This is a genomic window from Vibrio rhodolitus, assembly GCF_003350325.1.
Classification (GTDB): domain Bacteria; phylum Pseudomonadota; class Gammaproteobacteria; order Enterobacterales; family Vibrionaceae; genus Vibrio; species Vibrio rhodolitus.
Genome location: NZ_QLYZ01000008.1, coordinates 1 through 115343, shown reverse-complemented (window position 1 = coordinate 115343; position 115343 = coordinate 1). Strand labels below are relative to the sequence as shown.

105 protein-coding genes, 2 pseudogenes and 1 riboswitch (1 of these 108 running past the window's edge) are annotated in these 115343 nt (G+C 44.6%); of the genes and pseudogenes, 64 read left to right on the top strand and 43 right to left on the bottom strand.

The genetic code is table 11. The features are described 5' to 3' along the window. Positions 1 to 554 carry the final stretch of a beta-N-acetylhexosaminidase gene (locus DPF93_RS09995; RefSeq protein ID WP_114766045.1) on the top strand. It extends 2092 nt beyond the left edge of the window, so the window shows 554 of its 2646 coding nt (coding positions 2093–2646); the start codon falls outside the window, past its left edge; it ends in the stop codon at positions 552 to 554. A gap of 197 nt (positions 555 to 751) precedes the next feature. On the opposite strand, the gene recG is transcribed toward DPF93_RS09995, so the two are convergent. The 5 genes from recG to gmk all read right to left on the bottom strand — a co-directional run bounded on the left by recG (position 752) and on the right by gmk (position 6963). Next, positions 752 to 2830, bottom strand: coding sequence for an ATP-dependent DNA helicase RecG (gene recG / locus DPF93_RS09990; protein WP_114766044.1), 2079 nt, complete (start codon positions 2828 to 2830; stop codon positions 752 to 754). A 220-nt stretch (positions 2831 to 3050) separates the two neighbouring features. Then, positions 3051 to 3734 carry a tRNA (guanosine(18)-2'-O)-methyltransferase TrmH gene (trmH, locus tag DPF93_RS09985; RefSeq protein ID WP_114766043.1) on the bottom strand — a complete coding sequence of 228 codons (684 nt, stop codon included), beginning with the start codon at positions 3732 to 3734 and terminating at the stop codon, positions 3051 to 3053. A gap of 62 nt (positions 3735 to 3796) precedes the next feature. After that, entirely contained in the window at positions 3797 to 5917 is a 2121-nt protein-coding gene (gene spoT / locus DPF93_RS09980) for a bifunctional GTP diphosphokinase/guanosine-3',5'-bis pyrophosphate 3'-pyrophosphohydrolase (RefSeq protein ID WP_114766042.1), read from the bottom strand. Positions 5918 to 5953: 36 nt separating this feature from the next. After that, positions 5954 to 6226, bottom strand: a complete 273-nt coding sequence (gene rpoZ / locus DPF93_RS09975; protein WP_075652078.1) for a DNA-directed RNA polymerase subunit omega — start codon at positions 6224 to 6226, stop codon at positions 5954 to 5956. 113 nt (positions 6227 to 6339) lie between these two features. Further along, positions 6340 to 6963, bottom strand: coding sequence for a guanylate kinase (gene gmk, locus DPF93_RS09970; protein WP_114766041.1), 624 nt, complete (start codon positions 6961 to 6963; stop codon positions 6340 to 6342). A 335-nt stretch (positions 6964 to 7298) separates the two neighbouring features. Then, positions 7299 to 7398, top strand: a riboswitch (purine riboswitch). Between the two features lie 64 nt (positions 7399 to 7462). On the opposite strand from gmk, the gene DPF93_RS09965 reads away from it, so the two are divergent. Both DPF93_RS09965 and DPF93_RS09960 read left to right on the top strand, forming a co-directional pair. Further along, entirely contained in the window at positions 7463 to 8833 is a 1371-nt protein-coding gene (locus tag DPF93_RS09965) for an NCS2 family permease (protein WP_114766040.1), read from the top strand. Positions 8834 to 9200: 367 nt separating this feature from the next. Then, complete coding sequence (locus tag DPF93_RS09960; protein WP_075652084.1) at positions 9201 to 9626, top strand: phosphate-starvation-inducible protein PsiE; 426 nt, start codon at positions 9201 to 9203, stop codon at positions 9624 to 9626. A 68-nt stretch (positions 9627 to 9694) separates the two neighbouring features. Here DPF93_RS09960 and uxuA read toward each other — a convergent pair whose 3' ends face one another. From uxuA to DPF93_RS09945, 3 genes are all read right to left on the bottom strand, one after another. Further along, a complete protein-coding gene (gene uxuA / locus DPF93_RS09955; RefSeq protein ID WP_114766039.1) occupies positions 9695 to 10882 on the bottom strand; it encodes a mannonate dehydratase in 1188 nt (395 codons plus the stop codon). Between the two features lie 126 nt (positions 10883 to 11008). Beyond that, positions 11009 to 11797, bottom strand: coding sequence for an FCD domain-containing protein (locus DPF93_RS09950; protein ID WP_114766038.1), 789 nt, complete (start codon positions 11795 to 11797; stop codon positions 11009 to 11011). A 100-nt stretch (positions 11798 to 11897) separates the two neighbouring features. Then, the gene (locus tag DPF93_RS09945) at positions 11898 to 12881 is read right to left on the bottom strand and encodes a TRAP transporter substrate-binding protein (RefSeq protein WP_114766037.1); all 984 of its coding nucleotides are present in this window, start codon (positions 12879 to 12881) and stop codon (positions 11898 to 11900) included. Positions 12882 to 13196: 315 nt separating this feature from the next. Between DPF93_RS09945 and DPF93_RS09940 the strand changes: the two genes are divergently transcribed. From DPF93_RS09940 to DPF93_RS09905, 8 genes are all read left to right on the top strand, one after another. Continuing rightward, positions 13197 to 13709 carry a TRAP transporter small permease gene (locus DPF93_RS09940; protein ID WP_114766036.1) on the top strand — a complete coding sequence of 171 codons (513 nt, stop codon included), beginning with the start codon at positions 13197 to 13199 and terminating at the stop codon, positions 13707 to 13709. 19 nt (positions 13710 to 13728) lie between these two features. Further along, positions 13729 to 15030 carry a TRAP transporter large permease gene (locus DPF93_RS09935; RefSeq protein WP_114766035.1) on the top strand — a complete coding sequence of 434 codons (1302 nt, stop codon included), beginning with the start codon at positions 13729 to 13731 and terminating at the stop codon, positions 15028 to 15030. Between the two features lie 71 nt (positions 15031 to 15101). Then, positions 15102 to 16568, top strand: coding sequence for a fructuronate reductase (locus DPF93_RS09930; protein WP_114766034.1), 1467 nt, complete (start codon positions 15102 to 15104; stop codon positions 16566 to 16568). An 83-nt stretch (positions 16569 to 16651) separates the two neighbouring features. After that, positions 16652 to 18073: a glucuronate isomerase gene (gene uxaC / locus DPF93_RS09925; RefSeq protein WP_114766033.1), complete on the top strand. Its 1422-nt coding sequence runs from the start codon at positions 16652 to 16654 to the stop codon at positions 18071 to 18073. Then, positions 18073 to 19008 carry a sugar kinase gene (locus DPF93_RS09920; protein ID WP_114766032.1) on the top strand — a complete coding sequence of 312 codons (936 nt, stop codon included), beginning with the start codon at positions 18073 to 18075 and terminating at the stop codon, positions 19006 to 19008. The genes uxaC and DPF93_RS09920 overlap by 1 nt, the downstream gene beginning before the upstream one ends. Positions 19009 to 19041: 33 nt before the next feature. Beyond that, positions 19042 to 19668, top strand: a complete 627-nt coding sequence (locus tag DPF93_RS09915) for a bifunctional 4-hydroxy-2-oxoglutarate aldolase/2-dehydro-3-deoxy-phosphogluconate aldolase (protein WP_114766031.1) — start codon at positions 19042 to 19044, stop codon at positions 19666 to 19668. 83 nt (positions 19669 to 19751) lie between these two features. Further along, complete coding sequence (locus tag DPF93_RS09910) at positions 19752 to 20417, top strand: hypothetical protein (protein ID WP_114766030.1); 666 nt, start codon at positions 19752 to 19754, stop codon at positions 20415 to 20417. Then, positions 20417 to 20932 carry a YgjV family protein gene (locus DPF93_RS09905; protein WP_114766029.1) on the top strand — a complete coding sequence of 172 codons (516 nt, stop codon included), beginning with the start codon at positions 20417 to 20419 and terminating at the stop codon, positions 20930 to 20932. The genes DPF93_RS09910 and DPF93_RS09905 overlap by 1 nt, the downstream gene beginning before the upstream one ends. Before the next feature lie 76 nt (positions 20933 to 21008). On the opposite strand, the gene DPF93_RS09900 is transcribed toward DPF93_RS09905, so the two are convergent. From DPF93_RS09900 to DPF93_RS09890, 3 genes are all read right to left on the bottom strand, one after another. Continuing rightward, positions 21009 to 21374 (bottom strand): hypothetical protein, encoded by a 366-nt coding sequence (locus tag DPF93_RS09900; RefSeq protein WP_114766028.1) that lies wholly within the window; start codon positions 21372 to 21374, stop codon positions 21009 to 21011. 2 nt (positions 21375 to 21376) lie between these two features. Next, positions 21377 to 21847 carry a NanQ anomerase/TabA/YiaL family protein gene (locus DPF93_RS09895; protein WP_114766027.1) on the bottom strand — a complete coding sequence of 157 codons (471 nt, stop codon included), beginning with the start codon at positions 21845 to 21847 and terminating at the stop codon, positions 21377 to 21379. A 173-nt stretch (positions 21848 to 22020) separates the two neighbouring features. Beyond that, a complete protein-coding gene (locus DPF93_RS09890) occupies positions 22021 to 22887 on the bottom strand; it encodes a YicC/YloC family endoribonuclease (protein WP_114766026.1) in 867 nt (288 codons plus the stop codon). A 194-nt stretch (positions 22888 to 23081) separates the two neighbouring features. Here DPF93_RS09890 and rph point away from each other — a divergent pair, with 194 nt between their 5' ends. After that, positions 23082 to 23798, top strand: coding sequence for a ribonuclease PH (gene rph / locus DPF93_RS09885; protein ID WP_114766025.1), 717 nt, complete (start codon positions 23082 to 23084; stop codon positions 23796 to 23798). A 292-nt stretch (positions 23799 to 24090) separates the two neighbouring features. Beyond that, positions 24091 to 24732: an orotate phosphoribosyltransferase gene (gene pyrE / locus DPF93_RS09880; protein ID WP_075652123.1), complete on the top strand. Its 642-nt coding sequence runs from the start codon at positions 24091 to 24093 to the stop codon at positions 24730 to 24732. A gap of 80 nt (positions 24733 to 24812) precedes the next feature. Here the strand turns inward: pyrE and lpxM are convergent, their stop codons facing one another. From lpxM to coaBC, 4 genes are all read right to left on the bottom strand, one after another. Then, complete coding sequence (gene lpxM, locus DPF93_RS09875; protein WP_114766024.1) at positions 24813 to 25805, bottom strand: lauroyl-Kdo(2)-lipid IV(A) myristoyltransferase; 993 nt, start codon at positions 25803 to 25805, stop codon at positions 24813 to 24815. A gap of 18 nt (positions 25806 to 25823) precedes the next feature. Beyond that, positions 25824 to 26774 (bottom strand): LpxL/LpxP family Kdo(2)-lipid IV(A) lauroyl/palmitoleoyl acyltransferase, encoded by a 951-nt coding sequence (lpxL, locus tag DPF93_RS09870; protein ID WP_114766023.1) that lies wholly within the window; start codon positions 26772 to 26774, stop codon positions 25824 to 25826. 8 nt (positions 26775 to 26782) lie between these two features. Then, positions 26783 to 27373 (bottom strand): nucleoid occlusion factor SlmA, encoded by a 591-nt coding sequence (gene slmA, locus DPF93_RS09865; protein ID WP_114766022.1) that lies wholly within the window; start codon positions 27371 to 27373, stop codon positions 26783 to 26785. Between the two features lie 106 nt (positions 27374 to 27479). Beyond that, positions 27480 to 28679, bottom strand: coding sequence for a bifunctional phosphopantothenoylcysteine decarboxylase/phosphopantothenate--cysteine ligase CoaBC (gene coaBC / locus DPF93_RS09860; protein ID WP_114766021.1), 1200 nt, complete (start codon positions 28677 to 28679; stop codon positions 27480 to 27482). A gap of 248 nt (positions 28680 to 28927) precedes the next feature. Here coaBC and DPF93_RS09855 point away from each other — a divergent pair, with 248 nt between their 5' ends. From DPF93_RS09855 to DPF93_RS09825, 7 genes are all read left to right on the top strand, one after another. Then, complete coding sequence (locus DPF93_RS09855) at positions 28928 to 30607, top strand: methyl-accepting chemotaxis protein (protein ID WP_114766020.1); 1680 nt, start codon at positions 28928 to 28930, stop codon at positions 30605 to 30607. Between the two features lie 113 nt (positions 30608 to 30720). Continuing rightward, positions 30721 to 31395, top strand: coding sequence for a RadC family protein (gene radC, locus DPF93_RS09850; RefSeq protein WP_114766019.1), 675 nt, complete (start codon positions 30721 to 30723; stop codon positions 31393 to 31395). A gap of 279 nt (positions 31396 to 31674) precedes the next feature. Next, positions 31675 to 31911 (top strand): 50S ribosomal protein L28, encoded by a 237-nt coding sequence (gene rpmB, locus DPF93_RS09845; RefSeq protein ID WP_004728407.1) that lies wholly within the window; start codon positions 31675 to 31677, stop codon positions 31909 to 31911. 13 nt (positions 31912 to 31924) lie between these two features. After that, on the top strand, positions 31925 to 32095 hold the full coding sequence (gene rpmG, locus DPF93_RS09840) for a 50S ribosomal protein L33 (RefSeq protein ID WP_075652128.1): 171 nt from the start codon (positions 31925 to 31927) through the stop codon (positions 32093 to 32095). A 122-nt stretch (positions 32096 to 32217) separates the two neighbouring features. Further along, entirely contained in the window at positions 32218 to 32709 is a 492-nt protein-coding gene (locus tag DPF93_RS09835) for a hypothetical protein (protein ID WP_114766018.1), read from the top strand. Positions 32710 to 32739: 30 nt separating this feature from the next. Continuing rightward, a complete protein-coding gene (mutM, locus tag DPF93_RS09830) occupies positions 32740 to 33546 on the top strand; it encodes a bifunctional DNA-formamidopyrimidine glycosylase/DNA-(apurinic or apyrimidinic site) lyase (RefSeq protein ID WP_114766017.1) in 807 nt (268 codons plus the stop codon). A gap of 82 nt (positions 33547 to 33628) precedes the next feature. Beyond that, positions 33629 to 34633, top strand: coding sequence for an NAD-dependent epimerase (locus tag DPF93_RS09825; RefSeq protein WP_114766016.1), 1005 nt, complete (start codon positions 33629 to 33631; stop codon positions 34631 to 34633). Between the two features lie 28 nt (positions 34634 to 34661). Here the strand turns inward: DPF93_RS09825 and coaD are convergent, their stop codons facing one another. After that, complete coding sequence (gene coaD, locus DPF93_RS09820) at positions 34662 to 35156, bottom strand: pantetheine-phosphate adenylyltransferase (protein WP_114766015.1); 495 nt, start codon at positions 35154 to 35156, stop codon at positions 34662 to 34664. Between the two features lie 105 nt (positions 35157 to 35261). Between coaD and DPF93_RS09815 the strand changes: the two genes are divergently transcribed. Then, the gene (locus tag DPF93_RS09815) at positions 35262 to 36293 is read left to right on the top strand and encodes a glycosyltransferase family 9 protein (RefSeq protein WP_114766014.1); all 1032 of its coding nucleotides are present in this window, start codon (positions 35262 to 35264) and stop codon (positions 36291 to 36293) included. Between the two features lie 68 nt (positions 36294 to 36361). On the opposite strand, the gene DPF93_RS09810 is transcribed toward DPF93_RS09815, so the two are convergent. Beyond that, complete coding sequence (locus DPF93_RS09810; protein ID WP_114766013.1) at positions 36362 to 37147, bottom strand: glycosyltransferase family 2 protein; 786 nt, start codon at positions 37145 to 37147, stop codon at positions 36362 to 36364. A gap of 62 nt (positions 37148 to 37209) precedes the next feature. Continuing rightward, the gene (locus DPF93_RS09805; RefSeq protein WP_114766012.1) at positions 37210 to 38265 is read right to left on the bottom strand and encodes a glycosyltransferase family 9 protein; all 1056 of its coding nucleotides are present in this window, start codon (positions 38263 to 38265) and stop codon (positions 37210 to 37212) included. Between the two features lie 93 nt (positions 38266 to 38358). On the opposite strand from DPF93_RS09805, the gene DPF93_RS09800 reads away from it, so the two are divergent. Continuing rightward, positions 38359 to 39063, top strand: coding sequence for a 3-deoxy-D-manno-octulosonic acid kinase (locus DPF93_RS09800; protein WP_114766011.1), 705 nt, complete (start codon positions 38359 to 38361; stop codon positions 39061 to 39063). Next, positions 39063 to 40142 carry a glycosyltransferase family 9 protein gene (locus DPF93_RS09795; protein ID WP_114766010.1) on the top strand — a complete coding sequence of 360 codons (1080 nt, stop codon included), beginning with the start codon at positions 39063 to 39065 and terminating at the stop codon, positions 40140 to 40142. Before DPF93_RS09800 ends, DPF93_RS09795 begins: the two co-directional genes overlap by 1 nt. Here DPF93_RS09795 and waaA read toward each other — a convergent pair. The 8 genes from waaA to DPF93_RS09755 all read right to left on the bottom strand — a co-directional run bounded on the left by waaA (position 40120) and on the right by DPF93_RS09755 (position 48837). Continuing rightward, a complete protein-coding gene (gene waaA, locus DPF93_RS09790; protein WP_114766009.1) occupies positions 40120 to 41391 on the bottom strand; it encodes a lipid IV(A) 3-deoxy-D-manno-octulosonic acid transferase in 1272 nt (423 codons plus the stop codon). The genes DPF93_RS09795 and waaA overlap by 23 nt on opposite strands. After that, on the bottom strand, positions 41391 to 42170 hold the full coding sequence (locus DPF93_RS09785; protein WP_114766008.1) for a glycosyltransferase family 32 protein: 780 nt from the start codon (positions 42168 to 42170) through the stop codon (positions 41391 to 41393). The genes waaA and DPF93_RS09785 overlap by 1 nt, the downstream gene beginning before the upstream one ends. A gap of 27 nt (positions 42171 to 42197) precedes the next feature. Continuing rightward, positions 42198 to 43223, bottom strand: a complete 1026-nt coding sequence (waaF, locus tag DPF93_RS09780; RefSeq protein WP_114766007.1) for a lipopolysaccharide heptosyltransferase II — start codon at positions 43221 to 43223, stop codon at positions 42198 to 42200. A 42-nt stretch (positions 43224 to 43265) separates the two neighbouring features. After that, positions 43266 to 44378 carry a glycosyltransferase family 4 protein gene (locus DPF93_RS09775; RefSeq protein ID WP_244204706.1) on the bottom strand — a complete coding sequence of 371 codons (1113 nt, stop codon included), beginning with the start codon at positions 44376 to 44378 and terminating at the stop codon, positions 43266 to 43268. 31 nt (positions 44379 to 44409) lie between these two features. Continuing rightward, entirely contained in the window at positions 44410 to 45243 is an 834-nt protein-coding gene (locus DPF93_RS09770) for a glycosyltransferase (protein ID WP_114766005.1), read from the bottom strand. Next, positions 45236 to 46474, bottom strand: a complete 1239-nt coding sequence (locus tag DPF93_RS09765) for an O-antigen ligase family protein (RefSeq protein WP_114766004.1) — start codon at positions 46472 to 46474, stop codon at positions 45236 to 45238. The genes DPF93_RS09770 and DPF93_RS09765 overlap by 8 nt, the downstream gene beginning before the upstream one ends. A gap of 172 nt (positions 46475 to 46646) precedes the next feature. Continuing rightward, complete coding sequence (gene rfaD, locus DPF93_RS09760; protein ID WP_114766003.1) at positions 46647 to 47585, bottom strand: ADP-glyceromanno-heptose 6-epimerase; 939 nt, start codon at positions 47583 to 47585, stop codon at positions 46647 to 46649. A gap of 85 nt (positions 47586 to 47670) precedes the next feature. Further along, positions 47671 to 48837: a nucleotide sugar dehydrogenase gene (locus DPF93_RS09755; protein WP_114766002.1), complete on the bottom strand. Its 1167-nt coding sequence runs from the start codon at positions 48835 to 48837 to the stop codon at positions 47671 to 47673. Between the two features lie 298 nt (positions 48838 to 49135). On the opposite strand from DPF93_RS09755, the gene rfbB reads away from it, so the two are divergent. From rfbB to rfbC, 4 genes are read left to right on the top strand one after another with little or no spacing between them, the layout of a single operon-like run. Further along, positions 49136 to 50212 (top strand): dTDP-glucose 4,6-dehydratase, encoded by a 1077-nt coding sequence (gene rfbB, locus DPF93_RS09750; RefSeq protein WP_114766001.1) that lies wholly within the window; start codon positions 49136 to 49138, stop codon positions 50210 to 50212. Further along, entirely contained in the window at positions 50212 to 51099 is an 888-nt protein-coding gene (gene rfbA, locus DPF93_RS09745) for a glucose-1-phosphate thymidylyltransferase RfbA (protein ID WP_114766000.1), read from the top strand. Before rfbB ends, rfbA begins: the two co-directional genes overlap by 1 nt. Beyond that, on the top strand, positions 51099 to 51974 hold the full coding sequence (gene rfbD / locus DPF93_RS09740; RefSeq protein WP_114765999.1) for a dTDP-4-dehydrorhamnose reductase: 876 nt from the start codon (positions 51099 to 51101) through the stop codon (positions 51972 to 51974). Before rfbA ends, rfbD begins: the two co-directional genes overlap by 1 nt. Positions 51975 to 51976: 2 nt before the next feature. Beyond that, positions 51977 to 52531: a dTDP-4-dehydrorhamnose 3,5-epimerase gene (rfbC, locus tag DPF93_RS09735; protein WP_114765998.1), complete on the top strand. Its 555-nt coding sequence runs from the start codon at positions 51977 to 51979 to the stop codon at positions 52529 to 52531. A gap of 48 nt (positions 52532 to 52579) precedes the next feature. Here the strand turns inward: rfbC and DPF93_RS09730 are convergent. Next, positions 52580 to 53608, bottom strand: a pseudogene (locus tag DPF93_RS09730) (IS3 family transposase). 352 nt (positions 53609 to 53960) lie between these two features. Here DPF93_RS09730 and DPF93_RS09725 point away from each other — a divergent pair. From DPF93_RS09725 to DPF93_RS09675, 11 genes are all read left to right on the top strand, one after another. Next, positions 53961 to 54839, top strand: coding sequence for an FkbM family methyltransferase (locus DPF93_RS09725; protein ID WP_114765997.1), 879 nt, complete (start codon positions 53961 to 53963; stop codon positions 54837 to 54839). A gap of 44 nt (positions 54840 to 54883) precedes the next feature. Beyond that, positions 54884 to 55897 (top strand): glycosyltransferase, encoded by a 1014-nt coding sequence (locus DPF93_RS09720; protein ID WP_114765996.1) that lies wholly within the window; start codon positions 54884 to 54886, stop codon positions 55895 to 55897. 75 nt (positions 55898 to 55972) lie between these two features. Next, positions 55973 to 57241, top strand: coding sequence for an oligosaccharide flippase family protein (locus DPF93_RS09715; RefSeq protein ID WP_114765995.1), 1269 nt, complete (start codon positions 55973 to 55975; stop codon positions 57239 to 57241). 69 nt (positions 57242 to 57310) lie between these two features. Continuing rightward, complete coding sequence (locus DPF93_RS09710) at positions 57311 to 58195, top strand: ATP-grasp fold amidoligase family protein (protein WP_114765994.1); 885 nt, start codon at positions 57311 to 57313, stop codon at positions 58193 to 58195. 84 nt (positions 58196 to 58279) lie between these two features. Next, positions 58280 to 59377, top strand: coding sequence for a glycosyltransferase (locus DPF93_RS09705; protein ID WP_114765993.1), 1098 nt, complete (start codon positions 58280 to 58282; stop codon positions 59375 to 59377). A 13-nt stretch (positions 59378 to 59390) separates the two neighbouring features. Then, positions 59391 to 60263, top strand: coding sequence for a glycosyltransferase family protein (locus DPF93_RS09700; protein WP_114765992.1), 873 nt, complete (start codon positions 59391 to 59393; stop codon positions 60261 to 60263). Further along, positions 60229 to 61365, top strand: coding sequence for a hypothetical protein (locus DPF93_RS09695; protein ID WP_123777532.1), 1137 nt, complete (start codon positions 60229 to 60231; stop codon positions 61363 to 61365). The genes DPF93_RS09700 and DPF93_RS09695 overlap by 35 nt, the downstream gene beginning before the upstream one ends. Beyond that, positions 61343 to 62497: a glycosyltransferase family 4 protein gene (locus tag DPF93_RS09690; protein WP_164675346.1), complete on the top strand. Its 1155-nt coding sequence runs from the start codon at positions 61343 to 61345 to the stop codon at positions 62495 to 62497. Before DPF93_RS09695 ends, DPF93_RS09690 begins: the two co-directional genes overlap by 23 nt. After that, positions 62494 to 63465, top strand: a complete 972-nt coding sequence (locus DPF93_RS09685) for a UDP-glucose 4-epimerase family protein (RefSeq protein ID WP_114765989.1) — start codon at positions 62494 to 62496, stop codon at positions 63463 to 63465. Before DPF93_RS09690 ends, DPF93_RS09685 begins: the two co-directional genes overlap by 4 nt. Further along, positions 63462 to 64010 carry a sugar transferase gene (locus DPF93_RS09680; RefSeq protein ID WP_114765988.1) on the top strand — a complete coding sequence of 183 codons (549 nt, stop codon included), beginning with the start codon at positions 63462 to 63464 and terminating at the stop codon, positions 64008 to 64010. Before DPF93_RS09685 ends, DPF93_RS09680 begins: the two co-directional genes overlap by 4 nt. Before the next feature lie 63 nt (positions 64011 to 64073). Then, positions 64074 to 65990 (top strand): polysaccharide biosynthesis protein, encoded by a 1917-nt coding sequence (locus tag DPF93_RS09675; RefSeq protein WP_114765987.1) that lies wholly within the window; start codon positions 64074 to 64076, stop codon positions 65988 to 65990. A gap of 54 nt (positions 65991 to 66044) precedes the next feature. Here DPF93_RS09675 and pssA read toward each other — a convergent pair whose 3' ends face one another. Next, complete coding sequence (gene pssA / locus DPF93_RS09670; protein ID WP_114765986.1) at positions 66045 to 67385, bottom strand: CDP-diacylglycerol--serine O-phosphatidyltransferase; 1341 nt, start codon at positions 67383 to 67385, stop codon at positions 66045 to 66047. Between the two features lie 109 nt (positions 67386 to 67494). After that, positions 67495 to 67923 (bottom strand): GNAT family N-acetyltransferase, encoded by a 429-nt coding sequence (locus tag DPF93_RS09665; protein WP_114765985.1) that lies wholly within the window; start codon positions 67921 to 67923, stop codon positions 67495 to 67497. Positions 67924 to 67996: 73 nt separating this feature from the next. On the opposite strand from DPF93_RS09665, the gene murB reads away from it, so the two are divergent. From murB to DPF93_RS09635, 6 genes are all read left to right on the top strand, one after another. Then, on the top strand, positions 67997 to 69043 hold the full coding sequence (gene murB, locus DPF93_RS09660; RefSeq protein WP_114766082.1) for a UDP-N-acetylmuramate dehydrogenase: 1047 nt from the start codon (positions 67997 to 67999) through the stop codon (positions 69041 to 69043). Next, a complete protein-coding gene (gene birA / locus DPF93_RS09655) occupies positions 69040 to 70002 on the top strand; it encodes a bifunctional biotin--[acetyl-CoA-carboxylase] ligase/biotin operon repressor BirA (protein WP_114765984.1) in 963 nt (320 codons plus the stop codon). The genes murB and birA overlap by 4 nt, the downstream gene beginning before the upstream one ends. Before the next feature lie 78 nt (positions 70003 to 70080). Beyond that, on the top strand, positions 70081 to 70425 hold the full coding sequence (locus DPF93_RS09650) for a DUF3135 domain-containing protein (RefSeq protein WP_114765983.1): 345 nt from the start codon (positions 70081 to 70083) through the stop codon (positions 70423 to 70425). Positions 70426 to 70599: 174 nt separating this feature from the next. Further along, on the top strand, positions 70600 to 70890 hold the full coding sequence (locus DPF93_RS09645) for a co-chaperone GroES (RefSeq protein ID WP_075650048.1): 291 nt from the start codon (positions 70600 to 70602) through the stop codon (positions 70888 to 70890). Between the two features lie 74 nt (positions 70891 to 70964). Next, positions 70965 to 72608: a chaperonin GroEL gene (gene groL, locus DPF93_RS09640; RefSeq protein WP_114765982.1), complete on the top strand. Its 1644-nt coding sequence runs from the start codon at positions 70965 to 70967 to the stop codon at positions 72606 to 72608. 242 nt (positions 72609 to 72850) lie between these two features. After that, positions 72851 to 74326 carry a sensor domain-containing diguanylate cyclase gene (locus DPF93_RS09635; protein WP_244204705.1) on the top strand — a complete coding sequence of 492 codons (1476 nt, stop codon included), beginning with the start codon at positions 72851 to 72853 and terminating at the stop codon, positions 74324 to 74326. A gap of 119 nt (positions 74327 to 74445) precedes the next feature. Here DPF93_RS09635 and glpX read toward each other — a convergent pair whose 3' ends face one another. After that, positions 74446 to 75453, bottom strand: a complete 1008-nt coding sequence (gene glpX, locus DPF93_RS09630; RefSeq protein WP_114765981.1) for a class II fructose-bisphosphatase — start codon at positions 75451 to 75453, stop codon at positions 74446 to 74448. A 368-nt stretch (positions 75454 to 75821) separates the two neighbouring features. Here glpX and zapB point away from each other — a divergent pair, with 368 nt between their 5' ends. Beyond that, a complete protein-coding gene (gene zapB / locus DPF93_RS09625) occupies positions 75822 to 76064 on the top strand; it encodes a cell division protein ZapB (protein WP_114765980.1) in 243 nt (80 codons plus the stop codon). Positions 76065 to 76291: 227 nt separating this feature from the next. Here the strand turns inward: zapB and metF are convergent, their stop codons facing one another. The 3 genes from metF to DPF93_RS09610 all read right to left on the bottom strand — a co-directional run bounded on the left by metF (position 76292) and on the right by DPF93_RS09610 (position 80984). Beyond that, positions 76292 to 77179, bottom strand: coding sequence for a methylenetetrahydrofolate reductase (gene metF / locus DPF93_RS09620; protein WP_114765979.1), 888 nt, complete (start codon positions 77177 to 77179; stop codon positions 76292 to 76294). 226 nt (positions 77180 to 77405) lie between these two features. Continuing rightward, the gene (locus DPF93_RS09615) at positions 77406 to 79817 is read right to left on the bottom strand and encodes a bifunctional aspartate kinase/homoserine dehydrogenase II (protein WP_114765978.1); all 2412 of its coding nucleotides are present in this window, start codon (positions 79815 to 79817) and stop codon (positions 77406 to 77408) included. Beyond that, positions 79818 to 80984, bottom strand: a complete 1167-nt coding sequence (locus tag DPF93_RS09610; RefSeq protein ID WP_114765977.1) for an O-succinylhomoserine (thiol)-lyase — start codon at positions 80982 to 80984, stop codon at positions 79818 to 79820. 222 nt (positions 80985 to 81206) lie between these two features. Here DPF93_RS09610 and metJ point away from each other — a divergent pair, with 222 nt between their 5' ends. Then, on the top strand, positions 81207 to 81524 hold the full coding sequence (gene metJ, locus DPF93_RS09605; protein ID WP_075711165.1) for a met regulon transcriptional regulator MetJ: 318 nt from the start codon (positions 81207 to 81209) through the stop codon (positions 81522 to 81524). A gap of 409 nt (positions 81525 to 81933) precedes the next feature. On the opposite strand, the gene DPF93_RS09600 is transcribed toward metJ, so the two are convergent. Beyond that, the gene (locus DPF93_RS09600) at positions 81934 to 83208 is read right to left on the bottom strand and encodes a malic enzyme-like NAD(P)-binding protein (RefSeq protein ID WP_114765976.1); all 1275 of its coding nucleotides are present in this window, start codon (positions 83206 to 83208) and stop codon (positions 81934 to 81936) included. A 248-nt stretch (positions 83209 to 83456) separates the two neighbouring features. Beyond that, entirely contained in the window at positions 83457 to 83678 is a 222-nt protein-coding gene (gene rpmE / locus DPF93_RS09595; protein ID WP_075650058.1) for a 50S ribosomal protein L31, read from the bottom strand. Positions 83679 to 83974: 296 nt separating this feature from the next. On the opposite strand from rpmE, the gene priA reads away from it, so the two are divergent. From priA to DPF93_RS09580, 3 genes are all read left to right on the top strand, one after another. Further along, positions 83975 to 86176 (top strand): primosomal protein N', encoded by a 2202-nt coding sequence (gene priA / locus DPF93_RS09590; protein ID WP_114765975.1) that lies wholly within the window; start codon positions 83975 to 83977, stop codon positions 86174 to 86176. A 228-nt stretch (positions 86177 to 86404) separates the two neighbouring features. Next, positions 86405 to 87469 (top strand): DNA-binding transcriptional regulator CytR, encoded by a 1065-nt coding sequence (gene cytR, locus DPF93_RS09585; protein WP_279628064.1) that lies wholly within the window; start codon positions 86405 to 86407, stop codon positions 87467 to 87469. Between the two features lie 179 nt (positions 87470 to 87648). Then, positions 87649 to 88185 (top strand): SPOR domain-containing protein, encoded by a 537-nt coding sequence (locus DPF93_RS09580; RefSeq protein ID WP_114765973.1) that lies wholly within the window; start codon positions 87649 to 87651, stop codon positions 88183 to 88185. Between the two features lie 103 nt (positions 88186 to 88288). On the opposite strand, the gene galE is transcribed toward DPF93_RS09580, so the two are convergent. Continuing rightward, complete coding sequence (gene galE, locus DPF93_RS09575; RefSeq protein ID WP_114765972.1) at positions 88289 to 89305, bottom strand: UDP-glucose 4-epimerase GalE; 1017 nt, start codon at positions 89303 to 89305, stop codon at positions 88289 to 88291. A 171-nt stretch (positions 89306 to 89476) separates the two neighbouring features. Between galE and hslV the strand changes: the two genes are divergently transcribed. From hslV to DPF93_RS09560, 3 genes are all read left to right on the top strand, one after another. Then, positions 89477 to 90019 carry an ATP-dependent protease subunit HslV gene (gene hslV / locus DPF93_RS09570; RefSeq protein ID WP_075651675.1) on the top strand — a complete coding sequence of 181 codons (543 nt, stop codon included), beginning with the start codon at positions 89477 to 89479 and terminating at the stop codon, positions 90017 to 90019. Between the two features lie 41 nt (positions 90020 to 90060). Then, the gene (gene hslU / locus DPF93_RS09565; protein WP_114765971.1) at positions 90061 to 91395 is read left to right on the top strand and encodes an HslU--HslV peptidase ATPase subunit; all 1335 of its coding nucleotides are present in this window, start codon (positions 90061 to 90063) and stop codon (positions 91393 to 91395) included. Positions 91396 to 91732: 337 nt separating this feature from the next. Further along, complete coding sequence (locus DPF93_RS09560; protein ID WP_114765970.1) at positions 91733 to 93343, top strand: BCCT family transporter; 1611 nt, start codon at positions 91733 to 91735, stop codon at positions 93341 to 93343. A gap of 90 nt (positions 93344 to 93433) precedes the next feature. Here DPF93_RS09560 and frdD read toward each other — a convergent pair whose 3' ends face one another. Genes frdD through frdA form a run of 4 tightly spaced genes read right to left on the bottom strand, consistent with a single transcriptional unit; the run spans position 93434 to position 96788 of the window. Then, complete coding sequence (frdD, locus tag DPF93_RS09555) at positions 93434 to 93811, bottom strand: fumarate reductase subunit FrdD (RefSeq protein ID WP_114765969.1); 378 nt, start codon at positions 93809 to 93811, stop codon at positions 93434 to 93436. A gap of 10 nt (positions 93812 to 93821) precedes the next feature. Further along, positions 93822 to 94205 (bottom strand): fumarate reductase subunit FrdC, encoded by a 384-nt coding sequence (gene frdC / locus DPF93_RS09550; protein WP_114765968.1) that lies wholly within the window; start codon positions 94203 to 94205, stop codon positions 93822 to 93824. 1 nt (position 94206) lies between these two features. Further along, a complete protein-coding gene (locus tag DPF93_RS09545; RefSeq protein WP_075651685.1) occupies positions 94207 to 94965 on the bottom strand; it encodes a succinate dehydrogenase/fumarate reductase iron-sulfur subunit in 759 nt (252 codons plus the stop codon). Then, on the bottom strand, positions 94965 to 96788 hold the full coding sequence (gene frdA / locus DPF93_RS09540; protein ID WP_114765967.1) for a fumarate reductase (quinol) flavoprotein subunit: 1824 nt from the start codon (positions 96786 to 96788) through the stop codon (positions 94965 to 94967). Before frdA ends, DPF93_RS09545 begins: the two co-directional genes overlap by 1 nt. Before the next feature lie 466 nt (positions 96789 to 97254). On the opposite strand from frdA, the gene epmA reads away from it, so the two are divergent. The 5 genes from epmA to cysE all read left to right on the top strand — a co-directional run bounded on the left by epmA (position 97255) and on the right by cysE (position 101652). Beyond that, a complete protein-coding gene (gene epmA / locus DPF93_RS09535) occupies positions 97255 to 98220 on the top strand; it encodes an elongation factor P--(R)-beta-lysine ligase (RefSeq protein ID WP_114765966.1) in 966 nt (321 codons plus the stop codon). A gap of 154 nt (positions 98221 to 98374) precedes the next feature. Further along, entirely contained in the window at positions 98375 to 98809 is a 435-nt protein-coding gene (locus DPF93_RS09530) for a rhodanese-like domain-containing protein (protein WP_114765965.1), read from the top strand. A gap of 147 nt (positions 98810 to 98956) precedes the next feature. Continuing rightward, complete coding sequence (gene secB, locus DPF93_RS09525; protein ID WP_114765964.1) at positions 98957 to 99427, top strand: protein-export chaperone SecB; 471 nt, start codon at positions 98957 to 98959, stop codon at positions 99425 to 99427. Positions 99428 to 99596: 169 nt separating this feature from the next. After that, the gene (gene gpsA, locus DPF93_RS09520) at positions 99597 to 100631 is read left to right on the top strand and encodes an NAD(P)H-dependent glycerol-3-phosphate dehydrogenase (RefSeq protein WP_114765963.1); all 1035 of its coding nucleotides are present in this window, start codon (positions 99597 to 99599) and stop codon (positions 100629 to 100631) included. 199 nt (positions 100632 to 100830) lie between these two features. After that, positions 100831 to 101652 (top strand): serine O-acetyltransferase, encoded by an 822-nt coding sequence (cysE, locus tag DPF93_RS09515; RefSeq protein WP_114765962.1) that lies wholly within the window; start codon positions 100831 to 100833, stop codon positions 101650 to 101652. A 76-nt stretch (positions 101653 to 101728) separates the two neighbouring features. Here the strand turns inward: cysE and DPF93_RS09510 are convergent, their stop codons facing one another. From DPF93_RS09510 to argE, 3 genes are all read right to left on the bottom strand, one after another. Next, entirely contained in the window at positions 101729 to 102268 is a 540-nt protein-coding gene (locus DPF93_RS09510; protein ID WP_483050730.1) for a PadR family transcriptional regulator, read from the bottom strand. A gap of 440 nt (positions 102269 to 102708) precedes the next feature. Then, positions 102709 to 105342, bottom strand: coding sequence for a phosphoenolpyruvate carboxylase (gene ppc, locus DPF93_RS09505; protein ID WP_114765960.1), 2634 nt, complete (start codon positions 105340 to 105342; stop codon positions 102709 to 102711). Between the two features lie 302 nt (positions 105343 to 105644). Next, positions 105645 to 106784: an acetylornithine deacetylase gene (argE, locus tag DPF93_RS09500; protein ID WP_114765959.1), complete on the bottom strand. Its 1140-nt coding sequence runs from the start codon at positions 106782 to 106784 to the stop codon at positions 105645 to 105647. Between the two features lie 150 nt (positions 106785 to 106934). Between argE and argC the strand changes: the two genes are divergently transcribed. The 7 genes and pseudogenes from argC to DPF93_RS09465 form a co-directional block, all read left to right on the top strand. Then, positions 106935 to 107936 (top strand): N-acetyl-gamma-glutamyl-phosphate reductase, encoded by a 1002-nt coding sequence (argC, locus tag DPF93_RS09495; protein ID WP_114765958.1) that lies wholly within the window; start codon positions 106935 to 106937, stop codon positions 107934 to 107936. Positions 107937 to 108098: 162 nt separating this feature from the next. Beyond that, entirely contained in the window at positions 108099 to 108890 is a 792-nt protein-coding gene (argB, locus tag DPF93_RS09490; RefSeq protein WP_114765957.1) for an acetylglutamate kinase, read from the top strand. Positions 108891 to 108977: 87 nt separating this feature from the next. Then, positions 108978 to 110195, top strand: a complete 1218-nt coding sequence (locus tag DPF93_RS09485; protein WP_075652223.1) for an argininosuccinate synthase — start codon at positions 108978 to 108980, stop codon at positions 110193 to 110195. Positions 110196 to 110314: 119 nt separating this feature from the next. After that, positions 110315 to 111682, top strand: a pseudogene (gene argH, locus DPF93_RS09480) (argininosuccinate lyase); the annotation flags it as partial. Positions 111683 to 112662: 980 nt separating this feature from the next. Next, positions 112663 to 113220 (top strand): alkyl hydroperoxide reductase subunit C, encoded by a 558-nt coding sequence (gene ahpC / locus DPF93_RS09475; RefSeq protein ID WP_075652225.1) that lies wholly within the window; start codon positions 112663 to 112665, stop codon positions 113218 to 113220. Positions 113221 to 113388: 168 nt separating this feature from the next. Further along, positions 113389 to 114957 carry an alkyl hydroperoxide reductase subunit F gene (gene ahpF / locus DPF93_RS09470; RefSeq protein ID WP_075652226.1) on the top strand — a complete coding sequence of 523 codons (1569 nt, stop codon included), beginning with the start codon at positions 113389 to 113391 and terminating at the stop codon, positions 114955 to 114957. Positions 114958 to 115143: 186 nt separating this feature from the next. Beyond that, a partial coding sequence (locus tag DPF93_RS09465) for a helix-turn-helix domain-containing protein (RefSeq protein WP_164675337.1) occupies positions 115144 to 115343 on the top strand: 200 nt, incomplete at its 3' end.

Genomic DNA, 115343 nt, shown 5'->3' with positions numbered 1-115343 from the left:
AGAACATGCCACAAAACGCTGAAACTTCGGTTGACCGCGATGGCAATGGTTTTACGGGTAAAGGCACTATCGAGGCGAAACCTTTCTACGGGTTGTCTGCGCAACTTTGGTCAGAGACAGTACGTAACGATGAACAGTATGAATACATGGTGTTCCCACGTGTTCTAGCCGCAGCAGAGCGCGCATGGCACCAAGCGGATTGGGAAAATGAGTACCAAGTGGGTGTAGAGTATTCGCAAAACACCAACTTAGTGGATAAAGCTGCACGTAACCAAGATTACAACCGCTTTGCTAACGTACTTGGTCAACGTGAGTTGGCGAAGCTAGAGAAAGCAGGCATCGATTACCGCCTACCAGTACCAGGAGCGAAAATTGAGAACGGTAAGTTAGCGATGAACAGTGCATTCCCAGGTATTGAGTTGCAGTACTCAATCGATGGTCAAAACTGGCTAACCTATGCTGATGATGCGCGCCCAAGTGTAAGTGGTGAAGTGTGGATTCGTTCAGTGTCAGCCAGCGGTGAGAAAGCGAGTCGCGTAACTACACTAAAGTAAGCAAAGAAAGAATTAGTAAGTTTTAAATGGATTTAAGTTGTTGGTAAGCCAAAGCGCCCTGCAGATGCAGGGCCTTTTTTTTGGTTCGGAGAACGGAACGCTCAGTTTTGCTGAGCTACGGATTTGGGAACGCTGCGCTTACGGTAATTGGAACGCTTTGCTATGGAACACTGCGTTCCGGGAACGTCCCGCATCCGCTAGGCTTTAGAATAAATATCGCGCTCACCCAGCCAGCGATCGATGATCGCTAAAGCGTTTTGAGGGTAATTGTCGTGAATATGACGGGCTATACGTTGAACTTCCGGGACTAGGCGTTGATCTCGAACTAAATCCGCAATCTTAAAATCAGCCATACCGGTTTGCTTAGTGCCAAGCAGTTCACCGGGACCGCGGATCTCCAAATCTTTCTGCGCAATCACAAAGCCGTCGTTACTTTCACGTAGCACACCAAGGCGCTTTTGTGCCGTCTTAGATAGCGGGGCATGGTAAAGCAGTACACAGTGACTGGCGACGGAGCCCCGCCCAACACGACCACGCAACTGGTGTAACTGAGCCAGACCAAGACGCTCGGGGTTTTCAATGATCATTAAGCTTGAGTTGGGTACATCTACGCCGACTTCAATCACCGTGGTGGCCACCAATAAGTGCAGTTTGTTGTCTTTGAAGTCCTGCATGACCGCTTGTTTTTCTGCTGGCTTCATACGGCCGTGGACTAAGCCAATCTTCACATCCGGTAAGATGCGTTGCAGCTCTTCTGCGGTATCGGCTGCCGCTTGTGCTTCTAAGACTTCCGACTCATCAATCAAAGTACACACCCAATACGCTTGCTTGCCTTCGTTTAAACAGGCATGACGCACACGTTCGATGATGTCATTGCGCTTGGTATCCGGGATTGCGACAGTCTGTATTGGCGTTCGACCCGGAGGCAGTTCATCAATCACCGACGTTTCTAAGTCAGCGTAAGCTGTCATCGCCAGAGTGCGAGGGATCGGTGTGGCTGTCATGATCAACTGGTGTGGGAAGCTACCTTGTTTCTCACCTTTGGCGCGCAGCTCTAGGCGTTGGTGAACACCAAAACGGTGTTGCTCATCGATGATCACTAAGGCTAAGTTGTGAAACTCAACATGCTCTTGGAACAGTGCATGTGTGCCGACCACCATTTGTGCTTCACCGCTGGCAATACGTGCCAGTTCAGTTTCTTTCGCCTTACCTTTGAGCTTACCAGCCAGCCAACCGACTTGAATGCTCATGCTTTCAAACCAATTGGCAAAGTTGAGTGCGTGCTGCTCGGCAAGCAGCTCGGTTGGTGCCATCAAAGCCACTTGATAACCGTGCTCAATCGCTCGTACTGCGGCAAGCGCCGCCACTAAGGTTTTGCCTGAGCCTACATCACCTTGCACCAAACGCATCATGGGGTGAGGTTTGGCAAGATCTTGTTCAATCTCACCGACTACGCGTGCTTGGGCATTGGTTGGCGAGAACGGCAATTGGCTAAGCAGTTGTTGTTTGAGCTTTTCTACCGCTGGCAAAGCTATCGCCACATCTTGTTGCCCTTTACTGCGTACTGCGAGCATAGAGAGGTTTTGTGCCAGCAACTCTTCCATTATCAAACGTACTTGCGCTGGGTGCTTACCTTCATCAAATTGCGCCAAATCGATATCAGGCGGCGGGCGATGAATGGTGTGCAGCGCTTGCGCGAGGGTGATCTGATGCGGGTACAAGCCATTAGGTAATAGTTCTTGTATGGCAGCTTTATCGAGTAGCGCTAATGCTTGGTCAGTTAAATTGCGCAGGGTAATTTGGCGCAGACCGTCAGTGGTTGGGTAGACAGGCGTTAAGCTTGGTTCTGTTTCGGCAACTTGGTTGGGCGCATAGAACTTGTAATCGGGATGGACGATTTCCAAGCCATAGTTACCACGCTTGATCTCACCATAAGCATGCACGGTTTTACCTTCACTGAAGTTGTTTTTCATTCCCGCAGTGAAGTTGAAAAAGCGTAAGGTGAGCGTGCCGTTACCGTCGCTGATTTTTACCGTCAGCATTTTGCGTTTACCAAACAGGGTATCCACGCTCATGACTTTGCCTTGCACTGCCGCCCACAGACCAGCATGCAATTTGACGATAGGATAGACACGGGTACGGTCTTCATAACGCAGCGGCAAATGGAACAACAGATCCTGCACACTGCACAAACCAACCTTCTCTAATTTTTCCGCTACTTTAGCGCCGACGCCACTTAAAGACGTCAGAGGGATAGCAGACAGAAGTTGCGACATAACACCAAGCTCATTAACTAAGATGCAGATAGTTAACCATTTGGCTGTGTTTTTGTACAGGAATAAGTAAGAGAGCGTTATGCTTTGAGAATAGAGAATAGAGAATAGAGAATAGAGAATAGAGAAGGTGCGAGTTTCCCCTGAGCTATGAGATGCTTGATTATTGACTCTCGAAGCATCGCTAATTTAGCGATGCTTTCTCACTTCTCAAATCTTGATGTTACTTCTTCTGCATCTCTGCCCACCAAGCTTCGTCTGCGACGATCTGACCTTCGTCATCCAGTGGCGGGTATGGCAGTTTTTTGCGTTTGGCGACTTTCGCCAGCACTGGGTGACCGCGTTCAAATAGCGTGCGGTGAATCACTTCTCCTGGCAGGGCGCTGTGCTCGTTGTCGTACATACCTGCTTCTTGGCGCTGACGCTGTGCTTCGTAGAGAATAATTGCGCTGGCTACCGATACGTTAAGTGACTGCACCATGCCCATCATTGGAATAATGATGTCTTGGTCTGCCAGCTTTTTCGCTTGCTCAGATGCGCCGACTTTCTCACTGCCAAGAATAATCGCCGTCGGTTTGGTGTAATCGATTTGACGAAAATCGACTGCGGTATCAGACAGGTTAGTGACAAGGATCTGCATCCCTTGCGCTTTAAGTTCGGTTACTGCCTCTTCAATGGTGCGGTGGTTGTCCACTTCCACCCAGTTGCGTGCACCCGCTGAGGTGTGGGTGAGGGTGCGCATTTTATCCGGCCAGATGGCATGGATTTTATGCAGTCCGGTCGCGTCAGCGGTGCGGATAACCGCCGAAACGTTGTTAGGTTTATGCACTTCTTCCATGCAGACGGTTAGGTCGGTTTGGCGAGCTTTAAGGACTTGTTGGATACGTTGGTAGCGTTCTAGATTCATAACAGTGATCGTAAAAATAAGGCCCTTGAAAGCGAAGCTTCAAGGGCCTGAAGTGACGTTAATTAGTGCTTACGGCGACGAACGCGCAGTGTTTGTGGCATGGCTTTAATGCGACGCATAATGCCAGCCAGATGCACGCGGTCTTTGGTGGTCAGCAATACCGTCACGGTATAGAGACGACCATCGCGCTCTTTGGTTGAGAGACCATGAATGTTCGAGCCGGTTTTAGAGATAACGTTGGTTAGCTCGGCTAGGGCACCTTGACGGTTTTGCACGTCAACACGCAGCTCGGCAGTGAACTCTTGGTCATACTCTTCCGACCAAGCGACTGCCATGTACTTATCCGGTTCTTTTTGGTAACCACGTACGTTTGGACACGTTTCGCGGTGTACCACTAAGCCACGACCCGGTGAGACGTGGGCAATAATGTGGTCATCCGGAATAGGGTGACAACAGTTAGCAAACGTCAGCAGAATGCCTTCAGCACCGCGGATCGGCAGTTTCTTTGAACTGTCGCTTGGAATTGAGCTGGTGGTAGTCAACTCATCGGTATCACCTAATAGGCGACGGGCGATGACGATACTCATCAGTTCACCAAGTCCGATGGCAGCTAACAGATCATCAATGCTATCTAAACGCAGATCGGTCAACACTTCCTGAATATTTTCAGGGTAGATGGAGTCAATATTGTGGCGACCTAAAGCGTGGTTAAGCAGACGACGACCTAAAGTGATCGACTCTTCACGGCGCATGGTTTTCAGCACTTGACGGATCTTAGTGCGCGCACGTGAAGTCACAACATAGTTAAGCCATGCTGCGTTTGGACGCGCACCCGGCGCGCTGATGATTTCAACCGTTTGACCGTTCTTCAGAGCCTTGCTGAGCGGATATGGATTGCGATCCACGCGCGCACCAACGCAGGCATTGCCGACATCAGTATGTACTGCATAAGCAAAGTCGACTGCGGTTGCGCCAAGTGGCAATTCAACGATACGACCTTTTGGCGTAAAGACGTAAATCTCATCTGGGAACAGATCCGATTTTACGTTTTCGATAAATTCAAATGAGTTACCCGCACTTTGTTGTAGCTCAAGTAGGCTTTGCATCCAACGCTGGGCTTTAACTTGCGCCGTGGTACCTGTGCGCTCACCATTGCCTTTGTAAGACCAGTGTGCCGCGACACCTTTATCTGCCATTTGATCCATATCTTCGGTACGGATCTGCACCTCGACTGGTACGCCGTGAGGACCGACCATCGAAGTGTGGATAGATTGGTAGCCGTTCGCTTTTGGTACCGCGATGTAATCTTTCACACGACCTGGACGTGGCTTGTACAGGCTATGTACTTGCCCCAACACGCGATAACAGGTGTCGGCACTGTCCACAATTACACGGAATGCGTAGATATCCATGATGGTGTGGAAACGCTGCTCTTTGGTTTTCATCTTGTTATAGATGGAGAACAGGTTTTTCTCACGACCCACCACGCGTGCTTTAAGCCCCACATCTTCTAGGCGACCTTCGATTTCACCATGGATGCGTTGAATCATCTCTTTACGGTTACCACGCGCCGCTTTGACCACTTCTTTTAGAACGCGGTAGCGGTTTGGATAGAGGGCTTCAAAGCCAAGCTCTTCCAATTCAGTTTTGATGTTGTGGATACCAAGGCGGTGTGCCAGAGGAGAGTAGATCTCAAGAGTTTCGCGGGCGATACGACGCTTTTTATCTGGGCGAAGAGCACCAAGCGTGCGCATGTTGTGCGTGCGGTCAGCCAGTTTGATCAGAATAACGCGGATGTCTTGCACCATGGCAAGCACCATTTTGCGGAAGTTTTCTGCTTGGGCTTCTTTGCGATCACGAAATTTAAGCTTATCCAGCTTAGAGACACCGTCCACCAGTTCAGCGACCGAAGCGCCAAATTGTTCTTCAAGGTCTTCTTTAGTGACATCACAATCTTCGATGACATCGTGCAGGAGAGCGGCTTGAAGGGTTTCAAGGTCAAGGCGCATTTCGGCCAAGATACGAGAAACAGCAACAGGGTGGATGATATAAGGTTCCCCGCTTGAACGGGTTTGCCCTTCATGGGCATTTTTCGCTACCACATAAGATTGACGCAGAGCCTCAATTTGAGGCTCTGTTAGGTATTCTTGGGCAACGTCTTTGAGGCTATCGAATAGATACAAACTTTAGGCCCGGAAGATAGTTGTAGAGAAAGTCTATTAGCGACCGTGAGCGATGCTGCTAACTGCTGCCAGTTCAGCTGCTTCTTGCTCTTGCTGCTCTTGACGCTCACGTGCATCAAGGATTTCTTTAGTGATTAGACCTTCTTCGATTTCGCGTAGAGCGATAACCGTTGGTTTATCGTTCTCTTCTGGCACTAGTGAATCTTTACCGCCAGTTTGCATTTGACGAGCGCGGCGTGCCGCAATCAGTACTAGGTCGAAACGGTTGCCAACTTTTTCAACAGCGTCTTGAACAGTTACGCGTGCCATGAGGACTCCAAATAGTTAACTAAATTTTTGAATGACGAGAAATTATACAGGCTTCAGCGGTTTTATTCTAGCCAAAGCGTTTTCCCGTCGGTGATATGGCTTTTGGGAGACTCTTACTCAGCCAATAGAGCTTCAAGCATGCCTTTATATTTAGCAGCTTGTTTATCTTGCTTCAATCTTTCTGCACGAATGATTGATTTGAAATCAACCAGTGCATTATCAAAGTCATCGTTCACGATAACGTAGTCGTACTCGTCATAGTGAGAAATCTCTGATTTCGCTTCTGCCATGCGTTTTGCAATCACAGCTTCGCTATCTTGACCACGCGCATTCAGACGACGTTCTAACTCACCGTTTGATGGCGGTAGAATGAAGATGCTTTTTGCTAGTGGCATTTGTTCGCGGATCTGACGGGCGCCTTGCCAGTCGATATCAAGAAACACGTCGATACCTTTATCGAGGTTTTCTTCAATCCATACTCGAGAAGTGCCGTAGTAGTTACCGAATACTTCTGCGTATTCTAGGAACTGACCTTGCTCGATAAGTTCTTCAAACAGCTCCTTTTGCACGAAGTGATAGTGCACACCATCTTGCTCACCAGGACGCATACCACGCGTTGTGTGAGACACAGATACTTTCATCGCGTATGTTGGATTGGTTTCCAGCATCGCATTGATCAAGCTAGATTTACCAGCGCCGCTCGGTGCCGAGACGATATATAGAGTACCTTTGCCCATATGTAACGTTCCACATTTGGTTGGATGGTGTCGAGAAGAGTCGACAGTTTAAAGATAGCACTGACCAAGAAGTATCACGTGAGTGGTGAAAAATAGGTCAGAAAAATGGAGGCGAAGAGTAGCACGATCATAAGGATCTCCACAAGGAAAACAAACAAGCCGAGCGGCTAAAGTCGATCTCGGTGCTTTTAATTGCGGCTAAGTCAGTTACGCCAATAGAATATGCACTTGGTTGGTTAATCAGGCGTAATTTATCAACCCTAACTTCGCAAACGTTTGCTTAATTTGATGAGAATGAGCAAAAAGCATTGAATTTTTACTCTAAATCAATACAATCCGCGCAAACGTTTACGTGCTGTATATATCTAGTGAATTGGACTGGATGTTTCTACCACCGAGCCTATCTTGGTGACTACAGTAAGTCTTGGCTATTGGTCAAGATTTTCTCTATTCAGCATGTGTACCCCTCTTCTAATTTTACAGTTGCAAAGGTTACATAGTGAGTCTCGAATCTACCCTTAAAGAGCAAAAATCTGCCGGTGTTCTAGAGTCGATCTTTAAGATCTCAGAGCGCAAAACCACCATCAGTACTGAGTTATACGCAGGCTTTATTACCTTCCTAGCGATGACCTATATTCTGGCGGTCAACCCAGCCATTCTAGGCGGCATTCCAGGTATGGATAAAGGTGCGGTGTTCACCGCCACAGCGCTTTCGGCAGCGATTGCGACCCTAATTATGGGTATTTGGGGTAACTACCCAGTGATGCTCGCACCGGGCATGAGCATGAACGGCTTCTTTAAAGGTATGCTGCTAAGTGGCTCTGTCGCTTTGGTGTGGAATGAGGCTCTGTTTGGTATTTTCCTTTCGGGCATCGTTTATTTAATCTTATCGATGACCAATATTCGCAAAACTCTGATTGAATCGATTCCAGAGGATCTCAAGCTGGCGATCACTGTTTCTCTGGGTATGTTTATCGCGTTTTTGGGTCTTAAGAATGCTGGCATTATCGTGTCGAACCCAATCATTTTGGTTAGCATGGGTGATATCTCCAACCCACAAGTGCTGATTGCTTACATCAGTATCTTTATCGCACTTGGTTGTATGATCCGCGATATCAAACTGGCGACCTTTATTTCGTTTGTGTCAGCGATTCTACTAACCGTGATTGCTGACCTTGTAATGGGCACCAACAATGCACCAATTCCAGATCAGATGTTCTCAATGCCACCAAGCATTGATAGCACCTTTGGCGCGGTATTTGATATTTCGGGCTTAACGGCAGACAAATGGTTCGATTTACTGTTTATCGTGGTGATTTTCCTGATTGTCGATTTCTTTGATGGTTTGAGTACTATCGTTGGTGTTGGGCGTGATGCCGGCATTATCGATGATGACGGTAAAGTGCCAAATGCACGTTCTGCACTGGTTGCGGATGCGGGTGGTACGGTGATTGGTTCAATTCTGGGTACCACATCGATTACGGCGTTCTCTGAGTCTGGTATTGCTTCTTCACAAGGGGCGAAAACCGGTTTAGCCGCGGTGATGGTGGCAGGTCTGTTTGCACTATCACTGTTTATGTACCCAATCTTCTCGATCTTCTCAGCTGCTATGGTTGCGCCAGCAATGGTGGTCGTGGGTATCTACATGATTGGTCGTTTAGGTCAAATCAGTTGGGATCAGAAAGAGTCACGTATTGCGACTTTCTTTACCATTATGTTCACCGTACTTAGCTTCTCGCCAGCTAACGGTATGGCGATGGGCTTTATCAGCTACAGCTTCTCAATGCTAGTGGCTGGTCGTGGTAAAGAAGTTCACCCAGTGATTTACGCATTGTCACTGGTCTTTTTGACCTACCTTGTGCTGCTTTAAACCCTTTGTACGTCAGTGCTCCTACCAAGGTAGGGGCATTGCTTGTCATATTTCCGTGATACTATTATACCCAAGTAACCTCAAGATGCTTGGTTCAGCGAGAATGCCTTGGCTTGCAGACAAGGCAACGAATTGAAGATCTAGTGGCTCTAAATCAAAAATCGTTAACGAAGTGTGCGAGCCAAGGCAACTCGCCCTTCGGGAGCGTGTCAATGCTTCAATTTCGGTGTCAAACGACTTGGAAATAGTTCACTATTTCGCTGCATCGTTTTCCTAGAACTTAAGTCAATGACAACGCTCTGAATCCTGCATCTTGAAGTCACTTGGGTATACTTGATATTAATAATAACAGAGCGGAATTGTCATAATGCCTTCTCATTTACCTCCTTCGTTTAGTCGCCCCTTTCTTAAAATTTTCCATATCCTTGAAGCCGTGCTGCTGGTTGCCATTACTATGGCGACGGTGTGGGCGATGGTGGAAGAATTCGTTCATATCTACGTGCAAAAACGCGTGTTGCTGGAAGATATCTTATTGATGTTTATCTATCTCGAAGTGCTCGCTATGGTGGGGCAGTTTGTGATGAACGGTAAAATTCCAGTGCGCTACCCAATTTATATCGCCATGATGGCCATCGCGCGCTATATCACTTTGGGGATGAAAGAGCTCGATTCGGTGATGATCGTCTGGTTATCACTGGCGGCATTTGTATTGGCGGCTGCGACTTTACTCATCCGCGTTGGTCACCATTACTGGCCATATATCGATGGTAAAACTGCGGAGAAAGACGAATAGCTTTATTTTGTCAGTAACCAGAAACGAAAAAGCCCCGCAGTGCGGGGCTTTTGCATAACTAGCTCGGGTTACTTAGTGAAGAATGCGCGTTTTAGGGCAAGCTCAAGACCGCGAACCTCAGCCAGACCTTTCAAGCGACCAATCGCTGAGTAACCTGGGTTGGTTTTCTTCTTCAGGTCATCCAGCATTTGGTGACCGTGGTCAGGACGCATTGGGATCTTACGTAGATCGCCACTCTCTTCACGGCGCTGTTCTTCTTCAAGAATCGCCATTACTACGCCGTACATGTCTACATCACCTTCTAGGTGCGCAGCTTCGTGGAAAGTCATTGGGTTATGCTCTTCACGTTTTGTTGAACGTAGGTGAGTGAAGTAAACGCGATCGCCGTGCTTTTTGATCATGTTCACTAGGTCGTTGTCGCCGCGTACGCCGTAAGAACCAGTACACATAGTGATACCGTTGTTCTGGCTAGGCACTTGCTCTGTCAACCAATCGATATCTTCGATGGTTGAAACGATACGTGGCAAGCCTAGGATAGGGCGCGGTGGATCGTCCGGGTGAACTGCCATCTTAATGTTTTCTTCGTCACACACTGGCATAAGCTCAGCTAGGAAGTGACGCATATGCTCACGCAGTTTGTCTTTGTTGATGCCTGCGTAACGGTCAAGTTGCGCTTGGAATGCTTCTAGTGTGTAGCCTTCTTCTGCACCTGGTAGACCGGCGATGATGTTGGCGGTTAGCTGCTTAACTTGCTCTTCAGACATGTTGTTGAAGTATTCAAGTGCTTGCGCTTGTTCCGCTTCAGTGTAATCAGCGTTTGCACCAGGACGTTTCAAAATGTGAAGTTCAAAAGCGGCAAACGCGATCTGGTCAAAACGTAGCGCTTTCGAGCCATCAGCCATTTCGTATTCAAGATCAGTACGAGTCCAATCAAGAACTGGCATAAAGTTGTAGCAAACTGTGTCGATGCCACATTGCGCAAGGTTACGCAGAGTTTGCTTGTAGTTTTCAATCCATTGTTGGTAGTTGCCAGTTTGAGTTTTGATCTCTTCGTGTACTGGCACGCTTTCAACTACAGACCAAGTAAGACCTTTCGCTTCGATGATTGCTTTGCGAGCTAGGATTTCTTCTTTAGTCCACACTTCACCATTTGGGATATGGTGTAGTGCGTTCACGATACCAGTTGCGCCAGCTTGGCGGATATCGTCTAGAGATACAGGGTCATTAGGACCGTACCAACGCCACGTTTGTTCCATGACAAATTACCTTTCAATGGGCAGACTTGAACCGCTCAGCTCAGTGAGTGGCTAAGTTGCGAATAATAAATATAACGACTTTGTAGGTATTATTAGGTTGCTAGCAAAGCTACCTATAGGGGCGGATTATTTTCCGCCGCCTAGTAAGACGACTGGGTTGGAGCTAAATAAATAGCCATCAAAGTCCGGGTCGTCTATATCGGATAGTTCGAGAAGTCGTTGTTTTACGTTTTCAAGGTGCTGCCACATGGCGTTTTTCGCGGCGATCGGATCTTTACGCTGCATCGCAGCCAAGATTTTCGCATGATCTTCCATCCACTCTTGGCGGTAGTCATGACCGCTAATGCGCGAGTGGAGCTTTTGCCACATTGGGCTTTGCTCACGGCGATCCCATGATTGCTTCAGCATATCGACTAACACAGAGTTGTGTGTCGCTTCAGCAATGCTCATATGGAATCGCTCGTCTCCGACGCATTGTTCGCTTTGTGCTGCTAACTCTTGACGCTCTAATTTGAGCGCTGAGCGCATTTTGGCGATGTCGCCAGGCGTAACTTGAATTGCAGCAAACTCTGCAATGTTACTTTCCAGTAACTGTCGCGCCTGTAACATTTCGAAAGGTCCCGCATCATCACTGATGATGCGTTCGCGATGAGGTGATTGGTCAGGAATATTTGTGACGTACACACCAGAGCCTTTCTTTACTTCGACAAGGTTTTCTAGCTCAAGCATGATGATTGCTTCACGTACAACTGTACGGCTGACATCAAGTCGTTCAGCAATATCGCGCTCAGGCGGTAGACGATCACCAACTTTATAGTGACCTTCAATTAACTCTTTTCGTAAAACCAAACCCAATTCTTGGTAAGGACGCTTGGGTTCAAAAGGCATCATGATGATGTTATCGCTTATTTCCATTACTACTCACGCCATCATAACCAATCAAAGTAATTGGTCAACCTATCTCAATAGTTATGTGGCAATACCTATACTTCTCTAACAAAATTACTTTAGTTAATTACTTAACTGCTTGAATACGCTCGATCAGTGCAGACAACTCTGGGTTGTTTTTCTTCACGTCGTCGTACATTGGTTGTACCGCTTGCACAAATGATGCTTTGTCTACATTGACAAACGTTACGCCCATATCTTCTGCTTTCTTACGCTCTTCAGCTTCAGATTCAGCCCACAGTGTCTTCATTAGCTGCATTGAGTTCAGTGCTGCTGTCTTCACTGCTTGTTGGTGCTCTGGAGATAGACCATCAAATGCATCTGTCGACATTACTAGTACGTCAGGAACCATAGTGTGCTCATCAAGCGAGAAGTACTTAGATACTTCGCTGTGGCGGCTCATGCCGTATGAAGGAATGTTGTTTTCTGCAGCATCTACAACGCCTTGTTGTAGAGCGGTGTATAGCTCACCGTATGCTAGTGGTGTTGGGCTACCACCTAGTGCTTCAACCATCGCGATTGCTGATGGGCTTGGCTGTACGCGTACTTTCAGACCTTTTAGATCTTCAGGTGAGTTGATTGGTTTGTTGGTGTAGAAGCTACGTGCGCCTGCATCGTAGTAAGTCAGACCGATAAAGCCGCTTTCACGAGATGACGCTAGGATTTCCTCACCGATTTGACCTTCTTGAGTTGCGTAAAAGTGTGCTTGGTCGCGGAATAGGTAAGGCATGTTGAATGCTGAGTAAGCTGGTGCGAACGCTTCTAGTTCAGCTGCGTTGGTTTTAACCATGTGCAGCGCACCGTTTTGCATCAGTTCCATCGATTCACGCTGAGAACCCAGCTGTGCATCAGGGTAAATACGAATACGTACTTCACCGTCAGTGGTTTTACGCACTTCTTTAGCCATTGCATCCATTGCTTTATGCACGGCGTGGTCACGAGTGTGGTTGTGGCTCAGTTTTAGAGTAGTAGCAGCAAACGCTTGTGCACTTACACCGAATGTTAGCGCCGCACCAATCACAGCTGTTAGGACACTTTTACGTGTTTTCATTATGGTTTCTCCGTGAGATGGAATCCGTAAATTTTTGTAGGGGGTTACAGGTTTCGGAGCCAATCTTGCGACCAATTTCTAGCACCGTCAAAACAAAAAACACAATTGGTTGAGCAATATCACAGATAAAACCCTTAAATTGGTCAACCAATCCAAATGTGAAGCTGGTCACGGTCAACAAAGTGATACTGCCTATAATGCCCGCAGAAAAAGAAATGTTATTGGTCAGATAATATGAGCTTGAGTTTATATTGGTTAACCAGTGGCGAGACGCGGTTCGTTATATGAAATAGCGACGTTGTTAAGGAAACAATAATGAAAAAATTGGTTGATTACATCAATAAAGGCTTGGCGACATTTACCGTCTCGCTGTCTTCTTTCCTAGTGCTTTGCGTGGTTTGGCAGGTGCTATCACGCTACATCATTGGTAAACCAAGTACCGTTACCGACGAACTAGCACGTTACTTGTTTATGTGGGTGGCACTGATCGGTGCGGCTTACACCACGGGCCTTAAACGCCACCTTGCGATCGACCTGATGACGATGAAGCTGAAAGGTAAGCGCAAAATTATCAACGAAATAATTATTCAAATTGCTATCGCGGTATTCGCATCGGTTGTGTTGGTTTATGGCGGCTCAAACCTAGCAATTAAAACGCTAGCAACAGGTCAGTTGACCCCTGCGCTAGGTTGGGAAATGGGCTACATCTATTTCTGTCTACCAATTAGTGGTGCGTTGATGATTTTCTACTCAGTGATCTATGGCATTGAAAAGACTCAACAATTGATTTCTGGCGACGTGGCTGTTAGCGACGTACAACAAAACTAATTTCTAGAGGAATTCCACAATGGAATGGCAATTAATTCTTACCCTATTTGGTACTTTTGCAGTCTTATTGACGCTGGGTATTCCAGTTTCATTTGCGATTGGTTTGTCATCGCTGGCAACGATCATGATGAGCCTGCCACTAGAGCCTGCAATCGCAGTAGTGGCTCAGCGTATGGCGGCTGGTCTAGATAACTTTGCTCTATTGGCTATCCCGTTCTTTATTCTAGCGGGTAACATCATGAACCAAGGCGGTATCGCACTACGTCTGATCAACTTTGCTAAAGTATTGGGCGGCCGTCTACCTGGTTCACTGGCGCACGTAAACGTACTAGCAAACATGATGTTTGGTTCTATCTCTGGCTCTGCAGTAGCATCTGCAGCGGCAGTAGGTGGTACGATGGCACCACTACAAAAGAAAGATGGTTACGATGAAGCGTACAGCGCAGCAGTAAACATCACTTCTTGTCCTACTGGTCTTTTGATTCCGCCAAGTAATACCCTAATCGTTTTCTCTCTTGTATCTGGCGGTACATCAATCGCAGCACTATTCCTAGCCGGTTACCTACCAGGTATCTTGATGGGTCTAAGCTTGATGGTTGTAGCAGGTATCATTGCTAAGCGTCGCGGCTACCCAGTTGCACCACGTCCAACACTTGCAGCTGTTTGGGATACTTTCATTAAAGCAGCACCATCACTACTACTTATCGTAGTAATCATGGGTGGTATCATCGGTGGTATCTTTACCGCAACAGAAGCTTCAGCTATCGCGGTGGTATACACACTAGTGCTAGCGGTTGGTGTTTACCGTGAAGTAAAAGTAGGCGATTTACCAAAAATCGTTCTTGAGTCTGCGGTAACGACTTCTATCGTGTTGCTACTTGTTGGCGCATCAATGGGTATGTCATGGGCGATGGCGAACGCTGATATCCCTTACATGATTGCTGATGCACTACTAGCGGTTTCTGAAAACCCACTGATCATCCTACTGATCATCAACATCATTCTTCTGATTGTTGGTATCTTCATGGATATGACGCCAGCGGTACTTATCTTTACACCAATCTTCCTACCAATCGTGTTGGACCTAGGTGTTGACCCAGTACACTTCGGCATCATGATGACGTTCAACCTTGCAATCGGTCTATGTACGCCACCAGTAGGTAGTGCGCTATTCGTAGGTTGTTCTGTTGCTAACATCAGTATCGATAAAGTAATTAAACCTTTGTTGCCTTTCTACGCAGCACTGTTCCTAGCACTACTAGCAGTAACCTTCATTCCACAAATCAGTCTACTGCTACCACAACTGTTCCTAGGTTACTAATTTCCCAAATTTCGGATTTGCCTCCCAACAAAATACCTTACCGCTACGGCGGTAAGGTTTAGGAAAAAACAATGAAAACAATCGCAAATACCACTCTGAATGCTCAAGTTGTTCGACCAAATTACGATCGCTCTGCTCTGAAAAGCCGTATTGTGCACCTAGGTTTTGGTGCTTTCCACCGCGCACACCAAGCGCTATTCACTAACGAAATGTTAGAAAAAACTGGCAGTGACTGGGGCATCTGTGAAGTTAACTTGTTCGGCGGTGAAGAGCTGATTGAACAACTGCGCGCACAAGACCACCTATACACAGTGGCAGAAAAGGGCGCACAAGCGACAGAAGTAAAACTGATTGGTTCGGTAACGGAATCACTCCACCCAACGCTAGATGGCAAAGCGGCTGTACTGGCAAAAATGACCGAAGAACAAGTCGCGATTGTTTCTATGACAATCACGGAAAAAGGTTACTGTGCAGACCCTGCAACTGGTCGTTTGGATAAAACTAATTCACTGATTGTGAGCGATTTGGCTAACCCGCAAGATCCAAACTCAGCGATTGGCTACATTGTTGAAGCACTGCGTCAGCGCCGTGAAAAAGGTATTGCACCATTTACCGTGATGTCTTGCGATAACGTGCAAGAAAACGGTCACGTTGCTCGCGCTGCGGTACTGGATTTCGCTAACTTGGTGGATGCAGAGCTGGCGGCGTGGATTGAAGCAAATGTGACTTTCCCATGCACCATGGTTGACCGCATCGTACCAGCGGCAACAGAAGAAACACTAAACGAAATCGCAGAGCTTGTTGGCGTTGCTGACTCTTGTGGCATCGCTTGTGAGCCATTCCGTCAATGGGTTATCGAAGATAACTTCGTTGCTGGTCGCCCTGACTGGAACGTAGCTGGCGCTGAGTTTGTTGCTGACGTAGTACCATTTGAAGAAATGAAACTGCGCATGCTAAACGGCAGCCACTCTTTCCTAGCTTACCTTGGCTTCCTAGGAGGTTACGCGCACATTTCAGATACCATGACCAATGAAGATTACCGCCAAGCGGCATTCGACATGATGATGAAAGCGCAAGCGCCAACGCTAAACATGCCTGAAGGTACAGATCTAGAAGCGTACGCTAAGCTTCTGATTGAGCGCTTTACCAACCCAAGCCTAAAGCACCAAACTTGGCAAATCGCGATGGATGGCAGCCAGAAGATCCCACAACGTATGGGGGGTTCACTACGTCATCACCTAGCGCAAGGTACAGACTTTAAATGGCTTGCAATGGGTATTGCTGGCTGGATGCGTTATGTTGCTGCACAAACTGAGCAAGGCGAAGCGATTGATGTTCGCGACCCAATGGTTGAGCAGTTCCAAGCGATTTACGCAGAGCACGGCTTGAACGTAAGCGTAGTTAAAGCGCTACTATCGATTGAAGCCATCTTTGGTACTGATTTAATCCAAAATGAAACCTTCGTAACCGCAGTAACTGACGCATACCAGCGTCTACTGAGCGATGGTGCTCGCGGCGCAGTAGCCTCTCTTATCTAATTTAATATGCCCTCCTAAGTGAGGGCATTTCTATTTCTACCCGATCTTCGGTGTGGGCAATGCCGGCGCCAATGGAGTTAACGATGAAAAACTTTTTGTGTGAAGACTTCTTACTAGCAAATGATACCGCTCGCGAGCTATACCATGACTACGCGAAAGCGATGCCTATCTATGATTACCACTGTCACCTAAACCCTAAAGAAGTAGCGGAAAACCGTCAGTTCGATAACTTGGGTCAAATTTGGTTGGAAGGCGATCACTACAAATGGCGCGGTATGCGCTCAGCAGGTGTGCCAGAGTCACTGATCACTGGTAAAGAAACTTCAGATTACGAGAAGTTCCAAGCATGGGCGAGAACCGTTCCACAAACGCTGGGTAACCCACTTTACCACTGGACTCACCTAGAGCTGCGCCGCCCATTTGGTGTAACAGGCAAGCTATTTGGTCCTGAAACTGCCGATGAAATTTGGCATGAGTGTAATGAGCTATTGGCAACGCCTGAGTTTTCAGCACGCGGCATCATGAAGCAGATGAATGTGGTGATGGCAGGGACAACCGATGACCCAATTCACACGCTTGAGTACCACAAAGCGATTGCTGAAGATGAAAGCTTTGATGTTGAAGTAGCGCCAAGCTGGCGCCCTGACCGTGCGTTCAAAATTGAGCTAGAAGGCTTTGCTGAATACATGACACTACTTGGTGAAGCTGCGGATGTGGAAATCACCCGCTTTGCTGATCTGCTGACTGCGTTAGAGCGTCGTCTTGAGCACTTTAGTGCGCACGGTTGTCGCGCCGCTGACCATGGTATTGAAATTGTGCGTTACGCAGCAGTACCAGCCGAAAGCACGCTAGACAGCATTCTTACGCGTCGCCTGTCAGGTGAAACACTGTCTGAGCTAGAAATTGACCAATTCTGCACTGCCGTACAAGTATGGCTGGGTAAGCAATACGCAAAACGCGGCTGGGTGATGCAGCTACACATTGGTGCGCAGCGTAACAACAACACCCGTATGTTCCGCCAGTTAGGCGTGGACTGTGGCTTTGACTCGATTGGTGACCGTCCATTCGCGCTGCAACTGGCTTGCCTAATGGATGCTATGGATGTGACTAACGAGTTGCCAAAAACCATTCTGTACTGCCTAAACCCACGTGATAACGAAATGATGGCAACCATGATTGGTAACTTCCAAGGTGGTGGCATCGCAGGCAAGATCCAATTTGGTTCTGGCTGGTGGTTTAATGACCAAAAAGACGGCATGGAACGTCAAATGCAGCAACTTTCTCAATTGGGATTATTGAGTCAATTTGTAGGAATGCTAACAGATTCTCGTAGTTTTCTTTCATATACTCGTCATGAGTATTTCCGTCGTATTGTTTGTAACATGATGGGACAGTGGGCAGAGAACGGTGAAGTGCCACGCGATATGCCGATGCTAGGTAAAATGGTGCAAGATATTTGCTATCACAACGCGAAAACGTACTTCACTCTACCAGGAGAGAAATAATGAAACGTATCGCCTTACTAGGTGAATGCATGATTGAACTAAATGGCGCCCCTTTTGGTGCCATGGTTCAAACTTACGGTGGTGATTCATTGAATACCGCTGTGTATCTTGCGCGATGCACAAAAGGACAAGTTGGCGTGGAGTATGTCTCTGCGCTAGGCACTGACGCGATCAGCGATGGCATGATTTCGCGTTGGCAAGAAGAAGGTGTTAGCACCGAATTAGTATTGCGTGATGGCACGCGTCAGCCGGGTCTATATTTGATCCAGCTAGATGAAAAGGGTGAGCGTACCTTCCTTTACTGGCGTAACCAATCAGCTGCGCGTTACATGATGCAGCATGCTGATTTTGCCAAAGTGGAAGCAGCACTTGTCAATGTCGATATGGTTTATCTAAGTGGTATCAGCTTAGCGATTCTTCCAGCCGAAGACCGCGTTCGCCTGGTTGAGATGTTGGCGAAACTGAGCCAACAAGGTGTTGAGATCGCCTTTGATTCTAACTACCGTCCTGCGCTATGGCAAAACGCCGATGAAGCGCGTGAGTGCTACCGTCAAATTCTAGCGCTGACTGATCTTGCTCTAGTGACCAACGACGACGAGCAAAATCTCTGGGGCGATAGCGATGAAGAGCAAACGCTGGTGCGCCTACAAGCGGCTGGTGTGAAAAAAGCGGTGGTGAAGATGGGCGCACAAGGCAACCACTACAACGATTTTGTTGCTGGTACGCACCAAACTATTCCGACTACACCGGTTGAAACTGTGGTCGATACCACCTCGGCAGGCGATTCATTTAACGCCGGTTTCCTAGCGGGTTACCTACAAGGTAAAGATGCAGAACAGTGTTCTCGCCAAGGTCACCAACTCGCGGGTATCGTGATCCAGCATAAAGGGGCGATCATCCCTAAACAAGCCACTGATGCGATTGATTTCGCGTAATAAAATAACAGAATTGAAATTAAGGTACAAAAAATGACAACTATTGCACAGCAGCTTGCAGCGATTAAAGTAATTCCAGTTATCGCGATTGATCGCGCAGAAGACATCATCCCACTAGGTAAAGCACTAGCAGAAAACGGTTTGCCAGCGGCTGAAATCACTTTCCGCTCTGATGCAGCAGTGGAAGCGATTCGTCTACTACGTGAAGCACAACCTGAGATGCTAATTGGTGCAGGTACAGTGCTAAACCGCGAACAAGCACAAGCAGCGAAAGATGCGGGCGCAACGTTTGTGGTATCACCAGGTTTTAACCCAAATACAGTGAACGCATGTCGTGAAATCGGTATTGATATCGTACCGGGTGTAAACAACCCAAGTGCGGTAGAAGCGGCAATCGAAATGGGTCTAACCACGCTGAAATTCTTCCCAGCTGAAGCGTCTGGCGGTATCAACATGGTGAAATCTCTGCTTGGTCCTTACACGCAAATTCAATTTATGCCAACTGGCGGTATCAGCCCAAGCAACGTAAAAGATTACTTGGCGATTGACCGTGTTATCGCTTGTGGCGGTACTTGGATGGTAGATAAGGCGATGATCAACGAAGGTCGTTGGGACGAGATTGGTCGTCTAGCACGCGAAGCGGCTGACTTAGTTAAATAAGCCACGCTGCCAAATTAGGTACGGGAATAAAGTGAGTAGAGTAAGGCTTCCATCAGGAAGCCTTTTTTGAAGGAGCGCTTAGGATGAAAGTCGCGTTTTTACATACTTTAGCTGCCAATCAAACCCTGTTTGATGATTGCATTCAAAAGAGCCAGTTAGCCAAGTTTGCCGATGTGGTGCATTGTTGTGCTCCCGAGCTTTTGCAGTACGCGAGCAATGTGGGGTTTGATGAGCAACTAACAAACCAAGTGGCAAAGCAAGTGCAAGAGCTCGAAGCACAAGGAGCCGATTGGATTATTTGCACTTGTTCAAGTATCGGTCGTTTAGCTGAAACCAGCGCCACCGATCATGCCAAGGTGCTGCGCGTTGACAGACCCATGGCGCAAGCGGCGAGTAAAGCTAAGCAACTTAAGGTGTTAGCCGCGCTTTCAACCACCCTTGAACCGACCATGAGTTTGTTGGCAGAGTATCAAGCGGAGAGTGAGACCCTTACCCAAGTGCAAGTGATTGAGGGCGCTTGGCAACACTACCTTGATAGTGACTTACTCGCTTATCAGCAGACGATTGCCGAACACATCAGCCAATATTGCGCTGAGGATGACGTGATTTTGCTCGCTCAAGCCTCGATGGCACCGGCAGTGAAATTACTGGCGGACACTTGCCAGGCAAAGGTACTGACCAGCCCTAGTTCTTGTCTTGAATATTTAGTTGAGCAGTTAAGATTGCACGCCGAGCAGGGAGAGGACTAATGGTCACGTTACCTGAGTGGAACCTTGCCCAAGCGATCGGAATGGTCGCATTTGCTATTGGTGCGACGGCATTTTTGCACAGTGATGGGCGCCGGTTTCGTCTGCATTTGATGCTGTTTCAAATCGTCTTGTGCAGTCACTTTATTATGATGGGCGCGCTGGTGGCTGCGTTTGGTTGTGGTATCAGTGCGATTCGCAGTTATGCTTCGACCAAAACCCAGTCGACTTGGGTGATGCTGTTTTTTATCGCCATGCTTTGGATTATGGGGCTGCCACAACTTGAGTACAGCTATGAGTTGTTAACCATCTTTGGCTCGTCAGTGGCTACTTGGGCATTGTTTAAAACCCAAGGCATTCAGATGCGCCTACTGGTGATGTTTAACTCGTTCTGTTGGGTGACCAATAATTTGTTGCTCGGTTCGATCGGCGGCACGTTGATGGAGTTAACCTTTATCATCGTTAACAGTCTGACTATTGTCAGAATGTATCGTGCAGAGCGGCGTGCGGCAGTTTGATTCTACGCATTAAAAAACCGAGCTTGAAGCTCGGTTTTATCTTTGGATAGTTGTATCGCTTTATCTAATCGGGCGATTAAATCGCGACTAGTTTGCCATCTTTACCGTGCATAGCTGGAACCCAAGCAAGACGGTCAGTCGACATTTTGTTGCCACATGGCATTTTGATATGGTTAACCATCCAGATCACGCAGCCATTTTCTAAGTTAAATAGCACGCGTACCTGCGAGTAGAGATCGCCATCATCATAAGCTTCGGAAACTGGCATTGCCGCGCCTTGCCAAGCCTCAGCAAGAGTTTCTAGTGACCAATCAACACTTAAACCAATCACTTCTGGTTCAATGTCTTTAACAATACGCATCTCAATACGCGCATGTTGACCTTCGTTCTCCAGCGCAATTTGGTGCGGGATATTGCTGTCATTCCAAGTTAGGGTGTGCATGATTACGCCTCCAACCAGTCGTTTGCCACTTTAATGATGGCTTTGCGCACTGGCATTGGTTGATTGATTGCTATCAACGGGCGGTGCGGCTGCGCGACATTAAAGATGATAAAGTCGTGCACATTCAGATCGGCAAACTGTTCATCAATCAAGTCTTCACTGAAAGCGATGTCTTTTGCATCGAGCAGATCTTCAGCAAGGCTTTGGAATGGTTGTAGGCTGTAGCCGTAACGCTCTTCACCAGCCAGCAGAATTTGCACATCAACGTACTTGCGATGACATTCAGAGCGACGATCGCTCAGTTCTTGAGTGTTGTCATCTACCACAAAGAAAAATACGTCATCACCTTCAATTGGGTAGCGACCATTTTCAACAGAATCATAAATACGCTGTTTGACTTGTTCGATAACGCTTAACAGCTTAGTTGGCAGGTGCTGATAGTTGCTCAGCTCAGATAGGTTGCCTTTAAACACTTTATACCTCATTACCACGCAAGCGGCGGTGTTAGAAAGGCTAATTATAAAATGCTTAGTAGTATTGGTTGACCAATTTTAGTTAGGAAGGAGAAGCGGATCAAAAATTAGGGTTAATCTCTGATCCGCTCGTCTGCATGACCTCTATGATGCGAGAGGTTTAGACATCGGTATTACTCGATATTCTGGATCTGTTCACGCATTTGTTCGATAAGTACTTTAAGCTCAACACCTGACGCGGTGATGTCTGTGCTGATCGACTTTGACGCCAATGTGTTCGACTCACGGTTAAACTCTTGCATCATAAAGTCCAGACGGCGACCAACAGCGCCACCTTTTTTCAAGATGTTGGTGGTCTCTTTCACGTGAGAGTCCAAGCGGTCTAGCTCTTCTGCCACGTCAGATTTTTGTGCCAGCATGATAAGCTCTTGTTCAACGCGCGCCGCATCCAGCTCAATCTTGGCTTCTTCAAATTTACCCAGTAGACGCTCACGTTGCCAAGCGAGGATTTCTGGCATACGAGCACGTACTTTCACCACTTCGTCGGTAATGGCGGTTAGGCGCTGTTCAATTAGCGCTTTCATGTTATCGCCTTCACGACCACGCGCTTCAATAAATTCGCTTAGCGCTTCATCGAAACCAGCCAGAAGGTCTTTGTTGATCGCATCCATATCTTGCTCTGGCGTTTCCATTACACCTGGCCATTGCATCACTTGGAATGGGTTAATGCGGCTAAGTTCGCCCGTCATGTGCATCACTTGTTCAGCGGCTTTGATCACTTGGCTTGCAAGAGTTTCATTGATGGTTAGCTCGCCTTTAGCAGCAGGGTTTGCTTCAAAGCGTAGGTGACATTCCACCTTACCGCGTGCTAGGCGCTGACGGAAACGCTCACGCAGTACAGGCTCAAGACCACGGAACTGCTCAGGTAAACGGAAGTAGGTTTCTAGGTAGCGTTGGTTAACGCTGCGGATTTCCCATACGGCTGTGCCCCAATCGCCTTTTAACTCTTTGCGAGAGTATGCCGTCATACTGTAGATCATCGAATTTTCCTGTCTATATATGCTGAAAATTAACCTTGAGATAGTAGCACAGTCACCGCTGGAATCCTTTTAATCCGTCGATGTTTCTTGCTAAGTCATTGAAGCGCTGTCGCCACACTCGCCAGCGCAAACCTTTTCAGCTATAATCCTGCTCCAACCAAAACGTCTCCCCCTACAAATAAAGGTAGATGCCCATGCGTCCAAACGATCGCAAGGCGGATCAAGTTCGCCCAATTAAAATTACTCGTAACTACACAGCTTATGCTGAAGGCTCTGTTCTTGTTGAGTTTGGTAACACCAAGGTACTTTGCAACGCTTCAATCGAAGAAAATGTTCCTCGTTGGCTAAAAGGTCAAGGCAAAGGCTGGGTAACCGCAGAATATGGCATGCTGCCACGTGCAACGCATTCACGTACTCGTCGTGAAGCGACCAACGGTCAGCAGGGCGGACGTACCATGGAAATTCAACGTCTTATCGCTCGCAGCCTACGTGCTGTGGTGGATCTAAAAGCGATGGGCGAGTTTATGATCACCGTTGACTGTGACGTAATCCAAGCCGATGGCGGTACTCGTACAGCGTCTATCTCAGGTGCAAGTGTGGCACTGGCTGATGCATTCCAACACCTAATCGATAGCGGCAAGCTAAAGAGCAACCCAATGAAAGGTCATGTAGCGGCTGTTTCAGTGGGTCTGCTTGGCGAAGACGTGTTGTGCGATCTGGAATACGTTGAAGATTCAGCGGCGGATACCGATATGAACGTGGTGATGACAGAAGATGGTCGCATGATCGAAGTGCAAGGCACTGCGGAAGGCGAACCGTTCACGCATACCCAGTTGCTGGCGCTGTTGGAATCGGCGAGCAAAGGTATTGCGGAAATCGTCGCAGCGCAGAAGACGGCGTTAGCCAATTAGTTTTGAGAAATAGCTTCCTTTATCGGAGGCTATTTTTTTACCTTTTTTGTATAAAACTCCACAGCGTTGTTCGCTGCAACTTTTCGACCTAATCACATACTTGTGTATGCTCATAGGCTCGAAAAGTCTGGCTGCCTAGCTGTGAAGCTTTCTACTGCAAAGGATTCATCTTCAATGACATACATTTACGGCATTGAAGATTATTAATGGGTAACTAAGTGAATAGTTACTGCAATTTGAAGTTGTAAACCATCTAGTGATAGGCACTAGGCATTTAATTAGAGAGTGGATGATGAAAGCATACCAGCGTGAATTTATTGAATTTGCACTAGAGAAAGAAGTTTTAAAGTTTGGTGAGTTTACTTTGAAGTCAGGCCGTAAGAGCCCATATTTCTTTAACGCTGGCTTGTTCAATACTGGTCGTGATTTAGCGCGTTTAGGTCGTTTCTATGCAGCGGCGTTGGCGGATTCAGGTATTGAGTTTGACGTGTTGTTTGGCCCTGCGTACAAAGGTATTCCAATCGCGACTACTACTGCAGTCGCATTAGCAGATCACCATGACATCGATACGCCTTACTGCTTTAACCGTAAAGAAGCCAAAGATCACGGTGAAGGTGGCAATTTAGTGGGTAGCGCTCTGGAAGGTCGTATTATGCTGGTGGATGACGTGATCACTGCCGGTACCGCGATTCGTGAGTCAATGGAAATCATCCAAGCCAATGGCGCAGATTTAGCAGGCGTATTGGTGGCGATTGACCGTCAAGAGAAAGGCAAGGGCGAGCTATCAGCGATTCAAGAAGTTGAGCGTGACTTTGGTTGTGCAGTGATTTCTATCGTTAGCCTGACAGACCTTATCACTTTCCTAGAAGAGAAAGGCGACAACACTGAGCACCTTGAAGCAGTAAAAGCGTACCGCGCTGAATACGGCATCTAACCAGGCACTGTTTGGGTTAGATAATCAAAAGGGCTGGTGGATTACTCCATCAGCCCTTTTTAGTTTGTAATGTTTGCCGTTTATTGCTGGCTTAAATCACGATCGCCCTTGTCTGAGTTATCGTAGATTTCACGTCCGTCACGCTGAGTTTTCAGCAGCGATAGGTTCCACATATATTGCTCAGGGCGTGGAGTAACCAAATCTTCAATCGCTTTATTCATCGCACGTGCATCTTGCTCTTCATCCCCAGTTGGGAAGTTTTCTAAAGCAGGCAGGATGTGTACTTCGTATTTACCCGTTTGGTCGTTATACGCTGGTAGAATAGGGACCACTTTCGCTTTGGATAGACGCGCCATTTTACCAAAGCCTTTGAGGGTCGCTTTTTCAGTGCCGAAGAAAGGCACAAACACCGAGCTTGCAGCGCCAAAATCTTCATCAGGCAGCCAGTAACCGACATAACCATCTTTGATTGAACGGACAAACGGTTTCACACCAGCTTCACGAGCAAAAATGCGACCGCCATATTGCATGCGCTGCACTTGCATTAGCCAGTCGCCAATCGGGTTGCGTTGCGGCTTCATGATGGTGGTAATTTTATAGCCACGTGCCGCGAGCATAACGCCTGGATAGTCGACCGCCCATGCATGAGGCGCCAAAATGATCACCGGCTCGCCAGCATCCAGCAGCGGGATGATGTTCTCTTCACCAATCATGACGCCACGACTTTGATTGTGCTTCGTCGAGCGGACTAAAAATTCAGAATACGCCAACAAGTACTGAGCGGCTTTTACAAAAGCCTCTTCAAGAATATGTTGTCTTTCTTCCGCGCTCTTTTCTGGGAAGCAATATTGCAAATTGACGCGCGCTCGTCGCACCACGCGACCATTTTTACGGATCACAAATGTCGACAGCTTTCTTGCTACCTTATCGCGCCAGCGCACCGGCACAAACGCCAATAACGCCGCAAAGAAAATGCCAATCCAAGTGCCCCAATGTTTCGGGTGGAGAAAAGACCACTGGAAGGTCGGGTTATGGATGTATTTATCCGTACTATTTTTTTGAGTGTCACTCATAGCAGCAAAAAACCTAATTTAGAGGTAGCGTGAATTGGTTTGTGTTTCATCGGGTAGCGATTTGAAACGCTTATGTAGCCACATCCATTGTTCAGGCGCGCGCAGAATCACTTGTTCAATATAGTGATTCATATAAGCTGCGGCTGCCGTTTCATCCTTTTTAGGGTAGTCTAAATCGATACGTGGGCTGGCAATTATTTCGTACTTGCCGGCACTGTTTCTAAAGCCTGAGCCTGTGATCACCGCGCACTGGCTAGTGTAGTGAAGAATACTTGTACCTGTGGTGGTACAGGCTTCTGGTACGGCAAAAAAGGGCACAAAGACCGACTTATTATGACCATAGTCTTGATCGGGTAAATAGAAGAGGCGCTCTCCTTCACGAAGAACACGGATCATTTGCTTAAGATCGCGACGATAAATCAGTTGGTTGCCATTACGCGTGCGACCGCGATACTGAATAAATTCGTACGCTGGGTTGCTGTGAGGTCGGTAAGCACCATAGCCTTGCAAACCCAATACGCCAAAGGCTCGTGCAGTGATTTCTAGGTTAAGTGCATGCACGCAGCATAGCAGAACCCCTTTGCCTTCATCGCGCAGAGACTCGAGCAGCGAGATATCTTTCGCCACTAAAAGACGCTTAAAACGCCAAGTAGGCCAAAACCAAGTGATGCCGGTTTCAATCAGCGCCATGCCGGTGTTTTTAAAGTTTTCTACTACCTTGGCTTCGATTTCTTCGGGCGCCATGTTAGGGAAAGCAAGCTCAAAGTTGCGTCGAGCGATGCTTACGCGCGATTTGCCAAGTTTCATTCCCAGCAAACCAATTGCGCGCCCGAGCCGCAATAGCAGCGCGTAAGGGAGCAGATTTACTAATAGTGCAAGCAAGCCAAAGCCGAGCCAAACGCCCCAATGTTTTGGGTGCAATAAAGCGAGTTTAAACTCAGGCTTATCAACGTGAGTTCTTTTTTTCATGTTCTTATTTAAGCAATTTGTGCGCTGAGCAGTGCCCAGTATTCATCAAAGTTAGCCGTCGGCTGATATTTAAAGTCTGAACGAACAAAACGATTGAGACTGCCTTCAACCTGACCAAGCAACTGCGCGGCAAGAATACGTTCATCGACTGGAAACGATTTTCCTTCACGTAGCTTACGTTCACGCAGGATTTGGCGTAACGAGGTTTCAATACGCTCAAACAGTTGGTTGATGCGATCGCGTAGTCGTTCATTTTCAAACATTAACGCATGACCGGAAAGAATGCGAGTCAGACCAGGGTTACGCTCGGCAAAGGCAAGGATCAATTGCAGCACTAAGCGAATACGCGTAAGGGTGTCTTTCTCTTCATCTAAGATGCGATTGATACGCGACATTAGAGATTCTTCGATAAACTCAATCAGCCCTTCAAACATGCGTGCTTTACTTGGGAAATGACGGTACAGCGCCGCTTCAGAGACGCCGACTTGTTTGGCGAGCTTCGCGGTTGTAATGCGCGATGCACCGTCATTTGACTCCAGCATTTGTGCTAGGGCTTGTAATATTTCTTCTCGGCGATTGGTTTTTCGTGTTCCTGCCATGAACGCTTCCTTTTGTGACCACTTTTTGCAAAGTCTTTTCGCAAAATAAATGGGGACCCTGCCTTAAATTAGGCAGGGCGATTAGCTCAAAAAATAAGAATTCGTTTTACAGCTTATCAGCAATAAGTCGCAGAATTTGCTGTGCTATTTGTTGTTTTGATGCGAGAGTGAGTGCCTGCTCACCTTGTTGCCAGTATACGGTAATCGCATTGTCGTTGCTATTAAACCCTTGTCCTTGCACAGAAACATCATTGGCGCAGATCATATCGAGGTTTTTGCGAGTCAGTTTACTTAACGCATACTGTTTAACGTTTTGGGTTTCAGCGGCAAAGCCAACAGTAAATGGTCGCTGTTCGCTCAGTGCGGCAACAGAAGCAACGATATCTGGGTTTTTGACCATTTTGACAGTCATGGCATCGTTGTCGTCAGTCTTTTTCAACTTATTGTCCGCTACGGTTTCAGGGCGATAGTCTGCCACGGCCGCGCAGCTAATAAATACATCGCTCTCAATCGCTTTGCTCATCACGGCTTGGTGCATATCGTTCGCGCTTTCTACATCAATACGCTCGCAGCCTTGTGGCGTTGGCAAGGCTACTGGACCGGCAACCAGAGTCACGCTTGCGCCAAGTTGCTGCGCCGCTTGCGCAAGTGCAAAGCCCATTTTGCCTGAGCTGTGGTTACTGATGTAACGCACTGGATCGATGGCTTCACGAGTAGGACCTGCGCTGATCAAGATGGATTTGTCTTTGAGAGGTTTATCGCTGAAGAACTGTTCACATAAGCCAACCAGTTGCATCGGTTCTAGCATGCGACCAGGTCCCACATCGCCACAAGCTTGTTCACCAGCTGCAGGGCCCCAAATATGCATACCACGGCGGCTCAGTGTGGCGATGTTTTCTTGCGTTGCTTGGTTGCGATACATTTGCTGATTCATCGCAGGTGAAACGGCAATCGGCGCGTCACTGGCAAGGACGAGAGTGGTGAGTAAATCGTTACCCATGCCTGCCGCCATACGCGCGATGAGATCTGCTGTTGCCGGAGCCAATAATACCAAATCAGCCCATTTAGCTAATTCAATATGCCCCATCGACGCTTCAGCTGCCGGATCCAATAGGCTGTCAGAGACTGGGCGACCAGAGACGGCTTGCATGGTGAGCGGAGTAATAAACTCTTTGGCAGCTTTGGTCATAACAACTTGAACTTGAGCGCCACGCTCGATAAGACGGCGGGTTAATTCAGCACATTTGTAAGCGGCAATACCACCACTGATGCCGAGCAAAATCTTTTTACCTGCGAGTGTTTGCATTGTAATTCTCCAAAATAATGCGCTGATAGTATCACAAGCCAAAGATGTATTAATCGTTGATGTTTCTACAGCTCTTGAGTCACCTCAAAATATTCAAATACGCCAGCAAATAACATACATATCATTTACAAGTGCGGCAGTATAATTTCACACCAATGAACTCATAAATAAGCAATCTTACAATTGAGATACAAAATAGTGTGAGGTTGCTTAGCGTCATTCGCTCACAAACAAGGACAGGTGTAGTAATGGGAATATCACTAAAAAGCCGAGGTAAGTTGCTTCTAGTGACCGTGATCCCACTCGTGGTGATCACAATGCTTATAACCGCAGTTTACTATTTTAAAGGGCAAGCCAGCCTCGAGGCTGAATTGGCAAATTATCGCGCGGAGTTGATTGAGAACAAGCAACGAGAGTTAAAGGCGTACCTGATGATGGGGGCGACCGCGATCAAGCCATTGTACGACTCAGACGTTAATGGCAACAATAAAGAGCAAGCCAAAGCCATTCTAAAGGCGATGCGCTTTGAAAGTGATGGTTATTTCTTTGCTTATGACTCGCAAGGCGTCAATACCCTACACGCCATAAAACCTGAGCTTGAAGGCAAAAATCTCTACGGGCTAAAAGATGAAAATGGTGTGGAGGTGATTGCTGGGCTGATCAAAGCGGCGAAAGATGGCGATGGCTTTTTGTATTTCTCTTGGCATAAGCCTTCAATTGATGCCCAAGCGCCCAAGTTGGGTTACGCAGAATATCTGCCAAAGTGGGACTGGGTGTTAGGCACTGGCATCTATATTGATGATATCGATATTCAGGTAGCAAAAACACAAGCAGAGCGCACTGAACAGCTCAATGAACAAACGCTATCGGCGATTGGTTTGTCGCTATTTGGCTTAGTGCTCACGAGCGTGGTGCTGAGTATGATCATTTCGCGCGGAGTGCGTCCGTTGCAACATATTGCCACGTCGCTAAAAGATGTCGCGGCTGGTGATGGCGAACTGTCTGCACGCTTGCAAGTTGAGAGTAAAGATGAAGTGGGAGAGGTGGCACTGGCGTTCAATCACTTTATGGACAAGTTGCATCCGCTGATTTCGGATATCCGTGGTAGCGCAGAGTCGGTGAAATCTGCCGCGCAGCGATTGGACTCGCAAACCAGCCAAGCTAGCGAGCAAATGCAGCGCCACTGTTTAGAGACAGAAAAAGTGGTGACAGCCGTGACGGAGATGAGCATGACCTCGAAAGAGGTGGCCAACAATACCAATGCGACCGCGCAGGCGATTGACGATGCCAATGAGCAAATTCACGACGCGCAAACCGAAGTTGGGCATGCGATTGAAGGTATTAACCAGTTGGTCAATGAGGTGAACCTAACCTCGGATGCGGTTTCGGATTTAAGTGCGCAAACTGAGCAAATCACCAAAGTACTGCAGGTGATTGGTGAGATTGCTGAGCAAACTAACTTACTGGCGCTCAACGCGGCGATTGAGGCTGCGCGCGCAGGTGAGCAGGGGCGCGGCTTTGCGGTGGTTGCCGATGAAGTGCGCTCGCTTGCCAGCCGCACACAAAACAGTACTCATGAAATTGGCGATATGCTTAAGCAATTGCAAGATGGGGTGTCGCGCGCGGTTTCGACCATGGCGGCGAGCCAGCAAAGTGGTGAACAGACGGCACAAGACTCAAGTCGTATTAGCGAAATGCTGGCTGCGGTGCAGCACTCTGTTGCGACGATTCGTGATATGGGGATCCAAACCGCATCAGCAGCAGAAGAGCAGAGCGCGGTAGCAGAAGATATCAATCAAAACTTAGTTGCGATTCAACATATCGTAAATGAGATTAACCAAACGTTGCAGCAGTCAGACTCAATCAGTTCTCAGTTGACACAATCTGGTCAAGAAATGCATCAACTGGTGGGGAGCTTTAAATTGTAATTGCTCTATCAGTTACATCTCTTAGTTAACTTGGATCAGAAAAGTGAAAGTCGATTTCGGCTTTCACTTTTTATTTTGTCCAATAGAGGTGATTTGGACAGGATGGAGTTGGAATGGGCATCAAGTCATTACCCAATGCATTATTACCGCGAGAGAAGCTGCGTCACCATGGACCAAACGCACTCACGGATGCGGAATTACTGGCGATTTTTTTGCGCACGGGCACGCAAGGCGTCAACGTTTTGCAACTCGCTGATCAGCTACTGGGTGAATTTGGCTCGTTAAGACGTCTATTTTCGGCTTCCGAGCAGGAGTTTTGCCGCCACAAAGGGTTGGGGCTTGCCAAATATGTGCAACTGCAAGCTTGTTTGGAGATGTCGCAGCGATATTTAGCGGAAACGTTAAAACGTGGTGAAGCGCTGACCAGCCCACAGCAAACCAAATTGTATTTATCCAGTGTCCTACGTGATCGCCAACGAGAAGCCTTCTACATACTGTTTCTCGATAACCAGCATCGCGTGATTCGCTCTGAGGTGATGTTTGAAGGAACGATTGATTCTGCTTCAGTTTATCCAAGAGAAGTGGTTAAACGCTCGCTAGAGCTCAATGCTGCCGCATTAATCCTCGCCCATAATCACCCCTCAGGTATCGCCGAGCCGAGTCAGTCTGATCGCCGTATTACTCGTCGTTTGATAGATGCGCTGGCTTTAGTTGAGATAAGAATTCTTGACCATTTTGTGGTTGGAGATGGCGAAGTTATTTCGTTCGCAGAGCGTGGTTGGATTTGAATCACAATTTTTGTTGTGAGTTGAACTAAATCTGAGTACAATCCCTCGACATTTTTTAGACTAAATTCAGCTCTGCTTAAAAAAAGATCACTGAAATCTGTAAAAAGGATCTGTTCGGGTCTTGAGCAATGCTATTCAAGTTAGTATAATGCGCGACCTTTGATAGCCTTGTATAGACTTTCTATAGCGGATCTAAACCTCTATCCTTCTGTTTAGAAATAGAAGAGGTTCGGCCACCAAGGTTGATATCGAGCTGAAACGATTTTGGAGAAGACATTCATGTCACGAGTATGCCAAGTAACTGGTAAGCGTCCAGTAACGGGTAACAACCGTTCACACGCACGAAATGCTACTAAGCGTCGTTTTCTGCCGAACCTACAAACTCATCGTTTCTGGGTAGAGAGCGAAAAACGTTTTGTTAAACTACGCCTTACTGCAAAAGGTATGCGCATCATTGACAAGAAAGGCATCGATGCTGTTCTTGTTGACATCCGTGCGCGCGGCGAAAACGTTTAAGAGGAAATAGGCAATGGCAAAGAAAGGCGTTCGTGAGAAAATCCGTCTAGTATCAACTGCTGAGACAGGTCACTTCTACACAACTGATAAGAACAAACGTAACATGCCTGGCAAATTCGAGATCAAGAAATTTGATCCTGTAGTTCGCAAGCACGTTGTGTACAAAGAAGCTAAAATCAAGTAATTGATTTTTTCTTTGTAACTTCTTTTAAGAAGTTTAAATTAGAAACCCAACTTTCGAGTTGGGTTTTTTATTATCTAAATCTCCCATATACTTCAACTAGATAGGTTATTTAGGATCGAAGTATGCAATCTACTGCTCGTCGTCGCCGTTGGAACAATCTCCTCATTCTTGGGGTGGTTGCGTTTATGGTGCTGCTCAATCTTCCTACTCTGATTAAGAATTACCTCATTGAAGAGCCTGCAGAGCCGCTGCATCCTTACCTGCTTAACCCAAACCGAACCCTAACGGCAATTTATTCGAGTCAATGGTCGCTAACTAGTGAAGGTGGTGATTGGATTTTGAGTGTGCCTTCCCCCGTTCCTGCACAGCAATTGGTTGGGCGTTGGCAAACTTTGGTTGGTACTGAAGTGCCAATCGAGCAGTATCAAACCTTACAACCAAACTTAGGGGCGCCCCGCTCTTTGGAGGTGTGGTATCACGATCAAGAAGAGCCGCAAAGGATCACCTTTTATCAGTTGCCACAGTTTTGGTTGTTGAAAAACTGGCAGGATAAATGGATTGCGGTCACGCTCGAAGAGCATTACCTATTTCCCACCCACGCAGATAACCAGTAATTAATAGCAAGTAGTTAATCGGAGTTGCCAGTGCCTGAATTACCCGAAGTTGAAGTTAGCCGCATGGGGATTTCGCCCCATCTGATTGGAGAGACTATCCAAACCCTTACCTTTCGCACTGCAAAACTGCGCTGGGATATCCCGAAAGAACTAAAAAAACTCGAAGGGCAGGTGATCCGTAATATTCGCCGCCGCGCTAAGTATCTAATTATTGAAACTGATGCGGGCTGTGCGATTGTTCACTTGGGGATGTCCGGTTCGCTGCGGGTGTTGGACGCTGAGATTGCGGCGGGTAAACACGATCATGTTGATCTCAAGCTGACCAATGGCAAGGTGCTGCGTTATAACGATCCGCGCCGCTTTGGCGCTTGGCTCTATAGTGAAGACGGCGAACATAACGTCTTGGGGCATATGGGACCGGAGCCATTAACGGCAGAGTTTAGTGCCGAGTACATGCAGCAAAAAGCGGTGAATAAGCGTGTGGCGCTCAAACAATTTATTATGGATAACAAGGTGGTGGTTGGCGTCGGCAACATTTACGCCAGCGAATCCCTATTTAGTGCGCGCCTGCACCCGCAACGAGCGGCTGGCAGCTTAACACTCAATGAGTGGATAAAGCTGGTGGCTGAGATCAAGCAAGTGCTGCAAACCTCGATTCAACAAGGCGGCACCACGTTAAAAGATTTTTCTCAAGCGGATGGTAAGCCGGGTTACTTTGCGCAAGAGCTGCAAGTATATGGCAAGGCGGGTGAGCCCTGCCCAAGCTGCGGTGAGCCGATTGAAGAGCTAAAAATCGGGCAGAGAAACACCTTTTTCTGCTCAAGTTGCCAGAAGTGATGCAATTGGTTTCAAGGTGGTGAGCAATAGTTCATGTGTTGTTGTACAATCTGAACATTCAAGAAGTTGTGAGAGTGTTAGTATGAAATATCTAGTGACTGGAGTCGCAGGCTTTATCGGTTCCGCTGTTTCTGAACGTCTATGTGCTTTAGGGCATACAGTTATCGGTATTGATAACCTCAATGATTATTATCCGGTATCACTAAAACATGACCGATTGGTTCGTATCGCTCATGAAAACTTCACGTTTGTTGAGCTGGACTTGGCTGATCGTGAGGGTATTGCAGAATTATTTGCCGAGCAGCAATTTGATCGTGTTATTCACTTGGCCGCACAAGCGGGTGTTCGCTATTCGATTGATAATCCAATGGCTTATGCAGATAGCAATTTAGTTGGTCATTTAACGATTCTCGAAGGGTGTCGAAATCATAAGATCCAGCATCTAGTCTATGCCTCATCAAGCTCTGTATATGGTTTAAATCAGAAAATGCCATTTGACACGAAGGATTCGGTTGACCATCCGATTTCTCTATACGCAGCAACCAAAAAGTCAAATGAACTGATGGCTCATACATACTCTCACCTGTACGGTATTCCAACGACTGGTCTGCGCTTCTTTACTGTGTATGGACCTTGGGGACGTCCGGATATGGCGCTATTTAAGTTTACCAATGCGATAGTTAAAGGCGAAACGATCGATGTTTATAACAATGGCGACATGCAGCGTGATTTCACCTATATCGATGATATCGTTGAAGGAATTATTCGTATTCAAGATGTGATACCAGGGAAAGATACATCTTGGACGGTAGAGCAAGGCTCACCTGCGACTAGCTCTGCGCCTTATAAGGTATACAATATCGGTCACGGTAGCCCAGTTAAATTGATGAACTTTATTGAATCACTGGAAAAATCCTTAGGAATTGAGGCGAAGAAAAACTTTATGCCAATGCAACCTGGTGACGTATATGCGACTTATGCTGATACTGAAGACTTATTCAAAGCAACGGGATATGTGCCGCAGGTAAAAGTTGCAGAAGGGGTACAAGCTTTCGTTGACTGGTATCGCGAATACTTTGGCATTTAATTATATAAGGCGAGTATGAGACTCGCCCTTAAACCTTCGCTTTATTTTTTAGTGCGTTAGCCACTATCTCAGGCACAAAACCACTGACATCACCACCATGAATTGCCACTTCACGCACGATGGTGGAAGAGATGAAGGCATGCTCTTCTGCTGGGGTGAGAAAGACGCTTTCTAGCCCTGGCAGTAGGCGGCGATACATATTGGTTAGACCAAACTCGTACTCGAAATCGACTGTGGTGCGCAGACCGCGGATCAACACATTCGCTTGTTCTTGCTTAGCAAAATCAACCATTAGACCACTAAAGCCTTTCGATACCACGTTATCAAGATGGCTGGTTACTTGCTGAGTAAAGGCTACTCGCTCTTGCAAGGTAAACATGGTGTTTTTGCTTGGGCTTGCCGCGACTGCAATGATCACTTCATCAAACATATCAGCAGCACGTTCAATTAAGTCTAAGTGCCCATTGGTAATTGGATCAAAAGTGCCCGGGTAAATGACACGAGATAAATGTTTTTTGCTCACGGCTCTACACTCAAAAGTCTAACTCCTTCTATAGTAACAAAAAGGCTGACGTTTACCCAATTAAGCCGTTATCATTAGTGCACTGAGTTTGTGTAGGAAAAGGCAATGAAAAAGATACTGGTAGTTCGCAATGATAAAATTGGCGACTTTATGCTGGCTTGGCCAAGCTTTGCGATGTTAAAACAATCTCTACCAGATTGCCGAATTACTGCGTTGGTCCCTAACTATACTGTCGCGCTTGCAGAGCTTTGTCCTTGGATTGATGAGGTGATGCTAGACCCAAGCAAAGATGGTGATAAGTACGCCAAGCAGCAGTTGGTCGAAAACCTCAAAGCGGCAAAATTTGATGCAGCGATTAATCTGTTCTCGACCACTTACAACGCCAAGTTGGTATGGAAAGCAAAGATTCCTTACCGTTTGGCGCCCGCAACTAAGTTTGCGCAGATTTTCTATAACAAGCGCATCAAACAAAAGCGTTCTCAGTCGGCTAAGCCTGAGTATCAATACAATCTAGATCTTATTCGCGCATTTTTGTCAGATCAGCAAATTGATATTGTTGAGCCAACAACGCCATACCTAAGTTTTGATGCGCAGGAGCTATCCCAGCAGCGTACAAAACTGAGCAAGCAGCTTGCTATCGATAGTGACAAGGCGTGGCTGTTTGTTCATGCCGGTAGTGGTGGTTCGGCGAATAACTTATCGCTACAGCAATACACTGATTTGGTCAGCGCGATTGAAGGTGATTACATTGTGGTATTAACTGCTGGTCCGGGTGAAGAAGAAAAAGCTGCCGAGCTGCAAGCTTTGTTGGCAGCAGAAGGTGTTCAGGCTGCGCTGTATAGTAAAAATGATGGACTGGTGGATTTTTCTCGCTCGATTGCGTGTGCCAGCTGTTTTATCGCGGGTTCAACTGGGCCGCTGCATATCGCTGCGACCCTTGATGTTCCAACCGTTGGTTTCTTTCCAAGTAAGCGCTCAGCAACGCCGCTACGTTGGCGACCAATTAATTCTGAAGGCAAGCATATTGCATTTTGCCCTCCTCAGGCTGAAGACAAAGCCAGCCAAGAAGATATGGCGAGAATTGATATTGCAACGGTGGTTAAACAGCTACAGCCTTGGATAGCTTCTTATCTCTGAGAATGATCGTATTGGTGTAGAAAGAAAAGCGTGATAAGAAAAAAGCAGCCAACTTGGGCTGCTTTTTACTAGAATTTGTCTGGCATCTTGTCGGTTTCGCTACGAATCCACAAATCTGCATATTTCACAAATGTCGAGTGAGCAGAAAGAATCGATAGCAACAAGCCTTGTTTACCATCTAAGAAACCAGCTTTAACGATATACATCTTAATAAAGCAGCCTAAAGCATGCAGAATGCCTTGCGAGATGCTGCTCTTTTTGCCTTTTTTCTCTCGTTGTTCTGCCCAAGCTTTAGCGTAACCTGCTGACTTGACGAGATAATGGTTCATGTCATTGTAAGTAAAGTGAATAAGGTCACCGTCAAGGTTGGCAACCTGCATCTCTTTTGTTACTTCCACTTTTTCATGTACTAATGAGTCATTGTATTGCGTCAGTTTGGTTGGATACAAACGTAGCACGCGATCTGGATACCAGCCACAATGCTTGATGTAACGACCAAATACCCAGCTAAGACGTGCAGTTTGATAAACCGTATTGACCGAATTTTTTTCGACCGCATCCAGAATGCTGGCTTTCAATTCAGGTGTCACGCGTTCATCGGCGTCTAACCACAATACGTAGTCAGCCGTGACATAAGACTGTGCCAGTTGACGTTGTGGTCCAAAGCCAGGCCATTGCGCATTTACGTAAAACTTATCGGTGTAGCGGCGCGCAATTTCTTCAGTATTATCCGTGCTGCCAGAGTCGAGAACGACAATTTCATCTACCCAATCATGGACCGTTTCCAAGCAGGCATTCAAATGCTGCGCTTCATTTTTGACAATAAGAGCAACGGCAATAGTCGGTTTACTCACTCTGGTACCTCTGGATATTCGTTACACGCCCAAAAAGAACAAACGGGTTCAATTGAGACAATTTAGTTTAAGTGTTGATCAACCACTACTTTATCAAACATCGCAATAACTTGCTGCGCTTTGATTCTCTGCATTGCCGTTTTATCTTTGACGCGTGCTCGCCAGTTTAGCTCACTTGATGGCTTGCCCGTTTCCGCTAAAATCGCCTCTTCGTAAGCGGAAACCACATAGTGACGATATTGATACGGGCCAGTTCTTTGCGGGTTATGATGAGCGTATAAACCTATGACCGGCGTATTCATCGCATTGGCCATGTGGGTTGGTCCTGTATCTGGTGCGATAACTAAGTCAGCTTTATCAATTAAGGCAAGCATCTCTTTGAGCGAGCTTTTTCCTACTAGGTTATCGACGGGCTCGGTTAAATTGCTTTCCACCTCTTGGGCTAAGTCGAGCTCAACTTGAGCTGGGCTGCCCGCTAATAGTACGTTCCAGTTTAACGCCATAGCATGCTCAATGACTTCGGCGTAGCCAGTCGCGGTCCAATTTTTATAGGCTTTGCTTGCTGCCGGTACAATAACCAGATTTGGTTTATCACTGCTAAGTTGCGCATTAGCCCATTTTTCATCAGCTGAGGAATAATTGATGTCCCATGCTGGGGTCATATCCTTAACGCCCAGATAGGAGCCGAATGCCAGTAAGCCATCTAATACATGCATAGAGCTAGGCGATGGTACTTGCACATTGGTAAACAGGGTTTGGAAATCTTGGCTGCGCAGTTTATCAAAGCCCAGTTTGTATTTTGCCTTGATCCCAAGCGTCGCTATGCTAGCTCTAAAGGCGTACTGCATATGTAGCAGCGCATCGAACTTATAATCTTTTAGCTCTGCCCACAGCTTCTTATAGCCTGCCCAGCCTAGTTTTTTATCAAATACGATGACTTTCACCCCGCTGAGATCGCTAATCAGCTGCGCTTCTAGCTTGCCCGTGATCCAGACAATTTCAGTTGATGGCCATTGACGCTGGATTGCCTGTATAGCAGCAACGGTGTTGCAGACGTCACCAATCGCGGACAAACGTAGAATACAGAGAGATTTTGGTGGGGAAGTAAATAGTGTCATAGTGTTTTCTTCAAACAAGCAATAGCGAAGATTATGCAGAGAGGTTCAATAAATGTAAAATGGCGAACAGCATTGAATCAAAGAAAGCTCGATATGAAAACCTTGCAGTTGGATAATCAAACAATCTGGTATGACGAAACCCTGCTAAAAGAAGACCCACAACAGGTCTTTTGTCCTGAGTTTTGGCAAAATAGCGGTAAGGTGATAGGTAGTGCCCAAGGGCGTGGAACCACTTGGTTTGTACAAACCGCAACGATTGCGGCGGCGCTGCGTCACTATCGACGTGGTGGCTTGTTTGGTAAGCTCGTCAATGACAGCTACCGTTTTAATGGCTGGCAGCAAACGCGCAGTTATCAAGAATTTCAGCTATTGAATTTGCTTATTGAAGCGGGCGTGAATGTACCACGACCGATTGCAGCTCGTGCGGTAAAGAATTGGTTTAGTTACCGAGCGGATTTATTGAGTGAAAAAATCCCTAATGCACGTGATTTGGTTTCAATTTTGATTGAGAAACCATTACCGGCGAAAATGTATAAAAAAATTGGTCAAGAAATCAGGAAAATGCATGATGCGCAGGTCAATCATACTGACTTGAACATCCACAATATTCTCATTGATGATCAGGGCAAGGTTTGGATTATTGATTTCGATAAGTGCTTCCAACAATCAGGCGATAACTGGAAGCAAGGTAACTTAGATAGATTGAAGCGCTCGTTTGAGAAAGAAGAAAGCAAGCGGGCAGTCGTTTGGAACCAAGATAAATTTAATTTTCTGTGTAATGGATATCAGGGTAAATAATGAAAGCTATCGTTAGTCGTTTTCAGCGTTTTCGAGATGTATTGAGACGAACGCTAGGTATATGGTTATTTGATAAGGATAAAACTACCCAGTTTGATCTAACCAAAACTGCGAGCATTCTTTTCATTCGTAATGATGCAAAGCTAGGTGATGCAATTGTTTCGTCGGGTTTAATCAGAAAACTACGCAAGCATCGTCCTGATATTACAATTAAAGTTCTAACCATACCTGCGATGGAATCGTTGTTTAAAGAGCACTTTGGTGTCGACCAAGTGATTCACATCAGTAAACGACCGTCGTATAGCGAAATTCGTCAGGTCAGTGAACAAGTCGGGCAGGTTGACATGGTCGTATCTTTAAATCTAGATATGAAAATGAAGGACATCTACCTGTTGAATTGTCTTAATTCTATGGTGAATGTTGGCGTTGATCAGGGTGTGAAACTCGTTAACGTGAATATTGCTGCGAATATTGAGAACCAGCATTATGCAGACAAGTTTGACTATGTCGCTTCACTAGTTGGGGTTAATGGACCAAGTGAAAATTACATCGTCCCTTTACTTCAGAACTCGATTGAAAAAGTTAACGACTTTATTCAACAAAACCAAATCCACGACTATGTGTTGTTGAATCCTTTTGGTAGCGGGCACAGTAGAAAATTAAACAAAAGTTCAATCAGTCGAATCATTGAAACCATAGAAGCGAATGATCCATCTTTGAACGTTGTTTTATTGTCATCCCCAGACACGCGACAACAACTAACGGAGATGAATCTGACGAGCAATAAGGTCTATCACTTTGATAAAAGTGCATCAATCTACGATGCGATGGCGGTTATCAATCAAGCGAAATTTGTGGTTACTGTAGATACGTCTATTGTACATATCGCTACAGGTCTCGGGATACCTCAGGTTGCGATATACAGTGACGATAAGATCAACTATCAGAATTGGCATCCGAACTCTGGCTTATCATCTATTCTTTTTACCATGAAAGGAATAAATAACTTCACTTCTCAGAAATTTTTGGATTGTCTTAATTATCTAGAGATTGATTTTACCGAGGGAATACAAGGTTAATTGTACGTTCAATTGCCCCTTTATTTAGGCAAATGGTTTTATAAGCACCATTTGCCATCACTTCATAAAGGCTTTTGTCATTAAATAGATTATCAACCCATAGCGACAAAGAGTCAGCATCGTTGACTATTTCAATTGCGTTTTGATTTTTTAACAATTGAACGATTTCAGAAAAGTTAAAGTAGCTTGGACCAGAGATTATCGGCTTACCCAAAGCTGCAGGTTCAAGCATGTTGTGCCCACCGACCTTATCTCCGAGGAAACTACCTCCCATGAAACATACATCAGCGGCTTGCATTAAAAGTAGCATTTCTCCCATGGTATCAGCTAAGTAGACTTGAGATTTGAAGTGATCTTGTTCTTCAGTTCGGCGATGGGTATTTAGTCCAGCGGACTTCGACAGCTCAAAGACCGAGTTAAAGCGCTCGGGGTGGCGAGGCACGATGATCAATAGTGCGTTTGAATACTTTGCTAAAAGTTTTTTATGAGCAGCAAGTATAATTTCATCTTCGCCTTGATGAGTACTCGCTGCTATCCAAATCGGACGCGATCCTCCAAGATCGTTCCTAAGTTCGATGGCTTTTTGATGCAATGTTGGATCGATATTAATATCAAACTTAATTGAACCAGTAACATGTAGTCTACTTTTAGCAATACCAAGTTTTTCAAACCTATGTGCATCTTCTTTGTATTGACATAAAATCATACTTAAAGCGGGTTTGATGATGTTAAAAATAGGTTGGATTTTTTGATATCCCAAGCATGATTTTTCTGACAGTCTAGCATTTACAAGAGTGATTGGAATTCCAGCTTCATTTACATGATGTAAAGTATTTGGCCACAGCTCAGTTTCAATTATCAGTAGTTGTGAAGGGTTAAATTGAGCAATAAACTTTTTTATGGCAAAACCAAAATCGATAGGCATGTATCGATGTTCAACCAGAGCACCTAAAGATTCTGCTTGTTTGGCTCCAGTAGGAGTGGTTGTAGTTAAGAGAATGTCTAGATCCGGATGTCGCTTTTTGAGTTGACGAATAAAAGGTGTTGCCGCGATGGTTTCACCAACTGATACCGCATGAATCCATACTGGGCGCGAATGACTTTTGAGCTTTGAAGCAAAGCCAAAGTGCTCTTTCCAGCGTTTGCCTACACTAGGTTTATCTGTTCTTGTCCGAAATAGTCCATATAAAAGAGCAGGTGCGACGAGCACTAAAAGAGCCGTATATAAGAATCTAATTAAAACTTTCATTACTTAACAAGTGTATTGTTGTCAATATGAATCCATTTTCCTCGAGGTTTATCTATATATTGAAAATACTCATTAGTAAATGTGCCTTGAATGCAAACAAATTTTCTATCTCTAGTAGATATAATGTCATGATCTAAGATGTCGTTAAGTACTTTAGGTCCAGTGGTATTATAAACACCATTGTCAGGGTCATAATGATTGATATTATATACTACACGGTTCAAACACGCTTTTAGCTCAGGGTTATTGGGCTTTGATGCTATAAAGTAGTTAGTGATTTCACTGTTGTTTTTTATCTTGATATAAAGTGCATTAGCTTCATTTAACAAAAGCTTGTCTAATGACCACACCAAAGTCGCATCGATATCCAAGTAAACTCCGCCTTCACGATAGAGTACAAATAGTCGCCAAAGATCAGCTTGCGCTGCACCATTTGTTAAACGGTTATATGCTTCAAAGACATCTTGAGGTGCATGTTCTTTTAGGTATTCACCTCTTGCTTCTGTACTTACATAGCGATACTCACAGTTCAAGGACATAAGACGATTGAACAGATAGTTTAGGTACATTGGCAAGGAGCACTTATTAGTAAAGTTTGTTTGCCAAATCACTCTAGGAATATCTCGATGGTTTGATATTTTTACTCTAGCAGGTGAATACGCTGGGATCTCAAAGCGTTTCTTTGGGAAGATAAAATGGAATGGGTAGGATAAAAGCTTGAAGATATTTCCAACTAGCCTAATGCTTCTGTTAGATATAAGGATGGCTACATTATTCATTGTTCTATCTATTCTTAATTGTATTAGTTAATTAAAGCGTTTGATCGCATTGATGACATGACTAGGAACTAGCTCATTTAAGCACTTTAAGTGTGCCAGTGGGCATTCACGTTTAAAACATGGTCTACATTCAATATCTGAGTGAACCACTTCTAGAGACTTCGTCAGAGGTGGCGTATACCTTGGTGAGCTTGAGCCATAAATTGCGACTATATTACATCCAACAGCAGCAGAAACATGCATTAGACCTGAATCATTGCTTACGACAGTATGGCAAGCTGCTAAAAGATCTACTGCCTCAATGAGAGATGTCTGTCCGGCTAAATCAAAGCATGATTGCTGCTTTTCTGGTGATAGTGCAGATTTAATTTTAGAGGTAACTTCCTGATCTTTTTTTGAACCGAATAGCCATATATGATTGCCTTGCTCGATAAGATACTTTGCTACTTCTGAGTAATGCCTATCTGGCCATCGTTTAGCAGGACCAAACTCTGCTCCGGGGCAAAGACCCACAACAGGTTTGGACAAAGACAAGCCCAAGCGCTCAGCTGCCAGCTTTAGTTTAATATGGTCGACTTCTAGCTGAGGAACAGGGCACTGAGCTAACGAAACGTTCTGTCTCATTTCGGCAGGTGAAAAAGCAAGAGCTACATAGCGCTCTACCATATATTGAAATACAGTTTTATCAGCTCTTAAATCCGTTAGCAGACCATAACGAAATTCCCCTTTCCATCCTGTACGGTTTGGAATACCTGCAAACCAAGGAATTAGAGCGGACTTTGCCGAGTTGGGCAGTACAAATGCATGAGTATAATCTGTTTTTGCGAGCTTTTTCCCGATTGCTCTTCGCCCTAGAACGTTTAATGCTCCGTGTCCAATAGGCATCTCAATTGGATTGGATACTTCAGGCATTCTTTCTAAAATGGGTTTACACCATGCTGGCGCTAAAACATCAATTTCAGCCTCAGGATGTTGTTTTTTTAGTGTTATATATAGGCTCTGCGACATGACCATATCGCCAACCCAAGATGGTCCAATAACTAAAATTTTCATGATGTAAATTAGTATTTAAGATGATGACTTAAGTGTATCAGTTTACTCGGTAGAGTAGAACTGGGTTAGTTTGTCCAAGTGTGCGTCCATAGAAAATTCTGTGTGAGCACGTAAGTATGCCTTTTTTGCATTTTCTTTACGTAAAGCTTCATCGTTGGCATAACGCTCGATTTGAATGGCAATCAAGTCTGGTTGATCTGGTGGCGCAAGTAAGGCGGTATTGGAGAGTATTTCTGGTAGGGCTCCAGTGTCAGCGGCAACGATCGCCTTTTTTGCTGCCATAGCTTCAATCGCAGTTAGACCGAATGCCTCATTTCTATTTGGTAGACATACAACATCCATTATTGCGAGCATTCTATCCGTATCGGTGCGAAAACCAAGGAAATGAACACTATCTTGAAGACCGAGTTGATCTACGCGTTGAGTAAGCTGCTCAACATACTCAATATCGGCACCTTCATTTTCTTTTAGCCCACCAACTAAGATAAGTTGAGAAGTTGTATTGCTTCGCTTGATAATTGAAAAAGCGTCAATGAGTTCTAACTGCCCTTTGCCATCACACATTCTGCCTATATTGCCGATGATTGGTCCTGATATGTCCAAACCCACTTCTTTTTTGATGTTAGAGATATCGTTCTCATCAGAAATAAGGTTTTCCGATATATCAGTACCTAGCCATAAGCGAGATAGTCTGTCTTCTGTTATAGGAAGAGCAGCTAAATTGCGCTTATAAGTTGCATCACTAATAGAAAAAATACGCTTCAAATGACGATATAGTAACTTATGGTAAATATCTTTTTTTGTGCTGGAACTGCCCATGTGCTCAGTAAAGAATGAAGAGCGAGGAATTAACATGTGTAGTAACGCGGAAACAAGAATATCGCCAGATTTGTGGCTGTGTATGATGGTGACGCTTCTTTCTTTGAGCCAAGAGTTAAGGGCAAAAATCTGATTTGCAACAAGCGTTGTCTTACTCTCGATCTCGAATGTTTCAATGCCAGCCTCACGCATTCCTTTGGCGACTGGTGTACCTTTTACGCATAACCCGTATACATTGTACCCACGATCTTTAAGCCTTTGACCGATGCGAATAGGGTACATTTCAAGTCCTCCCCATCCTTTTGATAGGCAGATGTGAAGAATTGAATTTGGCATGAATTATCTCCAAGTATTTATAGTTTGGTGTTTAATCAACATTGTTGGCTTGTTGGTAGCCATCCAAAGCGACTATATTTCCTTGTCTCTTGGTTTCTTCAAACAATTCTAGCGCCTGAGGCAAACGAGGCAGTTCAGGATGTTGAGGATGAAGAATGATAGCCTGATGGAATAAGTTTTTAAGCACTTTGCCTTTTTGTAATAGTCGGTATTCGATATCTGTATCTTCACCAATGCAAGGAATTTCGTATCGATTGTCAAATCCGTTAACATCTAGAAGATCTGCTTTATGCACAGAGAAATTACAACCAACGATGCCTTTCTTTTTATTGTTTAGTATTTTGAAAATCATTGGATTAGTAACACGAATACCTTTTTCTACATTTTTTCCTCTTCCCTGAATATATGCTTTGGCAATCTGTACAAAATTATCTTTGAAAAAGGAATTAGGGTGCTTGCTGGAAAGTAGTTTTTCTTTAAAGCTTGAAGCTATATCTGCACGTCTACCATTCAGTATTTCCCCTTTTTCTTTATTACTAATGTGGTCACGGACAAAATTATCTTGTGGAATGCAGTCGCCATCAATAAATATAATATATTCGCTTTGAGATAGTTTAAGAGCTTTATTCAGAATACGGTTTTTACGGAACCCAGAGTCTTTTTGCCACACATGAGAGATAGGTATTGGGGATGATTTTATGTATTCGAATGCTTTATCGACATTTTCTTGCTTAGAACCATCATCAGCAACGATCACTTCAAAATTGTCTCCTTGTGTCTCTAATGAGCGTAGAATACATATGAGAGCGTCAACATTGTTATAAAAAGAAACTATTACACTAGCTTCAAACGTACATTTATTCATTTGGTTGTGTACTCTTGAGGATGGAGGCATAACAAGCCGCAGCAAAAGCTAACATGACGGTAAACTGAAATTCTAAACCACTAGTATAGAACATCCCAGTAACTGAAAATGTAATGACTAGACACATGCCGGAATAGGACAGTTGAGGACTTTTATGACGTTGATTGAAGAAGCTTCTAAACAAAACCACTAGAAAGCTGATAAACCCGACTGCATATATCGCCCCCATGCGAACCAGAAGATCTATATAGGTATTGTGGATGTCCCTAGTAGAGAACTGATCATGTGTTTGTTCTTTTATATTTGCAATACCATGAATACTATCTAAATAGTTTAAATACAGGCTTTCCATATTCTGTATTCCGGTACCAAATAAGAAAACACTCGGTTCATGCACAAGGTTATAGAAGCTAAATGCTAAACCGTTTTGCCACATTACTAATCTAGCAATGTTTGAATAGTCATTAGTGATGTTGGTAATGCTGGTGATTCTGTGGGTTATTGTGGCTATGTTTGAATTGTAGTTAGCACATATTAAAATAAACCCCAAAATGACTAGGCTCAAAATGGCCAGTCGTGGTTTTCGAACTGCGAGGTAAAGACCAATTGAAACCCCGAGAGCCACAAGTGGTGCTCGACTTCCGGATAGTAATAAACATATTACGCAAATCAAAATTAACGAATAAAGTAACCACTTTTTCTTGGCGCGAGCTTGGCTTTCAAGAGTATATGGAATTAACAGTGCGATAGAATAGCCTAGCATCTCAGCCCAGCGTCCGACATCCCAAAAACTTGATATACGTTGTCCTTTCCATGTTGTATCACCTATCGCTTTGAATTGAATAAGGGCATAGATGGCAGCTATTATTAATCCTGAGACTGCGGCAAGTTGTGCGATTTTTATATTGTGGTTCCGAATTAGACTGATGATGAGCAAGGGTAACAACAGTAGTACCGCTGATTTACGAAAATAGCTGCCAATGTCACTGAAGTCGCCAGATATCGGCAAGGTTGCAAAAATACCTAAACAAAACAGACCAATACTAAAAATCGCTATTTTCGGGATTTTTTGTCGAATTTCGTTTATTTGAGAGTGCTTTTGATGTAACAAGTAGAGTTGCAGGACGAGTAGTGCAGCAAGACCAATGTAGATCCCTACTTTAGAAGTAAGTAGCGAAAGAAAAAGTAGAGCAATAATTAATGATTCTGTGAACAAAAATTTTTTTGACATGAGGAATGACGTCAGCGTTACAGAGAAGAGACTATGAAATAGATTCTATCATGAGAGAGTCAACCAAGCTATTCACCTGTTCAGAACTATGACATGTAATGAAGATAAGAAGATACCATTACATGGAATGAGGCGAGAGGTTAGTGTGAGTATCCTCTCGCTCATTTTGGCACTAGTTGATTATTTGCATATATTCAGCAACGCCTTGAGCAACAGTTTTGAACTCATGGTCACAACCAGTTGCGCGAAGTTTAGTCAAGTCTGCCTGGGTGAACTCTTGGTAAGCACCTTTTAGATGCTCGGGGAAAGGTATTGTTTCTATTTCGCCTTTTCCATGGTGTTTAATTACCGCTTTTGCGACTTCTTCAAATGATTCAGAGTTACCAGTGCCAAGGTTGAAAATACCAGAAATACCACTATCCATAAACCAAAGGTTCACATCGACCACATCACCCACGTAAACGAAATCGCGTTTAAAGTGCTCGCTACCTTTGAATAGCTTTGGATTTTCACCCGCGTTCATTTGATTATTGAGGTGGAAAGCAACTGATGCCATTGAGCCTTTATGTTGTTCGCGAGGACCGTAAACGTTGAAGTAGCGAAAACCAGTGATTTGTGAGAGCACTTCTCCATGCTCTTCTGCATCTTGCCAAATGCGGCGCACATAGTTATCAAACTGCTGCTTTGAATAGCCATAAACATTTAGCGCACCTTCATACTCAGGCTCTTCAATAAATTTATCTGTCCCGCCGTAGGTTGCAGCAGATGAAGCGTAGAGGAACGGGATCTCATGTTCTAGGCTATAATGAAGAAGCTCTTTCGAATACTCGTAGTTATTGAGCATCACATACTTACCATCCCATTCAGTTGTTGCTGAGCAAGCCCCTTCGTGAAAGATTGCCTCAATTGGTCCTAGGTTTTCGCCTGACATAATTTGCATTAGGAAATCATCACGATCCATGTAATCTGCGATGTCTAAATCAACTAGGTTTTTGAATTTTCGCCCGTTTTTAAGGTTGTCAACAACAAGAATATCGTTGATGCCTTTATCGTTTAGAGCTTTAACAATGTTGCTGCCAATCATGCCAGCGCCGCCGGTTACGATAATCATATGATGAGCCTATTTATATTAAGTAAAGTGATTGTAATATATTACAGTTTATCCCATAACTAATGGGAGTTCTCTACGGCAGTTTTTAGTCAGTACCAAACAGATCTCTAGTATAAACTTTGTGTGAATATGGCTTCAACTCATCATTCAGGCGATTGGAAACTACTGTGTCAGACAATTTAATAAATTCGTCAAAATCTGATATTACTTTTGAGTTAAAAAAGAACTTATCCTGTAAAACTGGTTCATAAACAATGACTTCAATTCCTTTTGCCTTTAGGCGCTTCATAATGCCTTGTATTGATGATGCTCTAAAGTTGTCTGAGCCTGCTTTCATTATTAGGCGATAGATCCCCACAACGTTGGGTTTACGGCTTAATATTGAGTCAGCAATAAAATCCTTGCGAGTACGATTAGCATCAACGATGGCTGAGATTATGTTATTTGGTACGTCCTGATAGTTTGCGAGTAATTGTTTTGTGTCTTTAGGTAAGCAGTAACCGCCATACCCAAAAGAAGGGTTGTTGTAGTGGTTACCGATTCGTGGGTCTAGCCCAACACCTTCAATAATTTGGCGAGAATTCAAGTTATGAGCTTCTGCGTAAGAATCTAGCTCATTGAAATAGGCAACACGCATGGCTAAATAGGTGTTTGAGAATAGTTTAACGGCTTCTGCTTCAGTTGAATTGGTAAATAGAACATCGATGTTTTGTTTCTCGGCGCCTTCAATCAAAAGGTTTGCGAAGGTTTTTGCACGATCACTTTGTTCTCCAACGATGATTCTAGAGGGATAGAGATTATCGTATAGTGCTTTACCTTCACGAAGAAATTCAGGAGAGAAGATTATGTTATTACACTCAAACTCTTGCTTGATTCTTTCGGTATAGCCAACAGGAACGGTTGATTTGATAATCACGGTTGCTGAAGGATTATATTGAATTACATCTTTAATTACCGACTCTACAGATGAAGTGTTGAAGTAATGTGTTTGAGGATCATAGTCAGTCGGTGTTGCAATGATTACATAATCAGCGTCTTGATAAGCTTCTTGTTTGTCGGTTGTCGCTTTAAAGCTTAGTAGCTTTGTGGTTAAAAAGTACTCAATTTCGGCGTCTTCAATAGGAGACTGCTTGCGATTAAGCATATCAACTTTTTCTTGCAAGATATCAAGAGCGATAACGTCATTATTTCGTGCTAGCAACATAGCGTTAGACAGACCAACATAGCCTGTACCTGCAACGGCAATTTTCACAGAAGTTCCTTATGTTTTTGATTGATAGAAGATTTATAGTGGGCAACTGCTTGATGTTAACATTTGCAAGTTGAAATAAAACCAGACTATGTTGCTACTATATCATTCAATAACTCATGTATAAATCAAGCTTTTGAGGTAACTTTCTGTGTAATGCGGAAAAGGAATCGATGAATATGTCGCTTACAAAATTCGATTTTAGTAGAATTCCTAGGTTACTTATCTTTCTTTCTATGCCAGCGTTTAACGAAATAATAGTAGTTAGCTGGCTTACAACTTTGTACTCTAAGGGTTATCAATGAAAATATTGGTTACTGGCGGCGCGGGTTTTATTGGTTCCGCTGTTATACGACACATAATCCATCACACTCAAAATGAAGTGATTAATGTTGATAAGCTGACTTATGCAGGGAACTTAGATTCATTGGTGGAAGTTGAGAGCAATGAGAGATACGTATTTGAGTATGTTGATATCTGTGAGCGTCAAGCGCTAGATAGAATTTTATGTGCACATCAACCGGATGTAGTTATGCATCTTGCTGCTGAGTCTCACGTTGACCGTTCCATTGACGGACCTGCCGAATTTATCGAAACCAATATCATTGGCACTTATTCGCTATTGGAAGCCGCACGCCACTACTGGAATCGATTAGATACAGTTAAAAAATCCCGCTTCCGTTTTCATCATATCTCAACAGATGAAGTATATGGCGATTTAGATGGAACAGATGCCCTGTTTACTGAAAGTACAGCTTATGCTCCATCTTCGCCATATTCAGCTTCAAAAGCATCCAGTGATCACCTAGTGCGAGCTTGGCTTCGTACTTATGGTTTACCGATTATAGTAACCAACTGCTCAAATAACTACGGTCCGTACCACTTTCCAGAAAAATTGATTCCTCTGATGATCTTAAATGCATTAGATGGCAAACCTTTACCTATATATGGTGATGGTATGCAAATTCGTGACTGGCTCTACGTAGAGGATCACGCGAGAGCACTTTATAAGGTTGTCACCGAAGGCAAGGTTGGTGAGACCTACAATATTGGTGGGCATAACGAGAAAGCCAATATTGAAGTTGTAAAGACCATCTGTGAGTTACTTGAGGAACTGGTGCCAAATAAGCCTGAAGGCGTGGCAAGCTATAAAGATTTGATTACTTACGTTAAAGATCGACCGGGACATGATGTTCGTTATGCTATTGATGCTGCAAAGATTGAACGTGAACTTGGTTGGAAACCTGAAGAAACATTTGAATCGGGCATTCGTAAAACAGTGACTTGGTACCTCAAGAACTCACCGTGGTGGACCCGAGTGCTTGATGGATCCTATACACGTGGACGCTTAGGCGTATCTCAGCAGGGACAGCAATAATGAAAGGAATTGTACTTGCGGGTGGCTCAGGTACACGCCTTTACCCGATTACTCGTGGTGTATCAAAGCAGCTACTACCGATATATGACAAGCCAATGGTGTTTTACCCTATTTCAACGCTAATGCTGGCTGGTATTAAAGATATCTTAATTATTACAACTCCGGAAGATAATCAAAGCTTTAAGCGTTTATTAGGTGACGGTTCTTATTTTGGTATTAATCTGCAATATGCGATTCAACCAAGCCCTGATGGCTTAGCACAAGCTTTCATCATTGGCGAAAAATTTATTGGTGAAGATAGTGTCTGCCTTGTTTTGGGAGACAACATTTTTTATGGCCAGTCGTTTTCAAAAACATTACAGCAAGCAGCGTCTCGTGATTTAGGTGCAACCGTATTTGGCTATCAAGTGAAAGATCCTGAGCGTTTTGGTGTTGTAGAATTTGATGAAAATATGAAGGCTATTTCCATAGAGGAGAAGCCACTAGTTCCAAAATCAAATTATGCGGTAACAGGTTTATATTTCTATGATAATCGCGTAGTCGAAATGGCTAAACAGGTGCAGCCTTCTCAACGTGGAGAACTTGAGATAACAACATTGAATGATATGTATCTCCAAGATGGTTCTCTAAACGTTGAATTACTGGGACGTGGCTTTGCATGGTTAGATACGGGGACGCATGAAAGCCTCCATGAAGCATCGTCTTTTGTGCAAGCGATAGAGAATGTTCAAGGGCTTAAAGTTGCTTGTTTAGAAGAAATAGCTTGGCGCAATAACTGGTTAAATGATGACGAGCTAATGACTATAGCTAAGCCTATGATGAAAAATGAATATGGTCAGTATTTAACTCGCTTAGTGTTAGAGAAACTAAATAAGGGACTTAAGTAGTGCGGATTCTGATTACTGGTAGTAATGGACAAGTAGGCGATTGTTTGACTCATAAATTATCTAATAAGGTTGGCATAACAGTACTAGCACTCGATCGCGAGGAGCTTGATATTACTAACCGAGATTCGGTAGTGAAGCTGATAGGTGAATTTCAGCCAAGGGTTATTATCAATGCAGCAGCATATACTGCAGTGGACAAAGCCGAGTCAGATTCAGATGTTTGTTTTGCTATCAATCGTGATGGTGTGAAAAATTTAGCAATTGCAGCTCAGAAAACTGGAGCCACATTACTACATATCTCAACCGACTATGTTTTTGATGGTGACAAGGATGGTGAGTACCTAGAAAATGATTCAACCAACCCTCAAGGCGTTTATGGTCAGAGTAAGTTCGAGGGGGAGTTAGCTGCGCAGTTATGTAAGAAACATATTATTCTTCGCACAGCTTGGGTATTTGGCGAAAATGGGCATAACTTTGTGAAGACTATGCTTCGTCTTGGCACTGAACGAGATCAGTTAGGGGTTGTGAGCGATCAATTTGGTGGACCTACTTATGCTGGCGATATTGCTAATGCGCTGATTCATATTGCGGAATGTATTGGTAGAGGTGAGGCTATTGATTACGGAACGTATCATTTCTCTGGTTTGCCGCATGTAAGTTGGTATGAGTTTGCAAAAACTATTTTTGGTAAGGCGATGGAATATAACGTCTTACCACAGTGTCCAGAAGTGAATGCAATTCCAACCTCTGCGTATCCCACGCCAGCAAAAAGACCGGCAAACTCGAAACTTGATTGTGGAAAAATCGAACGTACTTTCGGTATAAAATCAAGTGATTGGCGATCTGCATTAGACAATATTCAGGCATATAGATAAACATGAAAGTAATTGAAACAGAAATCCCAGAGGTAAAGATCATTGAACCGCAAGTGTTTGGTGATGAGCGTGGATTCTTTATGGAAACATGGAATCAAAAAAGGTTTGAAGAGTTGGTGACAGGAAAGCCGACCACCTTTGTACAGGATAACCACTCCAAATCAAAACAGGGTATCTTGCGAGGATTGCATTACCAAACCGAGAATACACAAGGCAAGCTTGTGCGAGTGGTTTCTGGTGAAGTGTATGATGTGGCGGTTGATATTCGTCGCAACTCGCCAACTTTTGGTCAATGGGTTGGGGTCTACCTTTCTGCTGAGAACAAACGCCAGTTATGGGTACCAGAAGGTTTTGCTCATGGTTTCTATGTAACGAGTGAAGAAGCTGAGTTTGTATATAAGTGTACGGATTTCTACAATCCTAATGCTGAACATAGCATCATATGGGATGATATTGAACTTGGAATTGAGTGGCCTTTAATCAATGGTTCAGAAGTGTGTTTATCAGACAAGGATGCGAATGGGCTTATATTGAAACAATCTAGATGCTTTGATTGATGCGTGGGATGCCCAAATGTGAATAGCCACCAAATCAGTAGACACTCTTTAACTTGATTTCATATTGTTTTCATACTTTACTGGCGACAACTGACTATTGGAACCATTTTGGCGCTTAATGTTGTAGAACATCTCAATATATTCGAAGATGTCCATACGAGCTTCCTCTCTCGTGGTATAGCTCTTCCGTTTGATTGTTTCTCTTTTGAGTAACTGGAAAAAACTCTCGGCTACCGCATTGTCGTGACAGCTACTACGGCGACTCATACTTGATTTGAGTCCATGGTGTTTCAAAAACAGCCCCAGTCATGGCTGGTATACTGGCTTCCTTGACTTGAGTGAACGAGCACTTTTTATATAGGTGAACGACGCCAAATAGCTATCAGCAAAGCATCAAGGATAAGCTCTTTTGTTATTCTGCTTTCATTGACCAACTAAGTACCCGCAGAGAGAACAGGTTCATCACTACCGCCCGATACAGCCAGCCTTCGTGCGTTGTGATGTATGTGTTATCAGTTACCCATGACTGATTGGGCGCGTGCGGGTTGAACTCTCGGGCTAGCTTGTTAGAAACAATGATGTTTTCGACACTACCTTTGAGGTATGGCTTTCGATAACCATACACAGCCTGACTCCAGCCAAAATTGCTTTATCAGTCCGAGAAGGTATTTTCGCCGCTTTTCTTGTCTACTATCTGGATTTTTGAGCCAAGAATAATAAGCACTTGGGTGAATTCCAAAGACTTTACACATGAGTCGAACAGACCTGATTGTATGATTCGTTTTAATAAAGGCATACCTCAGCCGGACTGGCTTGCGAAGTACACCGAGGCTTTTTTAGTGTGTCTCGCTCTTCTGTTACTCGCTGCAATTCCTTTTTAAGTCGGCGAATTTCAGCGCTTTCATCTGATTGCGCTTGGTATTGTGAGGAGTTAGGACCGTAGCGTTTAACCCACGCATACAAACTATGGCTCGTTGTTCCTAGTCGCGTTGCAACATCCGCCACGCTATGACGTTTTTCAGTCACTTGTTTGACTGCTGCAATTTTAAATTCTTCTGGATATCTCTTGCTGCTCATAAGCACCTCTCTATTAGTTATTTTTCTAACTAAAAGGTATCTATCAAGTCGGTGGCTTCAAACAACTAGTAAACAGTTTTTGGAAAAAGGTGTTCACTATGCTGAAATTGATGTTAAATATAGCACTTTCAGGTCGCAAAGATTTACTGATGCCAGGTCTTGATGTCATGATAAGTTTGGAGTTGTCAAGCGTTTTGCTTAAGGTATGATTTCAATACTGATGAGAAGTAAGAAGTGCATGTCAAAAATCTGATAAAGCACCCATTTTATGTTAAATATCTGCGTTAACGTTATAGGTATTAGTTTATATGTTTGCGGTTATCTCGGACTTTTATGAGTTGTAAGTTACATTATGAAGCTATTTTCTGTTAAAAATTATTACAGTTTTGATTATGTCAAAGATGTGTATATATCTAAGTACTTGAATAAGAAGGCAAAGCTATACAGAGATGAAAGAGAGCATCATATGGCGGTGTTTGCTAATGATCATATAGGAGAGCAAATATTTCTTCACGGTGTTTATGAAAGAAAAGAAATAGAAATTATAGAGGAGTTATTCCATCAGTTAGGTGTTGATACTAGTAAATATACCGCTATAGATATTGGCGCAAACATCGGGAATCATACTATTATGTTTTCAAAGTTTTTCAAAGAAGTTATTTCGTTTGAGCCCAATCCTAATACGTTTAAGTTGTTGAGTTTTAATACGCACCTAATTAATAATGTCAACATAAACAATGTCGGGATTGGAAATAAAGAAGAAGATTTAACACTTTATGAAAACCCTACGAATATGGGAGGAGCATCGACGAAAACGAGCAGAGAAAAAAGCAGAGGAATCGATATCACAATCAAAAAGTTAGATTCTTATCTACCGGACACATTAGAAAATGTAGGGCTCATAAAGATAGATGTAGAAGGTATGGAGTATCAAGTTTTACAGGGGTCCTTAAGCATAATAGAGAAAAATAAACCCGTAATTATATTTGAACAGAGTGTAAGTGACTTTATAGATGGTGGTAATGATACACTCTCGACATTGTTACTGAAAAATATAGGCTATACAATTTACTGGATTTCCAGTGAAGATGATGAAGTATCGAACAAATGGGTTAGACGGATAAATAAGCTACAGAAAATAGTTTTTAATAAGGAAAGTCGTATTGATATTGTTACAGGTGATGTGATTCCTGCAAGGTTTCATCATATGTTAGTCGCTATATCAAAGTAATAGTACATGTGCGTTAAATACTTTTTTCATTGGTGGCTTTGTTTATGATCAGGCTTGGTAAATATTTTTATTTTGTTAGAAGGTTTATTTTTGAAATTAGCTGTATTTTTTACGATGTCATTTCTTTGCTTAGTACGTATAAAAGAAGTAAAGAAAAAAAAATAGCCTCATCTGAGGTTGTTTTTATTTGTTCTCGTGATTTTTTCTTTAATAAAAAATGGCAAGTTGCATCTCAGAAAGATCTTTGGTTTGGATTTGTTAATGAAACTAGTGCTTTGGTTTGTGGTTCTTGCATTTCATATTACTTATTTGGGAAAAGGAAAAAATATGTGGTTAGCCTAGAGCCTAGGTGGAACGCTCCTAAAGTTAGGTTTTCAAAAATACATAGAAGAGTTTTAGTTACAGTAAGTGATTCACACTCAAAAAAATGGCTACCCAAATACTTAGCTAGAAACAATATCACCCACATAGTTACACCATATAAAAAGACACTTTTACAAACAGGTTACCATGGAAAAATACCAGAAGAATGTGTTATTAGTTTTCCTTGGTGTGTTGCTGATGATGTATTGACGCCACCTAACGTTAATGAATTAAAATATGAAGTTTTAGGGTTCGGTAAAACGGAAAAGAATATATACGATCTAAGAATGTGGGCGTTTAATAGTGGTTTGTTAGATTCCTTTGATTATGCTGGTTCTGGAAATAAAAAATTCACGGGTAGTAATTATTTCGAATGGTTAGGAAATTATGATGCTTGTGTAGTAGCGGTATCTTCAAATGAATTATATAATATTACAGTGGCAAAATATTTTGAAATACCATCTCAAGGCTTATTGCTTTTTGCTTTTGAAACAGTTGATTTAGTAAGTTTTGGTTTTAAAGATGGAGTCAATTGTGTTTTTGTCAATAAAGAAAATTTTAATGCCAAGATTTGCGACTATAAAAATAGACCAGAATATTATATTGACATAAGGCGTAATGGTTACAAATTGATTAAAGAAAATCATACAGTATCTAAGCGTATAGCTAGTTTAAAACAACTTGTTTTAGACTGAATTTTTATATCAGTATAATGCATATTGAAAGATAGGTTTGTAGTATGACATATGTGTCATATAGAGTGTGGGTAGATGGAAAAACTAAACTTTCAGTTTATTAAAGCGATATCTTTTCAAGTTGCAAGTGTTGGATTGTCAGTTGTTTCTGGTGTTTTTTTTGCTAAATTATTAGGTGTTCAACAATATGGATTATATGGATATGCACTGTCAATTGTAAGCGTTGCTACTTTACCGGTTGTTGCAGGGCTTCCTACATTATTAGTAAGACAAATTGCCAATTATCAATTTGAAAAAAAATGGGGATTATTAAAGGGGATAATTAATTGGTCGTATGGTTACGTCATATTAGTGTCTAGTATATCCATTACATTTGTTAGTCTTTCTATTTACTTTGATTGGTTTGATGATGATGTAATTCCATTATTAATAATTGGATGCATTATCATTCCTAGTAGGGGTTTTTTAATAATCCAAAGTGGTGGTTTGAATGGTTTTAGGTATCCAATTTTATCTCAAATGCTTGAAAAGGCACTAATACCACTGCTATCAATAGTTTTTTCTGGGATATACTATGTAAGTTATGGGTATTTGTCTGCATATATACTAATTGTGAGTTATTGTGGTTCTGCATTGTTATCCTCAGTTATTGGCTTTTTTCTGTTAAAATTAAAGCATAAAAGGAATTCATCCATTTCCAGTGCTATTTATATGTTTAAGGATTGGAGCATAAATCTCATTCCTTTTGGTATCATGTCCCTTATTGCAAATATAAATATGGAACTAGCCCCTATTCTTCTGGGTGCATTGGATGACTATAGTTCAGTTGCATATTTCAAAGTTGCATTGCAAGCTGTTTCTCTTATTTCTGTAAGTTTATATGCTGTAAATAGTGTAATTATGCCGAATATAGCTAGATCATTTACGGAAGGGAATATAAGTAAAACCCAATTCTATATTACTCAAAGTGTGCGTATTAGTTCTATTGTTTCAGTCCCTGTTCTTATACTACTGATTTTTTTTGGAAATACAATAATTGATATGGTATTCGGAGAGGAATATATCAGAGCGTACCCCCTAATTATAATATTATCTGCAGGGCAAATTGTTAATGTGTTGATGGGTTCTGCTGCAGTGGTTTTGAATATGACAGGCCATGAAAATAGCGCGCTAAGATCTCTAGCTGTATCTCTCGTGGTGAACGTAATAGCTATGTTTTTACTAATACCAAACTATGGAGCAATGGGAGCAGCAATTTCTGTGTCAATTGGTTTGACGGTTTGGAATGTATTAATGGCAATTAGTGTGTATCGATTGACAGGATTGTATTCTTTTATTCGTTAAATGTCTTAGAGGTTAGGTATTAAATGTTTTTCAATTTAAATTTACACTGATGTGTTTGGTGAGGTTTTAATGAGAGCTGTATTGAAATTATTTTATAAAATAAAATTAGTGAGAGTTGTATATTTTTATGTCAAGTTTCTTGCGAAGAATGGCTATATTCCTAACTTCTACAACCCTAATACATATAACGATAAAATAAACTATCGAAAGAGAAAACCTAAGCATGAGTTGTTCTCATTATGCTCAGACAAAATTCTCGTTAAAGATTATGTCTCCAAGGTTGTTGGTAATGAATTCCTAATAGAAAATTATTTTGTAGGTGATTCAATTAGCCCAGAAGAAATAATTGAAATATTAAAAGAAAAGGGGGATTGTGTACTTAAGGCTAACCACAATTCTGGGCCTGTATATATAATCTCGAGAGATTGCTCTGATGAGTATATAGCTAAAGCGTGTGAATCTGTAAACTTACAGCTAAAAGTGGATTTCGGGAAAAAGAACTCTGAACCCTGGTATAGTAAAATTGAGCCCAAGATTTTAATTGAAAGAAAACTAGAGCCTGAAGCTGGAGATGTTGACATTAAAGACTATAAGTTCCACGTTTTTAAACAGGAAAATGGGCTTTACAAAGTAATACTTCACGTTGATTTTGATAGAAGTACTTGCCATCATAGGAGCTTTTATGATGAAGAGCTCAATTACATTCCATTTTCTGTTGAGTACCCAAGTATTTTAACTAAAATCGATAAACCAAAGAACTATGAAACTATGCTAGAAGTTGCAAAATTGTTAGCTGAACCATTTAGTTATGTACGCGTAGATTTATATAATGTTGATGGTGAAATATTTTTTGGGGAACTTACATTTGCACATGGTTCTGGACAAGAGTGCTTTTCTCATTATATGTATGATAAATGGTTAGGTCAGTGTTGGAAGAGCGACCCTAGCTTTTAATAAGAGTTTAAACCTAGATTAAAAAGTTTATAGTGACAAATCAAGCCTTACTTAATATATGATAGTGCTGAAAAATTGAAGATTATGTTAGAAAAAAAGATATTACTATTTACTTATGATCTCAACCCGGGAGGGGCTGAGCATGTGATTGTAACCGTTGCTAACTATTTATGTAAACATGGTTACAATGTAAGTATAGCATTGGTTAAAAATGAAGGTATACTTCTCAAAAGATTAGATAAATGCATTACTGTTATTGGGCTTGGTTCTAGTCATGTATTGTCATCTTTTTTTCCTTTGATTGGTGTAATTAGAGAGATTCGACCAAATCTGGTATTTTCTACTTTGAAAGAATGTAACGCTATTGCTGTGTTAGCTAGTAAACTTTCACTTGTGAATCCAAAAGTAATTATCAGAGAGGCAAATACACTATCTTCTGAATTAGCCAACGCTGGAGTTTTGAATAGTTGGGTCAAGCGAAGTCTTGTAAAATTCACGTACCCTCATGCGGACAAAATAGTAGCCCTGTCCAATCATATGAAGAAAGATATTGTCGAGCTTCTTTGTGTAAAAGAAAATAAAATCTCTGTAATTTACAACCCTGTAGATATTGAAAAACTAAAGTCAATGTATTTTGAGCCAGTGTCTGATTTTATCTTTGATAATAACTTTAAATACTATTGTACAGCCGCTAGGTTAGTCCCTCATAAAAGACACGACACGACGATCAAAGCGATAGCACTTCTAAATCGTCAGTATAAGCTAAAAACTAAATTGATGATTTTTGGTGCAGGACCAGAACTTGATAATCTTATACAGCTAACCAGAGAGCTTAATATATCAGACCATGTTTATTTTATGGGCTTTAAAAATAACCCATTTAGGTACTACAGATACTGCAAAGGCTTTATATTATCTAGTGAGTACGAAGGTATGCCCAACTCATTACTGCAAGCTCTTTCACTCGACCTGAAAGTTTTTGCTAGCAATTCACCCGGAGCTAACTTTGAGATTATCGCATACAACAATTGCGGAATTATTTTTGATGTAGGGGATGAAGAACAACTTGCCTCATTTTTAAGCAAAGATGCTGTATGCAATGCTTTTGATGCTTCTAAGTATCACCTCGATGTTATAATGGGAAAATATAGGCAGTTAATTGATAAACAGTTAGGGTTATAAAGTAAGATAATAGATGAAAAGTATTGGTTTAGTCACATTAAATAAGGCGTATCTACCAGAGTTAAATGCGTATAAAGAATTCTTTGCCAGCAACTATACTTTAAGTATCGTATGTGAGTCTGAGGATTTAAGTCGGTATGATATACTTTGGTACTTTATGGGTACCAGCGGTAAGAGATATCGAGTTGATCAGTTTGTAATTCATGAATATGCATCGCTTAGCACACCACCATTATCAAAGATTAAGAATTTCATTAAAAGAGTATTTATTTGCAAGCCAGACTTAAGGGTTTTCTTGAATGTTAATGTTAAAAATGAAATGGGTTTTTCTGATGAGGTGCCTAGTGTTACGAGAGATATGGGAGTAGGGCGTTCATTTTTTGAGTGTCAAGAACAAACACATGATATTAAATGGGATTTCATCTATGTTGGCTCAATGGAACAAGCTAGACGTATACACTTGGCGATAGATTCGATACTAAAGTTTAGACCTGATGCGAGAGTTGCATTGGTTGGCTTAGCTAGTGACTTTCTAATCAGTAGGTATTCTGGAAATGAAAATATAGAGTTTATTGGCAAAGTTGATTATGAAGAAATTTCTAGCTTAATTAGAAGCTCTCATGTCGGATTAAACTATGTCCCAGATATATATCCATACAACATGCAGACATCTACTAAATTTCTAGAATATTTAGCCTGTGAACGTGTGGTTGTTACAAATAGATATTCTTGGGTTGAAGAATATTGCGAGAAGAATGATGTGGATGTTATATTCTTGGATGAGCTTCATAAGTTGACATCTCTAACTATTAAAGCATCAAAATCAAAAGTATTGTCTTGGGATGAGGTTATTGAAATCTCAAGAATTGAAAGTTATTTGCCATGAGGTTTTGATGAGGATTCTTAACGGTAATTTTGTTGCTTGTATTGTTTTATCGAAAACGATATTTTTTTTGTTCTTTAGTATGTCTGATTATGGTTTTGAATTTTTAGGGAGTGATGCTAATTACTATCATAAATTTGCAGTAAATCTTATTGAAGAAGGTAGTCCAACGAACTGGGGAATATTCCTACACAAGCTAAATGAAATTGGTTTTTATTCTAGATTCAGTATTACGTGGTTATTTGGATTCTTATCTATCGTTGCTATTCCTCTAATTATGTCAATGGTGGTGGTTAAAGATATCAGAGATTCGATATCTAAGAAAATTTTCGCCGCATGCTTTGTTGTTATTAGCCTTTATCCGAGCTTTTTTTTATATTCCACCGACATCTATCGTGAAGCTGCAATGGTTTTTTTGTTTTCATTATGTTTGGTTTTGGTAAAGAAAATTACGGAGAGTAAAGATGGTGTAGTGATTGGTGTTTGCTACTTTATGTGTATTGCTATTTCTGGGGTGTTATATATATTAAGACCATATTTGGGCTTCTCTATGTTTATTGCCTTGTTATTTTTTAATTACTATAGGTTTTCTTGGCGAATTCAAAAGTGGCTACTCGTTGCGTGTTTATTGTGCCTCCAGGTTTTTTATATGCTCGGCTACCTTAATCCCATCCTATCATATAGGGATATTTTCTTCCATGAATTTATTAACGCGGGTACAAATTTAGGTATTACATTTAATTCGTGGTATTATTTTGTTGTTGACTTTGCTAATAGCTTTATTTCTCAGTTGCTTGGTATGCGTTTTTTAAACGCGCTTTCTATAGTGGTCTTTATTTTTGAATCGTTGCCGTTTTTAATTTTTTTGTTATATGTTGTGGTTAATAAACAATACTCTGATAAATTTGTGGACTTCTTGGTGATCTTCTTTTCTTGTTATTCTGCGATTTGGTTGCTGGGTAATGATAATTTAGGTACTGCAATTAGATTAAGGATTTTCAATTATTTATCAGTGTATGTTTGTTTCTTTGTTATATATCAAAATAAGTTGTTGAGAAGGGTTTCTTTTGATGGGGCGTCCAATGAAAGTAGCTTATGTAATTAATTCATCAGATTTTTTTGTTTCTCACTTCTTGGTCTTGGCTGAGAGTGTCATTTTATCCGGTGCGAAGGTATGTGTAATATGTGGTGATGACAACTCTAGAGATAAGATTGAGGCTTGTGGAATTAATTTTATTAAAATAGATCTTTCTCGGAGTGGTGTAAATCCACTCAAGGAAATTGTTTTTATATTTAATCTTTTTAAAGTATTAAGAAGCATTAAGGCGGATTTGGTGCATTCTTTTACAATAAAACCTGTGATTTATGTAGGCTCTCTGATGCGTCTTTTCCCATTTTTGCGTCCTTCAACATTAATCGCATCTATAACGGGTTTAGGATCTGCTTCACTATCTAAATCCATTAAGGGGAATTTGGCTTGGTTCTTTTTAAAGAAAGCATATAGGTTTGCTTTATCTTTGAAATCCTTAAAGGTGGTTTTTGAAAATGATGATGATAGATCGTTATTTTGCTTGCAGAATATCGTAGCGCCAAAATGTAGTTTTCTCGTTAATGGTGCTGGAGTTGATACATCTTTGTTCTCTCCGCTGAATCAAGTTGATAAACCTTCACTAATCGGTGGCCCATTAATCGTCGTTTTAGTCGCGAGATTACTCAGAGATAAAGGGGTTGCAGAGTATATTGAAGCAGGAAAAGCACTAAAAAAAATGGGGAGTAATGTTCGATTGCTGCTTGTAGGGAGTGTTGACTCTAACAATATATCGTCAATGTCCAAAGAGGAGATTGATTATGCTCATCAACAAGGATATGTTAAGTATTTAGGTCACAGCAATAATGTCTCATCAATATACCAGCAAGCACATGTCGCTTGCCTTCCATCTTATCGTGAAGGACTACCAAAATCACTCATAGAGGCTGCATCTTGTGGTTTGGCAATTGTTACGTCTGATGTGCCAGGGTGTCGGCAAATGGTGTTCGATGGAAAAAATGGATTGCTTTTCCCCGCTAGAGATTCCGGATCTATTGTAAGTACACTAGTAAAGTTAGAATCAGATCGTGCTCTCTTGAATCAGATGGGGAAAGCCAGTAGGGAGATTGCTTTAGCTCTATTTAGCCATGAAGTTATAGTGAGAGCGTTTTTTGAACTGTATGGTTTGAATAACAAGGAATCAACATGAAAGCAAGAGTTTTGTTGACTGGGTCTAGTGGTTTTATCGGCAATAGTTTAATTGATCGCTTAGATGAGTACGATCTATCTCTATTAAATAGAACTCTCAAAACTTCAGTTACAGATGAACATAGAGTTTTTCGGAAAGAAATTAATAGTGCAGGAGATTACAGATCAGCGCTTCTCGGTTGTAACTATGTGATTCACTGCGCAGCTCGCGTTCATGTAATGAATGGGCGAGGAGCTGATTCGCTGGAACAATATAGAGATATAAATACACTTGGAACAATCAACTTAGCTCGGCAAGCTTCAGCAAGTGGAGTAAAGCGCTTTATATTTATTAGTTCGGTAAAAGTAAATGGTGAGTCGACTTCTAATCGTAACCCTTTTACAGAAAGTGATATTCGTGCTGCGTCTGACTTTTATGGGCAATCAAAATCTGAAGCGGAAGAACTACTCCTTGAGCTTGCGGAGGAAACTGGTTTAGAGATTGTTATTATTCGACCTACTTTAGTTTATGGTCCCGGCGTCAAGGCTAATTTTTCAGCATTAATGAAAGTTGTATCCAAAGGCTTCCCTCTTCCATTCGGTTGTATAAACACCAACCTGCGTAGCTTGGTTTCAGTCGATAACTTAGTTGATTTGATTATCACTTGTATAAAGCACCCTAAAGCTTCCAATCAGGTTTTTTTGGTCTCCGATGATCATGATGTATCTACATTAGGTATGGTTCAAGAAATGGCAAAAGCGCTTGGCAGGAAAAATTGGCAAATACCAGTACCAATATGGTGTTTTAAGGTACTTGGAAAACTACTGAATAAGGAATCTTCGGTAGATAGATTAGTTGGTTCGCTTCAAGTGGACATCTCCCACACTAAGGAAACACTTAATTGGTATCCACCACAAACACTTTCCGAAGGCTTTGAAAAGACTGCCAATTGGTTTCTAAAATCAAAATTACAGGATACTAAGAAATGATTCGTACACTTGATATTTTAGCTGCTTTCTTTGGCCTGTTATGTCTATGGCCTATATTGGTCATTGTTTCGATTATTGGATTTTTTGATACAGGCTCTCCTATTTTCGTGCAAGAACGAGTAGGGCGAAATAAAAAACCATTCAAGCTCGTTAAGTTTCGTACTATGACGATAGAAACGAAATCGGTAGCTAGCCATTTAGCGAGCACTACGTCCATTACTAAATTTGGTCTTACCTTACGAAAAACTAAAATTGATGAACTTCCGCAATTGATCAATGTGCTGAAAGGTGAAATGAGTTTGGTTGGCCCACGTCCAAATTTATTTAACCAAGAAGAATTAATCTCTGAACGTGATGCCTTAGGAGTCTATGATGTTTTACCTGGTATTACTGGGCTGGCTCAGGTACAAAACATCGATATGTCTACGCCGAGCTTATTAGCTAAAACAGATAAAAAAATGATAGATACGTTAACAGTACAAAGCTATTTTCAGTATATAATCATGACTGTTACGGGGAGTGGAAGCGGAGATGCTGTAAAGTAACCTCAACCCAAAAATTTCATAAACGCCAGTGATATACTGGCGTTTTCGTTTCGAGAGAATGCAATGACAAGACTGAATATCATCTGGAATCTATCACGTTTTAACAAACGTCTAGTAAGTATCGTTATAGATACTATTTTTGTCATTGCTTCTTTTTTTATCGCGTACTGGGCTCGAGTTGGTAATATAGTTCCACTATCAGATCCATTGGTCCGGTATGTGATAGTCGGTACTCTGATTACGACTATTCTTGCATTTGTTCGACTGGGGCTTTACCGGGCAGTTTTACGTTACCTTACGTTTCATGCATTAGCAGTTGTAAGCTTCGGTACGCTGATTTCTGCAATATCAGTAGCTGTTTTAGCCTTCTATTTTGATGCTTATGTCCCCCGCTCTGTCCCAATAATTTATGCTGCTTTCCTTTGTCTATTATGTGGTGGTTCTAGGCTGATTGTGCGTGTTTTGGTTACTCAAGCAAATACAAAGGGTAGCAAACCAGTGCTGATCTATGGTGCAGGTTCTGCAGGTCGTCAACTAGCTATTGCGCTACGAAACTCAAATACTCATAAAGTAGTGGGTTTTATCGATGATGATAAAACATTGAAGAATACTGTGCTGATGGGAATTGCTGTAAGTAACTCTAGCAAGGTTGAGTATTTGGTTCGACGCTATGATGTAGAGCAAATCTTATTAGCTGTCCCAAGTGCCTCCCGCTCTCGTCGCAAGGAAATTTTAAACTCGTTAGTTCATCTCCCAGCAGAAGTATTAACAGTCCCTGACATGAAAGATATTGTTGACGGGAAAGCGAAAATTGATGAGTTAAAAGATGTTGCGATTGAAGATCTATTGGGTCGAGATGCGGTTTCGCCTCAGCAGGTTCTCATGGAAGCAAACATTAAAGAAAAAGTTGTCATGGTTACCGGTGCTGGCGGTTCGATAGGCTCTGAGTTGTGCCGCCAAATTATTCGCAATAAGCCTCGAAAGTTAGTCTTATTTGAACTGTCTGAGTTTGCTCTTTACCAAGTTGATAGGGAGTTGAATGCACTTGTTAATAAGGAAGGATTAACGGTAGAAATTGTTCCTTTACTGGGCTCAGTACAGCGCATTAACCGCTTGGCTACGGTGATGAAAAGCTTCGGTGTCCAAACTGTTTACCATGCAGCAGCATATAAACACGTACCTTTAGTTGAATACAACGTCGTTGAAGGTGTGAGAAACAATGTATTCGGTACATTCTATTCTGCGAAAGCAGCTGTAGAGGCAGGCGTTGAGTCGTTTGTTCTTATTTCTACAGATAAAGCAGTGCGTCCAACGAACGTAATGGGCACTACCAAGCGTATGGCTGAGTTAGGACTGCAAGCCTTAGCGGCGCAAGAAAATGCTAAGTCTGGTGGAACGCGTTTTTGTATGGTGCGTTTTGGCAATGTACTTGGCTCGTCTGGATCGGTAATTCCGGTGTTTAAGAAGCAAATTGCTTTAGGTGGACCGGTTACAGTTACTCACCCGGATATTATTCGTTATTTTATGACCATTCCTGAGGCGGCTCAATTAGTTATCCAAGCTGGCGCAATGGGTAAAGGAGGGGATGTATTTGTGCTTGATATGGGAGAGCCAGTCAAAATTACGGATTTGGCGACTAATTTGATACACCTCTCCGGTTTGGAAGTGAAAAATGACGATAACCCACACGGAGACATCGAAATCAAATTTTCCGGTCTGCGTCCTGGAGAGAAGCTGTTTGAAGAGTTGCTTATTGGAGATAACGTTGAAGCGACCGCGCATGAGCGGATCATGACTGCGAGTGAAAGGTTCCTGCCAATCGATGAATATCTAGCTTTGTTATCAGACCTTGACGAAGCATGTCACAACTTCGAGCATGAAAAGATAAGACAGTTGCTGCTTGATGCACCTACCGATTTCACTCCAACAGATGGAATTGGTGACTTAGTTTGGCGACAAAGCCAAACAGAAGTAGCTTGAAGAAGAAAAGAAAAAAGCGCCTGTTGGCGCTTTTTACTATTGAATTGAATACGTTTAAAGAATCTGCTTCAAAACACGATCCGCTTTAACACGAGTGATCTTGCGCATGAGCTTCTGTACTACCTCTGGGTAGTCTTCTAGTTTTTCTAGCTGTTTATAAGTGCAGATAAGTTGAGTGTGCTGGAGAATGTTCTCCACTTCTTTATCAAATTTCTCAGTCAGATGATTGTAATCATCTTGCACTAAAATCGCATTTTCTAAATCGAGCTTCCATGCGCGTGGATTGAGGTTGTTACCTGTGAGTAGCATGTAGCGCTTATCGACCCATATACCTTTTAGATGGAAGCTGTTGGCATCATGTTTCCAAAGGTGAATGGAAAGTTGACGGCTGGCAATGTGCGCTTCATTGGCTTTCGCAAACTGGCGTAGGTTACGTTCATACAGATACGGTAAGCCACCGATGGTTTTGAATTCTTGCTCTGGTGAGATAAAGAAATCATTCGCGGTTTTGTCGCCCACGACAATCGTTACGCGCACGCCGCGCTTAATCGCACGTTTGATTTGTTTCGCTACACTGCGTGGGAAGTTGAAGTAAGGGGTGCAGATGAAAATTTCATCTTGCGCCAAAGCCAACAAGTTATTGATGCTTTGGTTTAGCTTGTTACGCTTTTTGCCTACGCCAACAATCGGCGTGACCGCAACTTGGTCTTGAGAAATCGCTTGGTTAGCAAACTTATACTCGGCTTTGGCTAGCGAAGCGCGTAATTGACGAATGCTGGCTTTAATCTCTTTGGTCTCAGGTTTGGCTGGGCAAGCTAAGTTGTTCACTGCTGGATGAGCAATCATCTCTTTTTGCACGAACTCAACCATGGAATCTGCCAATGATGGGTTGTGCAGCACATGGTAGCGATCAAAGCGGTATCTATCTTGGTAGTTAAGATAAATATTGTTTAGGCTTGCACCGCTGTAAATCACCGAATCATCAATGATAAAACCTTTGAGGTGCAGTACGCCAAACACTTCTCTACCACGTACAGGTACGCCATAAACCGGCACTTTGTGTTCATATTGGTCTGAGAATGCTTTGTACATGCCGGCATTGGTTTTACTGGCTTCAGCACCAATAAGACCGCGCTGTGCTCGGTGCCAGTCGACACAGACATTGATATCTAAACCAGGGTTTCTTTGTTTGGCTTGATACAGTTCGCTAAGAATCTCACGACCTGCTTCATCATCTTCCAAGTAAAGAGCGACAAGATAGATACGTTTGCTGGCTTGACGTATCGCTTCAATCAAACGAGTACGAAAATCCTTAGCGGCGTATAACACTTCGAAGTGAGCGGGATCTTGAGCAATGGTAGGAAGATGCTTTAAAGAATACCTGTTAGCGATCATATTGAAAGATTAACCTCAAAAATGGCGACACAATCGTCTGCCAAAAAGCAGAAGACGGATAGTAGCAAATCTCACTCCCTGATTACCAGAAATGGCTCATAGTTCATGTTCAATCTACTTGAAAATGCATAGGAATGAGACTTTTCCCACTTCCAGTGTAGCGGGTAAAGAGTTGATTTAAGCTATTTGGCAGGTTATCCGGTGATAGAGTGATGAAGCCGTGCTGCTGATAGAAGCTTTCCAAGTGTGGATAGGCAAAGCAATATGTATCTGTGGTGCATACTTTAGTTTGGCAGTGGTTAAGTAGCTGATGACCGATCCCCAATTGACGCAACTCAGGTATCACTAACATGCCAGTCAGCAGTTGGTATTGCTCGATAGGGCGAAAACGCACTACACACGCCAGTTGATGTTCTAGATAGCCAGCAATGGTGAGTTCGTTGCTTTTGGCTTTACCGGAAGGGTAGTGCGTTTTATACAAACGCGCGACTAACGGCAATTTTATTGGATCTAGCGTTTCTATTCTTAGTTGGCGCATTCTCTATCCAGTCATATCTATGTAGAATGGCGGCAGTGTAAATGACGAAACTTGCCTGATGCAATCAAATCCCATGCAAATACAAACCAATGCCAGCTTACGTAGCTTTCATACCTTCTCTATTGAGCAAACTTGTGACGCACTTGTTGAGGTCGCTTCTGTCGAGGACATTCAGCAGGTCTATCAAGCGCCACAATGGCAAGCTTTGCCTAAGTTGATGCTGGGTAAAGGCAGCAATATGCTGTTCACCGAGCACTTTCAAGGCGTGGTGATGGTTAACAAATTACATGGGATAGAGGTTAGCGAAACTGAGCACGCATGGCATCTGCATGTTGCAGGCGGCGAAGATTGGCCAAATTTGGTGAAATGGTCGGTAGGGCAAGGCTACTTTGGCTTAGAGAACCTAGCTTTAATTCCAGGCTGTGTTGGCTCGGCGCCGATTCAAAATATCGGTGCTTACGGCAAAGAGATCAAAGATGTTTGTGAGTATGTCGATGTAGTCGACTTAGAAACTTTTGCCATTCGTCGCATGCAGGCTGATGAGTGTCAGTTTGGCTATCGAGATTCTATTTTTAAGCACCAGCTGTTTGGCAAAGCGATTATCGTCGCGGTTGGCTTCAAGCTCGCTAAAGCATGGCAGCCTTGTATTGCTTACGGTCCACTGCAGTCTTTTAGTGTTGAAACCGTCACTGCACAACAAATTTTTGAACAAGTTTGCCAAGTTCGTATGGAAAAACTGCCCGATCCACAAGTCACCGGTAATGCAGGGAGCTTCTTTAAAAACCCTGTAATTGAACAAGCGCAGTATCAAGCTCTACTCGCACAATACCCGAACTTGGTTGCTTACCCAGTCGAAGAGGGCGTTAAAGTGGCAGCAGGATGGCTGATTGATCAATGTGGTTTAAAAGGCTTTACGCAAGGCGGGGCGCAAGTGCACCCGAACCAAGCCTTGGTGCTGGTGAATAGTTCAAATGCGACCGCGCAAGATGTAGTGCTACTTGCTGATCACGTGCGTCAAACCGTGTGGCAAAAATATGCGATAGAACTGGAGCATGAAGTGCGTTTTATGGGCGCGCAACATGAAACCAATCTTGTCGAGCTGCGAGGTAAAGTGCAATGAAAGAGCACTCCATTAAACTGTCGATTTTAAGCATGCTCGCCGACGGCAGTTTCCACTCTGGTGAGGGATTAGGAGTGGCGCTTGGCATTTCTCGCGCAGCAGTCAGTAAGCATATTAAAGGCATTCAGGCGTGGGGTGTGGATGTGTTTAGTGTGCAAGGCAAAGGTTATAAACTTGCTCAGTCAATGCAATTGTTGGATCAGCAGCAGCTTGAGGCGAATGTTAATGTGCCGCTTGCCTTGATCCCTGTGATTGACTCGACCAACCAATACCTACTGGATCGCATACATAGTCTCGATTCAGGCTCAGTATGTTTGGCTGAATACCAAAGCCAAGGGCGCGGTCGTCGTGGGCGTGAATGGGTTTCGCCATTTGGCTGCAACCTCTACCTTTCGATGTACTGGCGCTTAGAAGCGGGCATGGCAGGGGCGATGGGGTTAAGTTTAGTAGTTGGCGTTGCAATCGTTGAGGCAATGGAAAAACTAGGCATTTCAGGTATCAAACTCAAATGGCCAAATGATCTCTATTACCAAGATAAAAAGTTAGCCGGCATCTTGGTTGAAATGTCTGGTCAAGCGGGCTCTGCAGCTCACCTGGTGATAGGGATGGGGATGAACCTGCGTATGGCGACAGATGCGCAAGGGATCACTCAGCCGTGGTCTTGTTTAAATGATGTCACCAATCATGAGATAGATCGCAACCAACTTGCTGCCGAGTTGATCAATACGCTTGAAAGTGCATTGAACGATTATGAAATGTCGGGTATGCACGGTTTTGTCGAGCGTTGGAATCGCTTAGATAATTTCTTAGATCGAGATATCACCTTAATTATGGGTAACCGTGAAGTAACCGGAGTCTCGCGCGGCATCAATGAGCAAGGTGCGGTGTTAATTGAAACAGCGCAAGGCTTAGAAACCTACATTGGTGGTGAAATTTCTCTAAGAGGCAGTGCGTCTTAAAAGTAAGACAAGGTTTAAGCAACGATTCCCCTCATATGAACTAGGCTCAATATAAAAGCCAGCTTATGTGAGGGTGCAATGTTACTACCTGACCAAAAATTGCCATCTTTTGATGAGCTCGTAAAACTCGTCCAAGAAGATGAGGCGGCCTTTGAGCAATTAAAGCGTGAAAAGTGCCAAGAGATGATAAACGCAGCATCTCAAGATATGCAGCCAAGGCTGTGGGCGCAGCAAAGCCATATTGATAGGCTTGTCGGTCATTGTAAGAATCCACATCACGTCAATGTTGTTCTCTCAAGGGAGCTGCACAAGCAAGTGCAGAAGTTTCAGCAAACGTTGCAAGGCAGCGACTTACCAAACTGCGAAAACGATGAAAATGTGAACGTCGTTTCGCTCAAACAACGCTTTCCTGATTGGCGTTAAGCGTCAATGATAGTCAAAGGGCTCATTAGAGCCCTTTTTTGTTGTCTTACTCACAAAAATAACCTCTTATCCCCTTGGGTTTGCTGCCTTTGCCCATATATCTTCATCACAAGGCTTTAAAGTTGATTTAAAGCAATTATCAAATCACATGGAAATTTTCAGGAGAGACGACCGATGAACATTCGTCCATTACATGACCGAGTTATCGTAGAGCGCCAAGAAGTTGAATCTAAGTCAGCAGGTGGCATTGTGCTTACTGGTTCTGCTGCGGAAAAATCGACTCGCGGTGTTGTTTTAGCTGTTGGCAAAGGCCGCATCCTAGAAAATGGCACTGTTCTACCTTTGGACGTTAAAGTTGGTGATTCTGTTATTTTCGCAGAAGGCTACGGCACGAAAACTGAGAAAATCGACGGAAAAGAAGTCCTTATCATGTCTGAAAACGACATCATGGCTATTGTCGAGTAATAGCAATCATTGAGTAATTTTTTACTCTGATTCATAACGAACTCAACTTAAAGAATTTAGAAAGGAAATCAAAGATGGCTGCTAAAGACGTTAAATTTGGTAATGACGCACGCGTAAAAATGCTAGAAGGTGTGAACATCCTAGCTGACGCAGTAAAAGTAACACTAGGCCCTAAAGGTCGTAACGTAGTTCTAGATAAATCTTTTGGTTCACCAACTATCACTAAAGATGGTGTATCGGTAGCGCGCGAAATCGAACTTGAAGACAAGTTCCAAAACATGGGCGCGCAAATGGTTAAAGAAGTTGCGTCTCAAGCAAACGACGCAGCGGGTGACGGTACCACAACTGCAACAGTACTTGCGCAAGCTATCGTAAACGAAGGTCTTAAAGCCGTTGCTGCGGGTATGAACCCAATGGATCTTAAGCGCGGTATCGATAAAGCCGTTATCGCAGCAGTAGAAGAGCTAAAAACGCTATCAGTACCATGTGCAGATACTAAAGCTATCGCGCAAGTAGGTACCATTTCTGCAAACTCAGATACAAGCGTAGGTAACATCATTGCTGAAGCAATGGAAAAAGTAGGTCGCGACGGTGTTATCACTGTTGAAGAAGGTCAAGCACTACAAGACGAACTTGATGTTGTAGAAGGCATGCAGTTCGACCGTGGTTACCTATCTCCTTACTTCATCAACAACCAAGAATCAGGCTCTGTTGATCTAGAAAGCCCATTTATCCTGCTTGTAGACAAGAAAGTTTCAAACATACGTGAACTTCTACCAACGCTAGAAGCAGTAGCAAAAGCTTCTCGTCCACTACTGATCATCGCTGAAGATGTAGAAGGCGAAGCACTGGCAACGCTAGTAGTGAACAACATGCGTGGCATTGTGAAAGTGGCTGCGGTTAAAGCACCTGGTTTTGGTGATCGTCGTAAAGCAATGCTGCAAGACATCGCGATCCTAACTGGCGGTACAGTTATCTCTGAAGAAGTAGGTCTAGAGCTTGAAAAAGTCACTCTTGAAGATCTAGGTCAAGCGAAGCGCGTAGCTATCACGAAAGAAAACACCACCATTATCGACGGTGTTGGTGAAGAAGCGATGATCCAAGGTCGCGTAGCGCAAATTCGTCAGCAAATCGAAGATGCAACTTCTGATTACGACAAAGAGAAGCTTCAAGAGCGTGTGGCTAAGCTAGCTGGTGGTGTTGCGGTAATTAAAGTTGGCGCAGCAACTGAAGTTGAAATGAAAGAGAAGAAAGACCGCGTTGAAGATGCTCTACACGCGACTCGCGCTGCTGTTGAAGAAGGCGTAGTAGCTGGTGGTGGTGTAGCACTTATCCGTGCAGCATCTAAGATTGTTGACCTACAAGGCGACAACGAAGAGCAAAACGTTGGTATCCGCGTTGCACTACGTGCAATGGAAGCGCCAATCCGTCAAATCACTCGTAACGCTGGTGATGAAGAGTCAGTGGTTGCGAACAACGTGAAAGCAGGCGAAGGCAGCTACGGCTACAACGCAGCAACGGGTGAATACGGCGACATGCTAGAGATGGGTATCCTAGATCCAACGAAAGTAACGCGTAGTGCACTACAATTTGCAGCCTCTGTTGCGGGTCTAATGATCACGACAGAAGCAATGGTAACTGACCTACCACAAAAAGATTCAGGTATGCCTGATATGGGTGGTATGGGCGGCATGGGTGGCATGGGCGGTATGATGTAATCATCCACTCTCACTCAGTGATGGTCACATTTATAAAATCGTTGAATGGGTTGGTGAGTAAGTATACACTCCGTCATTCGAGTAGATGATGACTCATCCTGTGCAGAACTAAAAAAGCCGAAGCCTATGCTTCGGCTTTTTGGTGCGCCGTAGTTGAGGTTGACCCTCAATAAATTAAGTACTTTATAAACAGTGCGTTATTCAATGTGTCACTGTTAGGTAGCGAATTTGAGCAAGATTAAGTGATTACCGACGATAAAATAGGATACAAAAGACTGTTTGTAGGGATCACAACACTTTTTATTATCATACTGACTTTTTTAGTCCTCGATTCAGCAGAAGAATCGAAGCAGAAGTATGAAAGACAAAAACAGCGAGTAGAAAGACTGCTGGAAGACACGAGCCAAGTGATTAACGCCTTGGACTACAGCATTACGTCGCTCTATCCGCTGCAAAATGATCGCTATGTATTGCCACATACGATCAAGCTCAATGGCGACACCTGTAATTTTGGTGGTAAATCACATACCGGCAAAGAGTACGACTTTATGTTCTCTGGACCCAAAGAGATGTGTAATAACCACTCCCTTTTATTTCAGGAAGCGTATCGACGCCTATTTGTTGCACCATCGATGGCGTACTTTGCGAAAAGTATTAGCCACATATCATCGATCTACTTCATCTCTACCAGCAAGTTCATCATCTCTTCGCCCAAAGCTTTTGCCCAAGCAATCGAAGGCGATGCATTTGATAAAGTGATTTCAACCCGACCGTATTGGGTTAGAACCGTTGCTTGCTCTGAAAACTTCGACAGTGTGATTTATACCGGAGACTATCAAGATTACATGACAGGTAAGCGTGTTGTGACAATTACTCGCGGTATCTATGTTGATGGTCAGTTCAAAGGCGTCCTAGCGATAGACAATGATTTAGACCATTTAATCGAAAACTATATTGGAGCTTATCAACTCACTGAAGAGCAGGGCGCTAATAATAAAGATGTGTTTAGCTTTACCTATTCGCAGCCTGTGCTGGTGGACGGTAAAGAAACGGGGCTATATCTAACTGTTCATGAGCCCAAGCGCATTCACCTATGGCATATCTTTGAAGTGGAACGGCAACGTTTAATTGCGTTGATCTCTTTCTACATTTTGGCTTTGTGTATTATTTGGTTCCGCTATACCCAAGTGACCCACTTACAACTCAAAGAATTGGCCATGCTTGATCCAATGACAAGCTTACTTAATCGTCGTGGCTTCGAAGCTAAGTTAAAAGATCTGCCAGCAAGTCAGTACTTGGCGATCGCGGTGTTTGATATCGATAACTTCAAAACGATTAATGACAGCTGCGGGCATCAAGTGGGTGATGACATCATTTGCCAAGTGGCAAAGCTATTAAGCAATAGCCTGCGTCAAAGCGATCTGATTGCTCGTTTTGGTGGGGAAGAGTTCGTGATTGCGGTAACTTGCGAATCAGCAGAATTAGCTCAGCTAATTCTGGAACGCGTACAAATGGATATTAGCTCTCCAGAAATTCGCCTGTGTGATGAAACCATCCCCGTCACGGCATCTGGTGGCGCGGTTATCTACAAAATGAACAAGCTCAAAAGTGCATCGCAGCTCTGGCAAAGCAGTGGGATTGTCGCGGCTGACAAACTGCTCTACCAAGCGAAAAAAGCCGGGAAAAATCGTATCATTATCGACATAGATAATGGCTAAGCGATTCCTCTATCAAGTTTAACTGTGCTCACTGATTGGTAACGCCAAGCCGTTTGGGAGAGCGACAGAAATAAAAAAGGATGGCATTTAACCATCCTTGTTCAATTTTTTGCGAACGATTACAGAATGATGTCGCGTACTTCTGGGTCTTTGCGCTCCAGGTAGTGAATCGACTTGATGCGACGAATCGTGCGGCAGCGACCACGGATCAGCAGAGTTTCTGTGGTTGCGATATTACCTTGGCGAGTGATGCCTTCTAGCAGATCACCTTTAGTAATACCGGTAGCTGAAAATACCACATTGTCGCTGCGCGCCATGTCTTCCATTTTCAGTACGATACCAGCTTCGACACCCATCTCTTTACAGCGAGCTAATTCAGCCGCGCCGTAAATGCGGTTTTCTTCGGTGTCGCCTTTCACTTCGTGACGAGGCAGCAGACGACCATGCATATCACCATCTAATGCGCGAATCACCGCAGCAGAAACCACACCTTCCGGCGCACCGCCGATGCAGTACATTACATCTACTTCGCTATCTGGCATACAAGTTAGGATAGAAGCGGCTACATCACCATCTGGCACTGCGAATACACGTACACCCATAGCTTGCATCTCAGCAATCACTTGGTCATGGCGAGGTTTTGCTAGTGTGATTACAACCAGTGTATCCAGTGTTTTGTTCAGCGCTGCTGCGATGTTTTCTAGGTTTTCTTTTAGTGGTTTGTGTAGGTCAATGCAGCCTTTGGCGCCAGGACCAACCACCAACTTTTCCATGTACATGTCAGGCGCTTTTAAGAAGCTGCCTTTTTCGCCTGCAGCTAATACCGCCAATGCATTGGATTGACCCATCGCCGTCATGCGAGTTCCTTCAATTGGGTCAACAGCGATATCAACAGCATCGCCACCCGTTCCCACTTGCTCACCGATGTAAAGCATCGGCGCATCATCAATTTCACCTTCGCCGATCACAATCTCCCCACTGATATCAGTTTTGTTGAGCAGGGTGCGCATGACCTCAACCGCAGCACCGTCGGCAGCGTTTTTATCGCCACGACCAAGCCATTTATAACCGGCTAGGGCTGCGCCTTCAGTGACTCGAGAAAATGCCATTGCTAAATCGCGTTTCATGATGACTCCAAATAGGTTTATGCAAGGAACTAAATTTTGGCGCGATTCTATCATATCAGAAAGAAAACGTTTGCCTTTTTGCCGAGCAGAGATTGAATTTGATCAATAAAGCGCTGTAAAGTGAATCGATTCGCCTTGGTTGCGTTTTAGTAAATCGGCTTTTCATCCCAGCTATCATGCGGATCTTGGCTATCGCTGGTGGGTCTTGCCGTAAGAAAGTTAGCTAAATGTCAGCAACTGGTGTTTTTTTGCGCGAATAGCGCACAATATCAAATATAGGGCGTGTGTCTCTCGGCTGTGCTAAGTAGAATGAGGGTAATACGTGAAGCGTTCTTCACTTCAACCGAATAAATCAAAGGTAGGCTAAGATGTCTTTTGAAGTACTAGAAAAACTAGAAGCAAAAATTCAAACTGCAGTAGATACAATCGCACTTCTTCAAATGGAAGTTGAAGAGCTTAAAGAAGAAAAAGAAAAGCTATCTGCTGAAGCAACTGAACTACGCACAAGCCGTGAAGAGCTTGAGCAAAAATCTCAGCAAATGCAACAAGAGCACGCAGCATGGCAAGACCGCATCCGTAACCTTCTAGGTAAAATGGATGAAGTAGAATAAGCTACTGCTGAGAGCTGAGAGCTGAGAGCTGAGAGCTGAGAGCTGAGAGAGGCTGACCGAAAGGTTGGCCTTTTTGTTATCCAGAGACCAGAACCTGAACTTAAAAATGATTGCAAATAGCTTTTGGATCATGGGTGGTCGAAAGCGGATATCGAAAACTGTAACGGTAAACAAATAAGGCCAGCGAGCACTGACCTTAGAAACGTTCAATATTTAAGACTGAATTGTTAGCGTGGGCGAACACCTAGGGTATGACACAACGCATAAGTCATCTCTGCACGGTTCAGTGTATAGAAGTGGAAATCCTTAACACCTTCGCGGCTTAATATACGCACCATATCGATAGCTTGGCTGGCACCAACTAGCTGACGAGTCGTCGGATCTTCATCTAACCCTTCGAATTGTTTCGCCATCCAACCTGGTACTTTGACGTTGTTTTGTGCGGCAAAGCGTGACGCTTGTTTAAAGTTCGAAACAGGCAGAATACCCGGAACGATTTCGACATCAATTCCAGCGGCAACGCAGCGGTCACGAAAACGCAGGTAGCTTTCTACATCAAAGAAGAATTGGGTAATGGCGCGGTTAGCTCCGGCATCGACTTTGCGTTTTAGATTAAGTAAGTCTGCTTGCGCGCTCTTTGCTTCTGGGTGTACTTCAGGGAAAGCCGCGACAGAGATATCAAAGTCATGACGCGCTTTTAGTAGCTCAACCAGATCAGAGGCATACATATCTGGTGCGCCGCCACCAGGTGGAATATCACCACGCAGCGCAACGATGCTTTGAATGCCGTTTGACCAGTAGTCATCGGCAATTTGAATCAGCTCTTCTCGACTGGCATCAATACAGGTTAGGTGCGGGGCAGCAACCAAGCCCGTGGCTGATTTAATATCTTTGATGATCGAGTGAGTACGGTCGCGCTCACCTGAGTTGGCACCATAGGTGACGGAAATGAATTTTGGTTTGAGCGTTTTTAAACGATGGACAGAATTCCACAAAGTCTCTTCCATCTTTTCACTGCTTGGTGGAAAAAACTCAAATGACACATTGATATTGTCCGATAATTCAGCAATATTCTGATTTAAAGCGTCGATATGACTGGCGTGTGTGTATCCCATCTTGCTCTCCCTGTGGCTGCCTCTGCCACTCGCTATTTTAAATTCCCTTTGACGTTTAGACGTCTATATGTCCACAGAATGTCTTGAATAGAGTTTAAAGTCAACAAAGTGATTATGAATTTTATTCAACTAGATAATTAATCTATCTCAAGTTGTGGGTAGTTAAGTGGCTGAGTGATAAATAAACAAAAGGCGTGATAGTTGCCCATCACGCCCAGTTCCTCGGTCAAAGCTGACTAGAAAGCAAGTTTAAGTCAGATTGGATTGCGCCCGCAGTGACCTCTCGCCCCGCGCCTGGTCCGCGTATCACGAGTGGGTTGTCTTTATACCACTTACTCTCAATGGCAAAGATGTTGTCACATGGCAGTAGGTTGGCCAGTGCATGCTCACGGGTAAGCGCTTCAACACCAACGGTCGCTTTGCCATTTTTCTCTAAGCGCGCCACATAGCGCAGCACTTTATCTTCGCGTTGTGCTTTGCTTAAACGCTCCGCCAAAATCTCGCTGAGAATATGCCCATTGTCTAAAAAATCATCCAATGGCAAATCGACTAACTCTTCGGGCACTAAGCTTTCAACTTTTACAGCACCTGGCTCAATCGTCAAACCGGACTCTCGCGCCAAAATCACCAGCTTACGCATTACATCTGAGCCATCCAGATCATTGCGCGGATCAGGCTCCGTCAGACCTTGTTGCCAAGCTAAATCCACCAGATCGGCAAAAGGAACCGATCCATCATATTGTTGAAATAGCCAAGATAAGGTGCCAGAGAAAATTCCCGATAGGGCGACAATCTCATCACCACTTTCACGCAGATCTCTGACGGTGTGATTGATTGGTAAACCCGCCCCCACGGTGGCGTTATATAGCCAGTGGCGATTAATTTTGGCAAATGCATCTTGCACTTGATAGTAGTACTCACTGGATGCCGAACCTGCTACTTTGTTGGCTGAGATCAGGTGCATCCCTTGTTCGGCAATTTCGACGTAACGCTCGGCCAGTTCATGGCTGGCAGTGACATCTAATACCACCGCATCATCATAGCCTTGAATCGCGCCTAAACGTCTGATCCACTCACCAGGTTGGTATTCAACCGCTTCGGCATCAAAACGCTGATTGGCTTGTGATGCACCGATTCCATCGGCGTCAAACCAATAGGTTTGGCTATCAATGATCGCCACCAACTCAAAGTTCATCCCGCGACGCTTTTCTAGCTCTAGCTTTTGCTCTGCAAATAGGTTGAGCCAACTGCTGCCGATGTTGCCTTTACCACATAGGGCAATCGCGACGCGCTTTTGTGCTTGAAACAGTTGGTTATGCACCCCTTGCACCAGCGTATCGGTCTCGGTTTTACGCAGGACAGCAACCAAACTTAACCCAGAGGCGGATTCGCAAATAAACTCGACCGGGGCGCTTTTCAGCTGTTGGTAGAAGCCATAACAGTGGTTCGGGTTTTTGGTTACCCCTGCGCCAACCGCTGCCACCATCGAATAGCCCTCTTTGAGCTTAATCTCGGCTTCGATGGCACGATCTTGCAGATGACTCAGTGCGCCACCGGCAATTTCTGCGGTATAGGTGAGACGCAGGCAATGCTGATCATCTTGCGCTTCATACGCCAAAGGTTCGAGCTGCGCACGGGTTAAGCCAGCTAACGTCTCTTGAGAAAGACGTAAAAAGTCGTGCCCTGATGAGAAGTGCAGTTCAATCATTAACACTTCGTCAAGTGAAGAAATGATTTTCGCACCGCGACCAGAAGCCAACACACGTTCAATGCGCGTCGAGCCGGATTCAGGCTCGTAGCTGCAACGTAAATGACAATCCATGGTGCTTTGCGCAACAGGCTGCAAGGTGCGGCTATGCAATACAGGCGCAGCAAGACGAGCAAGTTCACTGGCTTCATCAAGGCGAAGCAGTGGTAGTAAGCAAGCATCAGCGACCAGACGTGGGTCTGCGCTGTAAACCCCTGCCACATCACTCCAAATGGTCACGCGAGAGACTTGAGCGAGTGCGCCAATCACGGTTGCTGAGTAGTCAGAACCATTACGACCCAGCAGCACAGTTTTGCCTTGTTTGTCTTGCGCCATAAAGCCGGTGATCACCACGCGGTGATGAGCATGTTGCGCGAGAACTTCTTTGAGTAGTGGGTAAGAAGCGCCGCGGTCAACTTCAGGTTGTGTGCCTGCTTCAGCACGCAGAAATACGCGCGAGTCTTGGGCGCGAGAAGGCAGCTTATTTTGGTTAAGTAGGGCAGCAAGCAGGCGTGAAGACCAGCTTTCGCCATGACCTAATACACACGCTTGCTCGGTTTCACTCAGTGGCGCAGTCAGCTCACCAAGTAATTTAAATTCATCATTCAGTTGAGCAAGTAACGGCTCTTTGCTCTCATCATCAAGCAGTTGCTCGATTAAATCCGTCTGGAACTTTTTTAATTCCTGTAGCGCTTCATGGGCAAGGCGACCATCTTTGTGTAAGCCATCGATAAACTCGATCAGCTTGTTGGTGGTTTTGCCGGCTGCGGAGACCACAATCAAATCGTCTTGCTGCGAGTATTCTTTAAGAATATTGACCACGCGGCGGTAGCATTCTGGATTTGCTAAACTGCTGCCACCAAACTTATGCAGCTGTCTTTCCACGCTCATTTAGTTGTCCTCCGCTGCCACATTAAAGGCTTGCTCTAAATCGCTAATTAAATCTTGTACATCTTCCAGCCCAACTGAAAGGCGCAGCAGCTGTTGAGATACGCCAGCTTCGGCTAAAGCGGCTTCACCCATCGCTCGGTGCGTCATTGATGCTGGGTGGCAAATTAAACTTTCCACACCGCCAAGGGATTCAGCCAAAGAGAATAGCTTAAGCGCGCTAACAAAAGTTTTAAGCTGCTCAAAACTGCCAGCGAATTCGAAACTGAGCATCGAGCCAAAGCCAGATTGCTGTTTTAGCGCAACCTCATGCCCAGGATGCTCCGGCAGACTAGGGTGGTAAATTGTGCCAACACCTTGGTGATTTTGCAGATAGCTAAGGATCTCACGAGAGCTTTCTTCATGCACGCGCATACGTGCGCCCAAGGTGCGTAGACCACGCAATGTCATATAGCTATCAAATGGGGTGCCCGTCGCGCCAATGCAGTTGCCCCACCAAGCGAGCTCTTCTGCGTGTTGCTCAGTTTTGGTGATGATTACGCCGCCGATTACATCAGAGTGACCGTTGATGTATTTGGTGGTGGAATGAATAACAAAGTCAGCACCAAGTTCTAGTGGCTTTTGGAACACGGGTGTCAAAAAGGTATTGTCGACAGCTACTAAGGCATCAACCGCATGGGCTTGTTCACATAAAGCCGCAATATCGACCACGCGCACTAGCGGGTTAGAAGGGGTTTCAACCAGCACCAGTTTTGGTTTTTGCGCTAACGCTTCAGCGAGCGCAGCGGGATCGGATTGGTCAACAAATAAAACTTTGAAGTCGCCCTTTTGCGCGCGGGTATTAAACAATCGATAGCTGCCGCCGTAGCAATCATGCGGCGCAACAATCAAATCATCTGGTCCGAGAAAGGTAGTTGCCCACAAGTTTAATGCGGAAGTACCACAGTTAGTGATCACCGCACCTTTACCAGATTCTAGTTCAAATAAGGTTTGCTCTAACAAGCCGCGATTTGGGTTACCTGATCGGGTATAATCATACTTGGGTACATCGCCAAACGCTGGAAAACCATAGTTAGTAGAAAGATAAATCGGTGGAACCACGGCATGGTGTTGAGTATCAGACTCGATGCCAGTGCGAACTGCAATCGTAGCAGGCTTGTGGGTGCTCATAAGTGTATCCTTCCAGAACAATAGTGACTTGTCAGTTTGAATGCGATATATCTACTCCATCAGTCTTGATACATCACTTTCACAATCCATTCACGCTACTTTACTTTTGTTATTGTGAGACGTCAACACATCTAGACGTCTATATGTCTTTGCTTGTAGCCTTAAAAGCCGCTAAAATTACACTCTGTAAAAACTACTGACTAACAATAACGAAGGTGCGCAATGGCAGACTGGAATGGCGAATACATTAGCCCATACGCTGAGCATGGAAAGAAAAGCGAACAAGTAAAAAAGATTACTGTTTCAATTCCATTGAAAGTATTAAAGGTATTAACCGATGAGCGTACACGCCGTCAGATTAATAACCTACGCCATGCAACGAACAGTGAACTGCTATGCGAAGCATTTTTGCATGCTTACACAGGTCAACCGTTGCCAACAGACGAAGACTTACGTAAAGATCGTCCAGATGATATTCCTACAGAAGCTAAGCAGCTGATGACGGAAATGGGCATCGAATTTGAAGCATTCGATGAATAATTGTTAGCGTATTCTCCTTGCATCTGAATTAAAGCACCAGTTCAGATGGCGAGAAAACCCGAACATAAAAAAACCGCAGTTAACTGGCTGCGGTTTTTTGTTTCAAGAGATGAGAGCCGAGATTTTAGATCTGAGACTAGCCACCATTCATTTCGTAGATCGCCGATACCACATTTGCCATATCGTAGATCGCTAATGCCTCAATTTGTCATTCCATAGAGCGCGTAGCGCGAGTAGGGAATCCTGTTTTTCTAGATTAAACCAGAGAGCCCTAACACGTTCGTTCCTCACTCTAGAGGATGACAAAGTAAGGTATATCCGTAGAGAGGCGAAGCCGAACGTTCCCACTTCCGTAAGCCTCGTTTTCACGAGGCGTTCCGTAATCCCGCATCCGTAGCGCAGCGTTCCGCTACGCCATATACCCCTCAGGCATCTCAATACGCGCTACACCAGAATCAACTGCAGCTTGCGCTACCGCTTTTGCTACGCGTGGCAGTAAGCGGTGATCCATTGGTTTTGGAATAATGTACTGCGCGCCAAACTCTAGCGTTTCAACCCCAGCAGCTTTAAGTACTTCGGCTGGCACTGGCTCTTTGGCTAGTTGGCGAATTGCTTCTACCGCTGCAAGCTTCATCTCATCATTAATTTCGCTTGCACGCACATCTAATGCACCACGGAAGATAAATGGGAAACATAGAACGTTGTTAACTTGGTTCGGGTAATCACTGCGACCGGTACCCATAATCAAATCATCACGTACTTGATGTGCCAATTCCGGTTTGATTTCCGGATCTGGGTTTGAACAAGCAAACACGATTGGTTTGTCTGCCATTAACTTGAGATCTTCTGGTGGTAGCAGATTAGGACCCGATACGCCTAAGAAAATATCCGCACCTTCAATCACATCTTCTAGCGTGCGTTTGTCAGTGTTATTGGCAAATAGTTTTTTGTATTCGTTCAAATCATCACGGCGAGTGTGGATCACACCTTTACGGTCAAGCATGTAGATTTTTTCACGCATTGCACCGCACTTGATCAGCAGTTCCATACACGCCACTGCGGCAGCGCCTGCGCCAAGACAAACAATGGTTGCTTCTTCTAGCTTCTTGCCTTGCAGTTCAATCGCATTGAGCATGCCAGCTGCCGTAACAATCGCGGTACCGTGCTGGTCATCGTGGAAAACCGGCACGTCACAACGTTCAATCAACTGCTTCTCAATTTCAAAGCAGTCTGGAGCTTTAATATCTTCAAGGTTAATACCGCCAAAGGTATCAGCGATATTGGCGACTGTATCGACAAACTCTTCGATAGTGCGGTGTTTTACCTCGATATCAATCGAGTCTAGACCCGCAAAGCGTTTAAACAGCAGCGACTTACCTTCCATTACCGGTTTAGAAGCCAGAGGACCTAAGTTACCCAAACCAAGAATTGCTGTACCGTTTGAGATCACTGCGACCATATTACCCTTTGACGTGTACTTATAGACGTTGTCTGGGTTTTGCGCGATCTCACGTACAGGTTCGGCAACACCTGGGCTGTATGCGAGGGCAAGATCTTTGGCGGTTTCAGCAGGTTTCGTTAGCTCGACGGAGATTTTACCTGGCACTGGGTTGGCATGGTAATCAAGCGCTTGCTGACGGAACAGTTCTTCGGCGGTGTATTCTTGTGATTGGTCATCTGACATGGTGGTTTGTTTCTCGTTATCGTTGGTTGTTAAGCAAAAGTTATTCTATACCTGTAAAGTCAAGCTGCATAGGCAAGAATGCGATTGGTGTAACCATTATGTCGGTTTGAGCATCTGATAAGACCAGATAGCTCACAAATTTGCAGATGAGAAGTAAATGATGAGGGATTGAGAAGGAAAGAGGTAAATGGCAGGTAAGAAAAAAGGACGCCTGAGCGTCCTTTTTATAATCGGTAAAAAAGTAGTAATTACTTCTTGCCGCTTGATAGAGCACCGAAACGCTTGTTGAAGCGATCAACACGGCCGCCTGTATCAACGATACGTTGCTTACCAGTGTAGAATGGGTGGCACTTGTCACATACGTCTAGGTGGATTGACTCTTTACCTAGAGTAGAGTTGAACTCGAAAGAGTTACCGCAAGAGCAAGTAGCTTGTACTGCTTTGTATTCTGGGTGAATACCAACTTTCATGGGAAAACCTCAAATAGGCCGTGTCGCCATCCGATTCTAAGCCGGACACCACACGTAGTTAATAAAAAGCTCACATCACCGCTTGGTGAATAAATCTCCAAGCCATAATGCTAAGGCGCAGTATAGTAATGAATCCGCTAATGAGGATCAACAGATTTACTTAAATTATTGCTACTTTTTTCACCATTAGCCAGAGTTCAGCGCTTTAACGAGCAATTGAGAGGGAAATAGAATCGCTAAGCGTTTTGCTTTAGACTTATTCGGGTTTCTTACTCACAAGTGTTAGCAATTATTTTATGCGTCCTACCATTGCTCGGGTGGCATTGCCAGTTCCCTTAGATAAGCAATTCGATTACTTGATCCCAAGCCACCTTTTCCCTGTGATTGGTGGGCGCGTGTCTGTTCCTTTTGGTCCGAAAACCTTGATTGGTATTGTCACCGAATTAACCAATCATTCGGATTTTAATCAAACGCAGCTTAAGCCGATAAAGCAGGTATTAGATAGTCAACCAGTTTGGTCCGAGTCTTTGTACCAGTTGCTTAAGTGGTGCAGTCAATTCTATCAATATCCATTAGGTGACACTCTCGCGAACGCGATGCCATCGGCTTTGCGCAAAGGAAAGCCTGCGGATTTCTCTACTTTGGTCGAATGGCAGTTAACCGAAGCGGGTAAAAATCAGCTGATGCTTGGTTTAGGGCGCGCAGTAAAACAAGAGAGTGCGATGCGGGCGCTGGAATACGGCGCGGTTTCGCATCAGCAATTGCTCGACCAAGATATATCTGGGACCACGCTAAAAACACTCCAAGAAAAAGGCTGGGTAGAGTCGCTAGAAAAGAAACCAGTGATCAAAGCTTGGAGTACGTCGGTTGAGGCTGAAGTGGATAAGCCGAAGCTCAATCATGAACAGGCAGTGGCAATTGCCAGTGTCAACAGCATGCAAGGCTTTGGCTGCTACTTGCTCGAAGGGGTAACAGGGTCGGGTAAAACCGAAGTGTACCTAAATCTAATCAAACCAGTACTAGAAAAGGGCAAGCAAGCTTTAGTGCTGGTGCCCGAAATTGGTTTAACGCCACAAACCATCAACCGTTTTCGTCAGCGTTTTACTGTCCCTGTGGAAGTTATTCACTCCGGGCTAAATGAAACTGAGCGTCTTAACGCTTGGCTTAGCGCGCGCGATAAAGCTGCAGGGATTGTGATTGGCACTCGTTCGGCGCTGCTTACTCCCTTTACCGACCTTGGCATTATCATTGTTGATGAAGAGCATGACAGCTCATACAAACAGCAAGATACTTTGCGCTACCATGCTCGAGATGTGGCCGTGATGCGCGCTAATAAGGAGCAGATCCCGATTGTATTGGGCTCTGCAACGCCCGCGTTAGAGACTTTGCACAACGCATTAAGTGGTAAATATCACCATTTGGAGCTGTCTAAGCGCGCGGGCAATGCCAAGCCAACCACCAACAAAGTGCTTGATGTTAAAGGTCTCTATTTAGAAAGTGGCTTGTCGGCGCCATTAATTGCCGAGATGCGCAGACATTTGAGTGCGGGTAACCAAGTGATGCTGTTTCTAAACCGTCGCGGGTTTTCACCAGCCTTGATGTGCCATGAGTGTGGCTGGATTGCGGAATGCAAACGCTGCGATGCTTACTATACCTATCACCAGTACAGCAATGAGATCCGTTGTCACCACTGTGGTTCGCAGCAGCCGATTATTCATCAGTGTCACGGCTGTGGCTCAACTAATTTAGTCACAGTCGGTGTCGGCACGGAACAACTCGAGGCGCAACTGCATACTCTATTTCCTGATTATAAAGCGATTCGTATTGACCGTGACAGTACGCGTCGAAAGGGCAGTTTAGAGAGTGCTCTGACGGCAATTCGTAAAGGGGAATACCAAATTCTGATTGGTACGCAGATGCTCGCCAAAGGCCACCATTTCCCAGATGTCACTTTAGTCGCATTGCTGGATGTTGATGGTTCACTGTACAGTAGTGACTTTAGAGCATCAGAGCGTTTGGCTCAGCTGTTTATTCAAGTTGCTGGTCGTGCGGGGCGCGCAAGTAAGCCTGGTGAGGTGATATTACAGACTCATCATCCAGAGCATACCTTGCTGCAAGCTTTGCTTAATCACAGTTATCGCCACTTTGCGCAAACTGCCTTACAAGAAAGAAAGTTTGCTATGTTGCCGCCCTATACTTTTCTCACGCTGTTTCGCGCCGAAGCTAACAGCAGTGATTTAGTCGAAGAGTTTATGCGTCAGGTACGCTATACCCTAGAGGCACATCCATTGTTTGATGATAGCTGCCAAGTATTAGGACCGACGCCAGCACCATTGGCAAAAAAAGCGGGTAAATATCGTTGGCAATTATTATTGCAAACGCAAACTCGTCCTTTAATGCAGCGATTGCTCGCGAGTGCCAAACCGGCTATTGAGTTATTGCCTAATAGCAAAAAGGTACGCTGGTCGCTAGACATTGAACCGCAAGATTTAAGCTAGCCTCCATTTTACAATGTTACGTACGCTAGACTAGAAAGTGTTTTTGTGACGTAAGTCTCTGTCTTGGGTCGGGTTTTGTTAAATATCCCGTAACTTTATAGCTCGAAATAAATACACTAGTACATAAAGCATTACGCATCACAGTGAATAGCCAAACCAAGCTTGTTGGTGCGGGGATTGATTGTGAACTGACACAATTAAGAGTGGGCAGCTAGCTCATCAAGATTCATTAGGCTTGGGTGGCTTTGGCTACCAACAAGGGAAAAATTTAAGAGGGTTACATTTATGGCGACAATGAAGGATGTTGCCCAGCTCGCAGGTGTTTCAACAGCGACAGTTTCAAGGGCGCTGATGAATCCCGAGAAAGTTTCTTCTGCAACGCGTAAGCGCGTAGAGGACGCTGTGTTAGAAGCTGGATATTCACCTAACTCGTTAGCACGCAATCTGCGTCGTAATGAGTCTAAAACTATCATCGCGATCGTTCCTGACATTTGCGATCCCTATTATACCGAGATCATTCGCGGTATTGAGGATGCAGCGATGGAGCACGGCTATATTGTTTTACTGGGTGATAGCGCGCAGCAGAAAAAACGCGAGAACTCTTTTGTTAACTTGGTCTTTACCAAGCAAGCTGATGGCATGTTATTGCTAGGCACCGATCTCCCTTTTGATGTCAGTAAACCCGAGCAAAAAAACTTGCCGCCGATGGTGATGGCGTGTGAATTTGCCCCTGAACTAGAACTGCCGACAGTTCATATTGATAACCTAACTTCAGCGTTTGAAGTGGTGAATTACCTGACGCAGTTAGGGCACAAACGCATCGCACAGATTTCCGGTCCACAGGATGCTGCGCTTTGTCAGTTCCGCCAACAAGGTTATCTGCAGGCTTTGCGCCGAGCTGGCATTAGCATGAATCCTTCGTACACCATTCATGGTAATTTTAGCTTTGAAGATGGCGCGAAAGCCGTGCGTCAATTGCTGACATTGCCAGAGCCGCCAACGGCTATTTTCTGTCATAACGATGCGATGGCGATTGGGGCGATTCAAGAAGCCAAACGCCTTGGCTTGCGTGTGCCGCAAGATTTATCTGTGGTGGGCTTTGATGATATTCAATTTGCTCAATACTGCGATCCACCGTTAACCACTATTTCACAGCCTCGTTATGAAATTGGTCGCCAAGCGATGTTGATGATGTTGGAAATTCTGCGCGGGCATGATGTTCGTACGGGTTCGCGATTACTTGAAACTAACCTTGTGGTACGTAAAAGCGCGGCGCCACCTCGAGTGATTTAACTTCCCTTAATCGGAATGGCTTAATTTTATAGGTAGTCGACGCTTTAGAGCGTCGATTATTTTTTGCCAACTTGTGTCAAATTTTCCACTTCATTTGGTCAGGAATCAGCAGCGACTCTATTCTCAAGCTTGGTTCTAGATTAAGATGGCGCTAGAACTAACTGATTTATAGTACAACTGTGGCAAGTAGAGATTACGTGAAACGTGGTGCTAGCAAGCGCCCAGCGAAAAAGAAAACCGCACCTAAGCGCAAGCCTTGGGTCAGCGGAATTGTTGCGTTGGTGGTACTTGGTGGTTTTGGCTTTGGGTTATATACATTGAGTCAAGATCCTGAGCCGCCAGCAGCGGTTGTACAAACCAAACCTAAGCCACAAAGTAAGCCGGAAAAAGTGATTCCGCCGCCACCTGAAGAAAAGTGGGACTACGTTGATAGCCTACCAAACCGAGAGGTTGAGGTGAAAGCGAAAGAGCAAGTCGTTTCGGCGATCCCTTACATTATGCAGTGCGGCGCCTACAAAAATGCGCAACAAGCCGAAGCGCGTAAGCTGGATATTGCCTTTCAAGGCATTAGCAGTGAAGTGCGTAAGAAAGATGGCAGCTCTTGGTATCGCGTCGTACTTGGTCCATACAAACTTAAGCGTGATGCAGAGCGAGATAAGCACAAACTACAGCGTGCGAAAATCGAGCCGTGTGCGATTTGGAAAGAGTCGCAATAAACCAGTCATTCGCGATTGATTACGGCAATGGAAATAAAAGAGGCGTACCTTTTCGAGTTAGAGATACGCCTTTTTTGTATCGAATGGATTTTATTGTCCAAGCTTACGTGTCTGGATAACCTTGTGGGTTTGCCGATTGCCAGCGCCAGCCATCCGCTGTCATTTCTTCTAAATTTCGCGTGGCTTGCCAATGTAAGTCCTGCTGTGCCTTGCTAGGGTCTGCCCAGCATTCAGCGATATCGCCACTGCGTCTTGGCGCAAACTGGTGAGGGATAGGCTTACCACAAGCTTTCTCAAACGCCTGAATCATATCTAGTACGCTATAACCATTGCCGGTGCCTAAATTGTATATATGTAAGCCCGCTTTCGGTCCCACATGTTTTAGGGCGGCAAGATGTCCGTCTGCTAAGTCCATCACATGAATATAGTCGCGCACGCCCGTACCATCTTTGGTTGGGTAGTCATTACCAAATACAGACACAAATTCGCGACGACCTACCGCTACTTGAGCCACAAACGGCATTAAGTTATTAGGAATACCCTGTGGATCTTCTCCTAGCATGCCTGATGGGTGTGAGCCAACCGGGTTAAAGTAGCGCAGCAGCGTGATACTCCAATCAGGATTCGCGTGTTGAAAGTCGGTTAAACACTCTTCGACGATCAGTTTGCTACGTCCATATGGGTTGGTTGCACTGGTTGGAAAATCCTCGGTAATCGGTACGCTGGCAGGGTCGCCATATACCGTCGCAGATGAACTAAAGATCAGTCGCTTAACGCCCGACTCACGCATCGCGTCAATTAAGACAAGCGTGCCATTAACGTTGTTATCGTAATACTCAAGTGGTTTCTCAACCGATTCTCCGACCGCTTTTAAACCCGCGAAGTGAATCACGGCTTCAATCTGATGTTCTAGCATGACTTTTTTTAGGGCGTCTTTGTCGCGTACATCAGCTTGAATAAACAAAGGTCTAGTACCAGAAACTTGTTCGATTCGACTCAGAACCGATTGTTTACTGTTGTACAAATTATCAATGATGATGGGTGTTAGGCCTGCTTCGATTAATTGAATGCAGGTATGACTACCAATATAGCCAGTGCCGCCAGTTACGAGAACATTCATATGTTTAGCCAGTTTGAATTATCAATTTATGATAATAATTGTACATCTTTCATCACTTAAGCCCAATTTTTATGCTTAGTGGCGTGAAGCGAATTATTCACTCCCTTGAATTTCTCAACGCTTATCCGCATATACATTAATAGCAAATTTTAAAAATAAGAGGCCCTACTCGTGACTACCATCGTATCTGTACGTCGAAATAACAAAGTTGTCATCGCGGGTGACGGACAAGTATCACTAGGCAATACCGTCATGAAAGGTAACGCGCGCAAAGTGCGTCGTTTGTATAACGGCAAGGTACTGGCGGGCTTTGCGGGTGGTACAGCAGACGCATTTACTCTGTTTGAGCGCTTTGAAAGCAAGCTGCAAATGCACCAAGGTCATTTGACTAAAGCGGCTGTGGAGCTCGCTAAAGATTGGCGTAGCGATCGCGCGTTGCGTAAGCTTGAAGCACTACTTGCCGTAGCAGATGAAACTGCGTCACTGATTATTACTGGTAACGGTGATGTGGTGCAGCCAGAGCACGATCTAATCGCGATCGGTTCAGGCGGTAACTTTGCTCAAGCGGCGGCAACGGCACTACTAGAAAATACTGAGTTAGACGCGCGCGAAATCGCGGAGAAGGCGCTAACCATTGCTGGTGATATCTGTGTATTCACCAACCATCATCACACTATTGAAGAACTAGAAATTCCAGCAGACAAAGCTGAATAAAACCAAAGATAGTGTTCGCAGGAATTTAAAGGAATTTGATTATGTCTGAAATGACTCCACGTGAAATTGTTCATGAATTGAATCGCCATATCATTGGTCAAGATAAAGCTAAACGTTCAGTAGCGATTGCGCTGCGTAACCGCTGGCGTCGTATGCAGCTTGAAGAGAGCTTGCGTGCGGAAGTGACGCCAAAGAACATTCTGATGATTGGTCCAACGGGTGTGGGTAAAACTGAAATCGCTCGTCGTCTTGCAAAATTGGCGAATGCACCATTTATCAAAGTGGAAGCGACTAAGTTTACTGAGGTGGGGTACGTTGGTAAGGAAGTGGAAACCATTATCCGCGACCTAACCGATGTTTCCATTAAGATGACGCATCAGCAAGCGATGGAAAAAGTAAAATTCCGCGCCGAAGAGCAAGCGGAAGAGCGCATTCTTGATGCATTGCTGCCGCCAGCGCGTGATGCTTGGGGTCAAAACCAGCAGCAAGAAGAAGGCAGCTCGAATACTCGTCAAATCTTCCGTAAGAAACTGCGTGAAGGTCAACTAGACGAGAAAGAGATTGAGATTGATGTCGCTGCGCCACAAATGGGCGTAGAGATCATGGCGCCTCCTGGTATGGAAGAGATGACCAATCAGCTACAAAGCATGTTCTCAAACCTTGCTGGCGATACTAAGAAAAAGCGTAAGTTAAAGATCAAAGATGCACTTAAAGCGTTAGTTGAAGAAGAAGCGGCTAAGCTTGTGAATCAAGAAGAGCTAAAAGAGCAGGCGATCTACAACGTTGAAAACAACGGTATCGTGTTTATCGATGAGATCGATAAGATTTGTAAACGTGGTGAGAGCTCAGGTCCTGACGTATCACGTGAAGGTGTACAGCGTGACTTGCTGCCATTGATTGAAGGCAGCACGGTTTCAACTAAGCACGGCATGGTAAAAACCGACCATATTCTGTTTATCACCTCTGGTGCGTTCCAAGTGGCGAAGCCATCGGATTTGATCCCTGAATTGCAAGGTCGTCTACCAATTCGTGTTGAACTAGAAGCGCTTTCTAGCCATGACTTCAAACGCATTCTGACTGAGCCTAAAGCATCATTAACTGAGCAGTACATTGCGCTGATGAAAACTGAAGAAGTGGACATTGAGTTTACTGAAGATGGCATCGTACAAATCGCTGAAGCGGCATGGACGGTAAATGAAACCACAGAAAACATCGGTGCACGCCGTCTACATACCGTGATGGAGCGCTTGATGGATGAGATTTCATTTGAAGCAACCGATAAATCAGGCAGCAAGCTGGTTATCGATGCAGCTTACGTGAAAGATCGTTTAGGTGAGTTTGTTGAAGATGAAGATCTAAGCCGCTTTATTCTTTAATTCCCCGAATCGAAGTTTGCTAGCCCTGCCATATGGCGGGGCTTTTTTGTGCATTTAGAACCATAACAACCACCTAAAATCACGCCGATTCCATCGCCGCTAAGATATTTTTTATACAAATTTTTAACTCAGAGAAATTGACCGCATATTAAGGGGTTATGTGGCAAATTATAGATAATTTAATAGCTTAGTTAGTGACTTGTGCTGGTTGTCGGTGTGCAATTTGTAAAAAGTGTCTGTATGATACATCGCCTTTGTGATCATTCTCACGCTCTGGATGAGTTGTGAGGGAAATACGCCTAACCCGTTAACGCGGGTCAAAAAAAGCGAGACACTAATGTCTAAAGGCACTTTGGCGGCAGGACTTTCCTGCGTTTCTGAAGCTGATTATTCATCTTCATCGTTTACTACAAACAGTAAACCTTCTATCCGCTCCCAACTGGAGCTGTCCAACCCTGTGCTCTGGTTAAGCGGCACTTTTCTTTCTCTATTTGTATTGCTGGCTCTACTTGATACCGAGCTTTTAACCTCATTGGTTAATACTGGCTTTAGCTACGCGACTCAATGGTTTGGTGGCTACTGGCAAATTCTGTTATTCGCTAATTTTGTGATTGGTCTGTTTATCGCACTTGGTCAAACTGGCTACGTGCGCTTAGGCGGTTTAGCCAAACCTGAACTTGAAACCTCGAAATGGCTATCGATCGTACTGTGCACGCTGCTTGCAGGTGGTGGGGTATTTTGGGCTGCGGCAGAACCCATTGCCCACTTTGTTTCGGCGCCGCCGTTTTATAGTGCCAATGATAGCTCGATCAGCACGCGAGATATGGCAATCAATGCGCTATCGCAGTCATTCCTACATTGGGGCTTCTTAGCTTGGGCAATCCTTGGTTGTTTATCTTCGATTGTGTTGATGCACCTGCACTACGATAAAGGCTTGCCACTTAAGCCGCGCACTTTGCTTTACCCAATCTTTGGTCAGCGTGCGATTCATGGCTGGCTTGGCGATACCATTGATGCGTTGAGCATCATTGCGGTTGCTGCCGGCACAATTGGTCCGATTGGCTTTTTGGGCTTACAGATCAGTTACGCGCTCAATGCGCTGTTCGGTTTGCCGGATCAGTTTGAAACCCAAACGCTGGTGGTTGTGCTTGCGATGGCTTGCTATACCCTGTCGGCGCTAAGCGGTTTAAGCCGAGGTATTCAGCTTGTTAGCCGTTACAACATTATCCTTTCGCTAGCTTTGGTGGTATTTATTCTGCTGGCAGGACCAACCAGCTTTATCATTGATGGCTACATTCAAGGGGTAGGGCGCATGGTCGATAACTTTGTCCCGATGGCGCTTTATCGTGGTGATACTGGCTGGCTAAGCTGGTGGACGGTATTTTTCTGGGGCTGGTTTATTGGTTACGCGCCGATGATGGCAATTTTTATTGCCCGCATTTCTCGTGGGCGCACCATTCGTCAATTGATTCTGGCGATCAGTATTGCTGCGCCACTGATCACCTGTTTCTGGTTCAGTATTGTTGGTGGTAGCGGATTAGCGTTTGAGTTGGCTAACCCAGGCAGTATTCAAGCAGGTTTTGAAGGCTTTAATTTGCCGGGGGCGCTGCTTGCCATCACCGAGCAATTGCCGTTCCCAATGCTGATTTCGATTCTGTTTTTAGTCTTAACCACCACCTTCATTGTCACTACCGGTGACTCGATGACTTACACCATCAGCGTAGTTATGACAGGTAACAGCCAGCCGAATGCGTTAATTCGTGCATTTTGGGGTTTGGTGATGGGAACAGTCGCGATTGTGTTGATTTCAATGGGCGATGGCGGCATCTCCGCGCTGCAATCCTTTATTGTTATCACGGCTGTACCGACCTCTTTTATTATTCTGCCTTCATTGTGGAATGCGCCAAAAATCGCGCAGCAAATGGCGAAAGAGCAAGGTCTGATTTAGTTAATTCTGTGATTGAATAGATACAAAAATCCCCCAGTTAATCTGTTAAATTAATGGGGGATTTTTTATTGCAGTGTTTCAGCGAGGAGCTTAGATCATAAAGATAAAGATCACTGATAGCGCTGAAATTAGACCTGCAAATGCGTAACACAATACTTTGCCTACTACGCCAGCGTGGATTTTCAGATCGTGCATGCCGTGGTGCAAGCGGTGCATTGCATGCCACATTGGTAGCGATAGGGTGCCGATAATAAACAGCGCACCAATCCAGCTAGTCGCAAACTTAGCTACGCGTTCATAGCTTAGCGCGTCAGCATCAATGATGCCTAGCGGAGCTAAGATACCCAGTACCAACACAGTAATTGGCGTGATCATCGCAAACCAAGTACCGCCAGCACCAAATAGGCTCCACCAAATTGGCTCATCTGAACGAGCAGGAGAACGGTCAACTTTATAATTCGGTTTCATACATTGCTCCTTATACAACGATCAGAACAACCAAAGAGATAAACGCTACCGCTGCCCATTGAGCAAGTACGATGAGCTTTTTCTCTACTGGTTTGCCTTTGATACGAATTGGCATTACTTGTGGCATCATGCTAAAGAAAGTTTGTGCATGCAGTAGGCTACCTGCTAGTGCAACGATGTTGATCGCTACGACTAAAGGGTTTGCCATAAACTCTAACCAACCTTGCCAAGCCTCTGGACCTTTGACTAACGCGCCTAAACCCACAGTGAGGAATAGCGTAAATAGGATCAGAGGCAGTATTGTTGCTTCACGCAGCATGTAGAAGCGGTAGAAAGGGCTACTTTGCCACCAAGTACGTTTCATCTCACGTACATAAGGTTTACGGTTACTCATACTAAGCTTCCTCTTTCACTGGTTTGCCGTCAGGCTTAAGCATCGCAATCACGAAATCCATTGAAGACTCGACTTTGCCTTGGTTAACCGCGCCTGCTGGATCGACGTTTTTCGGACATACTTCAGAACAGTAACCAACGAAAGTACAGCCCCAAGCGCCGTTTTTACCGTTGATCAGTGCCATACGCTCAGCTTTACCATTATCACGGCTATCTAGGTTGTAGCGGTGTGCAAGAGTTAGAGCAGCAGGACCAATAAACTCAGGGTTCAGACCGAATTGCGGACACGCTGCGTAACACAGACCACAGTTGATACAGCCAGCGAACTGTTTGTATTTCGCCATCTGTTCAGGCGTTTGCAGGTTGGTGCCATCTTCAGGTTTGCGATCGTTGCCAATGATGTAAGGTTTAATCGCTTCAAGGCGCTCGATAAATGGCGTCATATCTACGATCAAATCTTTCTCGATTGGGAAGTTTGCTAAAGGCTCAATCTTCACGCCATCGATGTAGTCACGTAGGAAGCTCTTACACGCAAGTTTTGGCACACCATTAACCATGATGCCGCAAGAACCACAGATCGCCATGCGGCAAGACCAGCGGTAAGCCAGATCTTTATCCAGGTTATCTTTCACGTAGCCAAGTGCATCAAGCACCGACATAGTTTCATCAAACGGCACTTCAAAGGTTTGGAAATGCGGCTCTGCGTCTTTCTCTGGGTCATAACGCAGGATGTCTACTTTTTGAATACGATGTGCTGACATTATGCTTGCTCCTCTGCGCTTTTCGCTGCCGCTTTCTCTGCTGCTTTTTCTTCAGCCGCTGCTTTCTCAGCTGCTTCGCCGTATAGACGTGCTTTTGGCTGTGACTTAGTGATAGTGACATCGCTGTAGTCGATAGCTGGCGCTGCATCCGTTTGGTAGAAAGCCAGAGTATGCTTAAGGAAGTTTACGTCATCACGCTCAGTGCAGCCGTCATCGAGACGTTGGTGCGCACCGCGAGACTCTTTACGTAAGATTGCTGAGTGAACCATAGCTTCAGCCACTTCCAAGCCGTAGCCCACTTCGATAGCGTAAAGCAGGTCAGTGTTGAACACTTTGCCTTTATCTTTAATGCTGATCTTCTTGTAGCGTGCTTTCAGCTCAGTGATCTTTTCGATCGTCGCTTGCATCAAATCTTCTTGGCGGTAGATACCACAACCCGCTTCCATGGTGTGACCCATTTCCGTGCGGATATCTGCCCAGTTTTCATCGCCTTCTTGGTTCATCAACGCTTCAATGCGAGCTTCAACTGCTTCCACTTGTGCTGCGATTGATTCGTCATTCCAGCCTTTGAATTCTGCTGCGCGTTGTACCGCGTGTTCACCGGCTACGCGACCAAATACCACAAACTCAGCCAGTGAGTTTGAGCCTAGACGGTTCGCGCCATGCAAGCCAACAGAAGCACATTCACCAACGGCAAATAGACCTTTGATGCGCGTTTCACATTGACCGTTGGTTTCAATACCACCCATGGTGTAGTGAACGGTAGGACGAATTGGAATCGGCTCTTTTGCTGGGTCTACGTTGACGTAAGCTTTGGCAAGTTCACAGATAAATGGTAGACGCTCTTGCAGATACTCTTCACCTAGGTGGCGAAGATCAAGGTGCACAACATCACCCAGTGGGTGTTTGATGGTGTTGCCTTTTTGCTGCTCATGCCAGAATGCTTGAGAAACTTTGTCACGCGGACCCAGTTCCATGTATTTGTTCTTCGGCTCGCCAACAGGGGTTTCTGGTCCCATGCCGTAGTCTTGCAAGTAACGGTAGCCATTCTTGTTAACGATGATACCGCCTTCACCACGACAGCCTTCGGTCATCAAGATACCGGTGCCAGGTAGACCGGTTGGGTGGTATTGCACGAATTCCATATCACGCAGTGGTACGCCGTGGCGGTAAGCCATTGCCATACCATCACCCGTTACGATACCGCCGTTGGTGTTACAGTGGTAAACGCGACCTGCACCACCGGTTGCCAGTACCACAGACTTAGCTTTGATGGTAACCAGTTCGCCTTCCGCCATATGGATAGCGATAAGACCTTGCACTTCACCTTCGTCAACCAATAGGTCAACCACGAAGTATTCGTCAAAACGTTTGATGTTTTGGTACTTCATTGAAGTCTGGAATAGGGTATGCAGCATGTGGAAGCCGGTTTTATCGGCTGCGAACCAAGTACGTTCGACTTTCATACCGCCAAAGCGGCGTACGTTGACTTCGCCATTTTCTTTACGACTCCAAGGACAACCCCATTGTTCCATTTGGATCATCTCGCGAGTCGCATTCTCAACGAAGTATTCAACCACATCCTGTTCACATAGCCAGTCACCACCACCAACGGTGTCGTTAAAGTGATTGTCTAAGCTATCTTCATCCTTGATAACTGCCGCTGAGCCACCCTCTGCCGCGACTGTGTGAGAACGCATTGGATAAACTTTAGAGATCAGAGCGATTTCTAAATCCGGGTTTGCTTCAGCTGCTGCAATAGCAGTACGAAGACCAGCGCCGCCTGCGCCGATGACTGCGATATCTGTGATGATAGTTTGCACAGTTATCCTCCAGTGTGTAAGTGCAGCATATAGCCGCTTTGTTATAGTAATAGAGTCAGTGCTATCGGTTACTTTCTAGCCTAGGAAGAACGTGCTACACACGACTCAAAAGTGTTACAAACAGTGTAAAAGAGGGGCTAGGGGTAAAAATTGATTTGATCCGGTTTTTACTCCGGTAATGAACTTGTAGGCATACAATTTATAGGATATGTGAGGCTAATCACGGCGCGTTATTCGCAACGTCAGGTTACGTAAACGCCATCTGTTACATGGCTGTAAAGACAAGTTTGAATCACTGATAATTCCTTTTATCAGTCGGTTAGCACATGGTTTAGCGCACAGCTTTGTTAGGGCTTGTCGCTTGCATCGGTATCGGCTTTCAATCCACAAGAATGGTTAAATACTTATCTTGATTGGTATGCTATCTTCCCCGCCCATTGATTGGTTTGATAAACAAGGTAGCAAGATGAGCTGGCAACCAACCGCATCGATAGAACTGCTTAAACAAAGGGCTGAAGTGCTCAGCCAAATTCGTCACTTTTTTGCCGAGCGCAATGTACTTGAGGTCGATACCCCGGCGATGAGTCACGCCACGGTGACCGATATTCACCTGCATACTTTTCAAACCGACTTTATTGGCCCAGGTTATGCCGATGGCAGTAAACTGTTTTTAATGACCAGCCCAGAGTTTCACATGAAGCGTCTGTTAGCGGCAGGCAGTGGTTGTATCTACCAAATCAATAAAGCATTTCGTAATGAAGAAAATGGTCGTTATCACAACCCTGAGTTCACGATGCTCGAGTGGTACCGCGTTGGGTTTGATCACCACAAGCTTATGGATGAGATGGATGCTCTGCTGCAACTGGTACTTAAAGTAGGGCAAGCCGAGCGTATGACTTACCAACAAGCGTTTATTAATGTGCTTGGTGTGTGTCCACTAGAAGGCTCAATGCAGGAGTTAAAGCAAGTGGCGGCTAAGCTAGGCTTAAGTGATATTGCTGAGCCAGAGGAAGACCGAGACACCTTACTGCAACTGCTGTTTAGTATTGGTGTTGAGGCAAAAATTGGTCAACAAGTGCCTGCCTTTGTGTATGACTTCCCAGCTAGCCAAGCGGCATTAGCCAAGATTAACCAAGCAGACTCGCGCGTAGCAGATCGCTTTGAGGTCTATTTCAAAGGGATTGAGCTAGCTAATGGTTTCCATGAGCTGGATAACCCTGCCGAGCAACTGGCGCGTTTTGAGCAAGACAACGCCAAACGTATTGAGATGGGCTTACCGACACAGCCGATTGATTACCATTTAATTGAGGCGCTGAAATCCGGTTTACCGGAGTGTGCTGGGGTGGCGCTTGGGGTTGATCGTTTGATTATGCTGGCACTGGGTTGCGATCATATTGATCAAGTGACTGCGTTCCCGTTTCCAATTGCCTAAAACTTTAACTTAATATTGCGAGAAAGCGTGGTCAGGATCTCCGATTCTTGCAGTTCTAGGCTCGCCTAGAGATGCCAAGCCCGCTATACTCCCAATCTGATTTTGAAACTGGGGTGACCGATTTACCCCTCTTATTTATACAAGAGCACAGGATATGCAAGAGTACATCGCGTTTTTCCAAGACAATATGATTATGTCATTGGTATGGGTTGGCCTTTTGGTCGCGCTTATCATGAATATCGTTAAAACATCGACAGCGGCTTACAAAGAGATCACTGCTAGTGATACGACAACAAAGATTAACCGTGAAAATGGTGTCGTAGTCGACATTCGCTCGAAAGACGAGTTTAAAAAAGGTCATATTACTGAAGCAGTTCACATTTTGCCGTCAGATATCAAGGCAGGTAACTTCGGTAGCCTTGAAAATCACAAAGCTGACCCAATTATTGTGGTATGCAAAACGGGTCAAACCGCACAAGAGAGCGCGAACCTACTAGCGAAAGCTGGTTTTGAACAAGTGTTTGTTCTGAAGAATGGTTTGGTCTCTTGGAGCGAAGCGAACCTACCACTTGTACGTGGTAAGAAGTAACGATTGCCCACAGCGCTGAACAATAAATCGGCGTTTGACTAAAAGAGATGTGAATTGTGGCACGAATTTACGTGCTCAAATAGAGCAAAACGCATCTCTTGGTTAGTCTCAAGCAGTATTTGAAATTAAGGAATAAAGGATTCGAACATGGCTGAAGCAGCACCGCAACAAGACGCGCAAAACTTTGTAATTCAACGCATCTTCCTAAAAGATGTTTCTTTTGAAGCGCCAAACTCACCAGAAATGTTCCAAAAAGAGTGGAACCCAGAAGTGAAACTGGATCTAGACACGCAAAGTCGTGAGCTAGGTGCGGGTGTATACGAAGTTGTGCTACGCCTAACGACGACAGTGAAAAACGCTGAAGAGACGGCATTCCTATGTGAAGTGCAACAAGGTGGTATTTTCACAGCTGAGAATATGGAAGCAGGTCAACTAGCACACTGCCTAGGTGCTTTCTGTCCAAACATCCTATTCCCATACGCGCGTGAAACAATTTCAAGCCTAGTGATGAAGGGTACATTCCCGCAACTTAACCTTGCTCCAGTTAACTTTGATGCGCTGTTTATGAACTACCTACAACAGCAAGCTCAACAAGGCGAAGGTCAAGCTGAAGCTTAATTAACGTTTTTTGTTAATTGGTTAGATTGCAATTAAAATGCACAAGGCATCGCGTAACCGCATGCGTTGTGCATTTTTTGTTTTAAGCACAGTGGTTATACTCAAACTTGGCTTTGTGGCTAAAGCGGTTTTGGTATAACAACTCAATATATATTGAACAGGCGGACGAATGACAAATTCAAACATCAATAATGCCTACGGAAAAGAGATCGCAATGACGGTTTTAGGCGCCGGTTCTTACGGTACCTCTCTTGCTATTTCTCTGGCTCGTAATGGCGCCAATGTGGTGATTTGGGGGCATGAGCCTGAGCACATGGCAAAGCTAGAAGCTGAGCGTGCTAACCATGAATTTTTACCCGGTGTGGATTTTCCTGAGTCATTGATTGTTGAGTCAGACTTAGAAAAAGCAGTGCAAGCAAGCCGTGACCTTCTGGTCGTTGTACCAAGTCATGTATTTGGTATTGTGCTAGGTAATGTGACGCCTTACTTGCACGATAACTCACGTATCTGCTGGGCAACCAAAGGTTTAGAGCCTGAGACTGGTCGTCTGCTAAAAGAAGTCGCGCACGACATTTTAGGTGAGAGCTACTCGCTGGCCGTGCTATCGGGTCCTACGTTTGCTAAAGAGCTGGCGATGGGTATGCCAACCGCAATCTCGGTTGCATCACCAGATGCGCAGTTTGTTGCCGACCTGCAAGAGAAAATCCACTGCAGTAAGACATTCCGCGTCTACGCCAATAGTGACTTTACTGGTATGCAGCTAGGCGGCGCGGTGAAGAACGTTATCGCCATCGGGGCTGGTATGTCGGATGGCATTGGTTTTGGTGCCAATGCTCGTACTGCATTGATTACTCGCGGTCTAGCGGAAATGTGTCGTCTAGGCGCAGCCTTGGGCGCGCAAACGGAAACCTTTATGGGCATGGCAGGTTTGGGCGATCTTGTACTAACGTGTACAGATAACCAATCTCGCAATCGCCGCTTTGGCTTGGCACTTGGACAAGGTAAAGATGTGGATACCGCTCAGCAAGAGATCGGTCAGGTGGTTGAAGGTTACCGTAATACCAAAGAAGTATGGATGCTGGCACAACGTATGGGCGTAGAAATGCCAATCGTTGATCAGATCTACCAAGTGCTTTACCAAAATAAAGACGCGCGAGAAGCGGCTAAAGACTTACTCGCACGTGATAAAAAAGCAGAAGCTTAATCTATCCCAACAAACCTATAATTAAGGGGATGTACCCAAAAAACTTGGAGATGCAGGTAGGCGACAAAGGAACAAAGCCTCTGAGCATAGATGGTCTATGTGATGAGGTTTGTGAGTGCCAGTCAACACCGCTGCAACTTCAAGTAGGACGGGTATAGGCATAACAAGGAAGTTCGTCGTTTAGAAAGGTTCAATCAATATGAAGCATTGTGAAAAAAAACAGATATGGCAGACGATTATTCAGGAAGCGCGTGAGCAGTCTGAACAAGAGCCAATGCTTGCTAGTTTCTATCATGCCACCATTATTAAGCATGATAGCTTATGTGCAGCGCTGAGCTACATTCTTGCCAACAAGCTCAACACTGCATCAATGCCAGCGATGGCTGTACGTGAAGTGGTGGAAGAGGCGTTTGCTGCCGATCCAAGTATTACTGAAGCGGCTGCTTGTGATATCTGCGCGACGGTCAATCGTGACCCGGCAGTCTCAATGTATTCAATCCCACTGCTTTACCTGAAAGGCTACCATGCGCTGCAAGGCTACCGAGTCGCCAACTGGTTGTGGAAGCAAGGTCGAGTCGCGCTGGCAACTTATTTGCAAAACCAAATTTCAGTGGCGTGTCAGGTGGATATTCACCCGGCAGCACGTATTGGTCGCGGTATCATGCTCGACCACGCAACGGGTATTGTGATTGGTGAAACAGCGGTAGTTGAGAACGACGTATCAATTTTGCAAGACGTAACGCTAGGTGGTACGGGTAAAGAGTGTGGTGACCGCCACCCGAAAATCCGTGAAGGTGTCATGATTGGTGCTGGTGCTAAGATCCTGGGCAATATCGAAGTTGGCGAAGGGGCAAAGATTGCTTCGTGCTCTGTGGTGCTGCATGAAGTGCCACCGCATACCACGGTTGCTGGTATTCCGGCGAAAATCGTCGGTCGTCCGCAATCAGATAAACCATCTTTGGATATGGATCAGCAGTTTAACGGTAAGTCGCAGCAATTTGTGCACGGTGACGGCATCTAGTGATTCGCTGTAAAGCTGAGTTGAATAAAAAAAGGTTGGCAATCGCCAACCTTTTTACTGTCTGTCGATGTTGTTTTTACGCTAATGCATCAAGCTCAGCGAGTACTTCATCAGCCCACTCAATCCAAGTTTGACGAAGTAGTAGGTTACGGCGCAGGGTTAGGCGCTCTAAACGCTGCTGCTTATCAAGGCTAGCAATGTTTGAGTAGTAAGCGGTTTCGATCTCTTTGTAGTGCTCAACCAGCTTACGTGATTCTTCCACAAGACCAGCAAGCTGATCTTTAAATGCCGCTGATGGTTGCACTGAACATGCCATCAGTTTCGCTGAGAATTCATCACGAACGGTAGGGTGTGCAGTTGGTTGATCAAACCATTCGCCGAGAGCAATGCGCCCAGCATCTGTAATCGAGTAAACTTTACGGTCCGGCTTACCTTCTTGCGGCTCCAGCACACAGGTTACAAGTTGGTTTTGTGCCATCTTGTTTAGTTCACGGTAAACCTGCTGGTGGCTTGCTTTCCAGAAGTAGCCGATGGTAGCGGAAAATTCTTTGGTGATGTCGTATCCAGTTGCATCGCGAGTGCTAAGAACTGTAAGAATTACGTGTGGTAATGACATGTCTTCAATCCAAATGGTCAATAAACTCAAATCAACTGCCAACATCTATATGTGCTTCTAAAGGCACGTGTGTTATGTCGATGAGGGCAGTACCAACAAAGTTGGTCATGTCACCTTAAAAAAGCCGTTATTCACCTAGTTCGATCGATGCGATCGAGACTGCGAACTGTATATTTTATGTGTTTCGCAGGGGAGCGATATTATATCTAAATAATAAGCATAAAGTGGAATAGATGCGGAGAACTGGATAAAAAACTGATAAAACGCTCAATAAAGTTTAGTTGCAGAATGTTGTGCTGATATATGGGTTTTATATGTCTTAAAGCTGATATTTTATATCATGCCCATCCAAATGCTTGCGATTTATATCACTGCAAGAAAATGACCCAAATCAATAAAAAAGGCCGCTCAAGGAGCGGCCCGATTCTTTTCGTCTGCTGTTAGCCGGTATTACGCATACCCGCTGCAATACCTGCAATCGTGACCATTAATGCCTCTTCAAGTTCAGGTAATGGATCGTCTACCTGACGAGTGCGGTATAACAATTCAGCTTGCAGCATGTTGAGTGGCTCAACGTAGATGTTGCGCAGGCGGATAGACTCTTGACCCCAAGGATCGCTCTGCATCAGGTTCTCGTTGTTTTCAACTTTTAGCACCGTTTTGATGTCTTTCTGTAGCTGTTCACGTAGGCGATCACCCAGTGGCAGCAATTCAGGATCAGCCAGACGCTCATCGTAGTAACGAGAGATGCCAATGCTACATTTCGAATACACCATCTCAAGCATACCAAGGCGAGTTGAGAAGAATGGCCATTCACGACACATCTCTTCTAGTAGCTCTTGGTGACCTTGGTCAATCGAGTACTGGATCGCTTCACCCGCACCTAACCACGCAGGTAGAACTAGGCGGTTTTGACTCCATGAGAAGATCCAAGGGATCGCACGTAGGCTTTCCACACCACCGTTCGGGTTACGTTTCGATGGGCGTGAGCCTAATGGCAGCTTACCCAACTCCAGTTCAGGTGTTGCTTGGCGGAAGTAAGGTACAAAATCCGGTTCACCACGAACTACGCCACGGTAAGCTTCGCAGCTAACTTCAGACAGCACGTTCATCAGATCGCGCCATTCTTGTTTTGGCTCTGGTGGTGGTAATAGGTTCGCTTCCAGAATTGCACTGGCGTACATGTTGAAGCTGTTTACTGCCACTTCAGGTAGCCCAAGTTTAAAGCGGATCATTTCGCCTTGCTCAGTTACGCGCAAGCCGCCTTTCAAGCTCTTTGGTGGCTGAGAGAGTAGTGCAGCGTGCGCTGGCGCGCCGCCGCGACCAATTGTGCCGCCACGACCGTGGAATAGTGTCAGCTCAATGCCTTCTTCGTCGGCAACTTTAACCAGTGCATCCATCGCATGATATTGCGCCCAACCTGCCGCCATCACGCCGGCATCTTTAGCAGAATCAGAGTAACCAATCATCACCATTTGCTGGTTTTGGATAAAGCCACGGTAGAGATCGATGCTCATTAATTGCTTGATCACTGACTCGGCGTTGTTGAGATCGTCGAGGGTTTCAAACAGTGGGCACACGTCCATGCGGTAAGGGCAGCCTGCTTCTTGCAGCAGTAGGTGCACTGCCAGTACATCAGAAGCAGTGCGCGCCATCGAAATAACGTAGGCACCAAAGGCATCACGTGGTTGCGCAGCGATAATGCGACAAGTATCGAGCACTTCTTTAACAGGTTCTGAAGGTTGCCAATCACGTGGAAGAAGCGGGCGTTTAGAGCTGAGTTCTTGAGTTAGGAAAGCAACTTTGTCTTGCTCACTCCATTGGTCATAGTCACCAATGCCGAGGTAGCGAGTAAGCTCTGAAATTACATCTGAGTGGCGCGTGCTTTCTTGGCGAATATCCAAACGCACTAGGTGTACGCCAAACGCTTTTACGCGGCGCAATGTATCAAGCAGTGAGCCATCGGCGATGACGCCCATGCCGCATTCGTGTAGCGACTTGTAACAGGCAAGGAGTGGTTGCCATAGCTGCTCGGCATTTTGCAGTGGTGCTTTAATTGCCAGCTTTTGACCATGGATCTTAGCGTCCAAGATCTCTTTGGTGTCGTTTAGCAGCGCACGCAGCGACTTAAGGATCGCGCGGTAAGGTTCGTGTTCATCTTCACCAGCAAGTGCGCGCACTTCATCGTTGCAGCGCGTCATCGACAGTTCGCTAACTAGCTCGTTGATGTCACCGAGATAGAGGTCCGCAGCTTTCCAGCGAGACAGGAGCAGTACTTCGCGTGTGATGGTGTGTGTCACAAATGGGTTACCATCGCGGTCACCGCCCATCCAAGATGAGAAGTGTACTGGTGCCGCATCAATTGGCAGCTCTTCACCTAGGTAAGCTTCAAGTTTTTCATCAAGCTCACGGAGAAAGTCTGGTACTGCTTCCCAAAGTGAGTTTTCAACGACAGCAAAGCCCCATTTCGCTTCATCAAGTGGCGTTGGGCGTTGCTGGCGAATGGTATCAGAATGCCAGCTTTGGGCGATAAGTTGCTCTAGGCGGCGCTCAGTTTTTTGGCGCTCTTTGACCGAGAGATCGCTCAGTTCAAGCTTGGACAAACACTCGTTAATTTTCACCAGTTTATTGATCATGGTGCGACGAGTGATTTCAGTAGGGTGAGCAGTCAGTACCAGTTCGATATTCAGATCGCGAACCGCTTGTGCAGTATCAAGTTTGCTAATGCCATTTTGGCTGAGTTTAGAAAACAGAGTGTTGATAGCGTCAGGTTCGCAGACATGTGCATCGCAATGACGTGAAATCGTATGGTATTGCTCTGCCATATTGGTCAGATTTAGAAACTGGTTAAAGGCGTGAGCAACAGGAGTGAGTTGTTCGTTAGGTAAGCTTTTGATCTCTTCGATGAGATTTTCGCGATCGGCTGGGTTGCCAGAGCGTGCTGATTTAGAAAGCTTACGTATGGTTTCTACTTTCTCAAGAATCACGTCTCCATGTGCATCCTTGATAGTATTGCCGAGCAAGTGACCCAACATGCTCACATTACTACGTAGAGCAGAGTATTTCTCGTTCATTATCATCCTGCCTTGTAAAAAAATTACATCCATTGTTCCTTGTCGATAGACAATCTAGCTAAAAATATCGCCAACAGTCAAATAGTGCCAGCTTATTTTGCACAAATAGTGTCATTTCGTTCACTTCGAACAATTGCGCTTATTTTGCCTAAATTACTGAAAATTTATTACAGAAAAGCGCTATTTTGAGCGATCAATCACTATAAACTGTATTGAGCTCCGCCCCCATTAGGCTTTAGTCGTGCATCTCTATTAACGGCTATCAAAAAGCAGCAGAGTCGCTCTCTGCTGCTTCAAGCGCTTTAATCAAAGCAATAGGTGTAGATCGATTTCGACAGTATATTGATGGTTGGGTCGATAAACTCAAACGCCAAAAACTCATCCGGTTGGTGGGCTTGTTCAATCGATCCCGGACCCAATACCAAGGTTGGGCATAGCTGGCTTAAAAACGGTGCTTCGGTGCAGTAGTTGACCGTTTCCGATGGCGTCTGACAGATATTTTCCATGCCACCAACAAATGGATGGTCGTGGTTACACTCAAAGCCCGGCACGGGATCATGCAGTGGGGTGATTGCAATTCTTCCCGGCCATTTGGCTTGCACTTCTTGCAAAGCACCCAGCAGCATATTGCTCAGACCATCTAAGCTGATCCCAGGAAGAGGGCGCACATCGTAATGCAACTCACAACAACCACAGATACGGTTAGCACTGTCACCACCATGAATATGCCCAAGGTTCAGTGTTGGATTGGGAATCGCAAAGCCCGGATGGTGATACTCTTTGATCAGCTTGTCGCGCAGTTGCATCAGCGCAAAAAGCACTTCATGCATGATCTCAATAGCGTTCACGCCAAGCGCAGGATCGGAAGAGTGACCTGATTTACCGGTCACGCGCACCGCATTGGCGACGTGCCCTTTGTGAGCACGGATCGGTACTAAGCTCGTTGGCTCACCAATAATGCAGTAATCCGGTTTGATTGGCGTGTTATCAGTAAAGTGGCGTGCGCCCAGCATCGAGGTTTCTTCGTCGCAAGTGGCGAGAATATAGAGCGGTTTGGTCTGTTTGCTCCAATCAATCTTCTTTACGGCTTCATAGATAAAAGCAAAGAAGCCTTTCATATCCGCAGTGCCTAAACCATAGAAGCGGTTATTGGCTTCGGTAATCGCATGCGGCTCGAAGTTCCAACGCCCCTCATCAAACGGCACGGTATCACTGTGACCGGCGAGTAGTAGCCCGCCTTCACCATGACCTTTCTTGGCTAATAAATTGTATTTACCGGGTGCGGCTTGAATGACATCCACATCAAAGCCGACATCTTTCAGCCAAGTGGCAAGTTTCTCGATAACTTGCTGGTTACCCTCGTCCCAACTTGGATCAGAAGAGCTGATAGAGGAAGTAGAAATTAGGCCGCGGTAGACCTCAATAAAGCTCGGTAGTTGCATATTATCTTCGTTTCCCTGTTGACAGACGCTAACTAAGAAGGTAAAACACATATTAAATCATTTTTAATGAATAAAAAATCATTAAAAAACACTTTAAATAGTTTTTTAGTCACATTGAGTGACGCTAAATAACGATACGGATGTCTTAAAATGCTTAAAACGACCATCATTGGTGCCACTGGCTATACCGGAGCAGAACTTGCACTGATGGTGCACAAACACCCAGAGCTTACGCTATCAGGTTTATACGTTTCAGCCAACAGCGCAGATGCAGGTACGCCAATCTCTGCTTTGCACGGTAAGTTAGCGGGTTTGGTCGATGACCAAGTTCAACCGCTGGTAGATGTTGAAGGGGTAGCGAAAAATGCAGACGTAGTCTTTCTCGCTACTGCACATGAAGTGAGCCATGATTTAGCGCCAACGCTGTTAGCGCATGGTTGCCAAGTGTTTGACTTGTCGGGAGCCTTCCGAGTTAAAAAGGGCGGCTTCTACCCAGAGTTTTATGGTTTTGATCATCAACACGAACAATGGCTAGATAACGCCGCTTACGGTCTTGCTGAGTGGGCGAGCGAAGAAATCAAACAAAGCCAACTGGTGGCGGTACCGGGTTGTTACCCAACCGCTTCACAATTGGCAATCAAACCTTTGCTGCAAGCGGGCTTAATCGATACTAAGCAGTGGCCAGTGATTAACGCAACTAGCGGTGCATCGGGTGCCGGTCGTAAGGCAACGCTTACCAATAGTTTGTGTGAAGTGAGCTTGCAACCTTACGGTGTATTCGCTCATCGCCATCAGCCAGAAATCGCCACCCATTTAGGTTGTGATGTGATTTTTACCCCGCACTTAGCGGACTTCAAACGTGGCATTCTTGCCACTATCACCATGAAACTTTCTGCGGGTGCAAACCCAGAGCAAGTCGCGCAAGTATTTGCTGCGGCTTATCAAGACAAACCTTTGGTGCGTCTAGTTGATGGCATGCCAAAGCTACAAAACGTTCAGTTTACCCCGTTCTGCGATATCGGTTGGAAAGTACAAGGCGAGCACATCATTGTATGTGCGGTGATCGACAACTTATTAAAAGGCGCATCGAGTCAAGCGATGCAATGCTTGAACATCCACTACGGATACCCTGAAATCACGGCACTTATTTAATTCGTTATACCCGTCCCACTTGCAGTTGCTGCGGTGTTGACTGGCGCTCACAAACCTCATCACATAGTACATCTATGCTCAGAGGTTTTGTTCTCTTGTCGCCTACCAGCATCTCCAAGTTGTTTGGGTAGATATCAAGGTCAGTCATACCAAGGAGCAGTTATGACAGAGAGCAAACAAAATCCATTAGTGATCAAACTCGGCGGAGCAGCCCTGTCATGTACCGACACGCTCAGCCAAGTGTTTGGTGCCATTGCGAACTACCAAGTTCAGGCACTGCGACCAATTGTGATTGTGCATGGTGGTGGTTACCTAGTGGATGACCTGATGAAACAGCTACAGTTGCCGACGGTGAAAAAACAGGGTCTACGTGTTACCCCTTACGACCAAATTGGTTTAATTGCCGGTGCGCTAGCGGGCACTGCCAATAAGCAACTGCAAGGTCAAGCAATCAAAGATGGTTTGAATGCAGTCGGTTTTAGCCTAGCGGATGGCGGCTTGTGTCAGGTTGAAGAGCTTGATCCAGAACTTGGTGCAGTCGGTAAAGCGGCGCCGGGTAACCCAGCGGTGCTGCAAGCGGTATTAGCGACGGGCGCACTGCCAATTATCAGCTCAATTGGTTTAACCGACGATGGTCAAATTATGAATGTTAATGCTGACCAAGCTGCCGTTGCTGTCGCTGGCGCTCTTGATGCAGAGCTTGTTTTGCTCTCAGATGTGAGCGGTGTATTGGACGGCAAAGGTAATTTGATCAAGAGTTTAGATGAGCAAAAAGCCAACCAACTGATTGATGGTCAAGTGATCACTGATGGCATGATTGTTAAGGTTAAAGCGGCGCTGGAAGCGGCAAATGACCTTGGTCGCCCTATCGAAGTGGCTACTTGGCGCTACCCAGAAAAATTAGCCCAGCTTTTCGCGGGTGAGAGTATCGGCACACAATTTCTGCCGCAGTAAATTTTCTAGCACAGATAAAATCTGTTTAGAGAGTCATAACAAGGATTAGTACCTAAGCCGTCATACGCTTAGGCTCGGAGAATGAAAATGAGCAAAGTAAACGTAAACAAAGTAGTAGTAGCTTACTCTGGTGGTCTCGATACCTCAGTAATTATCCCGTGGTTAAAAGAGAACTACGATTGTGAAGTCGTGGCGTTTGTGGCGGATGTTGGTCAAGGCTACTACGAGCTTGAAGGCATTGAAGAAAAAGCTATCGCTTCTGGTGCATCAGAGTGTTATGTGGTTGACCTAAAAGAAGAGATGGTCGCTGAGTACATCAACCCTACGCTGAAAACCGGTGCATGTTACGAAGGTAAATACCTACTGGGTACTTCAATGGCGCGTCCAATCATTGCTAAAGCGCAAGTAGAAGTGGCACGTAAAGTTGGCGCTGACGCATTGTGTCACGGCTGTACGGGTAAAGGTAACGACCAAGTACGTTTCGAAGGTGCGTTTGCCGCTCTTGCTCCGGATCTAAAAGTGATTGCGCCATGGCGTGAATGGGACTTGGTGAGCCGTGAAGAGTGTTTGGATTACCTAGAAGCACGTAATATTCCTTGTTCAGCTTCAATCACCAAAATCTACTCACGTGATGCGAACGCATGGCACCTATCAACAGAAGGTGGTGTTCTAGAAGATACTTGGAATGCGCCAAACGAAGATTGCTGGGCTTGGACGGTTGATCCTGAGCAAGCGCCAAATGAAGCGGAATACGTCACGCTGAAAGTGGCGAAAGGCGAAGTGGTTGAAGTTGATGGTGAAGCGATGAACCCATACAACGCACTGGTTTACCTAAACGATAAAGGTGCTAAGCACGGTGTAGGTCGTATCGATATCGTTGAAAACCGTCTTGTCGGTATGAAGTCTCGTGGCTGTTACGAAACTCCAGGAGGCACCATCATCATGGAAGCGCTACGTGCAGTTGAGCAATTGGTATTGGACAAGACGTCGTTCGAATTCCGTGAAGAATTAGGTGTGAAAGCTGCTCAACTTGTATACGATGGTCGTTGGTTTACGCCACTATGTAAGTCAGTGCTTGCGGCAGCAGATGAGCTTGCACAAGATGTGAATGGTGAAGTCGTGATCAAGCTTTACAAAGGTCAAGCAACGGTTACGCAGAAGCGTTCAGACAACAGCTTGTACAGCGAAGAGTTCGCCACCTTTGGTGCTGATGAAGTGTATGACCAAAGCCATGCTGGTGGCTTTATCCGCCTGTACTCGCTATCAAGCAGAATCAGAGCGCTAAACGCAGCAAAGAAAAAGTAATAAATAAACTGGCAGGTTAAAGCTTGCCAGAACCAATAAGCTCAGCGGAGTCTGGGCGATGTGACCGACTTAAAAGGGTTCAGCTTTGGCTGGATCCTTTGATTATCAGGAGAGATGCAATGGCACTATGGGGCGGTAGATTTACCCAAGCAGCAGATACACGTTTTAAAGACTTTAATGATTCGCTTCGTTTTGATTATCGCTTAGCAGTGCAAGATATTGTCGGCTCGGTTGCGTGGTCAAAAGCGTTAGTCACTGTCGGCGTGTTGAGCGAGCAAGAGCAGCAGCAACTTGAGCAGGCTTTGAATGAGCTGAAAGTCAGCGTAGAAGAGAATCCAAAGCAGATCTTAGCTTCGGATGCCGAAGATATTCACTCTTGGGTTGAACAGCAACTGATCGCCAAAGTGGGTGATTTGGGTAAAAAACTGCACACGGGGCGTTCGCGTAACGACCAAGTGGCGACCGACCTAAAACTATGGTGCCGTGAGCAAGGCGAAGTGCTATTAAAAGCGCTTGAAGATCTGCAATTGCAAATGGTCAATGTTGCGAAGGCGCATCAAACCACCGTTCTACCAGGTTATACTCACCTGCAACGTGCGCAGCCTGTGACATTTGCTCACTGGTGTCTTGCTTACGTTGAAATGTTTGAGCGTGACCATTCCCGTTTAAAAGATGCAGTCGCGCGTCTGAATACTTGTCCGCTTGGCTCTGGCGCACTAGCAGGTACTGCCTATGCGATGGATCGAGAGCTGATTGCACAAAACCTTGGTTTTGCCCGTGCAACTCGTAACTCGCTAGATTCGGTTTCGGATCGCGACCATGTGATGGAGCTGATGTCGGTTGCGTCGATTTCAATGCTGCACCTATCTCGTCTAGCTGAAGACATGATTTTCTATAACTCAGGTGAAGCCAACTTTATTGAATTAGCCGATACCGTTACATCCGGTTCATCGTTGATGCCGCAAAAGAAAAACCCGGATGCCCTAGAGCTTATCCGTGGTAAAACTGGGCGTGTCTATGGCTCCTTAGCCGGCATGATGATGACAGTCAAAGCACTGCCATTGGCATACAACAAAGATATGCAGGAAGACAAAGAAGGGTTATTTGATGCACTCGATACTTGGTTCGATTGTATTGAAATGGCGGCGCTCTGTTTTGATGGTATCAAAGTTAACGGTGAACGTACGCTAGAAGCGGCGCAGCAAGGCTACGCCAACGCGACCGAGTTAGCTGATTATCTAGTGGCGAAAGGGATTCCTTTCCGTGAAGCGCACCATATCGTCGGCGTTGCCGTGGTCGGCGCAATTGAAAAGGGCAGTGCGCTAGAAGAATTGTCACTAGCAGAGCTCAAAGCCTTCTCGTCAGTGATTGAAGAAGACGTGTACGCAATTCTTACGATTGAATCTTGCTTGGCTAAACGTAATGCCCTAGGCGGCGTTGCGCCAGAGCAAGTGGCGTTTGCTGTTGAGCAAGCCGAAGCGCGTTTAAAGTAGCGATTCATCATTCTTCCCAATGGTCGCTGCAGTGGCTTTGCTCTTTGGTCGCCTACCTGCAGCACCAATTGGTTTGAATAGGTACAGCAACCTTTTATCTAAAACGTTGATTTTTAGTGGATAGATAAAAAGATCAAAAAAGATCGATAAAAAATTGAACCATCTTGAAAAGGCTCGGTCTATAACTGTACCACTGCTTTTTCTTAGATGAATCTAAGAGAGCCCTGAAATCTTATATTGATTTCAGGGCTTTTTTCTTTCCTCTGCCTAATTAAAATCACACCGTTGTTGAACTGCTCTCACAAACCTCATCACATAGTATTTCTATGCTCAGAGGCTTTGTTCGTTTGCCCGCCTAGGTGTGACTCCAATTAGTTTGAGGAATTCCCCTTCCTATTTGGCGCTACAGCGTCGTTAATCCCACTCGAAAATCTCATCATGCCTAGCTGTAACACAAACTAGTTTGGGGAAGTATTTAGTATCGGTGCAAAGATCTAGAAGCGTTTTTATCAATTAAAGATTCGCTGCATATGAGGTAAAAATTCAGGAAGAATTTTAAGGTTTTCGGTGTCGGGAACACCTAAAACCGACCAGACCGCACCCTCGAAACTAAAGCGCCTTCCCCTTCCTATTTGGCGCTACAGCGTCGTTAACCTGCATTCGAAAATCTCATCACATAGTTCACTATGCTCAGAGACTTTTCTCATTTGGTTGCCTAGCTGCAACACCAACTAGTTTGGGGATGACTTCGCTGTATTGGTACGTATAGCTTTAGTAAGGAGCAAAGCCTATCAAAAGTCCCGTGAACATCACGTCACTGACATCGATACTCCCTATCAAGTGAAATAACTATTAATAGGAAATGACTATCAATAGGATAGTTACAAGCGATTTTCCTTAAACTCACTGTGATGCGAATATACTTTCCGAAAGCAACAACAGCTCAGCTTAAAACATTCAAAGGAAAGTAAATTATGATTAACACTCAAATCAAACCATTCTCAGCTACAGCATACAAAAACGGCGAATTCGTTGAAGTAACAGAGCAAGATGTTCTAGGTAAATGGGCGGTGTTCTTCTTCTACCCAGCAGACTTTACGTTTGTATGTCCAACTGAACTTGGTGACCTTGCTGACCACTACGAAGAGCTACAAAAACGTGGCGTAGAAGTTTACTCAGTATCAACTGACACACACTTTACTCATAAAGCATGGCACGACAGCTCAGACACAATCGGCAAGATTCAGTACTACATGCTTGGCGACCAAACAGGCAACATCACTAACAACTTCGGTGTGATGCGTGAAGGTCAAGGTCTTGCAGACCGTGCAACGTTCCTAATCGACCCACAAGGTACTATCCAAGCAATGGAAATCACTGCTGAAGGTATCGGTCGTGACGCAGAAGACTTACTACGCAAAGTAAAAGCAGCTCAATACGTAGCAGCACACCCAGGCGAAGTTTGTCCTGCTAAATGGAAAGAAGGCGAAGAGACGCTAGCACCATCTCTAGACCTAGTTGGCAAAATCTAAGCCGCACAAATTTAGGACCTAGTCAGTTTAATTCTCCTTTTACTGACTAGAACCAAACAGAGAGCACTTCAGGTTAGATACCTTGACGACCATCTGCCTGATTTGCTCTCTACCCCAAGATTTTATCTACAGTAACCACTTTTAAGATTTAATGAAGGCAGTAACACTATGTTAGACCAAGCGATCCAACAACAACTCAAACAATATCTGGCTAATGTAAAACAAGAAGTTCGTTTAGTGGTTAGTCTAGATGAAAGCAAAGCATCGAATGATATCTTGTCACTAGCAAATCAAATCGCAGAAATGAGCGATCTCATCACCGTTGAACGTGACGACAACGCAAGCGCACGTAAACCAGTGATGGCAGTGACCAACCCAGCGAAAGGCACCGCACTACGTTTTGCAGGCTTGCCAATGGGACATGAATTTACCTCTCTAGTATTGGCACTGCTTCACTCTGGCGGTCACCCAATCAAACTAGAACCGGAAGTGATTGAGCAAATCGCAGCTCTAGACAAAGAATTAGACGTAGAAATCTTTATTTCACTGTCATGTCAAAACTGTCCAGACGTGGTTCAAGCGTTCAACATGATGGCAGCGATCAACCCGAAAGTGAAAGCAACCATGATCGATGGTGGTTTGTTCCAAGATGAAGTGAAACAACGCGACATCATGGCAGTACCAAGTGTATTCGTAAACGGCGAGCTATTCGGTCAAGGTCGTATGTCTCTGACTGAAATCCTAAACAAAGTGGATGACGGCGCAAGCGAGAAAGCCGCGAAAGCACTGAGCGAAAAAGACCCATACGATGTACTGGTTGTCGGCGGTGGTCCTGGTGGTAGCGCAGCTGCTCTATACGCAGCTCGTAAAGGTATTCGCACTGGTGTGGTTGCTAAGCGTTTTGGTGGTCAGGTTATGGACACCATGGCAATCGAGAACTTCATTTCGGTAAAACGTACTGAAGGTCCAAAACTGGCAACAGACCTAGCAGAACACCTAAAAGAATACGACGTAGACGTAGTAACTGAGCAACAAGCTGAGAAGCTAATGGGCGCAGCACACACAGAAGATGGTTTGATTCACATCCAACTTGAAAGTGGTGCAACGCTGAAGAGTAAGAGTGTCATCCTAAGCCCTGGTGCACGCTGGCGTGAAATGAACGTCCCTGGTGAGCAAGAGTACCGCAACAAAGGTGTCGCGTACTGCCCACACTGTGATGGTCCACTGTTCAAAGGCAAGAAAACTGCGGTTATCGGTGGCGGTAACTCAGGTATTGAAGCCGCTATTGACCTAGCAGGTATTGTTGAACACGTAACGGTTCTTGAATTCGCCGATGTACTTCGCGCTGACCAAGTGCTTATCGACAAAGCGAACTCACTACCAAACATCGACATCATCACCATGGCACAAACCACAGAAGTTGTGGGTGACGGTACTCGTGTAACAAGCTTGAAGTACAAAGACCGCAATACAGATGAAATCAAACAGATTGAACTGTCAGGTATCTTTGTTCAAATCGGTCTAGTACCAAACACAGAATGGCTAAAAGATTCAGAAGTAGCACTCTCTGAGCGTGGTGAGATTGAAGTTGGTAGCCGCGGTGAAACCAGCCTCGAAGGTGTATTCGCAGCCGGTGATGCAACGACAGTACCTTATAAACAGATCATCATTGCGATGGGTGAAGGTGCAAAAGCAAGTTTAGGTGCATTTGATTACCTAATCCGTAAACAAGGTTAAGCGCTAATTTCTTGAGCGTCATCTGCTTGATAAGAAGTGACGCGACAAGAAAGGACGTAACAGTTAATTACACAGCAAGAAAGAAGCAAAACTAGAAGCCCAAGACTTTGCCAGCAGCATCCCACTGCTGGCTTTTTTTGTTTGTATGTCCCGTCCTGAAATGTGTTTACACATTGAGGACGAATTATGACCACTTCAAATAAACTCTACATTAAGCGCACTCAGCGTGATTACACACTAGGCTTTAAATTGCAGGTCGTTGATGCCGTAGAAAAAGGAGAAATGACCTACAAGCAAGCACAAGCCATTTATGGTATCCAAGGTCGCTCAACTGTTTTAACTTGGCTGAGAAAGCACGGAAAAATGGATTGGACGCAAAACCCAAG

Bases quoted from the DNA above. Each gene is read 5' to 3' on its own strand.
- argE (WP_114765959.1), bottom strand. From the start codon at position 106,784: ATGCAACTACCGAGCTTTATTGAGGTCTACCGCGGCCTAATTTCTACT.
- argB (WP_114765957.1), top strand. From the start codon at position 108,099: ATGACAGAGAGCAAACAAAATCCATTAGTGATCAAACTCGGCGGAGCA.
- galE (WP_114765972.1), bottom strand. From the start codon at position 89,305: ATGAATGTTCTCGTAACTGGCGGCACTGGCTATATTGGTAGTCATACC.
- epmA (WP_114765966.1), top strand. From the start codon at position 97,255: ATGAGCTGGCAACCAACCGCATCGATAGAACTGCTTAAACAAAGGGCT.
- DPF93_RS09800 (WP_114766011.1), top strand. From the start codon at position 38,359: ATGAAAACCTTGCAGTTGGATAATCAAACAATCTGGTATGACGAAACC.
- groL (WP_114765982.1), top strand. From the start codon at position 70,965: ATGGCTGCTAAAGACGTTAAATTTGGTAATGACGCACGCGTAAAAATG.
- lpxM (WP_114766024.1), bottom strand. From the start codon at position 25,805: ATGAGTGACACTCAAAAAAATAGTACGGATAAATACATCCATAACCCG.
- DPF93_RS09805 (WP_114766012.1), bottom strand. From the start codon at position 38,265: ATGACACTATTTACTTCCCCACCAAAATCTCTCTGTATTCTACGTTTG.
- DPF93_RS09665 (WP_114765985.1), bottom strand. From the start codon at position 67,923: ATGCGCCAACTAAGAATAGAAACGCTAGATCCAATAAAATTGCCGTTA.
- uxaC (WP_114766033.1), top strand. From the start codon at position 16,652: ATGAAAAACTTTTTGTGTGAAGACTTCTTACTAGCAAATGATACCGCT.
- metF (WP_114765979.1), bottom strand. From the start codon at position 77,179: ATGGGATACACACACGCCAGTCATATCGACGCTTTAAATCAGAATATT.
- DPF93_RS09650 (WP_114765983.1), top strand. From the start codon at position 70,081: ATGTTACTACCTGACCAAAAATTGCCATCTTTTGATGAGCTCGTAAAA.
- pssA (WP_114765986.1), bottom strand. From the start codon at position 67,385: ATGATCGCTAACAGGTATTCTTTAAAGCATCTTCCTACCATTGCTCAA.
- metJ (WP_075711165.1), top strand. From the start codon at position 81,207: ATGGCAGACTGGAATGGCGAATACATTAGCCCATACGCTGAGCATGGA.
- rpmG (WP_075652128.1), top strand. From the start codon at position 31,925: ATGGCAAAGAAAGGCGTTCGTGAGAAAATCCGTCTAGTATCAACTGCT.
- ahpF (WP_075652226.1), top strand. From the start codon at position 113,389: ATGTTAGACCAAGCGATCCAACAACAACTCAAACAATATCTGGCTAAT.
- DPF93_RS09950 (WP_114766038.1), bottom strand. From the start codon at position 11,797: ATGGAAATAAGCGATAACATCATCATGATGCCTTTTGAACCCAAGCGT.
- DPF93_RS09930 (WP_114766034.1), top strand. From the start codon at position 15,102: ATGAAAACAATCGCAAATACCACTCTGAATGCTCAAGTTGTTCGACCA.
- DPF93_RS09545 (WP_075651685.1), bottom strand. From the start codon at position 94,965: ATGTCAGCACATCGTATTCAAAAAGTAGACATCCTGCGTTATGACCCA.
- DPF93_RS09905 (WP_114766029.1), top strand. From the start codon at position 20,417: ATGGTCACGTTACCTGAGTGGAACCTTGCCCAAGCGATCGGAATGGTC.
- rfaD (WP_114766003.1), bottom strand. From the start codon at position 47,585: ATGATTATCGTAACCGGCGGCGCTGGCATGATTGGCAGCAACATTGTT.
- DPF93_RS09785 (WP_114766008.1), bottom strand. From the start codon at position 42,170: ATGAATAATGTAGCCATCCTTATATCTAACAGAAGCATTAGGCTAGTT.
- frdC (WP_114765968.1), bottom strand. From the start codon at position 94,205: ATGAGTAACCGTAAACCTTATGTACGTGAGATGAAACGTACTTGGTGG.
- gmk (WP_114766041.1), bottom strand. From the start codon at position 6,963: ATGGGCAAAGGTACTCTATATATCGTCTCGGCACCGAGCGGCGCTGGT.
- DPF93_RS09900 (WP_114766028.1), bottom strand. From the start codon at position 21,374: ATGCACACCCTAACTTGGAATGACAGCAATATCCCGCACCAAATTGCG.
- uxuA (WP_114766039.1), bottom strand. From the start codon at position 10,882: ATGGAACAAACGTGGCGTTGGTACGGTCCTAATGACCCTGTATCTCTA.
- rfbC (WP_114765998.1), top strand. From the start codon at position 51,977: ATGAAAGTAATTGAAACAGAAATCCCAGAGGTAAAGATCATTGAACCG.
- DPF93_RS09690 (WP_164675346.1), top strand. From the start codon at position 61,343: ATGAAAGTAGCTTATGTAATTAATTCATCAGATTTTTTTGTTTCTCAC.
- glpX (WP_114765981.1), bottom strand. From the start codon at position 75,453: ATGAAACGCGATTTAGCAATGGCATTTTCTCGAGTCACTGAAGGCGCA.
- DPF93_RS09510 (WP_483050730.1), bottom strand. From the start codon at position 102,268: ATGTCATTACCACACGTAATTCTTACAGTTCTTAGCACTCGCGATGCA.
- DPF93_RS09915 (WP_114766031.1), top strand. From the start codon at position 19,042: ATGACAACTATTGCACAGCAGCTTGCAGCGATTAAAGTAATTCCAGTT.
- radC (WP_114766019.1), top strand. From the start codon at position 30,721: ATGGGCATCAAGTCATTACCCAATGCATTATTACCGCGAGAGAAGCTG.
- DPF93_RS09705 (WP_114765993.1), top strand. From the start codon at position 58,280: ATGTTAGAAAAAAAGATATTACTATTTACTTATGATCTCAACCCGGGA.
- DPF93_RS09680 (WP_114765988.1), top strand. From the start codon at position 63,462: ATGATTCGTACACTTGATATTTTAGCTGCTTTCTTTGGCCTGTTATGT.
- coaBC (WP_114766021.1), bottom strand. From the start codon at position 28,679: ATGCAAACACTCGCAGGTAAAAAGATTTTGCTCGGCATCAGTGGTGGT.
- DPF93_RS09615 (WP_114765978.1), bottom strand. From the start codon at position 79,817: ATGAGCGTGGAAAGACAGCTGCATAAGTTTGGTGGCAGCAGTTTAGCA.
- DPF93_RS09795 (WP_114766010.1), top strand. From the start codon at position 39,063: ATGAAAGCTATCGTTAGTCGTTTTCAGCGTTTTCGAGATGTATTGAGA.
- DPF93_RS09530 (WP_114765965.1), top strand. From the start codon at position 98,375: ATGCAAGAGTACATCGCGTTTTTCCAAGACAATATGATTATGTCATTG.
- DPF93_RS09920 (WP_114766032.1), top strand. From the start codon at position 18,073: ATGAAACGTATCGCCTTACTAGGTGAATGCATGATTGAACTAAATGGC.
- DPF93_RS09610 (WP_114765977.1), bottom strand. From the start codon at position 80,984: ATGAGCACCCACAAGCCTGCTACGATTGCAGTTCGCACTGGCATCGAG.
- DPF93_RS09835 (WP_114766018.1), top strand. From the start codon at position 32,218: ATGCAATCTACTGCTCGTCGTCGCCGTTGGAACAATCTCCTCATTCTT.
- DPF93_RS09485 (WP_075652223.1), top strand. From the start codon at position 108,978: ATGAGCAAAGTAAACGTAAACAAAGTAGTAGTAGCTTACTCTGGTGGT.
- DPF93_RS09645 (WP_075650048.1), top strand. From the start codon at position 70,600: ATGAACATTCGTCCATTACATGACCGAGTTATCGTAGAGCGCCAAGAA.
- hslU (WP_114765971.1), top strand. From the start codon at position 90,061: ATGTCTGAAATGACTCCACGTGAAATTGTTCATGAATTGAATCGCCAT.
- DPF93_RS09935 (WP_114766035.1), top strand. From the start codon at position 13,729: ATGGAATGGCAATTAATTCTTACCCTATTTGGTACTTTTGCAGTCTTA.
- DPF93_RS09910 (WP_114766030.1), top strand. From the start codon at position 19,752: ATGAAAGTCGCGTTTTTACATACTTTAGCTGCCAATCAAACCCTGTTT.
- DPF93_RS09890 (WP_114766026.1), bottom strand. From the start codon at position 22,887: ATGATCTACAGTATGACGGCATACTCTCGCAAAGAGTTAAAAGGCGAT.
- waaA (WP_114766009.1), bottom strand. From the start codon at position 41,391: ATGAAAGTTTTAATTAGATTCTTATATACGGCTCTTTTAGTGCTCGTC.
- slmA (WP_114766022.1), bottom strand. From the start codon at position 27,373: ATGGCAGGAACACGAAAAACCAATCGCCGAGAAGAAATATTACAAGCC.
- rpmB (WP_004728407.1), top strand. From the start codon at position 31,675: ATGTCACGAGTATGCCAAGTAACTGGTAAGCGTCCAGTAACGGGTAAC.
- gpsA (WP_114765963.1), top strand. From the start codon at position 99,597: ATGACAAATTCAAACATCAATAATGCCTACGGAAAAGAGATCGCAATG.
- cysE (WP_114765962.1), top strand. From the start codon at position 100,831: ATGAAGCATTGTGAAAAAAAACAGATATGGCAGACGATTATTCAGGAA.
- ppc (WP_114765960.1), bottom strand. From the start codon at position 105,342: ATGAACGAGAAATACTCTGCTCTACGTAGTAATGTGAGCATGTTGGGT.
- birA (WP_114765984.1), top strand. From the start codon at position 69,040: ATGAAAGAGCACTCCATTAAACTGTCGATTTTAAGCATGCTCGCCGAC.
- DPF93_RS09815 (WP_114766014.1), top strand. From the start codon at position 35,262: ATGAAAAAGATACTGGTAGTTCGCAATGATAAAATTGGCGACTTTATG.
- rfbA (WP_114766000.1), top strand. From the start codon at position 50,212: ATGAAAGGAATTGTACTTGCGGGTGGCTCAGGTACACGCCTTTACCCG.
- trmH (WP_114766043.1), bottom strand. From the start codon at position 3,734: ATGAATCTAGAACGCTACCAACGTATCCAACAAGTCCTTAAAGCTCGC.
- zapB (WP_114765980.1), top strand. From the start codon at position 75,822: ATGTCTTTTGAAGTACTAGAAAAACTAGAAGCAAAAATTCAAACTGCA.
- secB (WP_114765964.1), top strand. From the start codon at position 98,957: ATGGCTGAAGCAGCACCGCAACAAGACGCGCAAAACTTTGTAATTCAA.
- DPF93_RS09855 (WP_114766020.1), top strand. From the start codon at position 28,928: ATGGGAATATCACTAAAAAGCCGAGGTAAGTTGCTTCTAGTGACCGTG.
- ahpC (WP_075652225.1), top strand. From the start codon at position 112,663: ATGATTAACACTCAAATCAAACCATTCTCAGCTACAGCATACAAAAAC.
- rph (WP_114766025.1), top strand. From the start codon at position 23,082: ATGCGTCCAAACGATCGCAAGGCGGATCAAGTTCGCCCAATTAAAATT.
- DPF93_RS09725 (WP_114765997.1), top strand. From the start codon at position 53,961: ATGAAGCTATTTTCTGTTAAAAATTATTACAGTTTTGATTATGTCAAA.
- rfbB (WP_114766001.1), top strand. From the start codon at position 49,136: ATGAAAATATTGGTTACTGGCGGCGCGGGTTTTATTGGTTCCGCTGTT.
- frdD (WP_114765969.1), bottom strand. From the start codon at position 93,811: ATGAAACCGAATTATAAAGTTGACCGTTCTCCTGCTCGTTCAGATGAG.
- rpmE (WP_075650058.1), bottom strand. From the start codon at position 83,678: ATGAAAGTTGGTATTCACCCAGAATACAAAGCAGTACAAGCTACTTGC.
- murB (WP_114766082.1), top strand. From the start codon at position 67,997: ATGCAAATACAAACCAATGCCAGCTTACGTAGCTTTCATACCTTCTCT.
- DPF93_RS09685 (WP_114765989.1), top strand. From the start codon at position 62,494: ATGAAAGCAAGAGTTTTGTTGACTGGGTCTAGTGGTTTTATCGGCAAT.
- DPF93_RS09720 (WP_114765996.1), top strand. From the start codon at position 54,884: ATGATCAGGCTTGGTAAATATTTTTATTTTGTTAGAAGGTTTATTTTT.
- DPF93_RS09710 (WP_114765994.1), top strand. From the start codon at position 57,311: ATGAGAGCTGTATTGAAATTATTTTATAAAATAAAATTAGTGAGAGTT.
- DPF93_RS09560 (WP_114765970.1), top strand. From the start codon at position 91,733: ATGTCTAAAGGCACTTTGGCGGCAGGACTTTCCTGCGTTTCTGAAGCT.
- rpoZ (WP_075652078.1), bottom strand. From the start codon at position 6,226: ATGGCACGCGTAACTGTTCAAGACGCTGTTGAAAAAGTTGGCAACCGT.
- DPF93_RS09775 (WP_244204706.1), bottom strand. From the start codon at position 44,378: ATGCCAAATTCAATTCTTCACATCTGCCTATCAAAAGGATGGGGAGGA.
- priA (WP_114765975.1), top strand. From the start codon at position 83,975: ATGCGTCCTACCATTGCTCGGGTGGCATTGCCAGTTCCCTTAGATAAG.
- lpxL (WP_114766023.1), bottom strand. From the start codon at position 26,774: ATGAAAAAAAGAACTCACGTTGATAAGCCTGAGTTTAAACTCGCTTTA.
- DPF93_RS09715 (WP_114765995.1), top strand. From the start codon at position 55,973: ATGGAAAAACTAAACTTTCAGTTTATTAAAGCGATATCTTTTCAAGTT.
- DPF93_RS09770 (WP_114766005.1), bottom strand. From the start codon at position 45,243: ATGAATAAATGTACGTTTGAAGCTAGTGTAATAGTTTCTTTTTATAAC.
- DPF93_RS09675 (WP_114765987.1), top strand. From the start codon at position 64,074: ATGACAAGACTGAATATCATCTGGAATCTATCACGTTTTAACAAACGT.
- DPF93_RS09765 (WP_114766004.1), bottom strand. From the start codon at position 46,474: ATGTCAAAAAAATTTTTGTTCACAGAATCATTAATTATTGCTCTACTT.
- pyrE (WP_075652123.1), top strand. From the start codon at position 24,091: ATGAAAGCATACCAGCGTGAATTTATTGAATTTGCACTAGAGAAAGAA.
- DPF93_RS09700 (WP_114765992.1), top strand. From the start codon at position 59,391: ATGAAAAGTATTGGTTTAGTCACATTAAATAAGGCGTATCTACCAGAG.
- DPF93_RS09600 (WP_114765976.1), bottom strand. From the start codon at position 83,208: ATGTCAGATGACCAATCACAAGAATACACCGCCGAAGAACTGTTCCGT.
- DPF93_RS09960 (WP_075652084.1), top strand. From the start codon at position 9,201: ATGCCTTCTCATTTACCTCCTTCGTTTAGTCGCCCCTTTCTTAAAATT.
- DPF93_RS09945 (WP_114766037.1), bottom strand. From the start codon at position 12,881: ATGAAAACACGTAAAAGTGTCCTAACAGCTGTGATTGGTGCGGCGCTA.
- argC (WP_114765958.1), top strand. From the start codon at position 106,935: ATGCTTAAAACGACCATCATTGGTGCCACTGGCTATACCGGAGCAGAA.
- recG (WP_114766044.1), bottom strand. From the start codon at position 2,830: ATGTCGCAACTTCTGTCTGCTATCCCTCTGACGTCTTTAAGTGGCGTC.
- DPF93_RS09825 (WP_114766016.1), top strand. From the start codon at position 33,629: ATGAAATATCTAGTGACTGGAGTCGCAGGCTTTATCGGTTCCGCTGTT.
- DPF93_RS09940 (WP_114766036.1), top strand. From the start codon at position 13,197: ATGAAAAAATTGGTTGATTACATCAATAAAGGCTTGGCGACATTTACC.
- waaF (WP_114766007.1), bottom strand. From the start codon at position 43,223: ATGAAAATTTTAGTTATTGGACCATCTTGGGTTGGCGATATGGTCATG.